This window comes from Paenibacillus monticola, from assembly GCF_009664975.1.
Lineage (GTDB): Bacteria > Bacillota > Bacilli > Paenibacillales > Paenibacillaceae > Paenibacillus_AQ > Paenibacillus_AQ monticola.
This window is the reverse complement of sequence record NZ_WJXB01000010.1, coordinates 1-115,343: the sequence shown is the minus strand read 5'-3', so window position 1 is coordinate 115,343 and position 115,343 is coordinate 1. Positions and strand designations below refer to the sequence as shown.

The 115,343-nt window shown below is 45.2% G+C and carries 119 protein-coding genes, 3 tRNA genes and 1 pseudogene (1 of these 123 running past the window's edge); 97 read left to right on the top strand and 26 right to left on the bottom strand.

All coding sequences use genetic code 11. The annotated features are described in order from the left end of the window. On the bottom strand, nucleotides 1–668 hold the 5' end (the start) of the coding sequence (locus GJB61_RS22120) for a S8 family peptidase (protein ID WP_154121205.1). 1,222 nt of this gene lie to the left of the window's left edge; the window shows 668 of its 1,890 coding nt (coding positions 1–668); its start codon is at nucleotides 666–668; the stop codon falls past the left edge of the window. Nucleotides 669–897: 229 nt separating this feature from the next. On the opposite strand from GJB61_RS22120, the gene GJB61_RS22115 reads away from it, so the two are divergent. The 6 genes from GJB61_RS22115 to thiI all read left to right on the top strand — a co-directional run bounded on the left by GJB61_RS22115 (nucleotide 898) and on the right by thiI (nucleotide 5,705). Then, nucleotides 898–1,395 (top strand): YpuI family protein, encoded by a 498-nt coding sequence (locus GJB61_RS22115; RefSeq protein WP_154121204.1) that lies wholly within the window; start codon nucleotides 898–900, stop codon nucleotides 1,393–1,395. A 158-nt stretch (nucleotides 1,396–1,553) separates the two neighbouring features. Further along, nucleotides 1,554–1,772, top strand: coding sequence for a DUF1540 domain-containing protein (locus GJB61_RS22110; RefSeq protein ID WP_154121203.1), 219 nt, complete (start codon nucleotides 1,554–1,556; stop codon nucleotides 1,770–1,772). Between the two features lie 10 nt (nucleotides 1,773–1,782). Further along, the gene (locus tag GJB61_RS22105) at nucleotides 1,783–2,193 is read left to right on the top strand and encodes a hypothetical protein (RefSeq protein ID WP_154121202.1); all 411 of its coding nucleotides are present in this window, start codon (nucleotides 1,783–1,785) and stop codon (nucleotides 2,191–2,193) included. Between the two features lie 155 nt (nucleotides 2,194–2,348). After that, entirely contained in the window at nucleotides 2,349–3,059 is a 711-nt protein-coding gene (locus GJB61_RS22100) for a lytic transglycosylase domain-containing protein (RefSeq protein WP_154121201.1), read from the top strand. Between the two features lie 204 nt (nucleotides 3,060–3,263). After that, nucleotides 3,264–4,415, top strand: a complete 1,152-nt coding sequence (locus GJB61_RS22095; protein WP_154121200.1) for a cysteine desulfurase family protein — start codon at nucleotides 3,264–3,266, stop codon at nucleotides 4,413–4,415. A 3-nt stretch (nucleotides 4,416–4,418) separates the two neighbouring features. Beyond that, entirely contained in the window at nucleotides 4,419–5,705 is a 1,287-nt protein-coding gene (gene thiI, locus GJB61_RS22090) for a tRNA uracil 4-sulfurtransferase ThiI (RefSeq protein WP_154121199.1), read from the top strand. A gap of 6 nt (nucleotides 5,706–5,711) precedes the next feature. On the opposite strand, the gene GJB61_RS22085 is transcribed toward thiI, so the two are convergent. Then, the gene (locus tag GJB61_RS22085; protein WP_154121198.1) at nucleotides 5,712–6,407 is read right to left on the bottom strand and encodes a TerC family protein; all 696 of its coding nucleotides are present in this window, start codon (nucleotides 6,405–6,407) and stop codon (nucleotides 5,712–5,714) included. A 169-nt stretch (nucleotides 6,408–6,576) separates the two neighbouring features. Here GJB61_RS22085 and GJB61_RS22080 point away from each other — a divergent pair, with 169 nt between their 5' ends. The 6 genes from GJB61_RS22080 to GJB61_RS22055 all read left to right on the top strand — a co-directional run bounded on the left by GJB61_RS22080 (nucleotide 6,577) and on the right by GJB61_RS22055 (nucleotide 12,143). Continuing rightward, nucleotides 6,577–7,236 carry a TerC family protein gene (locus tag GJB61_RS22080; RefSeq protein WP_154121197.1) on the top strand — a complete coding sequence of 220 codons (660 nt, stop codon included), beginning with the start codon at nucleotides 6,577–6,579 and terminating at the stop codon, nucleotides 7,234–7,236. Between the two features lie 176 nt (nucleotides 7,237–7,412). Further along, complete coding sequence (locus GJB61_RS22075) at nucleotides 7,413–7,925, top strand: hypothetical protein (protein ID WP_154121196.1); 513 nt, start codon at nucleotides 7,413–7,415, stop codon at nucleotides 7,923–7,925. A 186-nt stretch (nucleotides 7,926–8,111) separates the two neighbouring features. Further along, the gene (typA, locus tag GJB61_RS22070; protein WP_154121195.1) at nucleotides 8,112–9,953 is read left to right on the top strand and encodes a translational GTPase TypA; all 1,842 of its coding nucleotides are present in this window, start codon (nucleotides 8,112–8,114) and stop codon (nucleotides 9,951–9,953) included. Between the two features lie 155 nt (nucleotides 9,954–10,108). Continuing rightward, complete coding sequence (locus GJB61_RS22065) at nucleotides 10,109–10,405, top strand: YlaH-like family protein (RefSeq protein ID WP_154121194.1); 297 nt, start codon at nucleotides 10,109–10,111, stop codon at nucleotides 10,403–10,405. A 92-nt stretch (nucleotides 10,406–10,497) separates the two neighbouring features. Further along, nucleotides 10,498–11,592 carry an LCP family protein gene (locus GJB61_RS22060; protein ID WP_154121193.1) on the top strand — a complete coding sequence of 365 codons (1,095 nt, stop codon included), beginning with the start codon at nucleotides 10,498–10,500 and terminating at the stop codon, nucleotides 11,590–11,592. Between the two features lie 98 nt (nucleotides 11,593–11,690). Further along, on the top strand, nucleotides 11,691–12,143 hold the full coding sequence (locus GJB61_RS22055) for a pyridoxamine 5'-phosphate oxidase family protein (protein ID WP_154121192.1): 453 nt from the start codon (nucleotides 11,691–11,693) through the stop codon (nucleotides 12,141–12,143). A gap of 38 nt (nucleotides 12,144–12,181) precedes the next feature. Here the strand turns inward: GJB61_RS22055 and GJB61_RS22050 are convergent, their stop codons facing one another. Further along, entirely contained in the window at nucleotides 12,182–12,757 is a 576-nt protein-coding gene (locus tag GJB61_RS22050; protein WP_154121191.1) for a YhcN/YlaJ family sporulation lipoprotein, read from the bottom strand. A gap of 106 nt (nucleotides 12,758–12,863) precedes the next feature. Between GJB61_RS22050 and GJB61_RS22045 the strand changes: the two genes are divergently transcribed. Together GJB61_RS22045 and GJB61_RS22040 are read left to right on the top strand one after the other, a co-directional pair. Continuing rightward, nucleotides 12,864–14,195 carry a PhoH family protein gene (locus GJB61_RS22045; protein WP_154121190.1) on the top strand — a complete coding sequence of 444 codons (1,332 nt, stop codon included), beginning with the start codon at nucleotides 12,864–12,866 and terminating at the stop codon, nucleotides 14,193–14,195. 614 nt (nucleotides 14,196–14,809) lie between these two features. Beyond that, entirely contained in the window at nucleotides 14,810–16,036 is a 1,227-nt protein-coding gene (locus GJB61_RS22040; RefSeq protein WP_195724429.1) for an extracellular solute-binding protein, read from the top strand. Here the strand turns inward: GJB61_RS22040 and GJB61_RS22035 are convergent. Together GJB61_RS22035 and GJB61_RS22030 are read right to left on the bottom strand one after the other, a co-directional pair. Then, on the bottom strand, nucleotides 16,028–17,158 hold the full coding sequence (locus tag GJB61_RS22035; protein ID WP_338116022.1) for a coiled-coil domain-containing protein: 1,131 nt from the start codon (nucleotides 17,156–17,158) through the stop codon (nucleotides 16,028–16,030). The genes GJB61_RS22040 and GJB61_RS22035 overlap by 9 nt on opposite strands. Nucleotides 17,159–17,328: 170 nt before the next feature. Next, nucleotides 17,329–17,565, bottom strand: a complete 237-nt coding sequence (locus GJB61_RS22030; protein ID WP_154121188.1) for a DUF2626 family protein — start codon at nucleotides 17,563–17,565, stop codon at nucleotides 17,329–17,331. Between the two features lie 344 nt (nucleotides 17,566–17,909). Here GJB61_RS22030 and GJB61_RS22025 point away from each other — a divergent pair, with 344 nt between their 5' ends. The 45 genes from GJB61_RS22025 (at nucleotide 17,910) to GJB61_RS32240 (ending at nucleotide 67,809) form a co-directional block, all read left to right on the top strand. Then, nucleotides 17,910–18,560: an RsfA family transcriptional regulator gene (locus tag GJB61_RS22025; protein WP_154121187.1), complete on the top strand. Its 651-nt coding sequence runs from the start codon at nucleotides 17,910–17,912 to the stop codon at nucleotides 18,558–18,560. 132 nt (nucleotides 18,561–18,692) lie between these two features. Continuing rightward, the gene (locus GJB61_RS22020; protein ID WP_154121186.1) at nucleotides 18,693–19,673 is read left to right on the top strand and encodes a ketopantoate reductase family protein; all 981 of its coding nucleotides are present in this window, start codon (nucleotides 18,693–18,695) and stop codon (nucleotides 19,671–19,673) included. Between the two features lie 5 nt (nucleotides 19,674–19,678). Next, nucleotides 19,679–20,065: a DUF3397 domain-containing protein gene (locus tag GJB61_RS22015; RefSeq protein WP_154121185.1), complete on the top strand. Its 387-nt coding sequence runs from the start codon at nucleotides 19,679–19,681 to the stop codon at nucleotides 20,063–20,065. A 150-nt stretch (nucleotides 20,066–20,215) separates the two neighbouring features. Then, complete coding sequence (locus GJB61_RS22010; RefSeq protein WP_154121184.1) at nucleotides 20,216–21,937, top strand: peptide ABC transporter substrate-binding protein; 1,722 nt, start codon at nucleotides 20,216–20,218, stop codon at nucleotides 21,935–21,937. 221 nt (nucleotides 21,938–22,158) lie between these two features. Further along, on the top strand, nucleotides 22,159–23,091 hold the full coding sequence (locus tag GJB61_RS22005) for an ABC transporter permease (RefSeq protein ID WP_154121346.1): 933 nt from the start codon (nucleotides 22,159–22,161) through the stop codon (nucleotides 23,089–23,091). A 21-nt stretch (nucleotides 23,092–23,112) separates the two neighbouring features. Beyond that, nucleotides 23,113–24,027, top strand: coding sequence for an ABC transporter permease (locus GJB61_RS22000; protein ID WP_154121345.1), 915 nt, complete (start codon nucleotides 23,113–23,115; stop codon nucleotides 24,025–24,027). A 13-nt stretch (nucleotides 24,028–24,040) separates the two neighbouring features. Beyond that, complete coding sequence (locus tag GJB61_RS21995) at nucleotides 24,041–25,036, top strand: ABC transporter ATP-binding protein (protein WP_154121183.1); 996 nt, start codon at nucleotides 24,041–24,043, stop codon at nucleotides 25,034–25,036. Next, entirely contained in the window at nucleotides 25,033–25,953 is a 921-nt protein-coding gene (locus tag GJB61_RS21990; RefSeq protein ID WP_195724428.1) for an ABC transporter ATP-binding protein, read from the top strand. The genes GJB61_RS21995 and GJB61_RS21990 overlap by 4 nt, the downstream gene beginning before the upstream one ends. A gap of 175 nt (nucleotides 25,954–26,128) precedes the next feature. Then, nucleotides 26,129–27,760: a bacillithiol biosynthesis cysteine-adding enzyme BshC gene (gene bshC, locus GJB61_RS21985; protein ID WP_154121344.1), complete on the top strand. Its 1,632-nt coding sequence runs from the start codon at nucleotides 26,129–26,131 to the stop codon at nucleotides 27,758–27,760. A gap of 90 nt (nucleotides 27,761–27,850) precedes the next feature. Further along, nucleotides 27,851–29,122: an adenosylhomocysteinase gene (locus GJB61_RS21980; protein WP_154121181.1), complete on the top strand. Its 1,272-nt coding sequence runs from the start codon at nucleotides 27,851–27,853 to the stop codon at nucleotides 29,120–29,122. 236 nt (nucleotides 29,123–29,358) lie between these two features. Further along, a complete protein-coding gene (mraZ, locus tag GJB61_RS21975; protein WP_154121180.1) occupies nucleotides 29,359–29,796 on the top strand; it encodes a division/cell wall cluster transcriptional repressor MraZ in 438 nt (145 codons plus the stop codon). Nucleotides 29,797–29,835: 39 nt separating this feature from the next. Next, the gene (gene rsmH / locus GJB61_RS21970) at nucleotides 29,836–30,789 is read left to right on the top strand and encodes a 16S rRNA (cytosine(1402)-N(4))-methyltransferase RsmH (protein WP_154121179.1); all 954 of its coding nucleotides are present in this window, start codon (nucleotides 29,836–29,838) and stop codon (nucleotides 30,787–30,789) included. 23 nt (nucleotides 30,790–30,812) lie between these two features. After that, a complete protein-coding gene (locus tag GJB61_RS21965; RefSeq protein WP_154121178.1) occupies nucleotides 30,813–31,193 on the top strand; it encodes a septum formation initiator family protein in 381 nt (126 codons plus the stop codon). A 58-nt stretch (nucleotides 31,194–31,251) separates the two neighbouring features. Further along, the gene (locus GJB61_RS21960) at nucleotides 31,252–33,468 is read left to right on the top strand and encodes a penicillin-binding transpeptidase domain-containing protein (RefSeq protein WP_154121177.1); all 2,217 of its coding nucleotides are present in this window, start codon (nucleotides 31,252–31,254) and stop codon (nucleotides 33,466–33,468) included. A 97-nt stretch (nucleotides 33,469–33,565) separates the two neighbouring features. After that, nucleotides 33,566–35,491, top strand: coding sequence for a stage V sporulation protein D (locus tag GJB61_RS21955; RefSeq protein WP_154121176.1), 1,926 nt, complete (start codon nucleotides 33,566–33,568; stop codon nucleotides 35,489–35,491). Between the two features lie 20 nt (nucleotides 35,492–35,511). After that, a complete protein-coding gene (locus tag GJB61_RS21950; RefSeq protein WP_154121175.1) occupies nucleotides 35,512–36,999 on the top strand; it encodes a UDP-N-acetylmuramoyl-L-alanyl-D-glutamate--2,6-diaminopimelate ligase in 1,488 nt (495 codons plus the stop codon). Beyond that, nucleotides 36,999–38,402 (top strand): UDP-N-acetylmuramoyl-tripeptide--D-alanyl-D-alanine ligase, encoded by a 1,404-nt coding sequence (locus GJB61_RS21945; protein ID WP_338116051.1) that lies wholly within the window; start codon nucleotides 36,999–37,001, stop codon nucleotides 38,400–38,402. Before GJB61_RS21950 ends, GJB61_RS21945 begins: the two co-directional genes overlap by 1 nt. A 22-nt stretch (nucleotides 38,403–38,424) precedes the next feature. Next, on the top strand, nucleotides 38,425–39,390 hold the full coding sequence (mraY, locus tag GJB61_RS21940) for a phospho-N-acetylmuramoyl-pentapeptide-transferase (protein WP_154121173.1): 966 nt from the start codon (nucleotides 38,425–38,427) through the stop codon (nucleotides 39,388–39,390). Between the two features lie 3 nt (nucleotides 39,391–39,393). Beyond that, a complete protein-coding gene (murD, locus tag GJB61_RS21935; protein WP_154121172.1) occupies nucleotides 39,394–40,815 on the top strand; it encodes a UDP-N-acetylmuramoyl-L-alanine--D-glutamate ligase in 1,422 nt (473 codons plus the stop codon). 49 nt (nucleotides 40,816–40,864) lie between these two features. Next, on the top strand, nucleotides 40,865–41,962 hold the full coding sequence (gene spoVE / locus GJB61_RS21930) for a stage V sporulation protein E (RefSeq protein ID WP_154121171.1): 1,098 nt from the start codon (nucleotides 40,865–40,867) through the stop codon (nucleotides 41,960–41,962). Between the two features lie 5 nt (nucleotides 41,963–41,967). Continuing rightward, on the top strand, nucleotides 41,968–43,089 hold the full coding sequence (gene murG / locus GJB61_RS21925; RefSeq protein ID WP_154121170.1) for an undecaprenyldiphospho-muramoylpentapeptide beta-N-acetylglucosaminyltransferase: 1,122 nt from the start codon (nucleotides 41,968–41,970) through the stop codon (nucleotides 43,087–43,089). A gap of 155 nt (nucleotides 43,090–43,244) precedes the next feature. Then, nucleotides 43,245–44,528, top strand: coding sequence for a UDP-N-acetylglucosamine 1-carboxyvinyltransferase (gene murA / locus GJB61_RS21920; RefSeq protein ID WP_154121169.1), 1,284 nt, complete (start codon nucleotides 43,245–43,247; stop codon nucleotides 44,526–44,528). Nucleotides 44,529–44,592: 64 nt separating this feature from the next. Further along, nucleotides 44,593–45,348 (top strand): cell division protein FtsQ/DivIB, encoded by a 756-nt coding sequence (locus GJB61_RS21915; RefSeq protein ID WP_154121168.1) that lies wholly within the window; start codon nucleotides 44,593–44,595, stop codon nucleotides 45,346–45,348. Between the two features lie 334 nt (nucleotides 45,349–45,682). Further along, on the top strand, nucleotides 45,683–46,945 hold the full coding sequence (gene ftsA / locus GJB61_RS21910; RefSeq protein WP_154121167.1) for a cell division protein FtsA: 1,263 nt from the start codon (nucleotides 45,683–45,685) through the stop codon (nucleotides 46,943–46,945). A 57-nt stretch (nucleotides 46,946–47,002) separates the two neighbouring features. Next, a complete protein-coding gene (gene ftsZ / locus GJB61_RS21905) occupies nucleotides 47,003–48,115 on the top strand; it encodes a cell division protein FtsZ (RefSeq protein ID WP_154121166.1) in 1,113 nt (370 codons plus the stop codon). 284 nt (nucleotides 48,116–48,399) lie between these two features. Then, nucleotides 48,400–49,350, top strand: a complete 951-nt coding sequence (spoIIGA, locus tag GJB61_RS21900) for a sigma-E processing peptidase SpoIIGA (RefSeq protein WP_338116019.1) — start codon at nucleotides 48,400–48,402, stop codon at nucleotides 49,348–49,350. A gap of 72 nt (nucleotides 49,351–49,422) precedes the next feature. Beyond that, nucleotides 49,423–50,145 (top strand): RNA polymerase sporulation sigma factor SigE, encoded by a 723-nt coding sequence (sigE, locus tag GJB61_RS21895; RefSeq protein ID WP_338116050.1) that lies wholly within the window; start codon nucleotides 49,423–49,425, stop codon nucleotides 50,143–50,145. 78 nt (nucleotides 50,146–50,223) lie between these two features. Next, nucleotides 50,224–51,006 carry an RNA polymerase sporulation sigma factor SigG gene (sigG, locus tag GJB61_RS21890; RefSeq protein WP_154121164.1) on the top strand — a complete coding sequence of 261 codons (783 nt, stop codon included), beginning with the start codon at nucleotides 50,224–50,226 and terminating at the stop codon, nucleotides 51,004–51,006. 230 nt (nucleotides 51,007–51,236) lie between these two features. Further along, nucleotides 51,237–52,460 (top strand): FTR1 family iron permease, encoded by a 1,224-nt coding sequence (locus tag GJB61_RS21885; RefSeq protein WP_154121163.1) that lies wholly within the window; start codon nucleotides 51,237–51,239, stop codon nucleotides 52,458–52,460. A gap of 56 nt (nucleotides 52,461–52,516) precedes the next feature. Further along, on the top strand, nucleotides 52,517–53,140 hold the full coding sequence (locus tag GJB61_RS21880) for an iron transporter (RefSeq protein WP_154121162.1): 624 nt from the start codon (nucleotides 52,517–52,519) through the stop codon (nucleotides 53,138–53,140). Nucleotides 53,141–53,208: 68 nt separating this feature from the next. Continuing rightward, nucleotides 53,209–54,510, top strand: a complete 1,302-nt coding sequence (locus tag GJB61_RS21875; protein ID WP_154121161.1) for a Fe-S-containing protein — start codon at nucleotides 53,209–53,211, stop codon at nucleotides 54,508–54,510. Nucleotides 54,511–54,542: 32 nt separating this feature from the next. Continuing rightward, on the top strand, nucleotides 54,543–55,844 hold the full coding sequence (locus tag GJB61_RS21870) for an ABC transporter permease (protein WP_229522214.1): 1,302 nt from the start codon (nucleotides 54,543–54,545) through the stop codon (nucleotides 55,842–55,844). A 24-nt stretch (nucleotides 55,845–55,868) separates the two neighbouring features. Then, nucleotides 55,869–56,990 carry an ABC transporter permease gene (locus GJB61_RS21865; protein ID WP_229522204.1) on the top strand — a complete coding sequence of 374 codons (1,122 nt, stop codon included), beginning with the start codon at nucleotides 55,869–55,871 and terminating at the stop codon, nucleotides 56,988–56,990. A gap of 21 nt (nucleotides 56,991–57,011) precedes the next feature. Then, a complete protein-coding gene (locus tag GJB61_RS21860) occupies nucleotides 57,012–57,686 on the top strand; it encodes an ABC transporter ATP-binding protein (protein WP_154121159.1) in 675 nt (224 codons plus the stop codon). 100 nt (nucleotides 57,687–57,786) lie between these two features. After that, nucleotides 57,787–58,098 (top strand): YlmC/YmxH family sporulation protein, encoded by a 312-nt coding sequence (locus GJB61_RS21855; protein WP_154121341.1) that lies wholly within the window; start codon nucleotides 57,787–57,789, stop codon nucleotides 58,096–58,098. Nucleotides 58,099–58,165: 67 nt separating this feature from the next. Next, entirely contained in the window at nucleotides 58,166–59,023 is an 858-nt protein-coding gene (gene pgeF, locus GJB61_RS21850; RefSeq protein ID WP_154121158.1) for a peptidoglycan editing factor PgeF, read from the top strand. Nucleotides 59,024–59,050: 27 nt separating this feature from the next. Continuing rightward, entirely contained in the window at nucleotides 59,051–59,722 is a 672-nt protein-coding gene (locus GJB61_RS21845) for a YggS family pyridoxal phosphate-dependent enzyme (protein WP_154121340.1), read from the top strand. A 2-nt stretch (nucleotides 59,723–59,724) separates the two neighbouring features. Further along, a complete protein-coding gene (locus GJB61_RS21840) occupies nucleotides 59,725–60,168 on the top strand; it encodes a cell division protein SepF (RefSeq protein ID WP_154121157.1) in 444 nt (147 codons plus the stop codon). 7 nt (nucleotides 60,169–60,175) lie between these two features. Then, the gene (locus GJB61_RS21835; RefSeq protein WP_154121156.1) at nucleotides 60,176–60,442 is read left to right on the top strand and encodes a YggT family protein; all 267 of its coding nucleotides are present in this window, start codon (nucleotides 60,176–60,178) and stop codon (nucleotides 60,440–60,442) included. A gap of 9 nt (nucleotides 60,443–60,451) precedes the next feature. After that, entirely contained in the window at nucleotides 60,452–61,234 is a 783-nt protein-coding gene (locus tag GJB61_RS21830; RefSeq protein WP_154121155.1) for a YlmH family RNA-binding protein, read from the top strand. A gap of 174 nt (nucleotides 61,235–61,408) precedes the next feature. Then, complete coding sequence (locus tag GJB61_RS21825; RefSeq protein ID WP_154121154.1) at nucleotides 61,409–61,894, top strand: DivIVA domain-containing protein; 486 nt, start codon at nucleotides 61,409–61,411, stop codon at nucleotides 61,892–61,894. A 1,461-nt stretch (nucleotides 61,895–63,355) separates the two neighbouring features. Then, nucleotides 63,356–66,448 (top strand): isoleucine--tRNA ligase, encoded by a 3,093-nt coding sequence (ileS, locus tag GJB61_RS21820; protein WP_154121153.1) that lies wholly within the window; start codon nucleotides 63,356–63,358, stop codon nucleotides 66,446–66,448. A gap of 373 nt (nucleotides 66,449–66,821) precedes the next feature. Beyond that, nucleotides 66,822–67,124 (top strand): DUF5665 domain-containing protein, encoded by a 303-nt coding sequence (locus GJB61_RS21815; RefSeq protein ID WP_154121339.1) that lies wholly within the window; start codon nucleotides 66,822–66,824, stop codon nucleotides 67,122–67,124. A 14-nt stretch (nucleotides 67,125–67,138) separates the two neighbouring features. After that, nucleotides 67,139–67,684 carry a GNAT family N-acetyltransferase gene (locus tag GJB61_RS21810; RefSeq protein ID WP_154121152.1) on the top strand — a complete coding sequence of 182 codons (546 nt, stop codon included), beginning with the start codon at nucleotides 67,139–67,141 and terminating at the stop codon, nucleotides 67,682–67,684. Continuing rightward, the gene (locus GJB61_RS32240; RefSeq protein ID WP_267490835.1) at nucleotides 67,681–67,809 is read left to right on the top strand and encodes a hypothetical protein; all 129 of its coding nucleotides are present in this window, start codon (nucleotides 67,681–67,683) and stop codon (nucleotides 67,807–67,809) included. Before GJB61_RS21810 ends, GJB61_RS32240 begins: the two co-directional genes overlap by 4 nt. Nucleotides 67,810–67,932: 123 nt before the next feature. Here the strand turns inward: GJB61_RS32240 and GJB61_RS21805 are convergent, their stop codons facing one another. Next, nucleotides 67,933–68,664 (bottom strand): TraR/DksA C4-type zinc finger protein, encoded by a 732-nt coding sequence (locus tag GJB61_RS21805; RefSeq protein ID WP_154121151.1) that lies wholly within the window; start codon nucleotides 68,662–68,664, stop codon nucleotides 67,933–67,935. A gap of 211 nt (nucleotides 68,665–68,875) precedes the next feature. On the opposite strand from GJB61_RS21805, the gene lspA reads away from it, so the two are divergent. The 3 genes from lspA (at nucleotide 68,876) to GJB61_RS21790 (ending at nucleotide 71,709) form a co-directional block, all read left to right on the top strand. Beyond that, nucleotides 68,876–69,379: a signal peptidase II gene (gene lspA / locus GJB61_RS21800; RefSeq protein ID WP_338116048.1), complete on the top strand. Its 504-nt coding sequence runs from the start codon at nucleotides 68,876–68,878 to the stop codon at nucleotides 69,377–69,379. Beyond that, entirely contained in the window at nucleotides 69,372–70,343 is a 972-nt protein-coding gene (locus GJB61_RS21795) for an RluA family pseudouridine synthase (protein WP_154121149.1), read from the top strand. Before lspA ends, GJB61_RS21795 begins: the two co-directional genes overlap by 8 nt. A 112-nt stretch (nucleotides 70,344–70,455) precedes the next feature. Next, complete coding sequence (locus GJB61_RS21790) at nucleotides 70,456–71,709, top strand: LL-diaminopimelate aminotransferase (protein ID WP_154121148.1); 1,254 nt, start codon at nucleotides 70,456–70,458, stop codon at nucleotides 71,707–71,709. A gap of 20 nt (nucleotides 71,710–71,729) precedes the next feature. Here GJB61_RS21790 and GJB61_RS21785 read toward each other — a convergent pair whose 3' ends face one another. Next, the gene (locus tag GJB61_RS21785) at nucleotides 71,730–72,290 is read right to left on the bottom strand and encodes a GNAT family N-acetyltransferase (protein WP_154121147.1); all 561 of its coding nucleotides are present in this window, start codon (nucleotides 72,288–72,290) and stop codon (nucleotides 71,730–71,732) included. A gap of 308 nt (nucleotides 72,291–72,598) precedes the next feature. On the opposite strand from GJB61_RS21785, the gene pyrR reads away from it, so the two are divergent. From pyrR to GJB61_RS21740, 10 genes are all read left to right on the top strand, one after another. Then, nucleotides 72,599–73,189 carry a bifunctional pyr operon transcriptional regulator/uracil phosphoribosyltransferase PyrR gene (pyrR, locus tag GJB61_RS21780; protein ID WP_154121146.1) on the top strand — a complete coding sequence of 197 codons (591 nt, stop codon included), beginning with the start codon at nucleotides 72,599–72,601 and terminating at the stop codon, nucleotides 73,187–73,189. 2 nt (nucleotides 73,190–73,191) lie between these two features. Continuing rightward, the gene (locus GJB61_RS21775; RefSeq protein WP_154121145.1) at nucleotides 73,192–74,100 is read left to right on the top strand and encodes an aspartate carbamoyltransferase catalytic subunit; all 909 of its coding nucleotides are present in this window, start codon (nucleotides 73,192–73,194) and stop codon (nucleotides 74,098–74,100) included. A gap of 75 nt (nucleotides 74,101–74,175) precedes the next feature. Next, nucleotides 74,176–75,459, top strand: a complete 1,284-nt coding sequence (locus GJB61_RS21770) for a dihydroorotase (protein ID WP_154121144.1) — start codon at nucleotides 74,176–74,178, stop codon at nucleotides 75,457–75,459. A gap of 78 nt (nucleotides 75,460–75,537) precedes the next feature. Beyond that, nucleotides 75,538–76,716, top strand: coding sequence for a glutamine-hydrolyzing carbamoyl-phosphate synthase small subunit (gene carA, locus GJB61_RS21765; RefSeq protein WP_154121143.1), 1,179 nt, complete (start codon nucleotides 75,538–75,540; stop codon nucleotides 76,714–76,716). A gap of 1 nt (nucleotide 76,717) precedes the next feature. After that, nucleotides 76,718–79,939 carry a carbamoyl-phosphate synthase large subunit gene (gene carB / locus GJB61_RS21760; protein ID WP_154121142.1) on the top strand — a complete coding sequence of 1,074 codons (3,222 nt, stop codon included), beginning with the start codon at nucleotides 76,718–76,720 and terminating at the stop codon, nucleotides 79,937–79,939. Between the two features lie 129 nt (nucleotides 79,940–80,068). Continuing rightward, nucleotides 80,069–80,848: an orotidine-5'-phosphate decarboxylase gene (gene pyrF / locus GJB61_RS21755; RefSeq protein WP_154121141.1), complete on the top strand. Its 780-nt coding sequence runs from the start codon at nucleotides 80,069–80,071 to the stop codon at nucleotides 80,846–80,848. Next, entirely contained in the window at nucleotides 80,845–81,486 is a 642-nt protein-coding gene (pyrE, locus tag GJB61_RS21750; protein WP_338116016.1) for an orotate phosphoribosyltransferase, read from the top strand. Before pyrF ends, pyrE begins: the two co-directional genes overlap by 4 nt. A gap of 168 nt (nucleotides 81,487–81,654) precedes the next feature. Then, a complete protein-coding gene (locus GJB61_RS31325) occupies nucleotides 81,655–81,819 on the top strand; it encodes a hypothetical protein (protein ID WP_019909365.1) in 165 nt (54 codons plus the stop codon). 82 nt (nucleotides 81,820–81,901) lie between these two features. Continuing rightward, a tRNA-Met gene (locus tag GJB61_RS21745) sits at nucleotides 81,902–81,975 on the top strand. A 46-nt stretch (nucleotides 81,976–82,021) separates the two neighbouring features. Beyond that, nucleotides 82,022–82,095, top strand: a tRNA-Ile gene (locus tag GJB61_RS21740). Between the two features lie 112 nt (nucleotides 82,096–82,207). On the opposite strand, the gene GJB61_RS21735 is transcribed toward GJB61_RS21740, so the two are convergent. Then, a complete protein-coding gene (locus GJB61_RS21735; protein ID WP_154121140.1) occupies nucleotides 82,208–82,567 on the bottom strand; it encodes a tyrosine-type recombinase/integrase in 360 nt (119 codons plus the stop codon). Nucleotides 82,568–82,671: 104 nt separating this feature from the next. Here GJB61_RS21735 and GJB61_RS21730 point away from each other — a divergent pair, with 104 nt between their 5' ends. Continuing rightward, complete coding sequence (locus GJB61_RS21730; protein WP_154121139.1) at nucleotides 82,672–82,989, top strand: DUF7678 domain-containing protein; 318 nt, start codon at nucleotides 82,672–82,674, stop codon at nucleotides 82,987–82,989. A gap of 259 nt (nucleotides 82,990–83,248) precedes the next feature. On the opposite strand, the gene GJB61_RS21725 is transcribed toward GJB61_RS21730, so the two are convergent. Beyond that, nucleotides 83,249–83,533, bottom strand: coding sequence for a helix-turn-helix domain-containing protein (locus tag GJB61_RS21725; RefSeq protein WP_195724427.1), 285 nt, complete (start codon nucleotides 83,531–83,533; stop codon nucleotides 83,249–83,251). Nucleotides 83,534–83,983: 450 nt separating this feature from the next. Here GJB61_RS21725 and GJB61_RS21720 point away from each other — a divergent pair, with 450 nt between their 5' ends. From GJB61_RS21720 to GJB61_RS21705, 4 genes are all read left to right on the top strand, one after another. Further along, nucleotides 83,984–84,742 carry a hypothetical protein gene (locus GJB61_RS21720; protein ID WP_154121137.1) on the top strand — a complete coding sequence of 253 codons (759 nt, stop codon included), beginning with the start codon at nucleotides 83,984–83,986 and terminating at the stop codon, nucleotides 84,740–84,742. Between the two features lie 83 nt (nucleotides 84,743–84,825). Next, complete coding sequence (locus tag GJB61_RS21715) at nucleotides 84,826–85,197, top strand: hypothetical protein (protein WP_154121136.1); 372 nt, start codon at nucleotides 84,826–84,828, stop codon at nucleotides 85,195–85,197. Nucleotides 85,198–85,786: 589 nt separating this feature from the next. After that, a complete protein-coding gene (locus GJB61_RS21710) occupies nucleotides 85,787–86,179 on the top strand; it encodes a CdiA C-terminal domain-containing protein (protein WP_338116014.1) in 393 nt (130 codons plus the stop codon). Nucleotides 86,180–86,185: 6 nt separating this feature from the next. After that, nucleotides 86,186–86,659, top strand: coding sequence for a hypothetical protein (locus GJB61_RS21705; protein ID WP_154121135.1), 474 nt, complete (start codon nucleotides 86,186–86,188; stop codon nucleotides 86,657–86,659). Nucleotides 86,660–87,069: 410 nt separating this feature from the next. Here the strand turns inward: GJB61_RS21705 and GJB61_RS21700 are convergent, their stop codons facing one another. Together GJB61_RS21700 and GJB61_RS21695 are read right to left on the bottom strand one after the other, a co-directional pair. Continuing rightward, nucleotides 87,070–87,459 (bottom strand): hypothetical protein, encoded by a 390-nt coding sequence (locus tag GJB61_RS21700; RefSeq protein WP_154121134.1) that lies wholly within the window; start codon nucleotides 87,457–87,459, stop codon nucleotides 87,070–87,072. Between the two features lie 718 nt (nucleotides 87,460–88,177). Next, the gene (locus tag GJB61_RS21695; RefSeq protein WP_229522195.1) at nucleotides 88,178–88,516 is read right to left on the bottom strand and encodes a hypothetical protein; all 339 of its coding nucleotides are present in this window, start codon (nucleotides 88,514–88,516) and stop codon (nucleotides 88,178–88,180) included. 285 nt (nucleotides 88,517–88,801) lie between these two features. Here GJB61_RS21695 and GJB61_RS21690 point away from each other — a divergent pair, with 285 nt between their 5' ends. Beyond that, nucleotides 88,802–89,014 (top strand): hypothetical protein, encoded by a 213-nt coding sequence (locus GJB61_RS21690; protein ID WP_154121132.1) that lies wholly within the window; start codon nucleotides 88,802–88,804, stop codon nucleotides 89,012–89,014. A 247-nt stretch (nucleotides 89,015–89,261) separates the two neighbouring features. Here GJB61_RS21690 and GJB61_RS21685 read toward each other — a convergent pair whose 3' ends face one another. After that, nucleotides 89,262–89,744, bottom strand: coding sequence for a GNAT family N-acetyltransferase (locus GJB61_RS21685; protein WP_154121131.1), 483 nt, complete (start codon nucleotides 89,742–89,744; stop codon nucleotides 89,262–89,264). A 123-nt stretch (nucleotides 89,745–89,867) separates the two neighbouring features. Between GJB61_RS21685 and GJB61_RS21680 the strand changes: the two genes are divergently transcribed. Continuing rightward, nucleotides 89,868–90,275, top strand: a complete 408-nt coding sequence (locus GJB61_RS21680) for a DUF6855 family protein (protein WP_154121130.1) — start codon at nucleotides 89,868–89,870, stop codon at nucleotides 90,273–90,275. Between the two features lie 69 nt (nucleotides 90,276–90,344). On the opposite strand, the gene GJB61_RS21675 is transcribed toward GJB61_RS21680, so the two are convergent. Then, nucleotides 90,345–91,580, bottom strand: coding sequence for a bacillibactin exporter BcbE (locus GJB61_RS21675; RefSeq protein ID WP_154121129.1), 1,236 nt, complete (start codon nucleotides 91,578–91,580; stop codon nucleotides 90,345–90,347). 108 nt (nucleotides 91,581–91,688) lie between these two features. On the opposite strand from GJB61_RS21675, the gene GJB61_RS21670 reads away from it, so the two are divergent. Then, on the top strand, nucleotides 91,689–92,321 hold the full coding sequence (locus GJB61_RS21670; RefSeq protein ID WP_338116047.1) for a LysE family transporter: 633 nt from the start codon (nucleotides 91,689–91,691) through the stop codon (nucleotides 92,319–92,321). Here GJB61_RS21670 and GJB61_RS21665 read toward each other — a convergent pair. Next, nucleotides 92,307–93,647, bottom strand: a complete 1,341-nt coding sequence (locus tag GJB61_RS21665; protein ID WP_154121127.1) for an amino acid permease — start codon at nucleotides 93,645–93,647, stop codon at nucleotides 92,307–92,309. The two genes, GJB61_RS21670 and GJB61_RS21665, sit on opposite strands and share 15 nt — an antisense overlap. A gap of 186 nt (nucleotides 93,648–93,833) precedes the next feature. On the opposite strand from GJB61_RS21665, the gene GJB61_RS21660 reads away from it, so the two are divergent. Further along, on the top strand, nucleotides 93,834–94,151 hold the full coding sequence (locus tag GJB61_RS21660; RefSeq protein WP_154121126.1) for a hypothetical protein: 318 nt from the start codon (nucleotides 93,834–93,836) through the stop codon (nucleotides 94,149–94,151). 92 nt (nucleotides 94,152–94,243) lie between these two features. On the opposite strand, the gene GJB61_RS21655 is transcribed toward GJB61_RS21660, so the two are convergent. The 3 genes from GJB61_RS21655 to GJB61_RS21645 all read right to left on the bottom strand — a co-directional run bounded on the left by GJB61_RS21655 (nucleotide 94,244) and on the right by GJB61_RS21645 (nucleotide 95,374). Further along, nucleotides 94,244–94,417 (bottom strand): hypothetical protein, encoded by a 174-nt coding sequence (locus GJB61_RS21655; protein ID WP_154121125.1) that lies wholly within the window; start codon nucleotides 94,415–94,417, stop codon nucleotides 94,244–94,246. Between the two features lie 49 nt (nucleotides 94,418–94,466). Continuing rightward, on the bottom strand, nucleotides 94,467–95,024 hold the full coding sequence (locus GJB61_RS21650; protein WP_154121124.1) for an ImmA/IrrE family metallo-endopeptidase: 558 nt from the start codon (nucleotides 95,022–95,024) through the stop codon (nucleotides 94,467–94,469). Nucleotides 95,025–95,197: 173 nt separating this feature from the next. Beyond that, a complete protein-coding gene (locus GJB61_RS21645) occupies nucleotides 95,198–95,374 on the bottom strand; it encodes a YjfB family protein (RefSeq protein ID WP_154121123.1) in 177 nt (58 codons plus the stop codon). A gap of 122 nt (nucleotides 95,375–95,496) precedes the next feature. On the opposite strand from GJB61_RS21645, the gene GJB61_RS31320 reads away from it, so the two are divergent. Further along, entirely contained in the window at nucleotides 95,497–95,655 is a 159-nt protein-coding gene (locus tag GJB61_RS31320; RefSeq protein WP_195724426.1) for a hypothetical protein, read from the top strand. Nucleotides 95,656–95,705: 50 nt separating this feature from the next. On the opposite strand, the gene GJB61_RS21640 is transcribed toward GJB61_RS31320, so the two are convergent. Continuing rightward, a complete protein-coding gene (locus GJB61_RS21640; RefSeq protein ID WP_154121122.1) occupies nucleotides 95,706–95,843 on the bottom strand; it encodes a hypothetical protein in 138 nt (45 codons plus the stop codon). 97 nt (nucleotides 95,844–95,940) lie between these two features. After that, a complete protein-coding gene (locus GJB61_RS21635; protein WP_154121337.1) occupies nucleotides 95,941–96,357 on the bottom strand; it encodes a NucA/NucB deoxyribonuclease domain-containing protein in 417 nt (138 codons plus the stop codon). A 137-nt stretch (nucleotides 96,358–96,494) separates the two neighbouring features. On the opposite strand from GJB61_RS21635, the gene GJB61_RS21630 reads away from it, so the two are divergent. Together GJB61_RS21630 and GJB61_RS21625 are read left to right on the top strand one after the other, a co-directional pair. Beyond that, nucleotides 96,495–96,911 carry a cytidine deaminase gene (locus tag GJB61_RS21630; protein WP_154121121.1) on the top strand — a complete coding sequence of 139 codons (417 nt, stop codon included), beginning with the start codon at nucleotides 96,495–96,497 and terminating at the stop codon, nucleotides 96,909–96,911. A 147-nt stretch (nucleotides 96,912–97,058) separates the two neighbouring features. After that, complete coding sequence (locus tag GJB61_RS21625) at nucleotides 97,059–98,525, top strand: glycosyl hydrolase (RefSeq protein WP_154121120.1); 1,467 nt, start codon at nucleotides 97,059–97,061, stop codon at nucleotides 98,523–98,525. Nucleotides 98,526–98,601: 76 nt separating this feature from the next. On the opposite strand, the gene GJB61_RS21620 is transcribed toward GJB61_RS21625, so the two are convergent. Beyond that, entirely contained in the window at nucleotides 98,602–99,090 is a 489-nt protein-coding gene (locus GJB61_RS21620) for a PH domain-containing protein (RefSeq protein WP_154121336.1), read from the bottom strand. A gap of 224 nt (nucleotides 99,091–99,314) precedes the next feature. Here GJB61_RS21620 and GJB61_RS21615 point away from each other — a divergent pair, with 224 nt between their 5' ends. Together GJB61_RS21615 and GJB61_RS21610 are read left to right on the top strand one after the other, a co-directional pair. Beyond that, nucleotides 99,315–99,863 (top strand): hypothetical protein, encoded by a 549-nt coding sequence (locus GJB61_RS21615; RefSeq protein ID WP_154121119.1) that lies wholly within the window; start codon nucleotides 99,315–99,317, stop codon nucleotides 99,861–99,863. A 281-nt stretch (nucleotides 99,864–100,144) separates the two neighbouring features. Continuing rightward, nucleotides 100,145–100,480 carry a YolD-like family protein gene (locus tag GJB61_RS21610; RefSeq protein ID WP_154121118.1) on the top strand — a complete coding sequence of 112 codons (336 nt, stop codon included), beginning with the start codon at nucleotides 100,145–100,147 and terminating at the stop codon, nucleotides 100,478–100,480. Between the two features lie 12 nt (nucleotides 100,481–100,492). Here the strand turns inward: GJB61_RS21610 and GJB61_RS21605 are convergent, their stop codons facing one another. Together GJB61_RS21605 and GJB61_RS21600 are read right to left on the bottom strand one after the other, a co-directional pair. Beyond that, entirely contained in the window at nucleotides 100,493–100,657 is a 165-nt protein-coding gene (locus GJB61_RS21605) for a hypothetical protein (RefSeq protein WP_154121117.1), read from the bottom strand. 51 nt (nucleotides 100,658–100,708) lie between these two features. After that, complete coding sequence (locus GJB61_RS21600) at nucleotides 100,709–101,773, bottom strand: LLM class flavin-dependent oxidoreductase (RefSeq protein WP_195724425.1); 1,065 nt, start codon at nucleotides 101,771–101,773, stop codon at nucleotides 100,709–100,711. Between the two features lie 102 nt (nucleotides 101,774–101,875). On the opposite strand from GJB61_RS21600, the gene GJB61_RS21595 reads away from it, so the two are divergent. The 4 genes from GJB61_RS21595 to GJB61_RS21580 all read left to right on the top strand — a co-directional run bounded on the left by GJB61_RS21595 (nucleotide 101,876) and on the right by GJB61_RS21580 (nucleotide 104,316). Then, nucleotides 101,876–102,724, top strand: a complete 849-nt coding sequence (locus GJB61_RS21595; protein ID WP_154121116.1) for a pirin family protein — start codon at nucleotides 101,876–101,878, stop codon at nucleotides 102,722–102,724. Nucleotides 102,725–102,858: 134 nt separating this feature from the next. Beyond that, nucleotides 102,859–103,545: a M15 family metallopeptidase gene (locus GJB61_RS21590; protein ID WP_154121115.1), complete on the top strand. Its 687-nt coding sequence runs from the start codon at nucleotides 102,859–102,861 to the stop codon at nucleotides 103,543–103,545. A gap of 65 nt (nucleotides 103,546–103,610) precedes the next feature. Beyond that, nucleotides 103,611–104,045: a WGxxGxxG family protein gene (locus GJB61_RS31835; protein ID WP_154121114.1), complete on the top strand. Its 435-nt coding sequence runs from the start codon at nucleotides 103,611–103,613 to the stop codon at nucleotides 104,043–104,045. A 185-nt stretch (nucleotides 104,046–104,230) separates the two neighbouring features. Continuing rightward, a tRNA-Leu gene (locus tag GJB61_RS21580) sits at nucleotides 104,231–104,316 on the top strand. Between the two features lie 91 nt (nucleotides 104,317–104,407). Here the strand turns inward: GJB61_RS21580 and GJB61_RS21575 are convergent. Further along, on the bottom strand, nucleotides 104,408–104,698 hold the full coding sequence (locus GJB61_RS21575) for a hypothetical protein (RefSeq protein ID WP_154121113.1): 291 nt from the start codon (nucleotides 104,696–104,698) through the stop codon (nucleotides 104,408–104,410). A 137-nt stretch (nucleotides 104,699–104,835) separates the two neighbouring features. Here GJB61_RS21575 and GJB61_RS21570 point away from each other — a divergent pair, with 137 nt between their 5' ends. The 3 genes and pseudogenes from GJB61_RS21570 to mauJ form a co-directional block, all read left to right on the top strand. Further along, nucleotides 104,836–105,048 carry a helix-turn-helix domain-containing protein gene (locus GJB61_RS21570; protein WP_154121112.1) on the top strand — a complete coding sequence of 71 codons (213 nt, stop codon included), beginning with the start codon at nucleotides 104,836–104,838 and terminating at the stop codon, nucleotides 105,046–105,048. A gap of 478 nt (nucleotides 105,049–105,526) precedes the next feature. Beyond that, entirely contained in the window at nucleotides 105,527–106,318 is a 792-nt protein-coding gene (locus tag GJB61_RS21565; protein ID WP_154121111.1) for a hypothetical protein, read from the top strand. Nucleotides 106,319–106,671: 353 nt separating this feature from the next. After that, a pseudogene (mauJ, locus tag GJB61_RS32415) lies at nucleotides 106,672–107,289 on the top strand (methylamine utilization protein MauJ); the annotation flags it as partial. Nucleotides 107,290–107,314: 25 nt separating this feature from the next. Here the strand turns inward: mauJ and GJB61_RS31830 are convergent. Continuing rightward, entirely contained in the window at nucleotides 107,315–107,395 is an 81-nt protein-coding gene (locus GJB61_RS31830) for a helix-turn-helix domain-containing protein (RefSeq protein WP_229522250.1), read from the bottom strand. A gap of 199 nt (nucleotides 107,396–107,594) precedes the next feature. Further along, complete coding sequence (radC, locus tag GJB61_RS21555; RefSeq protein WP_154121109.1) at nucleotides 107,595–108,203, bottom strand: RadC family protein; 609 nt, start codon at nucleotides 108,201–108,203, stop codon at nucleotides 107,595–107,597. A gap of 279 nt (nucleotides 108,204–108,482) precedes the next feature. Here radC and GJB61_RS21550 point away from each other — a divergent pair, with 279 nt between their 5' ends. From GJB61_RS21550 to GJB61_RS21535, 4 genes are all read left to right on the top strand, one after another. After that, the gene (locus GJB61_RS21550) at nucleotides 108,483–109,616 is read left to right on the top strand and encodes a dsDNA nuclease domain-containing protein (RefSeq protein ID WP_154121108.1); all 1,134 of its coding nucleotides are present in this window, start codon (nucleotides 108,483–108,485) and stop codon (nucleotides 109,614–109,616) included. Between the two features lie 50 nt (nucleotides 109,617–109,666). After that, nucleotides 109,667–111,400 (top strand): hypothetical protein, encoded by a 1,734-nt coding sequence (locus tag GJB61_RS21545; protein WP_154121107.1) that lies wholly within the window; start codon nucleotides 109,667–109,669, stop codon nucleotides 111,398–111,400. A gap of 150 nt (nucleotides 111,401–111,550) precedes the next feature. Then, nucleotides 111,551–112,882 carry an AAA family ATPase gene (locus GJB61_RS21540; protein WP_154121106.1) on the top strand — a complete coding sequence of 444 codons (1,332 nt, stop codon included), beginning with the start codon at nucleotides 111,551–111,553 and terminating at the stop codon, nucleotides 112,880–112,882. Between the two features lies 1 nt (nucleotide 112,883). Beyond that, a complete protein-coding gene (locus GJB61_RS21535; RefSeq protein ID WP_154121105.1) occupies nucleotides 112,884–113,816 on the top strand; it encodes a DUF4435 domain-containing protein in 933 nt (310 codons plus the stop codon). 541 nt (nucleotides 113,817–114,357) lie between these two features. Here the strand turns inward: GJB61_RS21535 and GJB61_RS21530 are convergent. Next, nucleotides 114,358–115,343, bottom strand: a 986-nt coding sequence (locus tag GJB61_RS21530) for a transposase (RefSeq protein ID WP_154121104.1), incomplete at its 5' end; no start/stop codon positions are given.

The window sequence follows — 115,343 nt, the reverse complement described above, 5'->3', positions numbered from 1 at the left end:
GTCTTAACGGTGATATCGCTAAGAGTATCGGTATGAACCGATTCCACGCGGTACTTACCTTCCTTGGGATAAGGGATCAGACGCAGATTCTTGAGTTGATGCTCAGCAACACGGTCCAGAACCTTCTGGTTAATAAGGGCGATCACACCAATATTTCCTGTTTTGTCGCGTTGAGCCATAAAGTAATATTTGTTCTTGCCGATACTAAAAGTAGGAGATTCATACGATTGATGCCCCTTTAGAGCAGCTTTTGCCGTTTTTAGATACTTTAGCAGCAGCTTATTCTCCTGATCGGTTCCTTCTGGAAGAGAAGATTGAAAGGTCTTAGTGGTATGAGCGCGAAAATCGATCCACATCAGCATGGTGATATGCCCGTGCCCCTGCTGCAAGCGTTTTGCATACACTGCAATATCCTGAGGGGAGGCTCCATGGGTTTCGGTAAGCATCGTTCTTAAATGCTTGCTAACATCAACTTTATTCAAATGGTCGGTAGCGCTGACATCCTGAACCAACGCAGTTTTCTTCAATGTTTTTTCCTGGGGGGGATTAGGCACGGCAGCAGCTTCTCTCTGCGAGACATTTTCAGCAGGCCGAAGTGCAAAGGTTAGCAGCACTACCGTGAATGCTGCGGTAATCAGACCGGCGACAGTTAAATTTTTACGTGACATATTTTCCGCTCCTCCATGGCATTTTAATATTGGTAGGTTGAGAAGAGAGAGCCTATTTTATGCATTGCAGAAAAGGGTACCGTCGTCCAGTGTTTTATGATAATATCAGATTAGTATAACTTTCCTGAATTCGCTTTCTATTATTGCAAGAATGCGGTATATAAGGAATGAATTCCATTGATCGTGAATTGACTACAAGAGCAGGGAATAATAAGGGGGAGCAATCGCCATGTCAGCAACTAATGTGCAGAAATTGTGCGAAACTACAAGAGAAAAGCTAAAATTTGCAATTGGAAAAATGGAACTTTTTCTGAATCAGCATGCGCTGCCGCAGCTTGTAACGGAGCCAAATGAAGAGGAACTGCAGTTTTATCAGGGCTACCTGTCCGATCTTCGCCATTTGCTGGTTTTCTCGGAGATGTCTTACGAGAAGCTCGGCGTAGCGTTGCGTCGTGCTACATTCGATGAATCCTTTGCGCAGAGAGCGCTTTATAATGTATATCATTATGGTGTTAATAATTTCTTTTATCCCAAGAATGAAAGCTATTCCGAAGATGGACGTTATGCCTATACAGGGCAGGATGCGATCCGTTTCCGCAAGAAACCAGTGCGTCCTGCGCGCGATATTATTCTTGAAATCACCAAATCGTATGAAGAGCTGCGTGACGACCTCAATTATTACGAAAATGATTATTTAACTGAGAAACGTATGCAAAATCAGGTATAGGATTAAATGCATTAGAGAAATGAAGAGTGAAGGATTAGGACTTGTCATTTAAATATGACGGGGACTAATCCTTTTTTTTGTTTCCTAACATCAACTGGAAATACTACTGTGGCATAGAGAAGAAATCGGTCGGACATAATGAAGCCGAGGTGATAATAATGACTCCAAAAACATTAGTGAAGTGCAGCGTAAGCAACTGCAATTATTGGGGAGAACAGAATTTATGCAAAGCAGATGAGATTATTATTGAGATCGATAAGCATGCAGGCAGCGGCTTTAAGGAAGAATTTGCTGAAGAAATGACTGGCCGTAACCATCACGATCATGCGGTGACATCATCTGCAACCTGTTGTTTGACGTTCAAGCCGAACTCTTAGGAGGCCGCCCATGGACACACGAAAAGGAAAATCCAAGAGAACACAGAGCTCTTCTGACCCGAAAAAAATTATTCTTCGCCCCCGGAGAGTAGATTATCCCCGTCAGGACAGAGAGCATAATGAAGAATATGCAGCTGAAGTTAGTCCACTTCCTATGCATGTTCGCAGTCCGGCAGCCAGTGAAGCGACAGAAAGTAGCGAACGTAAAGAGGTGGGAACTGCAAGCCGGATGACAGGTTATGTCGGTCTTGCCCTTGGGATTGCATCATTATTTATCTGGTCTATAGTTATGGGCCCCATAGCTGCTGTTGTCGGTTATTACGCCTATGCCAAAGGACAAAAAACCGCTGGCGCATGGGCAATGGGTCTGGGAATAGTGGCTACACTTAGCTATTTCGTTATGATACCTTTCGCTCGATAGACAACTAGCCAATTGGTTGTACTATAAAAAACAGGCTTTAAGACCTGAATATACGGGTCTGAAGTCTGTTTTTTAATTCATTGATCTAGCAATACTCTTGAATAAATTGTAATATTAAAGGATATAGATTCAACAGGAAGAGGGGATTTGCCAGCATGGAGATCAATCCGGCTTTGGCTAATGGACGTGGAGAGCTGAAATGGGTGAATTTGAAGACTGCATCTGTAAAGAACAGCTCGGATAAGGATGCTCAAATATCGGGATCATCGTCTTCCCAATTTGCTGCACTACTGAATGACATGTCTTCGCAATCAGTCAGCAGTGATATTACAAACTCATTAACCTCTCTCACAGATGTATCCTCAACTAGCCCTCTATTGTGGCAGCGGTTGAGTGGCACGGGTGAAAGCTCATTAGATAACATTTCCGGGGAAATACTGGACACGAAGCCAAGTCATTATGAAGATCTAATTCAGACAGCCAGCGCCAAATATGGGGTGCCGGTCGATCTCATCAAGGCGGTAATAGATACGGAATCCTCCTTTAATCCGAATGTTGTCTCATCGGCAGGAGCCAAAGGATTGATGCAGCTGATGGATGGAACTGCGAATGGACTGGGTGTTTCTGATCCGTTTGATCCTGCTCAAAGCATAGATGGCGGTGTTCGTTATTTATCCTATCAGCTCAAGCGATTTGACGGTCAGGAGAAGATGGCTCTAGCAGCGTATAATGCTGGTCCTGGACGTGTATTGAAGCTTGGTGTGAGCAATGATCAGGAGTTGATGGCGAATTTATCACAGCTTCCAAAAGAAACACAAGCCTATATTGCCAAAATTGAACGCGCCCGCGCCGAATACGCGGTATAATACAAAGGATCAAATGGGAACAATCCATGGCCGCGTTAGTGGCCGCAGGAGCCTGTTTGGTCCTTTTTCCAAAGATAAGAGTATAAATGTTTCACACGATATATTATGCTTATATTTCTCGAAGAAACGGATACCGTCCCTAATAGGACGGCGAAGCCGTTTCTTCTTGCCGTAATAGATCAAGACAAAGGAGATCGTCTATATATGCTTTATTGGGATTATGCTGCGGCTACGCCACCATATGAAGAGGTGGTGCAGACGATGGAGCAAATAATGAAATTACATTATGCCAACCCTTCTTCACTACATCGTGCAGGAGTAGAGGCTGGGAAATTGATCCGACGTTCTCGTGAAGTTTGCGCTGCTGCACTAGCTGTTAAGCCCGAAGAACTTCTCTTCACCTCTGGAGCCACGGAGAGCAACAACCTGGCTATAAAAGGTGCTGCTCTGCAGTACGAGGGAAGAGGGCGGCACATTGTCACTACAGAAATGGAGCATCCTTCTGTGTACGAGAGCTGTTTGCAGCTGCAAAAAAGAGGCTGGGAAATTTCGTTTATCAAACCGGAACGGACTGGGATTGTTGATCCTGACCGTGTGGCTGCAGCGGTCCGCCGTGATACTGTGCTCGTCAGCGTCATGCATGTTAATAATGAGGTTGGAACTATACAGCCGCTGCGAGAGATTGGCAATTTGATTAAGTCTTTGAATTCACGTGTTTTATTTCATGTAGATGGAGTTCAGGGGTATGGCAAACTGTCGGTTTCACTAAAGGAATGGAAGGCTGATCTCTACAGCTTGTCCCCCCACAAAATTCGCGGTCCTCGAGGTGTCGGTCTTCTGTATGTAAAAGAAGGGGTTATGTTATCACCATTGCTGACGGGAGGCTCCCATGAGGATGGACTGCGTGCCGGGACAGAGAATGTGCCAGCGATCGTTGCAGCTGCCAAAGCCGTGCGAATGAGTGGTGAGCAGCGAGAAGCATTCGCTGATAGGCTTACTCCTTTAAGAGATCGGTTGCTTCATTTTTTACGCGGTATCCCTGAATTTCTGCTAAACAGCAATGAGGATGGAGCCCCTCATATCGTGCATTTCTCTTATCCCGGAATGAAGGGCGAGGTTATGGCTCGTAAGCTAGAGGAGCTGGGAATGGCGGTATCTACCCAGTCGGCCTGTTCCTCACTGCTGGCGGAGCCGAGTCGGGTCTTATTATCCATGAGTAGGGATGTCTCTGCCGCATCGGGAGGGATACGGATTAGCTTAGGGGATATTCATACCGAGGCAGATGTCACGGCATTGGAGCAAGCCATAATGACGGCTGTGCAAGCTTTAAAGATTGTAGAAGGAGGCATGAAGTAACTTATGAGAGACATAGAGTCTGAAGCCGTTACTGGTGAAGGCAAGAGTATCAATTACGCCGATATGCTGTTATTGCGTTTCGGAGAGTTTATGTTGAAAGGTAAAAACCGCTCCCGTTTCGAGAAAACAGTGCTGCGCCATGTGAAGGAAATAGTTAAACCTTACCCTAATGTTGAACTGACCAAAGAGTTCGGCAGAATTTATGTCCAGTTGAACGGCGAGCCTGCTGTTGAATTGGTTGAGGGACTGAAAAATGTATTCGGCATCGCCTCCATTAGCCCAGTTAAGGTATCCCCATCGGAGCTAGAGGGAATTTTGTCTGTTAGCCGCCACTTTCTGAATATTATTGCTCCTGTACCTGGAACTACCTTCAAGGTTAAAGCCCGCCGGGTATGGAAGGGCTTCCCACATGGATCACTTGAAATGAATAATCTCGTAGCCACTCCGCTGTTGCAGGGCTACCCTGGACTTATCGTTGATGTGAAATCCCCTCAGTTGGAGATGAAAGTCGAAATCCGTAAGGAGCATACGTATATTTTCTGTGAGAATATTGCTGGCATCGGCGGATTCCCTCTTGGAACCAATGGTAAGGCGATGCTACTTCTATCCGGGGGCATTGACAGTCCGGTAGCCGGTTGGTCTTCGATGCGCCGGGGACTGGAAGTGGAATGCGTGCATTTCTACAGCTTTCCATATACGAGTGAGCTTGCTCGGCAGAAAGTCGTGGATCTTACACGGGTGCTGTCTCGTTATGCAGGGGGAATTAAGTTGCATTTGGTTCCATTTACAGAGGTGCAGACAGCATTTACCGGTATCGGACAGGATAATCTTATTATTACGCTGATGCGGCGGGCTATGCTGAGAATTGCCACACAGCTTGCTGAACGCGAAGGTGCGTTGGCGATCGTAACAGGCGATAGCCTGGGACAAGTGGCTAGCCAGACACTTCCTAGCCTGAATGTGATTGGTCGTGCTACGGTGCTTCCTCTGCTGCGTCCACTGGTCATGATGGATAAGAACGATATCATCGAGCTGTCCAAAAAAATTGGCACCTACGACTTGTCCATTCTGCCCTACGAGGATTGCTGCACCTTATTCGTGCCAAAATCGCCAACAACGAATCCCAACTTGCGGATTGTGGACAAGATTGAAGCTACGCTGCCAGGTTACTCCGAATTGCTTGCTGCGGCTGTTCAAGCTACCGAGACCGTACGGATTACTCCATACGGAAACGAGTTGCCTAAGGATGTAGTTAATGTCCAAGCAGGATTACAGGAAGAATGGTTCTAAATTACTTCAGCTTACTATTCCGCCAGTTGGGGTCTTGTTATGTCCCGAATGGCGTTTGTGAAGTCCTGCAGCCAAGATCCCAGCGATTACCGCAGCTATGAACAAATAACGTAGAATGGGATATTGTTCAAAAAAAGGCTCTATCCGCTCCTCCTCCGCAATCATACTGGAGGCTGTAAAGCCCAATACGGCAGAACCTATATAAATAATCCAGGGGAATTTGTTGATCAGCTTAATGAAAAGTGTGCTGCCCCAGACCACAATCGGAACGCTGATCAACAACCCCAGCACGACTAGAGTGATATTATGTTTAGCAGCACCAGCAACCGCAATGACATTGTCAAGACCCATTGCGGCATCCGCAATGATTATCGTTCGAACGGCTGACCATAGGTTCCCTTCAGCCTTGATATCCGCTTCATTATTTTGGTCTGTCAACAGCTTGTAAGCGATGATCATGAGCAAAAAACCACCCGCCAGCAGAAGCCAAGGCACTTTGAGCAGCCAAACAACTAGAATAGTGGCGATGATCCTTAGAGTGACAGCCCCGGCAGTACCTAATAGGACAGCATTTTTCTGTGTATCAGCCGCTAGATTCCGTGCGGCAAGACCGATGACGATCGCATTGTCACCTGCCAGAATGAGATCGAGAAAGACAATATTCAGCAGTGATAATATAAACTCCCATACGGATGTGCTCAAGCTTAGTCACTCCTATTGTTTTGGTAGCAATGCTCTAAGATCTGCTTAGTTTGATATACGCGAAAATTGTGCCTGACATTCTTCTATAACTAAAATAAGTTGTACAGGAAGCATAGCTTGTCAACTTCGAACATACATGTAGTACATGTAGTTCGGGGAGGTAAGGGACATGGATTCAATATTGCTGCTTGGTGAAATATTGATGATTAATCTAGTGCTGAGCGGTGATAACGCTATGGTCATTGCTCTGGCCAGCAAGAACCTTCCGGAGAAGTACCGGAAGAGAGCGGTGTGGTGGGGAGCTGCAGGAGCTGTAGTTTTACGATGTTTGCTTACTTTTGCTGCGGTATTGCTGCTCAAAATTCCTTACATAGAGGCTTGTGGTGGGCTGCTACTGCTGTGGATTTCGTTCAGATTGCTGCTTGAAGACGAAGAAGAGCTCAGGGTTGAAGAGGGCTCTACCCTTTGGAAGTCGATCCGTACGATTCTTGTGGCCGATTTTATTATGAGTCTGGACAATGTGCTGGCTATTGCAGGATTAGCTAAGGGAGATCTGGCCTTGATTGTGGTCGGGATCGCACTTAGCATCCCAATTGTGGTATGGGGAAGTGGCATCATTGTAGGTTGGCTGCATCGTTTTCCGCTTCTAGTCTATATCGGAGCCTACATTCTGGCTTACACAGCCGGTGATATGCTGCTTCAGGATGGCAAATTTGGGGGCATGCTGTCCGTTCTATTTCCTTCGTCCCATTCCATGCTGCCTGTTGCACTAGGAGTAATTGTAGTTATAACTGGTGCCACGAAACGCTTCGGTAGAACTGCAGGTTAATGATACGGAATAAATAAACGGACACTCCTCAGGGAGTGTCCGTTTATTGTTATGTGTGGCAGCATATCTTTCTGGAACTACCTATGAGGAGAATGATGGTGTTTTCTTTACTTTTCATATAAAATATAAACTGAATCCTGTTGAAAAGACATGAATCTTGAAGGGATGGGTGAGAGATGTCTTCCAAAAATGACATTAAACTGGGTGTGCTCATTGCCGCCGCCGGCATCGTGATTTTATTTGGCAAGCTTGGAGTGTTCGGATTCTTAGGGCGTGCTCTCTGGCCACTCGTGATTCTACTCCCTGGCTTGCTCCTGCATGTGTTATTTTTTAGCCGTCGTGCTTCGGCAACAGTGCTGATCCCGGCTGGAATTTTAACTGTATACGGCGTTTTGTTCGGTCTTTGCAATATGTGGGGCTGGGGATTGATGAAGCATTTGTGGCCATTGCTGCTGTTAGGCATAGCTGTTGGCTTGTATGAATATTCACTTTACGCATCAAGACGGATAAGCGGTTTATCTGTATCTGCATTTATATTGGGCTTGTTAAGCTTGGTGTTGTTCGTATTCAGTCTGCTAGGCACTGGAGCGTTATATGTGTTAGGTGCCGTTTTGATTGCTGCGGGCATTTGGCTGATTACCGGACGGGGAAAATCAAGGGGCCGGAACAAGTGGAACAAAGGCTGGTAAAATTAATCGGAGTTGGAAAGAGCTTTTTTCATAAAAAGACTTGCTTTTCATAGTGCTTTCACTATAATATTAAGGATATGTTGAAGCGTCGGCTTTCTGCCTGGCGCTTCTTTTGTGAGACTGCCGAGACATGCTATAAATTTAAACATTTTTAATTTGATAAATGAGAGGATTTGGATACAAATCATGCATTCAAGAAAAGATATTCGCAACATTGCGATCATTGCTCACGTTGACCACGGCAAAACGACACTAGTCGATCAGCTTCTGCAGCAGTCGGGAATTTTTAGTGCGCACGAGCACTTGCAGGAACGCGCCATGGATTCTAACGATCTGGAGCGGGAACGCGGAATTACCATCCTAGCTAAAAATACAGCCATTACCTATAAAGAGTTCCTAATTAACATTGTGGATACTCCAGGCCATGCCGATTTTGGTGGCGAAGTTGAACGGATTATGAAGATGGTTGACGGCGTGTTGTTGGTCGTTGATGCTTATGAAGGTTGCATGCCGCAAACGAAGTTCGTTCTGCGCAAAGCACTGGAGCAGCACCTGATACCTATCGTTGTCGTGAACAAGATTGACCGTGATGCTGCCCGTCCGAAGGAAGTCATCGATGAGGTTCTGGATCTGTTCATCGAACTGGAAGCGAGTGACGACCAGTTAGAATTCCCGATTGTATATGCATCTGCAATCAATGGCACATCAAGCCTGGATCCTGAGAAACAGGATGAAACGATGCTTGCCCTTTATGAAACGATTGTTGAGCATATTCCAGCTCCAACCGAAAGTGTAGAAGACCCACTTCAGTTCCTTGTAACGTTAATGGATTACAACGATTACTTGGGTCGTATTGCGATAGGACGTGTTAACCGCGGTGTTATCAAACAAGGCCAATCCGTAACCGTAATTATGCGTGATGGTACGAGCAAGACCGCACGTATTGAGAAATTGTTCGGATTCCAAGGTTTGAAACGTATAGAAACAGAACAAGCTGGCGCAGGCGATATCGTTGCTATCGCAGGTATCAAGGACATCAACATTGGTGAGACCATTGCTGACCCTGGGCATCCTGAAGCACTTCCTGTTCTGAAGATTGACGAGCCAACGATGCAAATGACGTTCCTTGTGAATAACAGTCCTTTTGCTGGTAGGGAAGGTAAATGGGTAACTTCCCGTAAACTTCGTGAGCGTCTCTTTAAAGAACTTGAGACGGATGTGAGTTTGCGTGTGGACGAAACTGATAGTCCTGATTCATTTATCGTTTCTGGACGCGGTGAGCTTCACCTTGGTATTCTGATCGAGAATATGCGTCGTGAAGGTTATGAAATGCAAGTTTCTAAACCACAAGTAATCATCAAAAATATCGACGGCGTCAAAATGGAGCCGCTTGAGCGTCTAATGATTGATATTCCAGAAGAAAGCATGGGCGCTGTTATGGAAAGTCTGGGTAGCCGTAAAGCCGATATGGTCAACATGATTAACAACGGTACGGGTCAAGCACGTCTGGAGTTCCTGATTCCTGCACGTGGTTTGATTGGTTACAACACTTACTTCTTGACTTTGACACGCGGTTACGGCGTTATGAACCATGCTTTTGACAGCTACGCTCCAATGGTTGCTGGTCAAATTGGCGGACGTCGTCAAGGTGTACTTGTAGCAAGTGAGACTGGATCAACAACTCAATATGGAATAGTGGGTGTTGAGGATCGTGGTATTCTCTTCATGGATGCAGGTGCAGAAATTTATGAAGGTATGATCGTAGGCGAGCATACCCGTGATAACGATATTATCGTTAACATCTGTAGAGAAAAACAACTTACCAACATGCGTACCTCAGGTAAGGATGATACTGTAAAAATGAAGACACCACGTACCTTCTCTTTGGAAGGTGCACTTGAATATTTGAATGATGATGAATATTGTGAAATCACACCTAAATCCATTCGTTTGCGCAAAAAGATTTTGAACAAGAGCGAACGCGAACGTGTACAGAAGCAGTCTAAAGGGGCGAAAGCCGGTTTGTAAGCTAAATTAGCTACTCTAAAGAGCCGCCGGATATTAAAATCCGACGGCTCTTTTATATTTTGAATTTTAACTTTTTTACGCTCGTTTTGCGGATTTAAGCTACGGCTGATGTTATAATGTAAGCGTATCTTAAACTTGGGAGGAGTGACTGAGCTATGCAGATTTGGTTCGCAGCGCATTCTGTTATCGCCTATATAGTTATTTTTATATTGCTTACTTATGTTTATAATCAGGTATTCCGTGTTAACCAAAAGCTGCCCATCGGCAAAGAAATTGTCCTCTATATTATGATGGCGCTGGGATCTGGCATGCTCCTCATTTTCCAGCACGACAAGCTGCCCATTATCCAGTGTTTGCTGGTTGCAGTTGGTTTAATGCTGCTTGTACGGGTGCGCTATTTCATGGAAGCCCGTCAGAGAAGAAAAGCTGCAGCTGCAGCAAAAAGGCCTTAATTCGCAACTTTTGTACTCTTAAGCTCGTCTATTTAAGGTATAGATGATTTAGAATCTAATTCCAATTGAAATGAAAAGGACTTTATTCCATTATGAATACACGCAACAGCAGTTTACCGCCAAGATCGAATGGACAACAAGCAAACCCTAGAAAGCAGCCTATTAATCGAGGGAGCAAGTCAAAGGCTAAGAGAAAGAAGCGGGGATTCTTCGCCAGATTGGGAAGGACATTATTGTTGCTGATAATTGTAGTGATCCTTGCAGCGCTGTGTTATGGAGGTTATCTCTATTGGAAACTCAATCATGGGTTATTTGATACCGGCATCTCTGAACCTGTCGCAGCTGGACAGTCGGCCTCCGTGAAGCCATTGACGATACTGCTGCTCGGAACTGACAATCGGCCCAAGCATGCATCCCAATTAACGGATGTAATTATGGTAGCTACGCTCAATCCAGAGACTAAATCAGCAACCATTGTATCACTTCCTCGGGACACCTACGTTGAGCTGAGTGGTTATAAGAAGACCAAGATCAACGAGTTCTATTCGCGCTTCAAGAGCAAGGAGAAAACCTCGGGTATTTTGGCTGTGGATGAAATGAAGACCATGATGGGTAAGTATTTGGACATTAAGGTTGATTATGTAACCATACTTGATTTTCAAGGTTTTCGTGACGTTGTTGATGAACTGGGCGATGTCAGTGTTAACATAAGTGAAGATATGTGTTATACGGATAGTGTAGATGGTACCAATATCAATCTGAAAAAGGGTCCTGCTGAGCTGGATGGTGATAACGCGCTTGATTACGTTCGTTACCGTAAATCTAATTGTAATCCCAAGACGAAGGCCTCTGATGATTTTGATCGAAACAAACGCCAGAATGAAGTGTTGAACTCGTTAATCGATGGGATGCAGTCTGTTCGTGGTGTGATGAAAATTGGTAGCGTTCTTGACGCAGTGGATGATAATATGAAGACGGATATCGAAAATGCACAGCTTAAGGACATGATCGCCACCTACTGGAAGATTTCCAAGGACAATGTGGAGTTTAAACCAGTGACAGGAACATGGCGCAGTCCTTATGTATACATTAACGAAGAAGAGCTTGAGGCGGCGAAGAAAAGCCTTCAAGACAGAATAGCAGGCCTTACTTCTCCTGCCGTATCGAACTCGTCAGAGAGCCCCTGAAACAAAGTGCGCTTGCCTATAAAATTGAATGCAAGTTTCAACCTGTGCTATAATATAATAAATTGAATGCACTCATGCCGCATAGGGGGCCTGTACTTATGTCCGAAGCCGTTGCTCAGCTCAATGAAACCTTGCTATCGATGTTGCAGTCGGAAACCTTTGTTCTTTTAAACACCGTTGATGCGGAAACAGGCGGTCCTACATCCACAGCAATTTCTTGGATTTATGCAGTGAGTCCTTCTATCGTACGTCTGACGGTCGACCATCGTTCCAGACTTGTGAACAACATGAAGGTTAATCCTCAGGTTACCATCACTGTGTTTGGTGAAGGTACTGTCCATGCAATTAACGGTCGTGCTGCCGTAAGACAGGATCCATTGTTAGATGTTCCCTTTAAAATGTGCTGTTTTGATATTGAAATTGAAGCGGTGCGCAACGCGCTTTTTTACGGCGCGCAGCTGGAGTCCGCCCCACGATATGCGAAAGTGTACGACCAACGTGCAGCTGAGAAGCTGGACGGACAAGTATTTGCTGCAATGAAAAAAGCCTAGTGAGGATATCACTGGGCTTTTTTTTACCTAATCCTATGCTACTGTGCGTTTCCTTGCGGTTTGGTATCCTCCGGTAGTTGAGGAATGATCCGGCCAATGATATCAGCCATTTCTGCGGCAAAGCCTGATACAGGCTGTCCCTTGGAAATATGGCGGCTCATCTCCGCTAGTCTGCTGGAGAGGTCCATATCGGCGGTTACGAGTGCTCTTACGCTTCTCGGGTCCTTGCGGATTGCCTCTGCTACTGTATATTTGATGCTTCCGACACGCGATCGGCTAAGTGCACCATCTACATCAATGCCGACAACGGCAACCTTATTCATCACGACACAGTGTGCTCCGTTAACACCGGGGACTCTTTTAGCTAGCCGCTCCAAATGATCTTTAAGTGCAACTTCGCTTTTGTTCTTAACGTCTGAAGATTGTCCGGCAGTTGAGGTGGCTTGTGGGATTGTTGCTCCGTCGTTGGATAACTTTCGCACTTCGTGATTTCCCTTATTGCTTGCAGCTTTTGCAGATTGTTTATCCTGAGGAGAGGGTGATGTCTCTTTTTTAGCGATACCGCAGCTTGTTAGCAGCAGCAGTACCAGCAACAGACACATTGATTTTCTCATATGTGCGTACTCCTTTCTGCCAAAGATCAGTTCTGTAGTATATCTTTACCCGTGGCGGATAGAGTTATGTATGATCAATCAAACCAGGCGCTGTGGAGGGGATAACTTGACAAAGATATTTGTACTAGACACCAACGTGCTGTTACACGATCCCAATTCGATTTTTTCCTTCAAGGAGCATGAAGTTGTCATTCCGGCCGTAGTGCTGGAAGAAATCGACTCCAAGAAACGCAATGCCGATGAAATCGGCCGCAACGCCCGTACTGTGTCCCGCTTGTTAGACGGACTTCGGGAGAAAGGCCACCTGCATAGCGGTGTGGAACTGGAGCATGGAGGCAAGCTAAAGGTTGAGCTCAACCATCGCAGCTTCCAAAAAGTACAGGAGATGTTCGGCGAGGTGTCCAATGACAACCGGATTTTAGCCGTAGCGCTCAATTATTTGAATGAAGAGAATGAGAAGGATGATCCACGTCCAGTGGTGCTGGTTAGCAAAGATGTGCTTGTCCGTGTCAAGGCAGATGTGCTGGGTATTACACCAGAGGACTATTTGTCTGATCGGACGGGCGATCTGAACGAGCTGTATAGCGGCTATCAGTCCCTGCTGGTTCATCCTTCGTTAATAGATGAATATTACAGTCATCGCTCCTTATCCGTTAAGCAGTTGTCTTTATCGTATCCGTTGTATCCGCATGAGTTTGTGATACTCAAGGATGAGATCGGTACGGGCAAGTCGGCTCTGCTCAAAGTGAACAGTGATGCATCCCGTCTGGAGCCGCTCTATTTCGGAAATGATGCAGTGTGGGGGATCAGTGCTCGCAATGCTCAGCAGCGAATGGCGTTGGAGTTGCTTCTGAATGACGATATTCCATTAGTGACCATTACAGGTAAGGCAGGTACAGGCAAAACCTTGCTGGCACTTGCTGCAGGACTCTTAAAGGTTGAAGATGAACATAAATACAAAAAGCTTCTCATCGCCCGCCCAGTTGTGCCAATGGGCAAGGATATTGGTTATTTACCTGGTGAGAAAGACGAGAAACTGCGTCCATGGATGCAGCCTATCTATGATAATCTGGAGTTTCTGTTCGATACCAAGAAATCCGGTGATATTGATAAAATATTAATGGGCATGGGCAGTATTCAGGTAGAAGCGTTGACCTATATTCGTGGACGTTCGATACCGGCGCAGTTCATTATCATTGATGAGGCACAGAATCTCTCTCGTCATGAGGTGAAGACGATCGTCTCCAGAGCGGGGGAAGGAAGCAAGGTTATCCTCGTAGGTGATCCTGAGCAGATCGACCATCCTTACCTGGATGCTGCGAGCAATGGGCTTAGCTACATCGTAGAGAAGTTCAAACAACAGGGGGTTAGCGGACATATCACCCTTGAAAAAGGCGAACGTTCCCATCTGGCCCAGCTGGCAGCAGATCTGTTGTAAACTTTCTAATTATTTAGCTATATAAGTTGAACTTAGGATTTTCTTGATTCGGCTTTAATCGTAACTGCGGTGAATGTTTGGACTTCCGGCCGCTGTTGTCTCCCGATTTCTTGATTTATTCCGCTTTAGCGGATGAAATCCGGAGACAAAGGCGGTCGCTATCGCTCCTACAGTTCCAAAATTCCCCTCCGTTACTTTTGCCTTTTGCTAAGTTTTCTAGTTCAACTTATATAATCAATTATTTGATTTATCAGTAAAGCCGGGAGCTTCGCTCTCCCGGCTTTTGCTTGTGCCGCCCCAAGTGAAAGCTGCGTGGTTTAAAAAATTTGGGATGATCATGTCATGAAAAGAAAGTTTGGAACTGGAGAAGCGTTAGCGCTCGCCTTTATCCTCAGATTTCAACCGTAGAAGGCGGTTATTTAAATCAGGAAATCAGAGGATAACAGCGATCGGAAGTCCAAAGCTTTCTTGTAATGACAATATAGATCATCCTGATTATTTATCCTGCAACGGTCACGCTATATAATAGAAAGAGAACGTTTTCAAAGATGCAGACAATGTGTACGGGGTCTGGTAAAATAGGAGGAACGATCCTATGCGGAAGGAGAAAAAACGTGCTGAGACGCAAAAACTATTGGCTTTTGTTTGCAATTTTACTGCTGTCGCTGACAAGTCTGTCGCCCAGCATGGAACTGAATACCAGTGACGGACCGCATCTGGTGAGTAAACCGCAAAGTCAGTCAACGAACCCCTCTACCGGAGAAGAAGGGGTTGTAGACAGTTTAAGAATTACAGTATCCCTTAGTTCAGAAGAATTCCGCGAGCTGGAGTTGATTAGCAGTCGTTACACCTTATCCACTGGCGTAAAGGTGGAGCTAAACAATGTGGACAGAGAGAGTGCAGACAAGACGCTCATACAGGATTTGACGATCGGAGATAGTCCTGATGTGGTCATGACGGATGGTCGGAATATCCTAGACTTGGCAACACAGGGATATCTATTGCCGGTTGATGTATATCAGAGCGTTCCGGGCAGTGCACCTTTAACTATGCTAATCCCGCTGATGCAATGGAATGGTTATAACTGGGGAGTTCCGCTGGATATCGATCCGTACGTCCTAGTCTATTCTCCGAAGCATCTTGCAGCTCTGGGCCTATCCGCCTTGCCGAGAAGCTTGGATGAATGGAAGATGCTGCTTCAGAATCTGCTTAAGGGTTCTGGAAAACATCTGTTGGCTATGGATACCCGCAATGCTTATGGTTTTTCTGCTGTGTTGGAAAGTATGGGCAGTAGTCTGTTATCCGGTAATCTGGAAACATTGGAATGGCTTCAACATGCACGCGGTTATTTTTACCTGACAAGCCGCTATAATCGGGATATCTGGGATATGCTCAAGGATGGGTCTATTGCGATTGCGACCCTGCCGCTCTCAGAGTGGAGAAAGTATGGCGATTCATCTCTAATTGCCGAAGCACCTTTGATGGCTAGCAAAGCTACAGGACTTGAGGCTTTATACAGCCGCTCCTTTGCACTTCCGGCTCAGTCGCGAAATCCGGAAGAAGCGGTGAATTGGCTTGCTTTTGTCACTTCCAAATCGGCACAATTGGAATGGTTGGAGAACACGGGTGGGCTGCCGGCTCTTGATGAGCTGTATCGTTCAGGGTTGCCTGTCGGCTATAAGCTTCCGTTTGCGACAGATATATTGCTGACAGACGAAACAGCCCCAGAGCAGGAGCTACAGGGCGGCTGGAGTAAGATTTCTGAGGCTGTATCGTTATTGCTTACAGGGAAACTTGACGCTGCTGGTTATAAAGCGCTTCTGGGACAAAGCTCAAAATGAGATGGAGAGCTGCACATGGAGAATGCCGTCTTTAGTGTCTACCTTATCAGCATGCAGAAACGATATAATTTTCTCTGGATAAAAACCTAGGTCAAAATCCTCATCCAGTGATTTACGTGTACTTTCAGGTAGCTTAAGACCATTAAATTCGATATTATCCACATTGAATATCAGACCGTTGACGGGTTTTTTCTGAATTGTATAATGTCCAGTCAGTTTAAGGGATAATCCTCCACGCTTACCAAAGGCCGTGACTAAACCCTCATTGAATTGAAAAGAAAAATCAGTAAACAGCTTGTTCTGTGATTGTAAAAACTCATTTAAATCCTCGTCCTTCAGGTTCAGATTATAAGTCATACCCTTACGCGTAAGAACACCTTCACGGCTTTGGATGAATTGTGGCAGATTGTTCATAGCTGCGGATAGGGCCTTGAAATAGGTGTTTACTTCATGAATACCGATATTCTCCCAATATAATGTGAATTCTTGCAACAGTGCGTTCATCTTTTCTGGATCACTGCTGTCTCTTACCCCGCTATCTATTTTTTTGTTGAGCTCCGCTACACGTACCTTCTGTTCCTCCAGAGATCTTTTTAGCTCGGCTAATTTATTGGAGCTGCGCTGATTGGCTGTAAGGGTTGCTTTGAGGTCCTTATACTGATCTTCATACTCTTTGAGAATGTCATGTTCTCGTCCAATAATAGTCTCATAATAATCGTACAGAACCAGTACTTTGCTGATACTCTTGGCAGACAGGAAAGCGACCAATAAGCCGTCTCTATCCCCCATATAATAAGAACGTACGATAGCTCCAGCGCGTTCCTGTTTGTCCACAATCGCAAGTTTCTTCTCCTCAGCTTGTTTACTTAGTTGGCTTACCTTTGCACCCAGTACTTCTTGTTCTGCCGTAATCCTAATGATTTCCTGTTCGATTTCGGCTGCGGACAGGCTTTGCTCCAGTAGTGCACGAGTTTCTTCATTATCCGGTATAGAAGGAGGTGAGACTACAGCCCCGCTAGGATCGGCAGACAGAGTGGCTTGTGAAGCAGTCGGAAGCATCGTACAACAGACTAAAATAAGTATGGTTGCAATCAGACGACTTGAGAAACTACGGGAAAGCACCACACCACCACCTTTTATGAAATGAATTATGCATATATAAATAATATGTTTAGTCCTGCTAAAATAGCATACCCTGTTTCAAGATAAAAGGACTACAAAAAAAAGCATACAAAAAAACGGAGATGCCCCTTACAAGGAAGGAACAACTCCGTTTTACAAGATAACGGCCATTACAGCGGTAAACCCATCTGAAAGATCGTCCAGTAGCTGAAGCCAGTGAAGGTCAGAATCATGTATGCCCAAAAGAGTAGAATGTAGATTTTTTCTGTGAATTTAAGATAACCGAGAATTACAAAAAACGCAGTCTGTAAAAAGAAGATCAGGGCCATTTCGGTCAGACCACCAGCAAAAGCCATTAAGCCGATAACCAGTGTAAAAAAACCTAAAACCCGAAACATGCGGTCCAAGAGTGATTCCCCCTTCCAGTATGTAACTCACACATAAGTCTTTAAATAATTATACTCGCTGTATAAATCGTTGTAAACGAATTCATTGAAAAAAAGTGCAGAATCCCAATTAATTGTGATTTATATGGTTGACATCGTTAAACATCCTTCGAAAAAGATAAATTATAGCATCAGGAGTATGATGTGTACGTAAAATGGCAATACAATTTAGTATCAAATAGATTCTATGAACTCTATTAGAGGCATAGAAATGGAGTAAGCAGCTTTTATCCCTATTCACTACCCGGCGGAGCTGCCGGTTATGAAGATGGTTATTTCAAGATGTTGTTAGGAGGTTTGGTTGGATGACAGCCGTTAGACAGGATGCTTGGAGTGCAGAAGATGATCTAATATTGGCAGAAGTGACTCTACGTCATATTCGGGAAGGCAGTACACAACTTGCTGCTTTTGAAGAAGTTGGGGAAAAAATCGGCAGGACCTCTGCTGCCTGTGGATTTCGCTGGAACAGCTGTGTTCGAAAAAGCTATGATGATGCAATCGGATTAGCAAAGGGTCAACGCCAGAAAAGAAGTTATTTGAAAAAGCAGCCGAACGTAAGAGGAGCACAGGTAGCCGGTTTAATTCTAGGGAATACCGATGAGGAATTCGGAAGAGGCGAAGGCTTAAGCGAGAATACATTATCCATTGATGCCGTGATTCGCTTTCTGAGACAATGGAAAGGAACTTTTCATGAGGCAGGACGTCAGTTGAAAATGCTGGAAAGAGATTTGCGTGAGAAAGAAGTTGAATTAATCGAGCTCAGGACAGAAAATGAGCGTTTGTCCAAAGAAATCAATCTGGCTCAGACCGACTACAGAGTTGTTAATGATGATTACAAAGCGTTAATTCAGATTATGGACCGCGCTCGAAGGTTGGCATTTCTTAATGAAGAAGAGGATGAAATGAAGACTCGTTTCAAAATGGACGCCAATGGAAATCTGGAACGGATAGAATGAAGTTTTTATTCTCCTGTGAGCCCCGCAAGCTGCACGCTATTTGTGCCGCATCGGCGGGGCTTTTACTTTTGCTTTTGTCTAGATTAAAAGGATATACTTAGAAAAAATTGTTAGTGACAGCAGGAGGAAGGCATGAAAATCGATATAATCGGTGCCGGTTCACTGGGCCTGCTTCTGGCAGGCAAGCTTATTCACGCTGGTAATGAAGTAAGATTGTGGTGCCGGAGTGTAGAGCAGTGCAGGGAATTGTCAAACAGTGGATTATCCGTAAGCTTTGAAGACGACCAGGCAGAAATAGAGATATCGGGAGACCAATTTGTATCGGCACCAGTACGTGAATTCCCAGCTACTTATCTTCGAGAACCTAGTGAATGGATCGTTATCACGGTGAAACAGGATATCCTTCATCATGTTTTGCCGGAATTTCTGTCACCTCTTAGACAACAGCAAACCTATATCGTTTGTTTTCAAAACGGGTTGGGTCACATGGAAATGCTCCAGGAGCTTTTACCGTATGCTGATTTGTACGCGGTCGTAACCACCGAGGCCGCCAAGAGGAAAACATTAACAAAGGTTATTCATGCTGGAAAAGGGGAATCATGGTTAGGAAAGTGGCCTGTAGAAAAGCAAATGGTGGGGGAACATCATAAGGAGCAAGATGAGATACAGGCAATAAGTTTACTTGGAGCACTTTCATTAGCAGGATTCACCGCCCTTTTGTCGAAAGAAGTGGATACCATGATTTACCGGAAGCTCTTAATCAATGCTGTCATTAATCCGCTTACCGCCATTTGGCGCATTCCAAATGGTGGATTACTGGTTTCTGAGCAACGTATGCAGTTAATGAGAGAACTGTATGCTGAAGCTATTTCCGTCTATGAAGCCTGTGGCATAGTACATGAGGATAATGCATGGGATAACATTCTTGCAGTATGCCAGAGTACAGCAGGCAACACTTCATCCATGCTTGCTGATGTTCTTGCATCGAGGGCAACGGAAATCCGCTGGATTAATGGCAGTCTTGTAGAGATGGCAGAACGGTCCGGCATGGCAGTTCCATTACATCGCTGGATTTGTCAGCTAATTGAGGGCATGAGCGCGGAAGAGAGGTGAAGCTATTGGATTTATTACGGAATTCGTTCATTACTTTAAGCGTTATTCCGGTTGTTCCTTTTTTAATTGTTTATTATATAGGCATTGGTTTAAAGCGAGAGAAGAAAAAGACATTTTTATTAGCCATGGATGTGACTACCCTATTTTTATTGTTGTCGGTATCGGCCTTATTTAATAATCTATTTCAATCAGGTTTTGGGTTCTATCTTATACTACTTATTGTATTAATATCCGCTGGACTCATCGGAGGAGCGCAGAATCGCTTGAAAGGAAAAGTGGACGGAAAGCGCCTGCTTCGGGCGGTTTGGAGACTTAGCTTCTTATTTATGAGCATCGGGTACCTGTTATTTATGGTCGTCGGCCTTGTTAAGTACATATCACAAGCAATGTAATGTTTCAATGCTCCGGTGAAGCGTCAATGTCACAAAATATTAAATTTTTTTAAAAAATGTGTTTTCAGAAAACATTACTCTAGATTTTTTTGACCACTGGTTGTATAATCATAAACCATATACCACATTCTATTTAGGGGGAACTGCTAGATGAAGAAAAGTAAGAGTTTATTGCTCATGTTTGCACTGGTTCTTGTTATCAGCACAGTGCTTGCAGGCTGCGGCGGAAACAACACAAACAATGGCAGCAATGCTAACACGGGTAACACAGCTAACACCGGAAACACTGCAGACACAGGCAACACAGCTACCGATGAAAAATTGGCTGCTGACCAAACGCTTAAAATTAACCTGAGTGCAGAACCACCAACATTTGACCCTGCTCAGGCTCAAGACAGCCAAGCTAACACTGTCCTGAAAACAATGTATGAAGGTTTGACCCGCATGAATGATGAAACTGGCAAAGCTGAGCCGGGTATTGCCGAAAGCTGGGAAATTTCCGCTGACGGTCTGGTATATACATTTAAACTTCGCGATGCATTGTGGAGTAATGGTGATCCAGTAGAAGCAGCAGATTTTGTTCGTGCATGGAAACGCGTGCTCGATCCTTCAACTGACCCTACCGCACCATATGCATACCAATTGTACTATTTGAAGAATGGTGAAGAATATTACACTAAGAAAGTTACGGATTTCGCTCAAGTAGGCGTAAAAGCAGTTGATGCAAAAACGCTTGAAGTTACACTTAAAGCACCAACGCCTTACTTCCTTGGGTTGCTTTCCTTCTATACCTACTACCCTGTGCATAAATCCGTTGAGGGTAATGCTAAATGGGCAACCAGCAAAGATACTATGATTGTTAACGGTCCGTTCACGTTGACTGATTGGGTAACTGGTCAATCCTTGCAAGTAACTAAGAATGATAAATATTGGGATAAAGATTCAATTAAGCTTGGCAAAATCGACTTCTCCCTTGTAAACAGTGGCGCAACTGAGCTGTTGAGTTACAAGAACGGTGAATTGGATCGCGCTGGCGGACCTACCGGTGAAATTCCTACCGAACAGATTCCAATCGTTCAAAAAGAGCTTCCAAACGAATTCAACAGAAAAGGTATTGCAAGTGTATACTACTATGAATTCAACATTACTGAAAAACCTTTCACAAATGCTAAAATACGTAAAGCTCTTGCAATGTCCATCGATCGTCAAGTGTTGATCGATAACGTTACACTGGGTGGACAACTTCCAGCATTCGGCTTTGTACCTCCGGGTATCGCAGGCGCTGAAGGCGAATACCGTACTGCAGTTAAAGACAGCTACTTCACTGAAGATCTTGAACAAGCAAAAACTTTGCTCGCTGAAGGTCTGAAAGAAGAAGGTTTAACTAAACTGCCTACAGTCGAATTGACTTACAACACAAGTGAAGGCCACAAGAAGATTGCTCTGGCAATTGCTGATATGTGGAAACAGGCTCTTGGAGTTGATGTCAAAACCGTTAACCAAGAATGGGCTGTATTTATCGAGAACCGTCAACACCTGAACTACCAAGTAGCACGTGCAGGTTGGGTTGCTGATTATAACGATCCAATGACGTTCCTTGATATGTGGGTAACAGGCGGCGGTAACAATGATACTGGTTACGCTAATCCTGAATATGATAAACTGATCAACGACGCAAAGGCAAGCTCCGATCTGGCAAAACGCCAAGAGGATTTTGCAGCTGCTGAAAAAATGCTGATTGAGGATGATATGGTTCTGATTCCTCTTTACTACTACACTAACAACTCCCTGACTAAAGAGTACCTTAAAGGTGTAACTCTTGACTTCAGCGGTGGTATTGACTTGACTCGTGGATACCTGCTGGAGCACTAAGATAAACTTCAGGAGCAAACCTTAATAGTTAGTTGACTGAAGTTAGCACTATACTTCGGGATATATATGTGGAATTCCATATATATCCCTTTTTTTTTGTGTTTCCGGATAAATTCTATCTTTTGTGATAAATGACAAATCAAGGGAATAGACAAAGCTCCGTTTTTCTCATAAAATCAAAGGTATGCCATAAAAAAATGTCGAAGGAGGTGTTGATGAGGATGGTTCGTTATGTTGCCAATAAGTTTTTCTATATGCTGGTATCGCTATTTGTGCTGATTTCGGCTACTTTTTTTCTGATGAAGGCCATTCCGGGAGATCCGTTTACTTCTGAAAAGAAAGTTCCTCCAGAAATTAAAGCTCGCCTATATGAGCAATATGGATTGGACAAGCCGCTCTATCATCAATATTTTAAGTATTTGGGTGATATTGCTCAAGGGGATTTGGGAGTATCAATGAAACGACTGAATCAGGATGTAACGCATTTGATAGGACAAACCTTTTCAGCGTCTTTGAAGCTTGGAGTTGTCGCAATTATTGTGTCGGTTATTGTCGGAGTTATTCTCGGTATGCTGGCAGCACTTTACCACCGGAAATTTATTGATAGCGCTGCAATGGTGATAGCAGTACTAGGGATTGCGGTTCCGAGTTTTGTCGTCGCGTCCATACTGCAGTATGTATTTGCTTACAAGCTGCATTTGGTACCTGTATCAGGCTTTAAGGGTCCGTTATATTATTTTCTGCCTGTAGCAGCTTTATCAGCCCAGCCTATTGCTTTTATAGCCCGGTTGACCCGTTCCAGCATGTTGGAAGTACTGCATGCGGATTACATCAAGACGGCTAAAGCAAAGGGACTAAGCTGGTTCGCTATTTTGAGTCGTCATGTTCTTCGCAACGGAATTTTACCCGTTGTTACTTATATGGGACCAATGACAGCTAACATCGTAACCGGCTCTGTTGTCATAGAACAGATTTTTGGTATCGGCGGTATCGGCAAGCAGTTCGTCGAAGCGATAGGTGTTCGCGATTACACTGTTATTATGGGCATCACTATTTTTTATGGGGTACTGCTTATGTTAGCCCGTTTTATTACGGATATTGCTTATGTATTTATAGATCCACGCATCAAATTATCTGGAGGAAAGGAGGGCTAAACATTGGCATCAGATCATAATATGAACTTAAAACCTGAGGATTTCCTCAAAATTGGTGTAGATGAGAAGGAAGCAGAGGTCATTCAGCGGGAAAGTCTTTCCGCCTGGCAGGATTCTTGGCAGCGTCTGCGTCAGAATAAAATGGCGATGACCGCGCTCGTTATTCTTGGACTGATTGTTCTTGCTGCACTTATCGGTCCGCTATTCTCGAAATTCAACTATTATTCCAATGACTTGCTCCATACCAACAAGCCCCCTTCCTCCGATCACTGGTTTGGTACGGATGACTTGGGCCGGGATATTTTCGTGCGTACCTGGTACGGAGCGCGGATCTCATTACTGGTCGGTTTGGCTGCAGCAGCAATCGATTTGCTGATTGGTGTTATTTATGGCGGCATTATGGGCTATTTTGGTGGTCGTGTGGATAACATCATGAACAAAGTCTCGGAAATTCTTTACTCCATTCCCTATCTGCTTGTGGTAATTTTGTTGCTGGTAGTTCTTGAACCAAGTTTAGGAACAATTATACTGGCTCTGACCATTACGGGATGGATCACAATGGCTTGGATTGTACGCGGTGAAATTATGCAGCTTAAGAATCGTGAGTTTGTTCTGGCTTCCCGATCGATGGGTGCAGGTTCAGCCCGACTTTTGTTCCGTCATTTGCTCCCGAATGCCGTTGGTCCAATTATTGTGACGATAACATTGTCCGTTCCTAATGCAATTTTTGCTGAAGCATTCTTAAGCTTCTTGGGACTTGGTGTGCAGGCTCCTATCGCCTCTCTCGGTTCCATGATTAATGATTCACTCACTGGTTGGCTTTACTACCCGTGGCGGTTTCTATTTCCTGCGGTTCTGATAAGTTTAACTATGCTTTCCTTTAATATTTTCGGTGATGGTCTTCGTGACGCACTCGATCCTAAACTGAAGAAATAGGAGGTGAACATTGATGGAACCCATTTTACAAGTTAAGGATTTGCATGTTTCTTTTTTCGTAAAAGGCGGAGAGGTGCAAGCTGTCCGTGGTATGAATTTTGAAATAGGCAAAGGTGAAACGGTTGCCATCGTCGGCGAGTCCGGCAGCGGCAAAAGTGTAACCGCACAATCTATTATGCGGCTGATCCCTTCACCTCCTTCTAAAGTGAAACAAGGAGAAATTATTTTTCAAGGACAGAATCTGCTCGACATCAGTATGAAACAAATGGAATCTATTCGCGGCAAGGATATTGGCATGATCTTTCAAGACCCGATGACTTCTTTGAACCCAACCATCAGAGTGGGCAAACAGATAACCGAAGTTTTGATCAAACATCAGAAAATGTCAGCGGCCGAAGCGAAAAAGCAAGGTATCGAGATGCTGAATCTAGTAGGCATCAAAAATGCGGAGGCTCGCTTTAACCAATATCCTCACGAATTCTCCGGTGGTATGCGCCAGCGTGTAATGATTGCCATTGCACTTGCTTGCCGCCCGGCTCTGCTCATTGCGGACGAGCCGACAACGGCGCTTGACGTAACCATTCAAGCGCAAATTATGGACGTGATGAAAGAGATGCAGCAAAGATTGGGTACCTCCATCATTTTGATTACACATGATCTCGGTGTAGTAGCTGGCATGTGTGACCGGGTGATCGTGATGTATGCAGGAGAAGTGGTCGAAACAGGTACAAGCTGGGAAGTCTTCAAAAACCCGCAGCATCCGTATACCAAAGGCCTGCTGCGTTCGATGCCCCGTCTGGACCAAAAAAAGGGAGAGCCGCTTGTTCCTATCATCGGCACTCCCCCGGATCTAATCAAACCGCCGCTTGGCTGTCCGTTCACTGCACGCTGCAGCGAAGCCATGCAAGTCTGTGAACATATTGAACCCGGCGCTACAGAGTTCAGCGATACGCATATGGCCCGCTGCTGGAATCTGCATTCGATGGCCAAGGAGGTGCAGTACTCTTGAGTAAGAACTTGATCGAAGTTGAAGGTCTTAAGAAATATTTTAATGTAGGTAAAGGTAGAGTACTTAAAGCTGTAGATAATATTAACTTCACCATTCGTGAAGGCGAAACATTAGGTATGGTAGGCGAGTCAGGCTGTGGTAAGACTACTGCAGGACGTACAGTCCTTCGCTTGTATGAGCCAACTGCTGGAAGCGTGAAATATAATGGTGTCGATATATTCAAATTACCTACGGGTAAAATGAAAGCTATGCGCCGTGACATGCAAATGATCTTCCAGGATCCTTATGCTTCACTAAACCCACGCTTTACAGTGCAAGATATCATCGGTGAAGCGCTGGACATTCACGGTATGGCTGGAAGCCGTGCGGAACGTAAGAAACGGATTGAGGAACTGCTTGATATGGTTGGACTTAACCACGATCACGCTACTCGCTATCCGCATGAGTTCTCCGGTGGACAACGCCAGCGTATCGGGATTGCCCGCTCACTTGCAGTAAATCCTAAGTTTATCGTTTGTGATGAGCCGATTTCGGCGCTAGATGTGTCCATTCAGGCGCAGGTAGTTAACTTGCTGAAGGAACTGCAGGATCGTCTAGGGTTGACTTATCTTTTTATCGCACATGATTTATCAATGGTTAAGCATATCAGTGATCGCGTAGCGGTTATGTATTTGGGTAAAATGGTTGAACTGGCTGAGAGTGAAGAGCTTTATGCCAATCCTCTCCACCCGTACACCAAGTCGCTGCTATCTGCCATTCCGATTCCTGATCCGGAAGTAGAAGTTAACAAAAAGCGAATTATTTTGCATGATGAGCTTGGCACACCGATTTATTCACAGAACGAAGAGACGGATCAAGCAGAAACACAGCTGATCGAGGTTTCCAAAGGACACTTTGTAGCGAAGGCTTTTGCTTAATTTAAGGATGATGAATAACCGCCGGAGTTTCTCCGGCGGTTTTCGTTTTTTCTTGCAATTATAAGCTGTGGAGTTCTTATTCTTTGACGCCGCCCTCTACTTTGGATACAATCATAAGGAGTTTAAGGAGTTGGAGTTACATACAGTTGGAATAGTAGAACAGGAGGCAAAGGCGATGAATGTTGTACCGGAACCGCTCCCGGGCGGATCTGCGCTCGCACGCGACTATATAAACAATTACGAAAAGGTAGGACATTTGTACGGTGGGGACTTCCGTAATGTGGAGAGCAGAGAGAAACGGGCAGAGTGGCTTGATAATAATGAGGGCTTCCGAGCTGATCGGGCACAGGTTACGGATTACTTACGGACCTATAACCAAAAACACAATTCTCATGACGCGGTTGTGGCTTCGCTTAGACTGCTTGCGCAGCCAGGCACACTTGTGATTACCGGTGGCCAGCAAAGTGGCCTGTTCACAGGCCCACTGCTGGTTGTATATAAGGCAATGACAACGATCCTGGCAGCAAAGGAAGCAGGAGAACGTCTTGGACGTCCTGTGGTGCCGCTCTTTTGGATCGCTGGAGAAGACCATGACTGGGATGAGGTTAATCATACGTATGTATTGAACCGGACTCAGGAGATATCGAGAATTAAGATTGAGAAATCAGCGGAGGTTCGAGCTTCAGTTAGCGATCTGAAGATCGAGGCTGAAAGTTGGTTGCAGTCTGTGGAACAGCTGGACGGCTTGCTGCAGGAGAGTGAATTCAAGCCGCAGATTATGGAATTTGTGCGGGAATCCTCGCTTAATGCCAGCAATATGACGGACGCTTTTGCCAAGTTAATGGGTTCATTATTTGGTAAATTCGGTCTGATTTTGCTTGATTCTGCTGATCCTTCTCTGCGCAGACTGGAACAGCCCATGTTCTCCTCGCTGATTCTGCAGAATGATGAACTGGAGGCAGCTTACCTGAGTGCAGCTTCAGACATCACAGCAAGTGGCTATGAGCTACAGGCGGATGTGACCCCAGGCAACGCTAACCTCTTTTATATTCATGAGGGTGCGCGGATTTTGCTCCATAAAAAGGACGATCTCTTTACGGACCGTAAAGGTGTAGTTTCTTTTTCCCGCGAGGAATTACTGGACATCCTGAACAACCACCCGGAACGCTTTAGCAATAATGTACTAACGCGTCCATTGATGCAGGATTATGTGCTGCCAGTTCTGGCAACCGTACTCGGTCAAGGCGAGCTGTCGTATTGGGCGATCCCTCGGCAAGCGTTCGAGACCATCGGCGGACAGATGCCGCTTATTATACCGCGTATGTCTTTTACGCTGGTGGAGGGCACACTGCACAAGCATATGGACAAGTACCAGCTAACCTTTGAGGATGTTCATCAGGGCTTGCACGATAAAAGACAGCAGTGGCTTGCCGCTCAGGACGAGCTGGAGCTGGGTCGCCGGTTTGAGGAAACCAAGGCAACCTTCTTGGCGATGTATGAGCCACTGATTGAGCAGCTTGGGTCCATTCAGTCCGGATTGCTTAAATTAGGGAATAACAACAAAGATAAGATTATCGATCAGATCTCTTTTCTGGAAGGAAAAGCTCAAGATGCCATGGAGAAGCAGAACGAAGCTGCGCTTCGCCAATGGGAACGGATTGAGCAATCGCTAATGCCACTGGGTAAATTGCAGGAAAGAGTTTACAATATTATGTATTATATGAATCGTTACGGTACGGCTTGGCTGGACGAGCTTATGACAATTCCCGCAGATTATAGCGGAACGCACCGTATGATCTATATGTAACTTCTAACTAAGCGTATGCTTACGAAGTAAGTTTTGCACGAAGTAATTCAATGGAGTAGACGCTCACAAAACTTTTTAGGAGGATTAATTATGAGTTCTTTGTCTAAGCAAAACAGCATTGTTGCTGATATGTCACTCGCTTCCGAGGGGCATTTAAAGATCGACTGGGTTCGCCAGCATATGCCAGTCCTGAATCGTATTCGGGAGCAGTTCGAAGTAGAACAGCCATTCAAAGGCCTTAAGGTATCCATTACACTTCACCTGGAAGCGAAAACGGCTTATTTGGCGAAGGTGGTCAAAGCTGGTGGTGCCGAAGTAACAATTACGGGCTCCAACCCGTTATCTACACAGGATGATGTGTGTGCGGCGCTGGTAGAGGATGGGATTACGGTTTTTGCCAAATACAATCCTTCTCCCGAAGAGTTCAAAGCTCTTAACATCAGAGCGCTTGAATCCAAACCGGATCTGATTATTGATGATGGTGGAGATTTTGCAACCTTATTGCATTCGGAGCGTCCTGATCTGATGGTGAATATTCGCGGTGGTGCAGAGGAAACGACAACGGGTATTATCCGGCTTAAAGCACTTCAGAAGCAGGGAATGCTGAAGTTCCCGATGGTAGCCGTTAATGATGCATACTGCAAATATTTGTTCGATAACCGTTATGGTACAGGCCAATCCGCATGGGATGGAATCGTGCGTACAACGAATCTTATCGTAGCAGGCAAAACAGTAGTTGTCGTAGGTTACGGTTGGTGCGGCAAAGGGGTAGCCATGCGGGCCAAGGGTCTTGGTGCAAAGGTTATTGTTACTGAAGTAGACGCAATCAAAGCGGTCGAAGCTCATATGGATGGTTTTCATGTGATGCCGATCCTAGAGGCGGCGAAGCTTGGTGACTTCTTCGTTACAGTAACGGGCAATCGTTATGTAATCCGCGGTGAGCACTACGATGTGATGAAGGACGGAGCGATCCTCTGCAACGCCGGACATTTTGATGTAGAGGTGAACAAGCCGGAGCTATCTGAAAGATCGGTATCTCAGCGTACGGTTCGTAAAAATATCGAGGAGTACCAGCTACGGGATGGACGTAAGCTTTACCTCCTAGCCGAAGGCCGACTCGTGAATTTGGGTGCAGCCGACGGACATCCGGCGGAAATTATGGATACTACCTTTGCGTTGCAGGCGTTGTCGCTTAAATATGTGAATGATAACTATAAGAGCATTGGCGTTAAAGTTGAGAATGTTCCTTATGATCTGGATGAGCAGATAGCGCGCTACAAGCTGGAAAGTCTGGGCGTTGGCATCGACAGCCTGACTCCTGCACAGGTTGAATATCTGGACAGCTGGAATTTGAACGACTGATTAATATATGGTGTGACAAATGGGCCATGCAGCCGGACACAAGTCCGCTGACATGGCTTTTTCTTGTGGACTAGAAGAAATTGTGTGGAGAGATCAGGGAACAATTACAAATCCTGTTTAGAATAAATTACCATGCCCTAGAAAAAAGGTTTTTGATTTTTAATGGCGAATCTATTATGCTTAAGTGGTGAAAAGTGGGGCAAAGTGGGTAATAGGGGATTGGGAGTGGGGAAAACATGTTCATGGGTGAGTACCAACATAGCATTGACGACAAAGGCCGAATCATTATTCCGGCCAAATTTCGTGAATTGCTCGGAACCTCCTTTGTTGCGACCCGCGGCCTGGACTCCTGCCTATTTGTTTATCCCATGGATGAATGGGAAATCATGGAGCAGAAGCTCAAGAAACTTTCGTTAATGAAATCGGATGCTAGGGCATTCAGCCGCTTTTTTTTCTCAGGAGCGACGGAATGTATGTGGGACAAGCAGGGAAGGGTAAATCTGCCGGGTAATTTACGGCAGTATGCTAAGCTGGATAAGGACTGTATTATTCTAGGCGTTTCGAACCGGGTGGAGATCTGGAACAAGGAGCTATGGGAGCAGTACTTCGAACAGTCAGAGGAATCGTTCAACGAAATCGCCGAGAAATTGGTCGATTTTAATTTTGATTTATAACAAATACACATATCGAATTACTGCCCTGGAGGGATGAAGTTGTTTCACCACATCACGGTACTTAAGGAAGAAGCGACAGAAGGGCTGAACATCAAGAAAGACGGAATATATGTGGACTGCACGCTCGGAGGAGCAGGGCACAGTTCGCTTATTGCCTCAAAGCTCAGCGGCGAAGGTCGACTGATCTGTCTCGATCAAGATGAATGGGCTTTGGATAATGCAAGAGTTAGGCTGGCCGAGTATGGCGATAAGGTGGTCTTGATTAAGACCAACTTCCGAGATCTTGAAAGTGTGCTTAAGGAGTTGCCTTTTGTTCCTCAAGTGGAAGGCATTCCCCAAGTAGACGGAATCCTCTACGATCTTGGCGTATCGTCACCTCAGTTCGACGAAGGAGAAAGAGGCTTTAGCTACAATCATGATGCTCCGCTGGATATGCGGATGGACCAGTCAGCGTCATTGACTGCAGCGGATATCATTAATACCTGGTCTGAGAGGGAAATTGCCCGTGTGCTTTTCCAATATGGAGAAGAGAAGTTCTCACGGCGGATCGCCAAGAAAATTGTGGATCGAAGAGCCGAACAGCCTGTCAAGGGGACAGGTGAATTGGCTGAGCTTATCAAGGAAGGCATCCCGGCAGCTGCACGAAGAACGGGAGGACATCCCGCCAAACGCAGCTTTCAGGCTTTGCGAATTGCTGTTAATGATGAGCTGGGAGCTTTTGAAGAAGGATTGCATGAAGCTGTACGCTGTCTGGGGCCCGGTGGAAGAGTATCAGTGATTACATTTCATTCGCTGGAAGATCGGATTTGCAAGCAGATTCTAAGTAGCTATTTAAGCCGCTGTACTTGTCCGACTGACTTTCCATTTTGCGTATGTGGTGCTATAGGAACGCTTAAGTTGATTAACCGCAAACCGTTTATGCCTTCTGAGGAAGAGTTGGAACTTAACCCACGTGCCCGTTCAGCTAAGCTGCGCATTGCAGAGAAATTGTAAATGAGGATAAAGGAGAGTCAGAGATGGCCTATACCCGCGGAAATTTAGCAGTTCAACCCAAAAGAAAAGAAGAAGCAGATCGGCTTTACCGCCAGAAGACTAAAGTGGTTACCAGACGGATGGTTCTTCCGCTGCAGGAGAAGCTGTTGTACATGCTGACATTGGGGGTATGCGTCCTAGTAGCTGCTGCTCTAATTTGGCGTTACGTCCACATTTATGATTTGAACAAGCAGGCTCAGGAGCTGGATCAGCATATTTCGACAGCCAAGAAGCAGATCGCTAACTATCAGATGGAGAAGCAGAATCTGGAGCAGACGGTCGCACAGAGAGCTAAAGAAAACTTGGGATTTGTGGCGCCGGATGAGAATAAGACGATCTACATTGCTGAGAAAAAGGATAACTAGCTAAGACCTTAATGAACGATTGCCAAGATAAATAATAATGGAGTATGTGAGGTTCCCTATGGTAAAAAGAATAAAACTTCGCACGCTGTTTATAGGAGGGTGTATCACCCTCTTTTTTCTTGTTTTGATCGGTCGGGTATTCTGGATTCAGGTGCTGAATGGTGAGGATTGGCAGAAAAAGGCGGCCGCGCAATGGGCGCATACTTCTGATATCAAGGCACAGCGCGGTGTTATTACGGACCGCAATGGGAATATTCTAGCCAGTGATGTCCCTGCCTTTACTGTTGTTGTAGATCCGGAAGTCATTCATGAACAAGGGATCGGTGAAGAGGTCATCAAGGGATTGCATGACCTGCTGAACAAACCTGAAGATGAGCTGCGCACATTAATCGAGGCCAAGGATGATAAAGGCAAGTTCCTTAAGAATCGCGAAATTCGCAATGAAGGTTGGAAGATTGATCAGGAGCTTGCCGATAAGGTAACTGCATTTTACAAAGCTTTGGGTAAAGAACATGATATTCAGGAAACTGGGATTGGGCTCGTCAGAGAACAGAAAAGGTATTATCCGAAGAATACTTTGGCGGCGCAAATCCTTGGTTACACAGACAGAGATGGTAAAGCTATCATGGGACTTGAGAAATATTTTGATACCCAGCTTAAAGGGGCTGACGGCAAGCTTTTTTATCAAAGCGATGGGCAAGGGATAAAGCTGCCTGATTCGCAAGACTCTTATCAGCCGGTAGTCAATGGGAACAATTTCAAGCTGACGATAGATAGTACTATTCAGTATTATATCGAAGAGGCTATGAAAAAAGCCTATGACCAATATCAACCAACGAGTATAAGCGTTATTGCTGCTGATCCTAACACGATGGAAATTTTGGGGATGGCGAATATGCCTACCTTTAATCCCAATGAATATTGGAATACTACGGATCAGGGCGGGTTCTACAATCATGCCATCAAATCTACCTACGAGCCGGGCTCTACCTTCAAAATTGTTACGCTTGCCGCAACCGTACAGGAGAAACTCTTTAATCCGGATGCCAAATTTCTATCGGGACAGATCAAGATTAAGGGCTACAAGACGCCACTTCATGATATTAAACGTGCAGGTTGGGGTACTATTTCCTTCCTTGAGGGTGTGAAGCGTTCCAGTAACGTTGCTTTTGTTAAGCTGGGTTATGAAATGCTAGGTCAGGAGAAACTTTTAAAGTATATTAATGATTTTGGATTTAACGAGAAGACAGGTATTGATCTTCCTGGGGAAACGAGCGGAATAGTTAATCCTGACGAGAATCGCCCCATTGAAAATGCGACCTTGGCTTATGGGCACGGGAAGGTGCTAGTCACCCCGCTCCAGCAGTTGGTTGCCGTATCCGCTATTGCGAATGGTGGTAAGCTGATGACGCCGCATGTCGTCAAAGAGATTTCAGATCCAAATACCGGAAAAACAACAGTTACCAAACCTGTAGTAGTACGCCAGGTTATATCCGAGGCAAGCGCCAAGGAAACGGGCGGCTATTTAGAACAGGTTGTAGCTGACCAAGTTATCGGAACAGGACGCCATGCTTACATTGAGGGGTATCGTGTAGCTGGTAAGACAGGGACAGCGGTTAAAGTGGAAGGTAAGAATTATGTGAATTCCAAAGTGTTGATCTCCTTTATTGGTTATGCTCCGGTAGATAATCCGAAGATTGCAGTCATCGTAATCATTGATGAACCAAATGAGGAGGTTGGCGGGGGGACCGCAGCTGCTCCAGTTTTCAAAGAGATCGTATCCCAGTCCCTTCAGTATATGGGAGTTCCAAAGCTGGCTACTGAGGCAAGTGGTAAAGATGCGCCTAAGACGACGGCATCTGCACTTCGTACCACTCCTGATCTAACTGGAAAAACAATGAAACAAGCTAAGGAGTTGCTTCTGGCTGGAGGTTTTGATTTTGAAAGTGTGGGTGAAGGGGCTTCGGTGGTTAGCCAGTATCCTGCAGCCAAGTCGACGCTTGCCTCAGGCCAGCGTATCTATTTATTAAGCCAGCAGGGAAATAAGCCCACCATTCCGAATTTAAGCGGACAATCGCTGCGTGATGCCTTGGAGATTTTGAGCCTGCTGAAAGTTGGCATCACGGTAGAGGGCGAAGGTTATGTGACTGAACAGGTTGTGGGGACGAAGGACGGCAAGACGCTTGTCACTCTGAAGCTGAAGCCTTTGAATGAATACGGAGAAGATATTCCTGTAGCACCACCTGCTGATACTGACGTTACTGCAGAACAGTAAGTGAGCAACCTTTAGGCTTGTTCTAAGCCCTGTTTGTCCCGAATAGTCATGAGGTAAGTGATCATGTCTATGACAGGCGAAAGCGGGGGAGAACGGAATGAAAGTTTCGAAGGTTGTAACACGGCGGAGAATGCTGTGGACATTGGTGGGACTAGCAGTGTTGTTCGGTTCACTGGTCGTGCGCCTTGCTTATGTTCAATTATCGCAAGGGCAGGAATTAAGTGCTAAGGCAGAGGATTTGTGGCGCCGCAATATTCCCTTTACCGCCAAGCGCGGTGAAATATTGGATCGGACAGGAATTGCGCTGGCCTACAATGTCAGCTCACCGACGATTTATGCAGTTCCTGTGCAGGTGAAGGACAAGCAAAAGACAGCACAGCTATTAGCACCGCTGCTCGGTATGACTGAGGAGAAGTTGGTAACATTGCTGTCCAAAAGGGAGTCATCGGTGAAGCTACAGCCCGGCGGCCGCAAAATTACGATGGAGCTTGCCGCGAGCGTCCGTGATTTGCAGCTGCCGGGCATCGTTGTGGCTGAGGATAACAAACGGTATTATCCTTTCGGGGATCTTGCTGCACACATCTTAGGCTTTACAGGTATCGATAATCAAGGGATTACGGGTGTCGAGAATATTTATGATAAGCTGCTCCAAGGGATAGGCGGCAATATTTCCTATTTATCTGATGCGGGTGGCAGAATTATGCCCGGGTCCGCCGAGAAGTATTCCGCACCACAGGATGGTTTGAGTCTGGAATTGACGATTGATAAACAGATTCAGTCGATTATGGAACGCGAGCTGGATCAAGCTATGGTAAAATATCAAGCTCAGGGCAGCTGGGCAATAGCCATGAATCCAAAGAATGGCGAGATTCTGGCCATGGCCAGCCGACCGGGGTATGAACCAGGTCAGTATAAGGAATATGATGCTGCTACGTATAACCGAAATTTGCCGATCTGGATGACTTACGAACCAGGTTCTACATTCAAAATCATCACACTGGCTGCTGCGCTGCAGGAGGGCAAAGTGGATTTACAGAATGATCATTTTTTTGATCCTGGATATATAGAGGTTGGCGGGGCGAAGCTGCGCTGCTGGAAAAGTGGCGGCCATGGCAGCCAGACTTTTCTACAGGTAGTTGAGAATTCTTGTAACCCGGGGTTTGTAGCTTTGGGCCAGCGCCTGGGTAAAGATTCACTATTCAAATATATTCGTAATTTCGGCTTCGGTACCAAGACAGGTATTGATCTAAATGGTGAATCGAACGGTATATTGTTTAAGCCAGCCCAGGTGGGTTCGGTAGAATTGGCGACTACGGCATTTGGTCAAGGGGTCTCGGTTACGCCAATTCAGCAGATTGCAGCGGTGTCTGCGGCCATTAATGGCGGCAAGCTTTACAAGCCTCATGTGGCTAAAGCCTGGATTAATCCCGATACTGGTGAGACGGTATCGGAGGTGCAGCCCGAACTTGTCCGTGAGGTGATTTCGGAGGAAACCTCCAAGAAGGTGCGTGCAGCACTTGAGAGCGTAGTTGCCAAAGGCACAGGCCGGCCAGCTTTTATCGATGGCTATCGTGTGGGTGGCAAGACAGGTACTGCACAGAAAGTAATTAACGGCCGGTATTCTCCAACGGAGCATATTGTTTCCTTTGTGGGCTTTGCGCCTGCAGATGATCCGCAAATTATTGTATATACGGCAGTTGATAACCCGAAAGGCATTCAGTTTGGGGGTGTAGTAGCTGCTCCAATCGTGCAGAACATTCTGGAGGACTCCTTGCATGTCTTGAAGGTGCCTGAGCGCAGCGATCAACTCCCCAAAACGTACAAGTACGGCGAAACACCGATTGTCACTGTTCCGGATCTTACCGGAGCTACAGTACAAGATATTTATGAGGATATGAATATGAATTTTAACCTCGCCCGCTCAGGCTCGGGGACTACAGTCATCAATCAGGCACCAAAAGCAGGGGCTAGAGTGGAACAAGGCTCAACGATCAGGATTTATATGGGAGCAACGAGCGAATAATAGCAGAGTGAGGGATTACTATGAAAGTTAACGAATTGTCTGCTTGTCTTGCAGCTGCGCAGCTGTATGGAGATGGAGACGTAGAGATTACTGATCTTCAGGCGGATTCCCGCCGAGTAAAACCGGGCGATCTATTTATCTGTTTGCCAGGCCACACCGTAGACGGACACCAGTATGTAACGCAGGCTGCCGCTAGCGGAGCTGTTGCCATTGTATGTGAGCGTAAGCTGGAGACCACTTTGCCTCAGATAGTGGTGGATGACAGCCGGTTTGCCATGTCCGTTATGTCAAACGCCTTTTTTGGATCCCCAAGCAGCAAGATGAGAATGATTGGGGTTACAGGTACGAACGGCAAAACAACAACAACTTATCTGATTGAACAGATTATGCAAGACCAGAATATAAAGACAGGGTTGATCGGCACCATTGAAATGCGCTATGACGGGCAGAACTATCCTACATCCGGTACAACACCGGAATCGCTAGAGCTGCAGCGTTCACTCCATGATATGGCTGCTAAAGGGGTACAGTGCTGTGTGATGGAGGTTTCCTCGCACGCCATTCAACAAGGACGGGTGAAAGGGACTGATTTCCGCACGGCAATATTTACGAATCTATCCCAGGATCATTTGGATTATCATCATACAATGGAGGAGTATCGTGCTGTTAAAGGGCTATTCTTCTCTCAACTGGGCAATGTGATCTCTCCTTGGAAAGAAGAACGCAAGTATGCAGTGCTTAATGCGGATGATGAGGCCAGTGCCTATTTTGCGACCCAGACGGCAGCTGAAGTCATTACATACGGCATTGATAGTGATGCCAATGTCCGGGCCTCGCAAATATCGATTTCGGCAAAAGGAACATTCTTCCATGTCCGTACGTTTAAAGGAGAAGCAGACATTTCATTGCGTATGGTTGGTAAGTTCAACGTGTATAACGCGCTAGCCGCAATAACTGCTGCGCTATTGGAGGATGTGTCGCTCGCCGATATCAAAACCAGTTTAGAATCGGTTGCTGGTGTATCAGGACGGGTGGAGTCAGTGGATGCCGGTCAGGAATTTGCAGTCATCGTAGACTACGCCCATACGCCGGACGGATTGGAGAACGTGCTGAGAACGGTTTGCGAGTTTGCTGTCGGCAGAGTGCTTACCGTATTTGGCTGTGGCGGAGACCGTGACCGCACAAAACGGCCATTGATGGGTAAAATTGCTGCAAAATACAGCAGTTTGGTATTTGTAACCTCCGATAATCCTCGCACCGAAGATCCTCTGCTCATTTTGCGGGATATCGAAGCCGGATTAGAAGAAGATGGCGTATCCCATGATCAGTATGAATTGATTGCTGACCGGCGGGAAGCGATCAGGAAAGCTATTGAAATGGCAAGCCCCGGCGATGTAGTATTGATTGCGGGGAAGGGTCATGAGACCTATCAACTGATTGGCGGAGTGGTTCATGATTTCGATGACCGCGTCGTCGCTAAAGAAGTTATAAGGGGCCGAAGCTATTGATTACAAGAACACTGGGGAATATTGCTGCCATGTGCGGGGGCGAACTTCTTGCTTCCGAAGCCGGAGCTGTAGATACAAAGATTGCTGGAGTCGTTACCGACTCTCGTAAGATTACGCCCGCCTGTTTGTTTGTTCCACTAGCCGGGGACAATTTTGACGGCCATCATTACAGTGCTGCAGCTCTTGCTGCAGGAGCTGCCAGTACATTGTGGCAACGGAATAAGGGACCCGCACCAGAGGGCACTGTCATTGTGGTGGAAGATACGCTGACAGCACTTCAGCAGCTGTCCGCTGCTTATTTGAATGAAATCGCGCCACATGTTGTCGCAATTACGGGCAGCAACGGCAAAACGACAACCAAGGATATCGTTACAGCTCTACTCCAAGGACAATATGTGGTCCACAAAACACAAGGGAATTTCAACAATCATATTGGTCTGCCGCTTACGATACTAGCTATGGCTGAGGATACGGAAATTATCGTACTGGAAATGGGCATGAGCTCGCGGGGAGAAATTGCTCTCTTGGCTTCCTTGGCCCCGCCTGATGTTGCTGTAATTACCAATGTAGGCGAGTCACATCTATTGCAGCTTGGGTCCCGCGAGGAAATTGCCCGCGCCAAACTGGAAATCGCCGAAGGATTGAAGCCGGGAGGGCTGCTGATCTACAATGGCGATGAACCGCTGTTGGCGGAGATCATGCTGGAGCCTTCCTTCCGTGCGCCAGAGGGAATGCAGACCTTTCGCTTTGGACTAAATGCGGATAACGACGATTATCCAACAGGAATGATGTCTCATAGCGGAGGAATGACCTTTACGTCACATCTGTATGAGGAGCATGCTTTTACATTGCCATTGCCAGGCCGACATAACGTAATTAATGGTTTGGCTGCACTGGCTGTTGCCCGTCAATTCGGGGTTGCGGAGGAGAGCATTGAAGTGGGTCTAAGTACACTCAAGTTGACCGGTATGCGGATTGAGGTTATGCAGACAGCTTCCGGGCTAACGCTTCTGAATGATGCTTATAATGCCAGTCCCACCTCGATGAAAGCTGCAATAGATGTATTGCAGTCCATGAAATGCAGCGGCAGCAAAATTGCTGTACTGGGGGACATGCTGGAACTCGGGCCGGAGGAAGTTCAGTTTCATCAAGGAATCGGTCACTATCTCGATCCTGCCGAGATTGATCTTGTTTTTACTTACGGGACACTGGCCAGCAATATTGCTGCCACCGCAAAGCAACGATTCGGCAAAGAGCGAGTGTTTTCTTTTACCGACAAAGCTGCCCTGACTACTCTCCTGCTGAACATATGCAAACCCAAGGATATCGTCCTGTTCAAAGCATCCAGAGGGATGAAGCTGGAGGAAGTCCTGAACAATCTCAATACTCATTATCAGACTTGAAAATAATGGAGGGGGTGAACCCATGGATTATCAACTACTTCTACTGACTATTGCTGTATCCTTTATCCTTGCGGTCATTGCCGCTCCGCTCTTCATTCCGCTTCTGCGCAGGATGAAATTCGGACAGCAGGTCCGTGAAGACGGACCTCAAACCCATTTGAAGAAGGCGGGAACGCCTACAATGGGCGGGATCGTGATCATTGTGGCTTTCACATTGTCTTATCTGAAATTTTCTGTAGTGAATACCGATTTTTATGTCCTTTTAGTTGCTACACTGGGCTATGGATTGATCGGATTTCTGGATGATTACATCAAAATCGTGTTCAAACGTTCTTTGGGGCTTACAGCGAGGCAGAAGCTGTTCGGCCAATTGCTGGTTGGAGCCGTAATGTGCGGCCTTCTAATCTCTGCCGGGCATAGTACAAATATTAGTATCCCGGGCACAGCAATGAGTTTTGATTGGGGTGGTTGGTTCTATTATCCATTTATTATCGTGATGATGATGGCTATCACAAATGCGGTTAATTTTACCGATGGAGTAGATGGATTGTTGTCCGGTACAAGTGCGATTGCCTTAGCCGCTTATGCGGTGGTAGCGATGCAAGCAACCTCTATTGCTGCTGGTGTATGCGCTGCGGCAATGATCGGGGCTGTACTTGGCTTCTTGGTATTCAATGCCTATCCAGCCAAGGTATTCATGGGCGATACAGGTTCATTCGGTATTGGCGGTGCAATCGGAGCCATAGCCATTGTGACTAAGAGTGAATTGCTTTTTGTGATCATCGGAGGCGTGTTTGTGATTGAGATGCTGTCTGTCGTGTTGCAGGTAGCCTCCTTTAAGACTCGCGGTAAGCGTATATTTAGAATGAGCCCGATTCACCACCATTTTGAACTCGGCGGTTGGTCGGAGTGGCGGGTTGTCGTGTCATTCTGGGCGGTTAGCTTGGTGCTGGCGGCCGTTGGACTTTATATCAGCAAGGGGTTGTAGAGAATGAAACATCCAGATATGTATCGTGGTGAAGAGGTTGTTGTTCTGGGGCTTGCCAAGAGTGGAGTCCAGGTCGCTAAGGTGCTGCACGAACGCGGCGCCATAGTTACGGTTAATGATAAAAAGGAAAGAGAACAAAGTCCCGAAGCTTCCGAACTGGAATCTTTGGGAATTTCTGTTATATGTGGAGGGCATCCCGCTGGATTAATCCATGAAGGTGTAAAACTTGTGGTTAAGAATCCGGGTATTCCTTATTCCGTACCTCCTGTCCAAGATGCCCTTAAGCTTGGAATTGAGGTGGTAACAGAGGTTGAGGTGGCTTACCGTCTTTGCGCTGCGCCGATGATCGGCATTACCGGCTCCAATGGCAAAACGACTACAACGACCTGGGTAGGCCGTATGCTGGACGCTGTGGGTATGAAGCCAATAGTAGCCGGGAACATCGGTACGCCGCTCTGTCAGGCCGCACAGGAGGCCTCGGAGGACAATTGGATGGTCGTCGAGCTTAGCAGCTTCCAGCTCAAAGGGACGGAGACGTTCCGTCCCAAGGTAGCCTGTCTGCTAAATGTCGCTGAGACGCATCTTGATTATCATGGGGATATGCAGGATTATGTTGCTTCCAAAGCAAAACTGTTCGCCAATCAAACAGCAACTGATACGGCTGTACTAAACTGGGATGATCCTTTTTGCCGGGAGCTTGTACCCTATGTAAAAGCAAACATTCTGCCCTTCTCGATGACCGAGGAGCTGGTTCAGGGTGTCTTTGTCCGTCCTTCCTTTGTACCGGATACAGATGACGACCTGAAACGTGAGATTATCTACCGTGATTATGCAGAAGGAGAAACTGTAATTGCAGCTGTAGATTCCATTGGCCTTCCCGGCCGCTTTAATATTGAGAATGCACTGGCGGCCTGTGGAGTTGCTATTGCCGCCGGAGCAGATCCTGCGCTGCTGGCAGAATCATTGTCTTCTTTCCGCGGTGTGGAGCATCGTCTGGAGTATGTAGCCGATAAGGGTGGAGCCGCTTATTTCAACAATTCCAAAGCCACCAACTCCAAAGCGACTACGATGGCGCTGACTTCATTTCGTCAGCCGGTTGTGCTGATTGCCGGTGGATTGGACCGTGGCTCCGATTATATGGAGCTGCTGCCTGTCCTGAGCGGGCACGTCAAAGCCCTGGTGGCGATGGGACAGACAAAGGACAAGCTTATCAAGGTAGCAACGCTTGCAGGATTAAAGCATATTATCTCCGTCGATACTGGGGAAAGCGCCGCCGCCGTGCTGCAGCAGGCTGTGCGGGAGGCTTCCGCTTTGGCGGAAGCGGGAGACGTTGTTCTCCTGTCTCCTGCCTGTGCCAGTTGGGATATGTTTACATCCTATGAGGAGCGCGGGCGTATTTTTAAAGAGGCGGTGCATAACCTTTAAGTAGGGGGGTGGATAAGCCCCTACTACGGATGCAAGAGGTGTGCTCCTGATGAACAAATCTCGTCATGCGCCCGATATTTGGCTGCTGATTCCTATTCTATCTTTGCTGACTATTGGGATGGTGATGGTATACAGCGCCGGGTCCGTTCTGGGCTTCCGCAATTATGGAGATTCGTTTTATTTTGTGAAAAGACAGCTTTTATTTGCCGGTCTGGGATTGATCGCGATGTTCATCACCGCGAACACCGAATACCGACGCCTGAAGGTTCTGGCGAAGCCAGCGCTGATGGTCTGCTTCATTCTGCTTGTTATGGTGCTCATTCCGGGCATTGGTGTCGTGCGCGGAGGTGCGCGCAGCTGGCTTGGGATCAGCTCCTTCGGAATTCAGCCTTCCGAGTTCATGAAGATGGGGATGATCCTCTTCCTGGCTAATTGGCTGGGGCGTGAGGATTATGATATTTCCTCCTTCACTCGCGGGTTGCTTCCTCCCCTAGCGTTAATAGGTTCTGCTTTTGCGCTGATCATGCTCCAACCGGATCTAGGCACGGGCACCGTTATGTTTGGCGCTGCTTTGATGATGATCTTTACGGCAGGGGCCAGCATGAAGCATCTGCTCTCGCTTGCTGTAGCGGGCATCGCTGGCTTCGCTGCGCTGATTGCGGCAGCACCTTATCGTTTGCAGCGGATTACAGCTTTTCTTGATCCCTGGTCGGACCCGCTTGGCGCAGGCTATCAGATTATTCAATCCTTATATGCAATCGGCCCGGGTGGTCTCGGCGGCCTGGGACTGGGTATGAGCCGGCAAAAGTACAGTTATGTACCCGAGCCGCAGACTGATTTTATTTTTTCCATATTGGCCGAGGAGCTGGGGTTTATCGGTGGATTAGCGGTGCTGATCCTATTTCTGATCCTGATCTGGCGTGGGATGAAGGTAGCGATGAGCCTGCCTGACCGGTTTGGAAGCTATCTGGCCGTAGGCATCGTCTGTATGGTGGCTGTTCAAGTCATTATCAATATAGGCGTTGTTATCGGTCTGATGCCGGTTACTGGCATTACGCTGCCTCTGATCAGCTATGGGGGCTCATCGCTGACCCTGATGCTCACGGCGCTCGGCATTCTATTGAACTTATCCCGTTATGCGAGGTGAAAGAGATGCGTATAGTATTAAGCGGTGGAGGCACGGGTGGACATATTTATCCTGCGGTAGCCGTAGCTAGACAGTTGGAAGCCGAAGAGGGTGACACAGCCTTTCTGTACATTGGAGGATCACGTGGGCTTGAGAGCAAGCTTGTTCCCCAGGAGAATCTCCCGTTCAAGTCTATCGACATTACCGGCTTTCGGCGGAAGCTGTCCATGGACAATGTGAAGACGGTGATGCGTTTCCTAAAAGGAGTTAAGGCTTCAAAAATAATGTTAAAAGAGTTCAAACCCGATGTTGTTATCGGTACGGGTGGATATGTATGCGGTCCAGTTGTCTACGCAGCCTCACGTCTGGGCATTCCAACCTTGATCCATGAGCAGAATGCAGTTCCAGGCTTGACGAATCGCTTTCTCAGCCGGTACGCAGATACAGTGGCTGTGAGCTTTGAAGGAATGGAGTCCGCTTTTCCGGCTTGTAAACATGTCATTTATACCGGTAACCCTCGCGCTACTACCGTAGCTACAGCAAGTCCACAAAAGGGATTTGCTTCATTAGGGATACCAGAAGGCAGCACTATTGTGCTGATCGTCGGCGGCAGCGGTGGAGCGAAGGCTATCAATAACGCGATGATTGAGATGGTTCCTTTTTTGGGTAAGGGTAAAGGAGTTCATTATGTTTATGTAACGGGCGATGCTTATTTCGAAGCCACTCGCAAGGAAGTGAGTCAAACGCTGGGTGAACTTCCGAATTGGATTCATGTTCTACCCTATATTCATAATATGCCGGAGGTCCTGGCTTGTACTTCTCTGATCGTGAACCGGGCGGGTGCTTCCTTTCTCGCTGAGATTACAGCTTTAGGTATCCCTTCCGTGCTCATTCCTTCCCCTAATGTGACGAACAATCACCAGGAAGTGAACGCAAGACAGCTGGAACGCAGTGGTGCTGCTGTAGTGCTGCTGGAGAAGGATTTGACAGGGCAAGCCATGTTTGAAGCCATTCAACAGATCATTGGAGTAGAAGCCGTGCACCGTAAAATGTCAGTGGCTTCCCTAAGTCTTGGCAAAAGGGATTCGGCTGCAGTGGTTGTACATGAGCTGCGGAGGCTTGCAGGGAAGAAGACAAAGAATTCATAAGTCAGCTGTGTTGCACCTCGTCTACTCGTCCTATTGGTAGCTGCTGTCACACACCCGAGGGAACGAACATAGGATAATCCTATAATCGTGACAATCACCCAGATCGCACTAAGAAGTGTTCGTGGTGGGTGAGCGGTAATCTCGGAGGTGATACATTGGACAAATTGGTGATTGAGGGTGGAAGTCCCTTGTCAGGCACCATACGTATCCATGGAGCAAAAAATGCGGCGTTGCCAATTCTAGCGGCAAGTCTGCTGGCCGAAGGAGTTCACTCACTGCACAATGTGCCGAAGCTGCTGGACATCGAGACCATGCTGGATATTTTGGGTCGTTTGGGTTGTACAAGCGCGCATGAAGAGGAAACGGTGACGATAGATACGTCATCTGTGGGTACTTCTCATGTTCCTGAGGATCTGATGCGACAGATGAGATCCTCTATTTTTCTGATGGGACCGTTGTTATCCAGATTTGGCGAGGTAACGATTTATCAGCCAGGAGGCTGTGCAATCGGTGAACGCAAAATTGATCTTCATTTGCAGGGCCTGCAGGCGCTCGGAGCAGAGATCCAGGAGAGTAACGGTCGGATTTCCTGTCGCGCTGCTAAACTGTTGGGTTGTGATATTCATTTAGACTACCCGAGTGTAGGCGCGACGGAAAATATCATGATGGCTGCGGCCATGGCTGAAGGTTGTACAACGATATCGGGTGCGGCCAGAGAACCGGAGATCCAGGATTTGCAGAATTTTTTGAATAAAATGGGTGCTCAGATTATCGGGGCAGGTACCGATACGATTACGATTCAAGGTGTGAAGAAACTTTATCCTTGCACATACGAGGTGATACCTGACCGGATTGTGGCCGGAACAGTGATGATCGCTGCCGCGGCAACGCGAGGTAATGTGACTTTGACACACACCAATGCCGGACATTTGACTTCCCTCATTCATGTGCTGAGGCGCGCAGGTGTTCAAATTACAGTATGCAATGATATAATTAATATCAGCTGTATGGGACGTCCTCGTGCAGTCGAGAGAATTGTTACCTCTCCGTACCCCTCGTTTCCCACAGATTTGCAATCTCAGGTTATGGTATTACTGTCGCTGGCCGATGGATTTAGTGTAATCAAGGAGACGGTATTCGAGGGACGCTTCAAGCATGTGGAGGAGATGGCCCGGATGGGTGCGGATATCTCCATTGATCTGAACCGTGCGTTCATTCGCGGCGTACAAAGACTTTATGGTGCTACGGTCGAAGCTACTGATTTACGGGCTGGAGCGGCGTTAGTGATTGCTGGACTCGCTGCCCAGGGAACGACGGTCGTGGAGCAGGCGCATCATATTGATCGTGGATATGAAGGTATCGAGAAGCTGTTTCAGAAGCTCGGCGCACACATCAGTCGGAAGGTACCCGTAATGGGTCCGTTAGATTTGGCCAATTAAAGCTCCCTGTCTCCTTTTAGTTCAATAGCAGAAGGAGACAGGGTCTTACCACGGAGATAAGAGAATGCCTACAACCCGTTTACCTCTTCTTAAAGAGGACAAGCCTAAGAAAAAAATGAGTCGTAAAATTACGGCAATCCTGCTGCTGCTGTTCACTGCGCTTCTTGCTGTGATTTTTTTCAGATCGTCTGTGAGCCGGATTACGGAAATCAATTTTCAGGGAAGCCAGTATTCCTCACGTGAGGAATTATTGTCCCAGAGCAAGCTTAAGATTGGTGGACAATTCTTTGCTGTCTCCACGAATTCAGTCGAGGATTCTCTGAAAGAGCTTAAGACCATTCAAAAGGCAACGGTAGAGAAGAATTTCCCCGGTGTGATATCGGTTCGTATCGAGGAGTATCCTGCAGTTGCTTACGAGTTGGACGAGGTAGGAAGCTTGAAGGCGATTTTGTCCAGCGGAGCAGCGGTTCCGATTAACGAGACGGGTATAGCAGTAGAGAAGCCTATACTTACGAACTGGGATGCCTCAGACCCGTATAAGGCGAAACTGTGTCAGGCGCTGGCCAGTATTCCTAACCAACTGACAAGTGATATATCCGAAATTGTTCCATCACCTACGCTGTCTTTTCCGGACCGTATCAAACTGTATACAAGATCGCGTTTCGAGGTCATTACAGCTATTTCACTACTCAAGGATAAGGTTGAATATTTGAATCAGGTGATTGAGACGGAGCAACCGGGATTGATCAAGATGCTTGAAGCGGATTCCTACGTGCCTTTTCAGCCGATAATTGAGGATAAAGAGGACATACAAGAGTAAATAGTCCCTACTAATACTTCGGAAAAAATGCTACAATCTGGTTTATGGGCAATAAGCTGCATCCCTCTTTTTTCTCCGGATTTTTTGAAATTCGAGCCTAATTATGGATGGAATTCCTCTATTTTGCTTATATTTATGCAGTGAATGGTTTTCTTTCAGAAATTGAGCAGAATTCATTTACAATTGGAGTGTTGTTATATTATTCCATTCAAAAAATTTGTAGAAAAAAGAGGGAAAGGATTAGGTATGTTGAATATGTACAGAGATATGTTTTCCTGGACTGGGAAAATGGCTTTACAAATTATTATGATAATAACAGGAGGTGCCATAGGACTTGAGCAACAATGACATCATTGTTAGTTTGGACATCGGTACATCCAAAGTTCGGGCAATTATTGGGGAAGTTACCAATGGAACCTTTAATATTATTGGCGTTGGATCTGCTGATTCGGAAGGAATACGCAAAGGTGCGATTGTAGATATCGATCAGACTGTGCAATCGATCAGAAGCGCTGTAGAACATGCAGAGCAAATGGTCGGTATTCAAATATCCGAGGTCTATGTTGGTATTTCTGGCAATCATATCGGCCTGCAATCCAGCCACGGTGTAGTGGCCGTTCAGAATGAGGATCGTGAAATCGGCGAAGATGATATCGAACGCGTAATGAAGGCTGCGGAGGTTATTGCATTGCCTCCTGAGCGCGAAGTGATCGATGTTGTTGCTAAACAATATATCGTCGATGGCCTTGAAGGTATCCAGGACCCGCGCGGGATGATCGGCGTTCGTCTGGAAGTCGAAGCAACCATTATTACCGGAGCCAAGACACCAATACATAATTTGCTGCGCTGTGTAGAGAAATCAGGACTGAAAGTTAAGGATCTTGTGCTGATGTCTCTTGGAGCGGGTGGATTAGCGCTTTCCAAAGACGAGAAGTCAATGGGCGCTGTACTGGTAGATATCGGTGCTGGTTTAACGACAATAGCTGTATATTCAGAGGGTTCTCTTTGTGCAACCTCCACGATTCCGATCGGCGGAGAATTTGTTACTAATGATATTGCTTATGGACTCAGAACACTTACCGACCAGGCAGAGAAGGTAAAGCTGAAATATGGCTGTGCTTGGATTGACGATGCAGCCTCGGATGTGGTGTTCAAAGTACTGCGTATCGGCAGCAATGTGGAGAAAGAGTTTAATCAAGAGGATCTTGCGGCTATTATTGAGCCGAGGGTTCAGGAAATATTCCATCTGATTCATCAGGAAGTGAAACGTCTTGGTTATAGTGAGCTTCCTGGAGGTTATATATTAACGGGTGGTACTGTATCCATGCCTGGCGTATTAAAGGCAGCCCAGACAGAGCTATCTGCATCTGTACGTATTGCTGTGCCTGATTATATAGGTGTACGAGACCCCGGATTTACCGGTGGTGTAGGTATCCTGCATAATGTTGTTCGCAGATTACGTGGACGAAGCAATGGCGGAAGCAGTAATAAGAAGACGGTTAGTAGAAGCAAACAGAACGCCGCACCCAAACAGGACGCGGTTCGCAAATCCGGTTTGGTAGAACGTCTAAAGAATATGTTCAGCGAGTTCATATAATTGTAAGTTCAGAATACTTGGACCGGGCATCCAAGCACATAGGGGGAGAGGGATCATATGTTAGAATTTGATTTTGAAATGGAAAGCTTGGCGCAAATTAAAGTCATCGGTGTGGGCGGCGGCGGCAGCAATGCAGTCAACCGGATGATTGAAAATGGCGTTCAAGGTGTGGAATTTATCACAGTTAATACAGATGCCCAAGCGTTGCATATGGCCAGATCTGAGCATAAGCTACAAATCGGGGACAAGTTGACCCGAGGATTGGGTGCAGGCGCTAATCCTGAAGTCGGCAAGAAAGCGGCTGAGGAATCCCGTGACTTGATTTCGAATACCCTCAAGGGTGCTGATATGGTTTTTGTTACCGCAGGAATGGGCGGGGGCACGGGTACAGGTGCTGCACCTGTCATCGCTGAAATAGCCAGAGAATGTGGAGCCTTGACTGTGGGCGTTGTCACTCGTCCATTTACCTTCGAAGGTAGAAAGCGTTCCAATCAAGCAGAGATTGGAATCGAAGCTTTGAAAGAAAAGGTAGATACCTTAATCGTTATTCCGAACGATCGTTTGCTCGAAATCGTCGACAAGAAAACACCGATGCTCGAAGCATTCCGTGAAGCGGATAATGTGCTTCGTCAGGCGGTACAAGGGATATCAGATCTGATCGCCGTTCCGGGATTGATCAACCTTGACTTTGCAGATGTGAAGACGATTATGACCGAACGCGGATCAGCGCTAATGGGTATCGGAGTTGCTGCCGGGGAGAACCGAGCTTCGGAAGCAGCGCGTAAAGCTATTATGAGTCCACTCTTAGAAACCTCAATTGAGGGTGCTCGCGGCGTGATCATGAATATTACAGGGGGTTCGAATCTCTCGTTGTATGAGGTCAATGAAGCTGCTGAGATCGTTACCTCAGCTTCTGATCCGGATGTAAATATGATTTTTGGTGCTATCATTGATGATAGCATGAAGGATGAAATTAAAGTCACGGTTATTGCGACCGGCTTTGAACATAAACCTTCTCCGACAGCCCCACCTCGTCGCCCGGCTGCTAATGCAAATGAACCAGCCGCCGATAAGAATGCCAACTTGCGCCCGTTCGGCAATCAGACAACCTCTGATCAGTTGGACATACCGACGTTCCTACGTAACCGTACACGCGGTAATAACGATTAATAAAACTTAACTCTTATTTAACGGAAGGGTATCTCAGCAGCCATTTAGATGGCTGCTGAGATACCCTTTTTTTGCGTTGATAAGAATTTATAGATTTCATACCATAACTTATCCTTATATTTATGTTTAACTCTTCCCCGCTATAACTCGACAAAAAAAACGCAGGAATGCCTCCCAAGTTTAGACAGACTTTGAATGTGAGACTTTCTATACTAATCTTATCGTCCAAAAAAGAGAGCCTGATCCGTTCTTGACTTCGGGATAGATTTCACGGTTATAGGCAGGTGAATGTCCTGGTTGTTTATATTGACTTGATTTTCGCCGCCAATTTGCTGATCGACGGAATATTGTTATGGCTGACAGGCTGGCTGGTCAAGCTCAAGATGTCCTGGTGGCGGCTGGCCCTCTCGGCCTTGGTCGGTGCTCTTTATGTAGTAATGATGTTCGTACCGGAGCTGTCTTTCCTGTACACCTTCCTCATCAAGTTCGGTTTGTCGCTCTTTATGCTGTGGATTGCCTTTGGTTTTACAAGTCTGCAAAGCTATCTTCGTTCGCTTGGAGCTTTCTATATTATCAATTTTGCGGCGGCAGGCGGTATATTGGGCATTCACTATTTGCTGCAGAGCTCGGGGGATATTTGGAATGGCATAATGTTCACAGCTTCCGGGGGGCATGCCTACCGATTGCAAATCGGCTTTGGGTTTGTCCTTGTAATGATTCCCCTTGTGTTGGTCTGCTTCAGAGCAGTGCATTCCTCACGGATCAGAAGGGAACAGCTTGAATCCTACATCGGTGAGGTGATCGTAGAAATCGACGGAGTAACCGTTTCCTGCCCAGGACTGCTGGATACAGGCAACCGACTTTGTGATCCTTTGACCCGTATTCCGGTAATGGTCATGGAGGCATCTATTTGGGAGGGGTATCTTCCTGCTTCCTGGAAAGGGAGACTCACTCAGGATGGAGCGGACAGACTTTTGCTGGAAACGGACGGGCAGTCTTTTGCTTGGCAGGACAGGATTCGGCTTGTGCCCTATAGGGGGATTAACCGTGGAGCATCCTTTATGCTCGCACTGAAGCCTGACCTTGTGGTGATAAAGCTTGGTGAAGATACCTTTTATAATAAAAGGGTGCTTATCGGGCTGGATGGCGGGACACTGTCGGGAGACGGTGCGTACCGGGCGGTCATACATCCTGATCTGGCCCTAAAGAATAGCGTCGAAGCGCTGCCTTCCTAAATGGGCCTGTCGCTGAAAGCGGGAATGGAAACTTCACACACGACGAACCGTGCACTTCTTGGAGGAGGAACAATAATGGTCAAATGGAAAATAGTACTGCAGCTGCAATATTACCGTATGCTATTTTTGCTGGGGCTGAAGAGCCAGGAAATCTACTATATAGGCGGGAGTGAGGCTCTGCCACCGCCGTTGACACGAGAAGAGGAGGAATACCTGCTCCAGCGGTTGTCTAGCGGTGATGCGGCTGTCAGGGCTATGCTGATTGAACGTAATCTGCGGCTGGTAGTATACATTGCCCGCAAATTTGAGAATACCGGCATCAATATTGAAGATCTTGTCTCCATTGGTGCGATCGGTTTGATTAAGGCGGTCAACACGTTTGATCCTGAGAAAAAAATCAAGCTGGCCACTTATGCTTCACGCTGCATCGAGAATGAAATCTTGATGTATCTGCGGCGCAATAGCAAGACGCGGAGCGAGGTTTCTTTTGATGAACCGCTTAATATCGATTGGGATGGCAATGAATTATTGCTCTCAGATGTTCTGGGAACAGAGAATGACACGATTTACCGCAACATTGAGGAACAGGTGGACCGCAAGCTGCTGCAGAAAGCGCTTGAGAAGCTGAGTGAGCGGGAAAGACTCATTATGGAGCTGCGGTTCGGGCTGCGTGGGGGCGAGGAAAAGACACAAAAGGATGTTGCGGATCTGCTCGGTATATCCCAATCCTATATTTCGCGTCTGGAGAAAAGAATTATCAAGCGGCTGCGCAAGGAGTTCAACAAGATGGTGTAAGTCGAAATGTTCGAGGAATAAAATGGCCACCCGGGGAGATAATGTACAGTAATGTTTCTCCTTGGGAGGTAAATCATCATGACCCGAAATAAAGTCGAGATTTGCGGTGTGGACACCGCTAAGTTACCCGTTCTGACGAATGTGGAAATGAGGGCACTGTTCACTTCGCTGCAGCAGCAGGGCGAGCGATCCGCCAGAGAGAAATTGGTAAATGGTAACTTGAGACTTGTTCTGAGCGTTATCCAAAGATTCAATAATCGGGGAGAGTTCGTTGACGATTTGTTTCAAGTAGGCTGTATTGGGCTGATGAAAGCCATCGATAACTTTGATTTATCGCAAAATGTTAAATTCTCCACCTATGCTGTACCGATGATTATCGGTGAGATTCGCCGGTATCTGCGGGATAACAACCCGATACGGGTATCGCGGTCACTGCGGGATATTGCTTATAAAGCACTGCAGGTACGCGACAGTCTAACCAATCAGAATTCACGGGAGCCCACGATATTTGAAATATCAGAAGCGCTGGGCGTGCCCAAAGAAGATGTCGTATTTGCTCTTGATGCCATTCAGGACCCGGTCTCTTTATTCGAACCGATTTACCATGATGGTGGCGATCCGATTTATGTAATGGATCAGATTAGTGATGACAGGAATAAAGATGTCTCTTGGATCGAAGAAATTGCGTTGCGTGAAGCGATGCGAAAGCTGGGTCAACGTGAGAAACGGATTCTGTCCATGCGCTTTTTTGAGGGGAAAACCCAGATGGAGGTAGCGGATGAGATAGGCATTTCACAGGCGCAGGTTTCACGTCTAGAGAAATCGGCTATCCAGCAAATGCAGAAATATGTAAAGTCCTAACCTGAATAGAAGTTATTAAAAGAGGATATCTAGAAGCTGAAAGTATGGCTTTTAAGATATCCTCTTTTTTCAGTTTCCTAGCACTTTCATCTTCTATCAACAAATCATTGTGACATATATCACATATTTGTAGACGTTAATTCATTACAATAAAGCAAACATTGATTATGATAATCATTATCAATCAATGGAAGCTTTGAGGTAGATGTTAATAGTGGGGAGGAATTCAGTTGCATGGTCGATTGTGGAGAACAGGGTTGGTTGTAGTTCTATTGTTGGTATGGATCATTCCCGGTCATGCTCATGCAGCGGATAGCAATTGGCGCAAGGTAGTAGACAAAATAGATAACACCTTGCAGCAGGCATTAGAAACCTATGATAAGGGGGACGTTGCTGAAGCCAAGACTCAGGTCAATAATGCTTATTATGGACCCTACGAGAGTGGACAGATGGAAAAGGCGGTGAAATATAATATTTCATCGAAGCGAAATGCCATTATTGAGGAAGAATTTCGCCTAATCCGCAAGTCCATGACTGCTGGGGCACCAAAGGCAGAGGTAAAGCGGCAGATGTCGAAGCTGGTGGATATGCTTCAAGAGGATGCGGCTACACTCAGCAAGTCGGACAGCAGTCCATTTGGGATTTTCTTCTCCTCTCTGGTAATTATTCTCAGGGAAGGCATCGAAGCTATTCTTGTCATCGCTGCAATTATTGCTTATCTGATCAAGTCGGGAAATGAGGATAAGGTCAAAATTATTTATCAGAGTACATTAGTGGCTCTTGGAGCGAGTGTGCTGACGGCGATAGGGCTGAAATATTTGTTCAATATCAGCGGGGCCAGCCAAGAGAACTTAGAGGGTATTACGATGCTACTAGCCGTAGCCGTGCTCTTCTCAATGAGTTTCTGGTTAATTGGCAAAGCAGATGCCAAACGGTGGAAAAATTATATTGAAGGGAAGATACAAACCTCAATAACTACGGGTAACACCTTAACTTTGTGGTTAGCAGCCTTCCTCGCTGTATATAGAGAGGGCGCCGAGACCGTGCTATTTTATCAGGCTTTAGTGTCCGGACAAGAGAAAGTCGGGGTCAGTATGATCGGCTTGGGAATTCTTGTCGGTGCTTTAGCCCTAATTGTGATCTTTATGATTATCCGCTACGGAAGTCTTCGGATACCCCTCAAGCCATTCTTTATAGGTACCAGTATCTTGATGTATTACTTGGCTTTTGTATTTGCCGGAGAAGCTATAACGGAGCTGCAGGCTGGATATATGGTTAGTGCAACTACAATTTCCGGGTTCCCGATCATAAGCTTCTTTGGAATTTATCCAACGGTAGAAAGCTTGATCGCACAAGGGCTCCTACTACTAGCTACAGTCATTGGACTTGTCTGGTATGCGGCAACCTCTCGCAAGGGAGTAGGTAAACCGGAAGGCAAACACATGCTGGGCTAACTGGAGTCCATGCTAGAATTCAATGTTTCATACAAAATAAAAGGGGTGTAAAGAGAATGATTAAATTTAAAAACTATTTGCTGCTTTCCGGAATTGTACTGGCTTTATCTGCGGTAATGGTAGGTTGCAGTACGGACAGCAATACTAACAATACAGCTTCCTCGGAAAACAATGCGGCAGTGAATGCCCCAGCGGATGAAGCGGCAGCCTTTGAAGAGTTTCCCATTGGTGAAGAGCAAGAAGTCGAGGGTATGAAGATTGGAGCATTGTACTTGCAGCCGGTTGATATGGAGCCAATGGACAAAGCAGGCTTACCTTCCGCCCAGTCCGATTTTCATTTGGAAGCCGATATTGCTGCACTGGAAGGCAATGAAACAGGCTTTGGGATTGGTGAATTCATACCTTACCTGACCGTACATTATCAGATCAAAGCCAAAGATAGCGACAAGGTAGTTTCTGAAGGTACATTTATGCCTATGAATGCTTCAGACGGTGCTCATTATGGTGCTAATGTTAAGCTGGCGGGCGCAGGGGAATATACCCTGAATTATGTTGTAGAGTCTCCAGAAAAAATGGACTATCTGCTGCACACGGATGATGCGACAGGCGTGAAGGGTCGTTTCTGGCAGGAGCCAATCGAGTTAACCTGGGAATTCTCATGGGTACCAAGAACCTGGTAAGACATAAACGGATAAAGTGGTGGCAAGTTAATCGGGTATTGTAACCAGAACAGTGTGGTGAGGGAGAATTGTTAAAAGCTATTTCTATTATCCTCGGAAACGGGTTTGAGGCTGCTCTAGTTATTTCCGTTTTCATCGTATGGCTTCGTCATACAGGAATGAGTCATTTATCCAGATGGGTTTTTGGCGGCGCGGGATTTGCTGTAGTTGTAGGCTGGGTTGTTTTGTATGCACTGAAATGGTCCGGCCCGAAGAAGGAAACCTTTACAGGCTGGGCAATGGCGATAAGTTTCACTATGGAAATTGCCTTTCTAATCTGGATGAGTAAGGCAAGGAAGTCTCATTCCGAACCAAATAATGTTGAGTATGATCCATGGCGTAAAGGCAGAGTGGTGACAATATTTATTGTCCTCACTGCCGCCTCATTGACAGTATTACCACTGATGAGGATTCTCCAGTTTCCAAGCAGTATCTTTATCCAGACCTACAGCGTGGTCAACACGGAGCTTATTCTTAAGTTCGCCGGAGGTCTGATTGGGTTGCTTCTCTGTTATATTTTTGGGATGTCCTTCCTAAGAAATACACGTGCACTTACGCTCCGCAGCTCACTGGCTGGAAGTTTAGTGTTGCTGATTGCGTTAATGCTTAATCAACTCTTTACGGTTGTCCAGATTTTATTCGCTAGGGGTATATTTCCGTTGACCCCACTGGCAATGAAGATATTGATTCCCATCATTAATAACATGGATAAATATCTTTACGTTCTGCTGGGTGCTTCCTTAATATGGACTGCAATGGTCTTGTGGTCATTTAGCAGAAGTAAGGAAAAGCTCTCTACGGAGTGGAATCCTGCGGTTCAAAGAAAGTTTAAGGCACGTGTACGCAACAACAGACGTTGGTTGGCTTCTGTCGCAGGCTTGATGGTTATTATTCCAACCTTGCTCGGGGTAGAGGCGGTTTTTGCCAATAAGACTATTGAATTATCTCCGGCTGAGCCCGTCCTTCCTGACACCAATCACCAAATTGTGATTCCGCGCGCTTCCGTGGATGACCACAATCTCCACCGGTTTGAGTACACGGCTGCGGACGGGACGCTTGTCAGGTTCATTATTATTCGCAAGTCCGAAACAATGTATGGGATTGGCTTTGATGCTTGTAAAATTTGCGGATCTTCGGGTTACTACCAGAAGAATAATAAGGTTATCTGCCGGAAATGCGATGTTGTCATGAATATTCCTACCATCGGTTTCGAAGGTGGCTGTAATCCGATTCCACTTGCTTATCATATGGATAAAGGGAATCTTGTCATTGCCAGCAGTGATTTGGAGAAGGAAACTGCTACTTTTCAACAGGAAGATCTCTTCAACTAAGGGGAAGCCGGGTTCAAAAGATTGGGGATGGAATGATGTTTTTTAGAATGCTCGCCAAAGCGTTTACTGTGGGCTTTAAAGGTAAGATTCTGCTAATCGTCACGATTGCCTTTGGGGCCTCCCTCGCTACGGCCATGCTGAATGTTTCTCTGGATGTTGGCGATAAAATGAATCGGGAATTAAAAACCTATGGCGCTAATCTGCTGGTAGTCCCCAAAATGGATGCATTGCCAGCTGAAATAGACGGGGTTGATTTTAACCCACTGGCCGACAGACAGTTCATTGAAGAGGAAGAACTACCTAAACTCAAGACGATCTTTTGGGCTTACAACATTGTTGCGTTCACTCCTTATCTAGAAGCATCAGCCAGTGATGCTAAAGTGAATCATCCTATAGCAGTGGTTGGGACTTGGTTTAATAAAGATTTGGATCTGCCTACGGGAGAGCGGATCAATACGGGAATCCAGCAGCTCAAAACCTGGTGGCAAGTTGAAGGAGCATGGGTAAAGGACGAAGATAACAATACTGCGCTGGTGGGTACAACCTTGGCTCGACAGCTGGGGTTATCACCAGGAGAGTCACTGAATGTCAATGTTGAGGTTAAAGGTGGGACCAAGCTGTTACCCTTAAAGGTAACAGGAATCCTAAGCGGCGGCGGAGCGGATGATGACAAAATATTCGTCTCCTTAAGCACCTTGCAGCAAACCATGGGTCTGTCCGGCAAGGTAGGCAAGGTTGAGGTGAGTGCTTTGACGACCCCGGAGAATGAGCTGGCAAGAAGAGCGGCTCTCAATCCAGAGAGACTGACCGCCAAGGATTACGAGACTTGGTATTGTACTGCCTATGTCAGCGCCATTGCCTATCAGATTGAGAAAGCTCTGCCCGGCTCCGAGGCCAAGGTGATTCGGCAGGTTGCCGAATCCGAAGGTATTATTTTGACCAAAATCCAGCTATTGATGTTTATTCTTACTGCTGCAGCTTTGATTAGCTCAGGGCTCGGCATTTCGGGTCTTATGACCACTAAAGTTCTGGAACGAAGTAAAGAGATTGGTCTGATGAAGGCGTTGGGTGCCCAAAGCCCTGCTGTACTGCTGTTATTTTTGGTGGAGGCAGTGGTTTCGGGGATTATGGGCGGACTTCTAGGCTATGGAGCAGGACTGGGTTTTGCCCATATTATTGACAGGACCGTGTTCGACACCGCACTTACTTTTAAAGGATTGGTTCTACCACTGGTCCTGCTTCTCTCTGTACTGCTTACCTTGGCCGGCAGTTTCTCAGCGATGCGGATGGTCATCCGTCTGCAGCCCGCCAATGTAATGAGGGGTGGCAGATAGGAGGATACCATGCGAAAATCAAGGATGTTTTATAGAATGTTGGTCAGCTCCTTTCAGCTAAGAAAATCGAGAATGTTGATTGCACTGCTTGCCATCATCGTTGGAACGGCCGTTATCTCTGGTCTATTAAGTGTGTACTACGATATAAACGTTAAGATGGGGATGGAATTTCGCTCCTATGGTGCTAATTTAATCTTGACACCTAGCTCAGACTCCCAGCAAAACGTGTTCCCAGAAAGCACAGCTCAGGAAATCGCTGGTGTTTTTCCGCAGCAGAATGTAGTGGGATATACCTCCAATCTCTACGGACTGGTTAAGATTAATTCCCGCCGACTTGTTGTTGTAGGCACCTGGTTCGATCAGATCTCCAAAATCACTCCCTACTGGGAACTTACAGGGACTCTGGATACGGACCGGAAGGCTTCAGGCACTGCTTTTGTTGGGAAAACGGTATCAGATAAGCTTGGCTATAAAATCGGAACGGTGCTGCCGCTGAAAGATGAAGTGACAGGTAATGAACAAAAGGTGACTGTAACCGGAATTATCAGCAGTGGTGGTACGGAAGATAATCAAATTTTCATCAACCTTAGCGATGCCCAGAAGCTTTTTCATCAAGAAGGTCTTGCTAATGCGGCGTACTTTAGTGTTACAGGGGAAGGAATAGACGCTGCTGCCTCTACTATCAATGTCAAATATCCGCAAATGGAGCTTAGTCCAATCAAACAAATCTCCGGCTCGGAAGCGGTTATGCTGAAAAAGATCAGCTCACTCGTCTATATTGTTGTCGTGATTATTTTATTGTCCACATTATTATGCGTAGCTACAACCATGATGACCATGGTCATGGAACGCAAGCAGGAAATCGCCTTGAAAAAAGTGCTGGGCGCGCAGAACAAAGCCCTTTCTCTGGAATTTCTGAGCGAAGCGGGGGTGCTGGCTCTGGCCGGTACGCTTGCTGGACTATTTTTCGGCTATTTTCTGGCTCAGGTCATCGGGCAAAGTGTATTCCAGTCCGCTATTTCCTTTCGCTGGGCAGTGATCCCACTGGTCACTGTAACTGCATTGCTTGTAGCCGGACTGGCTTCATTGATTCCGCTCAGATCCGTCATCGGTATCGAGCCTGCTGTTGTTCTCAAAGGGGAATAACATAGAAAGGACTGAAGGATTATGAGTATTTTGGAGATCACCGGGATGAGTAAGAAATATGGCAGCCTGCATGCATTGCAGGATATCACCTTCTCGGTGGAGCCGGGGGAATGGGTATCCATTATGGGATCGTCTGGCTCGGGGAAAAGTACGATGCTAAATATGATCGGACTCATGGATAAACCAAGCACTGGCGAGGTGAGCATTGACGGGATTGTTACAAGCTCGCTAAGTTCCAAGAAGCTGACGGAAATTCGCCGAGACAAAATTGGGCTGGTGTTTCAGCAGTTTCATCTCATTCCTCATTTGACTGCTTTGGAAAATGTGATGGTTGCCCAATATTATCATAGTATGCCTGATGAGAAAGAGGCGGCCGCTGCGCTGGGGAGAGTCGGTTTGGAAGGCAGGTCTCGGCATTTGCCGCGCCAACTGTCCGGTGGTGAACAGCAACGCGTATGTATCGCTAGAGCGCTTATTAACTATCCGGCGTTGATACTGGCAGATGAGCCTACCGGAAACTTGGATGAGACTAATGAGAAAATTGTACTTGATCTATTTCAGGAGCTGCATAGTGAAGGCCATACCATAATTATGGTGACTCATGCGCCTGAGGTGGGCGAGTTGGCTGAACGGCAGATTCGTCTGGAGTACGGCAAAATACGAGAAATACGCGTCCCTGGAAAAATACTAATATAAGCTGACATGTTGCCAAGCTTCCGTAACATATATTGGACTATAGGTCTGATTGTACAGGGGTGGTAAGGTGAACGAGGATTCCTTAGGGGCAGTCAAAAAAATGAAGATCTCTGATTTTCAGACTAAGGACGTCATCAATATTGTAGATGGCAAGCGGCTAGGTCAGATCAGCGATCTGGAGCTTGATCTGCGGCGTGGTGTCATTGATGCGATCGTCATTCCCGGCTATACCCGCTTTATGGGGTTGTTCGGAGGAGGAACGGATCTAATCATCCCGTGGCGGAATATCGTCAAGATTGGTTCTGATGTAGTGCTGGTAAAGATTGAAGAGTCCAGAATGCCTCAGGCAGAAGGAGAACGGGAAACGATGTATCTGGAACGGGGAGACCGCAATGAACGACGCACTTATTAATTAGGTGCGTCTTTCTTTTGTTTATACAAGATTTGTTCTTATGGTACACTTAAGCGGAGGTGAGGATATGGAACCGTTTGTGCAGAGTGACGGGATGCCTATGCTGCTTCGGCTAGAGCCGTGGTGTGCAGAGCACAAAGGAATTACTGCGGGTTTAACTAGCAGACAGGGGGGAGCCGGCAAGGCCCCTTATGACAGCCTGAATTGTGCTTTTCATGTTGGGGATGCACTCGAAGATGTTCTGAGCAACCGGAGAACGCTCGCAGAGAGCCTTGGGTTCACTCTCGATGCTTGGACGTGTGGGGAACAAACCCATGGAATAGAGATAGCGATCGTGAGGGAAGCGGACCGCGGACGTGGAAACAAGGACCGAACCTCAGCTTTTCAAGCTACTGATGGCTTGCTAACCAATGTTCCCGGTGTGCTGCTTACTTCCTTTTATGCGGATTGTGTGCCGCTTTATTTTTATGATCCGCTGCAGGGTGTCGTGGGTCTGGCACATGCAGGTTGGAAAGGTACGGTGGCAGAGATCGCTGCTGCTATTGTTAGGGCAATGGAGATAAACTTTGGTACCCATCCAAGTAATATCCTAGCTGCTATTGGTCCATCTATTGGCGAATGCTGCTACGAAGTTGATGATTATGTGATGAAGCACGTTCACCGTCTGGAGGACGATTTGGCTAAGCATATAGAAGTAGGAAATAGCACGGACTTATACAAGAAGTCAGACGTAGATGAAACTAAAACCATGCTAAACTTGAAAGAAATGAATCAACGCATTATGATAAAAGCAGGAATATTGCCGACTCATATCGAATGTACAACATGGTGTACAAGCTGTAATCCTCATTTGTTTTTTTCCTATCGCAAGGAAAATGGGATTACAGGCAGAATGACAAGCTGGATCGGAATAAAGGAGAGTTGAAAGTTGGCTTTAACACTGCAGGAAAGAATGCTTGAGGTAGAGGAACGTGTAGCACGAGCTTGTGCGGCAAGCGGCCGGAATCGAAGTGACGTCCATGTAATTGCAGTGACGAAATATGTTTCTCTGGAAACAGTATCCGCTGTGTTGGAAGCAGGCCTTATGCAGATTGCCGAAAGTCGCTGGCAGGATGCGGAACGTAAATGGAAAGCCTTGGGAGACAAGGGAACCTGGCATTTCATCGGGCATTTGCAGACGAATAAGGTGAAGGACGTTATTGGCAAATTTCAATATATACATTCTTTGGACCGCTTGTCTCTGGCGCAGGAACTGCATAAGAAGGCGGAGGCCATCGAGCAAGATGTTCATGTGTTTCTGCAGGTGAATATATCAGGAGAAGATACAAAATTTGGTTTGTCGCCTGAAGCCGTTCCGGGTTTCCTTCGTGATATCGCTAGTCTGAACCGTGTGAAAGTAATCGGACTCATGACAATGGCGCCTTTTGAAGGTGATCCCGAGCTTACCCGTCCGGTATTTCGTGGACTCCGTGCACTGCGGGATGAGCTCAATCATCTTGTGCTGACCCCTGAGCCAATTACAGAGCTGTCGATGGGCATGTCGAATGATTTTGAAGTGGCGATACAGGAAGGGGCCACCTGGGTACGCTTGGGAACGGTGTTAGTAGGCCACGAGGAGGGATAGTGATGGGCGTGATGAACCGATTTATGAGTTTTTTGGGCTTGCAGGAGGAAGAGGAAATTATTGAGCGGGAGCAAATTGCCCGTGACGAGGATGAGTACGAGCCGGCCTCTGTAGAAACACGCAAGAATCAAAGGGCCAACGTCGTCAGCATCCATTCGCAAAAAAATGTGAAGGTTGTTCTTTACGAGCCCCGTTCCTACGATGAGGCTCAGGAAATAGCTGATCATCTCCGGTCACACCGGACGGTAGTCATTAATCTGCAGCGCGTGCGCAATGATCAAGCTATGAGAATTATTGATTTTCTCAGCGGAACGGTTTATGCCCTTGGTGGAGGAATCTCCAAAATTGGGGGCAATATATTTATGTGCACACCGGATACGGTTGAAATCCAAGGGTCTATTACCGAGATCTTGGGTGACGACCCAGACTATAACAGAATGAGGTGAATGGGCTTTGTCCCAAATTAATTCAATAATCGAGATACTGTTCAACATTTACTTTTACATGATCATCTTCTACGTCCTTATGTCCTGGTTGCCCAATGTTCGCGATAACTTTATCGGAGAACTGCTCAGTAAGCTGGTAGAACCTTACTTGACTCCATTTCGGAAGATTATTCCCCCACTCTTTGGGACACTTGATATCTCTCCTATCGTTGCGCTGATCGTGCTGGAGTTCGCAGCCAATGGTCTTCAATCTATAGTGACCTATATTTTTTAGGCTGGCAGGATGAAGAATGAAATTTACGGGCACTTTCATCCCGATGAACGGCAATTTGTGGACAAGGCTTGGGAATGGGTTACTCATGCAGGAGAGTATCACGAGACCAAGCTGACCGAATTTCTTGACCCCCGTCAAGGTTATATTTTGCAGAGCCTGGTGAACCGACATCCAGATGTTACGGTTAGATGGGAAGGCGGATCTGATGGAGCCGAGCGTAAACGTGCGCTGGTAGCACCGGATTACCGCGAGCTGGACGATGAGGATATGGAGCTGCAGGTGTTAGCGATAACCTCAGGTGAACAGAAATTCCTTGCACTTGAGCATAGCGATTATATGGGTTCGATTCTTGGACTAGGCATAAAAAGAGGCAAAATCGGTGATATCCACGTTCTGGAAGACGGTTGCCATGTTGTAGTGGCCGCGGACATCGCTGATTATTTGGCTATGAATTTGACAGGTGTACACCGCATACAGGTAAGTACGGAGATATTCCCTCTTTCCTCCCTGCGCAGCAGTGAGGTGAAGCTGGAAACCATGGAATTGACTGCAGCCTCTTTGCGTTTGGATGGAATAGCCTCTGATGTGACTCGCTTAAGCCGAAGTAAAATTCTAGTACCCATTAAAGCGGGACGTGTCCGCGTGAATTGGAAGGTGGAGGAAGATCCATCTTTCGGACTTAAAGAAGGCGATATGGTCTCTATACAAGGGTTTGGCCGTTTCAAAGTGCTGGAGATCGGCAGTTTGACGAAAAAGGGTCGCTACCGGCTTATGGTTGGCAAATTTGTCTGAGTTCCTTGCAGGAATCAGGCTTAACTTGTCGAATTTGATTATCTCTGGGGAAGCAAACATTTGTGGAGCCGGACGCCGATACTTGTAGAAGAGGTCAACCAATGTACAGCAGCAGAAAAGTATATCGGCTTCAGGGACTTAAGAGAGGTCCGAAATTTCTAGGAGGTGCACAGCATGCCATTAACACCGCTCGATATACATAACAAGGAGTTCTCCCGGAGACTTCGCGGTTATGATGAGGACGAAGTCAACGAATTTCTGGATCAGGTGATCAAGGATTATGAAATCGTTATCCGTGAGAACAAGGAAATGCACAATCAGCTTTTGACCATTCAGGAGCGACTCGATCATTTTGTGAATATTGAAGAGAGCTTATCGAAGACTATCATTGTTGCTCAGGAAGCGGCAGATGATGTGAAGAGCAACTCCAAGAAGGAATCACAACTGATCATCAAAGAAGCAGAGAAGAACGCTGATCGGATTATTAACGAAGCGTTATCCAAATCCCGTAGGGTAGCTATAGATACTGAAGAATTACGAAAACAAGCATCCATCTACCGCACCCGCTTCCGCACTTTACTGGAAGCACAGTTGGAGCTTTTGTCGCAGGACGATTGGAACGCTCTGGAGAGTCGTGAGGTATCGGAGAACTCACTCTAGATGTAATTGCGGAATCCAGAGTAAGAGAACTGGAAACCAGCATTGTCTTGAAATCTGAGCAACTGCTGGGCAAGAATGTTTATGCTAAGACTCGGCAAGCTTGTTTAATTTAACAGCAATTCATGCTGTTAAATTGTTGATTTCGTGCTTGATTTTCTAATTAACAGCAATTCATGCCTTTATTTTCCTCTGGATGTAGGATAGTGGCTTCAAAGAGCATAATTAGAGGCAGAAATTCATGTTAATGAGTCTCAAAGTTATGATTGCCTCCTAATTAACAGCATAATTTAATGTTATTTTATTTATTGGGAAGACTCGTTCTGATATGAAACTGTAGTCTCCAGGTTCACCTTGAACAATGGCTTCGGGAGTTGACATTTAAGCTTAAAGAGTCTATAAATAGAACATATCTATACCATGTTCATATGTATTCGATGACGGGACAAGTACGACAAGGTAACGTTCTCCAGAGAGTCGGCGATTGCTGAGAGCCGATTGTTCGCACCCTGCCGGAAGATCTTCCCCTAGAAGCTTGAGCTGAAGCGTTAATACGTGAGTAAGCTTAAGCCGTCCGCCGGACGTTACACCGGACCCGTGCAGAACTTTTGTGCGGAACTGAGATCGTGCTGAATACAATCCCCTTAAGGATGTGCTCATGCACAGAATTAGGGTGGTATCGCGAGCGTCGTCTCGCCCCTTTAGGGGCGGGGGGACGCTCGTTTTGGTTCGTCGGGGACATCCCCCTAAATCCCCCTTACAAGGGGGACCCCAAGGGCAGCTGCCCTCTGGATACCCGCAAGCTTGGCGGAAAGAGGGACTATGGCGGAAGGGGACTGATACGTTTGTCGAGGGAGCGGCCCTTCTTAGGCTCCCCTGGCGGGTACGCCTGCGGGGCCTCCACTTGAGGGGCAGGCGGGCGCTGCGCAAGCCCGCCCCCGGCCCCCGAGCCAAGCGGCTGCCCTAACGGGTTCGCGCGGCTCGAGTGCCTGTAGTTCAAGGGCAGGCGGGCGCTGCGCAAGCCCGCCCCTGGTTCCCGAGCCAAGCGGCTGCCCTAACGGGTTCGCGCGGCTCGGGTGCCTGTAGTTCAGGGGCAGGCGGGCGCTGCGCAAGCCCGCCTATCCTGGCGCCCCGAGCCAAGCGGCTGCCCTAACGGGTTCGCGAGCTCCGGTGCCTGTAGTTCAAGGGCAAGCGGGCGCTGCGCGAGCCCGCCCCTGGCGCCCCGAGCCAAGCGGCTGCCCTAGCGGGTTCGCGGCTCGGGTGCCTTAAGTAGAGCTTGCCGCTTGCGGCAGGGCGGGCATCACACCAAAAACAACATTAACCCGTCTCTCCCGAGCCCATCGACAACTTTCCGGGTGTCCAGAGGGCGGAGCCCTTGGGGCCCTCCCTTGGCTAAGGGAGGGTTTGGGAGGGATCGAAAAAGGTTTAAAGAGACTAAACCACCACGAAAGGATTTGACCCACTATGCATAAAGTAGATATCAAAGAAAAAGCACGGGCGAGAGATGTCCGTATCTTGAAGAAATGGAACGACGAGAATACATTCAAGCGATCCATGGAGAACCGCGAGGGCAAGAAGAACTATGTGTTCTATGAAGGTCCTCCAACTGCAAATGGCGCGCCGCATATCGGGCACGTGTTAGGACGGGTAATCAAAGATTTCATCGGCCGTTATCAGACGATGAAGGGCTATCGCGTGGTACGCAAAGCGGGCTGGGATACACATGGTCTGCCTGTTGAGCTTGGTGTGGAGAAGAAGCTTGGCATTTCCGGCAAGCAGGAGATCGAAGCCTACGGCGTAGAGAAATTCGTGGAACAGTGTAAAGCCAGCGTATTTGGCTATGAGAAACAATGGCGTGAATTTACGGAAGCGATCGGCTATTGGACAGATCTCGATAATCCCTACGTTACATTGAACAACACCTATATTGAGAGTGTGTGGAACATTCTGGCGACCGTTCATGAGAAGGGGCTGTTGCAACGTGGACACCGTGTTAGCCCGTACTGTCCGAGCTGCCAGACCACACTAAGCTCGCATGAAGTAGCACAGGGCTACAAGACCGTTAAGGACCTCAGTGCGACAGCGAAGTTCAAACTGGATGACAGCGGGGATTATGTACTGGCCTGGACGACAACGCCTTGGACCTTGCCTGCACATATGGCGTTGGCAATGAACCCGGACATGGATTATGTCCGCGTGCAGCAAGAGGATGGCGTTTATGTGCTGGCCAAGAATTTGGTGGAAGAGGTGCTGAAGGGTGAGCACACGATCCTTTCGACACATAAAGGCTCCGAATATATCGGCAAAACCTATGCACCCCCATTTGGATATATCCAGGCAGAGAAAAGCAATGTCATCGTCGGCGCTTCCTTTGTTACGGACTCTAGTGGTACAGGGATTGTGCATATGGCTCCTGCGCATGGTGAAGATGACTATAAGACCTGTCGTGAGCATGGCATCAGCTTCGTCAATGTGGTTGATTTATCCGGTAAATATACAGCGGTAGTGACTGATTTTGCCGGACGTTTTGTGAAAGATTGTGATCTGGATATTGTTAAAGCTTTGTCTGAAAAGGGCTTGCTCTACAGCAAAGAAAAATACGAGCACAGCTATCCGTTTTGCTGGCGCTGCGATACGCCGCTGTTGTATTACGCAACAGACAGCTGGTTTATCAATACAACGGCTATTAAGGATCAGCTGATCGCCAATAATAACACGGTGAACTGGTACCCTGAGCATGTGCGCGAAGGTCGGTTTGGCAAGTTCCTGGATGAGCTTGTGGACTGGAACATCAGCCGTAACCGCTATTGGGGCACGCCGCTGAATGTCTGGGTATGTCAGGATACGGGTAAAGAATTTGCTCCGCACAGCATCGCTGAGATGAGATCGATGGCGATTGGTGAAGTCGCTGAGGATATCGAGCTGCATAAGCCTTATGTAGACAATATCAAGCTGCGCAGTCCTTTTAGCGAAGGTGGAGTGATGATACGGACCTCAGAGGTGATCGACGTCTGGTTCGACAGCGGTTCGATGCCTTTTGCCCAAAGCCACTATCCATTTGAGGATGCGGATAAGCTGAACGATCAATATCCAGCGGATATGATCTGTGAAGGGATTGACCAGACACGCGGCTGGTTCTACAGCTTGCTGGCAGTTTCCACTTTGTTCAAGGGCGTTGCTCCATACAAAGCGGTTATTGCTACCGGCCACATCCTTGATGAGAACGGGCAAAAAATGTCCAAATCCAAGGGCAATGTCATTGATCCGTGGGAAATCATCAACGAGTATGGTACCGATGCATTCCGTTGGGCGATTTTGTCTGATAGTGCACCTTGGAATAACAAACGGTTCTCCCGCGGACTGGTGGGTGAGACTAAATCCAAGGTTGTCGATACGCTGGTAAATACACATGCCTTCATGACGTTATATGCAGGCATTGATGGCTACGACCCGGCCGACCATCCTTTTAAACTGTCGGAGAATAAGTTGGATCGCTGGATTCTATCCCGTCTGAACAGCCTGATCCTCGTAGTGGAGAAGGGCTTAGTCATTAACGACTTCGTCAATTCGTCCAAAGCGATTGAGAACTTTATTGATGAGCTGAGCAATTGGTACATCCGTCGTTCCCGTGACCGTTTCTGGGGCAGTGGCCTGGGTGAAGAGAAGCTGGATGCTTACCGTACGCTGACCCATGTGCTATTGACTACGGCAACGCTGATGGCTCCATTTACACCTATGTTGTCTGAGGATATCTTTACGAACCTGAGCGGCGGTGAAAGCGTCCATTTGGTAGATTATCCGGTAGCTGACGAAAGTCTGATTGACAAAGAGCTAGAGCAGAATATGGAGACAGCACGACAAATCGTTGAGCTGGCGCGTAATGTACGTAACGAGACAGGCATCAAGACACGCCAACCTCTGTCCGAGCTGATCGTGTCGATGGACCATACCTTCGATGTGGCGGACTATGAAGAGATCGTTAAAGATGAGATTAATATCAAAACAATCGTGCTTGAGACCAGCGACAGTGGATTTGTTGATTTCACGCTGAAGCTGAATCTGAAGGTTGCGGGTAAAAAATACGGCAAAAGCGTCGGCTTCCTGCAAGGCTTCCTGAAAGCACTAGATAGTGAATCCACCCGCAAAACGGTGCAGGATGGCCTCATTGCCATCGTGTCTCCAGAGGGCGAGGAGCTGCAAATCACCGCAGAAGAACTGCTGGTAGAGAAGCAGGCGAAACCGGGTTTTGCCTCGGCATCAGGCTACGGTATTACCGTAGCGTTGAACACCGAGATCACTCCTGAGCTAGAGCAGGAGGGCTGGGTACGCGAGATCGTACGTGCGGTGCAGGATTACCGTAAGCGGCTGGATCTGGCGATCGAGAAACGGATTGCCCTTACATTGAACGTAGACGCCGAGCTTAAAGCAGCGGTTACCGCTTTTGAACATGTATTGCGCGAAAATGTGCTCGTGACGACTCTTGATTTTGATGGCGAGCACACGTTTGAAACGGTAGATGTCGGCGGTAAATCGATTGGCATTCATATTGGCGCTTAAAGCTCCTGCATTACCTGTCCCTAAACAGCATATACTAGCTCCACAAGAAGAAATGGCCTTGTCGTTAGTTTAAGGGCGGCACCTGTTTCTCGGAGAAATATATGAAGATACTGCATGTATTTCGGCGCAAAAAGACGAGCCCCGTGCTTAAAGAGATTATCTCTTTGGCCGGGCTCGTTTAGTTTGTGGTGGATAAGGGATCAGGAGAGGAGCCAAAGCTGTGGAAGGTCGGAAGGCAAGAGAAGGGGAGTTAGTATCAAAGGGGCGAATGACCATCAAGACCTCGGGAGGAAGCAGTAACTCAAATAGCGAATCCGTTCGCAAGTCTGTCTATCCAGAGTCCTCTGCCAGCACTCAACGTGATGTGGAGGATATGTCTCCAGAGGAGAAACTGAACACCATGTACCGAATGACTAACGGGTTAGCTCAGCAGATGGAAAAAGCACGTATTGCCGAATATACAGAGCTTTTGCTGTCCCCTTGGCGTCTGATTGGCTTGAATCTGCTGTCAGGAACCGTGCGTGGGCTGGGGATTGCGCTGGGTTTCACTTTTTTTGCGGCAACGATCGTTTATGTACTTCAAGTGCTTGGTGCGCTTAATCTGCCGATTATCGGAGATTACATTGCCGACATCGTGCGTATTGTACAGCATCAGCTGGAGCTGAAGACCTTCTAATAAAGGAGTAGGCCATGCAAATCAATAAACAGGAATTCCGTGCCAATGGATTAAGCTATACTATTAGATCTGCCATTGATAAAGATGCTAAAGAGTTGTCTGATATAAGGCTGCAGATAGATGGAGAGACTGAGAATTTAGACCGGGAACAAGGTGAGGCCTACATAGATACACCGGGTTTTGAAGAAATTATTAGAACGGATACGCAAAATAGCAGAAACCTATTTTTAGTGGCGGTACTGAATGATAGGATTGTTGGATTCTCTAGGTGCGCCGGAAATGCCTTGAAGCGATCCTCCCATAGAGTAGAATTTGGGGTCTGCGTATTAAAAGAGTATTGGGGACACGGTATCGGCAAAAATCTGCTAAAAGAATCCATTGCCTGGGCTGACGATAACGGAGTTCAAAAAATAACTTTGAACGTACTAGAAACAAATGATAAAGCCATCGAGCTATATAAGAAGTTGGGCTTTGAAGTGGAAGGAATACTTAGGAAAGACAAACGGCTCGCGGACGGCAAATACTATAACACCATTGTTATGGGAAGATTTAAGGAATGAAGATTAAATTGGTGGACTGTAGCGCCGCTATTTCATTTTTGAAGGGGATTTGGGAACAGGAAGCGGACTCGGAAGACGCTATTGACGCAAAAACAGGTTCTTTTGTGATGAAATGGGGTCAATAACGTCCCTGGTGTCCGTCAAATTCCCCAATCGACTAATTTCAAGCAAATAAGGACTTCTCAGTCCGGTTCACTGGGTCAATCCCTGATTTGGTGATAGAGACAAAAAAAGAGCAGCCTTTTTGGCTACTCTCGGTCTTTTTTGCCAAGAGGATCAAGCAGAAAGTCTCCTTCGCCGCTCTCCATATAATGTCGGTAGCTTCGTCCCTTCACTACAGTCACATGGTTCCCGTCAATATCGGTCGCGATAAAGTTCTCCCAGGGCTCGACGAAACCTTCGGTTTCATCTGCTTCAATTTCCATATCGTTATAAGAATCAATATTGCTGCCCTCGGTCATGGCCGGGGAGTCTGAATTGCCCCAGCTTTCAACAATCTGCCAGGCGTCTTCACCGTCAAAGCCATTCTGGTCATCGCGTTCGTCAAGACTGGTCCGTCCAAAGGGAGGAGACAGAAACTCCTCTTCCACAGGTCGCGTAAACGGTGCATTTTGCCCGGGGTTGTGCTCCCTGCAGTAGCGGGTTGAGGGAATGGCGGATAAGCGTTCAATTGGGATTGGGTTGCCGCAAGTAAGACATAACCCGTAGGTGCCTTCATCCATGGCGCTCAGAGCAGCGTCGATATTATCCAGTTCATGCTCATCCCGTTCCAGCAAGGAGATATCCATAGAGCGGTTATAGAGCTCGGTGGCAGCATCGGCGGGGTGGTTATCGATTTCAGACAGTTCACCGGTACTATCGCGCATGGATTCTTGCAGACCGTAATGCTCATTATTCTTAAGCCTGTGCTGAATATCTGCCTGCTGCTGTGTAAGAAGAGAACGTAGCTGCGAGAGTTGCTGTACGGTTAGGTGCGTCATTATATTTTGCTCCTTTCTAATTGCCGGAAGGTTCTTTATTAGGTTGACCGGACAGAGCGGTTTTTAGCGCTGGAAAATAGTGCCCTCTAATTGCTCGTTATAGAAGCGTCCCCAATAGACGGGTTCTTGAGGCCTGTGCTACAATATACAAGTCTTTATTGAGTATTCGTACCGCCAAGGCGGGAAAAATAAGAACGGAGTGACAACTTCTGTGGTGTACTATCTGATTGCTCTTATTGTATTTTTGCTGGACCAGGGAACAAAGTATTTAATTGCTACTCGCCTGGAACTGGCTGAACAGATCCCTGTGATCGGGAACTTCTTCCTGATTACCTCCCACCGCAACAGCGGAGCGGCATTTGGTATTCTTGAAGGTCAGCAGTGGTTCTTTTTTCTGGTTACGATTGTAGTCGTTGCGGGTATCGTCTGGTACTTGAATAAGGCTAGAGCTACACGTAAACTACTGCCTTTGGCGCTTGGACTTGTGCTTGGCGGAGCTGTAGGCAACTTTTTGGACCGGATGCTGAATGGCGAGGTCGTTGATTTCCTGATGTTTAATTTTGGCAGCTACACTTTCCCTATTTTTAATGTGGCGGATTCCTGTATCGTTATCGGGGTAGCGCTTATCATTCTGGATTCGCTGCGTGACCTTAAGGGCGGAGACGAAATAACTGAAGTTAAGGAAGTAAAGGAAGTAAAAGAAGGGAATGAATGAATTGAATAAAGACGTCAATCAGCAGATCGAATCTGCATTCGAAGAAGAGAGGGACGTCACCGAGTGGACCGTTACCGGAGCAAATGACCGGGAGCGAATTGATAAATATATTACCGAGTCCTGGGAAGAGAATATTTCACGCTCCCAAGTGCAGCTATGGATCAGTGCTGGACATGTTACAGTCAACGGAGCACCGGTGAAAGCCAACTATAAGCTGTTTGAGGGCGATGTAGTAGCGATTATTATTCCTGAGCCGGAAGTAACGGATCTGATACCGGAAAATATTCCGCTGGACGTTGTATATGAAGATAGCGATGTCATTGTTGTGAATAAGCCGCGCGGCATGGTTGTGCATCCGGCAGTAGGTCATCCGTCCGGCACCTTGGTTAATGCGCTGATGTACCATTGCAAGGATCTGTCCGGCATTAACGGCGAGATTCGTCCGGGAATTGTGCACCGTATTGATAAGGATACGTCTGGACTTATCATGGCAGCCAAGAATGATGCCAGTCACGTATCACTGTCTGGGCAGCTTAAGGAGCATACCGTAACGCGGCGTTATATAGCACTGGTTCAGGGCAATCTTTCCCACGATCAAGGCACAGTGGATGCTCCAATCGGCAGAGATGCTCATGACCGCAAACTGTACACGGTAACACAAAAGAACAGCAAGAAGTCCGTTACGCACTTTACAGTACTGGAGCGTTTCGGCGATTGTACCCTTGTGGAGCTGCAGTTGGAGACTGGACGAACGCATCAGATCCGTGTTCACATGAAATTTATTGGACATTCGCTGTTGGGTGATCCTATATATGGACGCAGCAAAAACCCCTCAATAGTGGGACAGGCTCTGCACGCGGCAGTGCTTGGTTTTGTACATCCTGCTACCGGTGAATATTTGGAGTTTAGTACACCTATTCCAGCAGATATGGAAGAAGTATTATTCAATCTACGCAGCAGATAAGTACAAATGAAGTGATGATAAATCCATGGTTTTGAAGACAGGTTTACGTCATATTTAGAACTATAGATATGAATAATTTCACGAAAACAAGCCAGGAGATGAGACGAACTTTATGAGTATTGAACAATATCAGGAAAGCTATATTCAGACTAATTTTGCGGACCGCATCGGCGGGGCTAATTACGGCAAGGACACGGCGATTTATAAATTCGAGAAAATCAAACGCGCTAAAGCATCCGCTAAAAAGGATTTTCCCGATATCGAGCTGATCGACATGGGCGTAGGTGAGCCTGATGAGATGGCTGACGCAGGCATTATTGCTAAGCTCGCCGAAGAAGCAGCCAAAGAAGAGAATCGTGGTTATTCCGATAATGGTATTCCTGAATTCAAGACAGCAGCAGCTGAATATCTGCGCCAAGTATTCCTAGTTGAGGGTATCGATCCTGTCACTGAAATTGTACACTCCATCGGTTCGAAGCCGGCACTGGCGATGCTGCCTTCCTGCTTCATTAATCCGGGTGATATCACGATCATGACTGTTCCGGGTTACCCGGTGATGGGCACACACACCAAATATTTGGGTGGACAAGTATTTACGGTGGAGCTGAAGAAGGAGAATGATTTTCTACCTGACCTGAACTCCATTCCGGAAGATATTGCCGGTAAAGCGAAGCTGCTGTATCTGAACTATCCAAATAACCCGACGGGTGCAAGTGCGACTCCTGAATTTTTCGCCGAGGTTGTTGCTTGGGCCAAAAAATATGATGTTGTCGTTGTCCATGATGCTCCATATGCGGCCCTGACGTATGATGGCAAGAAGCCGCTTAGCTTCCTGTCCGTCCCTGGTGCAAAAGATGTTGGCGTAGAGCTGCACTCCCTTTCCAAATCCTACAATATGACAGGCTGGAGAATCGGCTTCGTGGCTGGTAATCCGCTCGTCGTTAAAGCATTCAGCGATGTGAAGGATAACAACGATTCCGGCCAGTTTATCGCTATTCAGAAAGCAGCGGCCTACGGCCTCGCACATCCTGAAATTACGGAAGCCATTGCCGCTAAGTATTCCCGTCGCCACAACCTGCTTGTTGATGCGCTGAACAGCCTGGGCTTCAAAGCTGAGAAACCAAAGGGCTCCTTCTTCCTATATGTAGCTGCACCTAAGGGCATCAAGGGTGGACGCCGCTTTGAATCCGGTGAGGACTTCTCACAGTTCCTGATCCGGGAGAAGCTGATCTCTACCGTGCCTTGGGATGATGCTGGTGCATTCGTACGCTTCTCCGTTACCTTTATCGCAAAAGGTGAAGAGGAAGAGAAACGTGTAATCTCCGAGATTCAGAGACGGCTTAGTGATGTTGAATTTGAATTTTAAAATTATATGTTGAGAAAAGCCTACCGTTGCCGGTAGGCTTTTTTGTGGAATGAATTAATGTAACGAAACAGGGATTGACCATTATCCTGGACACTAATACTTTGATCCAGCGGTAGCAGCATCGCTTGGTAAGGCTCCGGCACCCAAATATATTGATGGACATAAGGGGTCAGGACAAACCCACGGTGCTCCCAGAAATGAATACGTTCCGCATGCACGTCTGTTTCCCCGGATTCCACCTCGATGATGATCCCCCGCACTTGGTGTTCCTTCTGTGCCCAATCGCAAACCATACCGAGGAATTGTGTCCCGTAGCCCTGTCCCCGCGTTTCCTTACGTACTGCCAAATAGTCAATAATAAGCCGCTTATCGGCAAGAGCCCCTTCGACTCCACTTACTGCCATGGCTACGACCTCGTTATGGTACAATCCGGCATGAATACAAGCAATCCCACTATCCAACATGCTGCGCAGAATGCCTTTCGGTTTGGCACCGCTGGGGAAAGCTTCCCGATACACCGGCTCAATTCTGTTCCACAGTGACTCGTCCCAATGGTCAGTAGTCATGAATTCCAGCTTCATCTTGATTCGCCTCCAGCTTTATCATAACAGAATGGAGCTCGCAAGTTGACATGAGCTATTCGTTCTGTCATAATTTCATTAAATGAATATGCACCTTTAATTCAGTCCCGTGAGGCTGGCAAGGTAACGTGAATCGAGGTTCGCGCTCTAATTGGAAGATATCCGTATGTATACGGATGCTCTCTTTTTATGCGCGCGGCCAATCATCCTTCTTCATCTACGGATTTCACTCCTTGCCTACCTTGGGCAAGGAGTTTTTTTGTTTCTAGGGAACCTGGAGGGGCATACAAGCTGGAGGATGACGAATTATGGTTACTGAGAAAAATGTCATTATGGATGAAACGGCGATCCGCCGGGCGCTGTCGCGCATTGCCCATGAGATTTTGGAGAAGAACAAAGGGATTGAGAACTGTCTGCTGATCGGTATTCGGACACGTGGGGTGTACCTGGCCCAGCGGATTGCTGAACGGATCAAGGAGATTGAAGGCATCGATATTCCTTACGGCGAGCTGGATATCACGCACTATCGGGATGATCGCGAAGAAGATGGCAGTAGTCGGGAAGCAAAGGATCAGGCTATGAATAAGAGTACCTTGACCATTACCTCTGACAGTACAGGCAGTACTAGCATCCACGACAAAAAAGTAATATTGTTCGACGATGTGCTGTATACCGGGCGTACGATTCGCGCAGCTATGGATGCACTGATGGATTGCGGGCGTCCGCGAATGATTCAGCTGGCAGTGCTGGCGGATCGCGGACACCGGGAGCTGCCCATTCGTCCAGACTATATCGGCAAGAATGTACCTACCTCAAGACATGAGCAAATAGAAGTGGCGTTGACAGAATATGACGGCAAGGATGAAGTCTACATTATCTCAAACCGGGAGGAACGATAACAATGATGACAGCAACCAAGGTGAAGGAACGCAGTCTGTTAGGGCTTAAGGAGCTGGATGCTTCGGAAATCAGTCAGCTGCTGAACAGAACCGCCTACTGGGACAGTCAAAGTGAGAAGTTAACGCCTGTACTGGGAGCACATTTCATCTCTAATATGTTTTTTGAGAACAGCACACGGACTCGGTTTTCCTTCGAAATGGCGGAGAAACGGCTTGGTGCTCAAGTGCTGAATTTTACAGCAGCGGCTTCCAGTGTAGAAAAAGGCGAGTCGATCTACGACACAGTGCGCACGCTGGAGTCCATGGGGATCGATGCTGGAGTTGTGCGTTTGAAGCCTGCAGGAGTGCTGCAGCAGCTAGCTGAGAAAGTCTCTATACCGCTCATCAACGCGGGGGACGGCAATAATGAACATCCTACCCAAGCACTGCTGGATCTCTACACAATGTCCAAAACCTTTGGGGAACTGAAGGGCTTGAAAGTCTCAATTATCGGAGATATTATGCATAGCCGTGTAGCGCGCTCCAACCTTTGGGGGCTGACGAAGATGGGTGCTGAGGTGCAGTTCTGTGCACCGGAGAATATGAAAGCACCTGAGCTTATGGCTTACGCTCCTTATGTATCTATGGAAGAAGCACTGAAAGCTGATGTGGTGATGATGCTGCGTGTGCAGCTTGAACGTCATGCTACAGGTATGCTGCAGTCAGCGGAGGAATACCGGAGACAGTACGGGTTAACAGAAGAACGCGCGGCTACACTCGGTAAAAGTACAATCATTATGCATCCTGCTCCGGTGAACCGGAATGTTGAAATAGACGATGCAGTGGTAGAGAGCAGCCAATCCCGGATCTTTCCGCAGATGGCGAACGGAGTGCCTGTACGGATGGCTGTTCTTGAAAGAGCCCTATTATAAAATAGCTAACATAAACTTATTGATAATTATACACAAAGATGAATTTTTATTATATAATAAGGGAGAGTTATGAATATGACAGTGATCATTAAGAATGCCAGCGTATTGAACAAGGAAGGCGTACTAGAGCGCAAACAAATCGTACTTCAGAATGGGATTATCTCTGCTGTAACCGATGAGTATGAAGCTGAGGGTGAAGCTGCAGAAATCATAGATGCTGAAGGTAAGTTGCTGATTCCAGGCTTGATTGATATGCATGTGCATCTGCGCGAGCCGGGCTTCGAGCACAAGGAAACCGTGGAAACGGGTGGTCGCTCGGCAGCTAAGGGTGGATTCACAACCATCGCTTGCATGCCTAACACCCGACCAGTGACCGACAGTCCGGAAGTTGTGTTATTGGTGAAAGAAAAGGCGCGTGAAGCAGGATTAGTTAAAGTATTGCCTTATGCAGCCATTACGAAGAATGAGCTGGGCCGAGAGTTGACTGATTTTGCCGCACTGAAGGAAGCCGGAGCCATTGGCTTTACGGATGACGGCGTGGGTGTGCAGAGCGCGCAGATGATGAAGGATGCAATGAAGATCGCAGCCTCGCTGGATATGCCAGTCATTGCTCATTGCGAAGACAATTCGCTAGTTGTAGGCGGCTGTGTGGCAGAGGGGACATTTGCTACTGCAAATGGGCTGATTGGAATTCCGAATGAGTCGGAAGCCATCCATGTAGGCCGGGATATTTTACTCGCTGAAGCAACCGGGGTTCACTACCATGTATGCCATGTCAGCACAGAGCAATCGGTGCGGCTGATTCGCCAAGCTAAGGAGATCGGCATTAAAGTGACTGCTGAGGTATGTCCCCACCATCTGCTGCTGGCCGAAGAGGATATCCCGGGTATGGACGCCAATTGGAAAATGAACCCACCGCTGCGTTCCCGCCGCGATGTAGAAGCTTGTATCGAAGGGCTGCTGGACGGCACACTTGATATTATTGTTACGGACCATGCACCGCATAGTGAAGAAGAGAAGGCCAAGGGTATGGAGCTTGCTCCTTTTGGAATCGTCGGCTTCGAGACAGCTTTCCCGCTGCTGTACACAGCGTTCGTAGCTACCGGCAAATGGGACCTTTCCTTGCTCGTAAACCGCATGACCGCAGCTCCGGCCCGGGTATTCCGGCTGAATAGCGGGGTGCTGGATATAGGATCTCCTGCAGATCTAACACTGATTGATCTGGAGCAGGAACGGGAAGTAGATCCAAGTACTTTTGCCAGCAAAGGACGCAATACGCCTTTTGCCGGATGGAAGCTTAAGGGCTGGCCAGTAATGACTTGGGTAGATGGCAAGGCAATATGGACTGAGAGAATCTAATGAAATCCAAGTGGAACATCTTGGAGGACATGTTAGGCATAAGCTTTAGACTACAGAAACAAGAAGGAGTGGAAGGGAATGCAGGCGAGATTGCTGCTACAGGACGGTACGCTTTTTACAGGGACCGCATTTGGCGCTGAGGGTGAGAAGACGGGTGAGGTTGTATTTAATACAGGGATTACGGGATATCAGGAGGTGCTGTCGGACCCATCCTATTGCGGGCAAATCGTAACTATGACGTATCCGCTGATCGGGAATTACGGCATTACCCGGGACGATTTCGAGTCCGTACGCCCTTTCGTGCACGGCTTTGTCGTGCGCCGTCATGAGACGGTACCGAGCAACTGGCGCTCCGAATACAGCGTTGACGACCTGCTGAAGGAATATGATATTCCCGGAATTAGTGAGATTGATACGCGGATGCTGACCCGCATCATTCGTCATTACGGTACTATGAAGGCCATCCTTACAACCTCTAACAAGCGTGTCGAGGAATTGATGGAAATGATGGGTGACACCACGATTGAGGAGCTGCGCAATCAGGTAGCCCGTACCTCTACTGCTACTAGTTACAGCAGTCCGGGAAGTAAAGAACGGATCGTGCTTGTCGATTATGGTGCAAAGACCGGCATCCTGCGTGAGCTGAATAGCCGCGGCTGTGATGTTGTTGTTGTGCCACATGACGTATCAGCGGATGAAGTTCGCCGGTTGAACCCCGATGGGATTCTGCTGTCGAATGGCCCTGGGGACCCTAAAGATGTAACTTATGCTGTCAAGACTATATCCGAGCTGCTCGGTGAGTACCCAATCTTCGGAATTTGCCTGGGTCACCAGCTGTTTGCACTGGCTTGCGGCGCAGATACTGAGAAGCTCAAATTCGGACACCGCGGTGGAAACCATCCGGTTAAGGAATTGGCAAGCGGCCGCTGCTTCATCACCTCCCAGAACCACGGCTATACAGTGAATGAGGAATCGGTGGAAAGTACAGACCTGGAAATCACTCACATCAATAATAATGATAAGACTGTCGAAGGACTTAAACATACCCGCTACCCCGCATTTTCGGTGCAATATCATCCGGAAGCGGCACCGGGACCGCATGACAGCGGCTATCTGTTCGATCGCTTTCTGCAGATGATTGCCGACCATAAGGCCAATACACCTGTAATCTCGCGCCAGGCGCAGCTTGCAGCGAATGCCAGAATCACGGCCCCGAAACCTACTGCACAACTTGAAGCCGTGAAAGGAGCTCTATAACATGCCAAAGAATAATAAGCTTAAGAAGATACTCGTCATCGGCTCCGGCCCGATTGTTATCGGCCAGGCCGCTGAGTTTGACTATGCAGGCACTCAGGCCTGTCAGGCTCTTAAAGAAGAAGGCGTGGAGGTTGTGCTGATTAACAGCAATCCTGCGACCATCATGACCGATACGAATATGGCTGATAAAGTTTATATCGAGCCGATTACACTTGAATTCGTAACCGCGATTATCCGTCAGGAGCGTCCGGATGGCCTACTGCCTACTTTGGGTGGACAGACTGGGCTGAACATGGCCGTAGAACTGGCACGTGCCGGAGTTCTTGAGCAGGAGAACGTGTTGCTGCTTGGCACACAGCTGGAATCGATTGAGAAGGCCGAGGATCGCGACTTGTTCCGTGATCTCATGCGCGAGCTGGATCAGCCTGTACCGGACAGCGTAATTATTACTGCACTGGATGAAGCCTTGGTCTTCGCCGAAGAAATCGGATATCCGTTGATTGTCCGTCCTGCTTATACACTAGGTGGTACTGGTGGCGGTATCTGTGACAATGAAGAAGAACTGCGTGAGACTGTCAAAGCAGGCATTCGTTATAGTCCGATTGGACAATGCCTGGTGGAGAAGAGTATTGCCGGCATGAAGGAAGTTGAATATGAGGTTATGCGTGACGCGAACGACAACTGTATCGTGGTCTGCAACATGGAGAACTTTGACCCTGTAGGCATACATACAGGTGACAGTATTGTTGTGGCTCCGAGCCAGACGCTGTCTGATCGTGAATACCAGATGCTGCGCAGTGCTTCCCTCAAAATTATCCGTGCACTGAATATCGAAGGCGGCTGCAACGTGCAGTTCGCACTTGATCCACAAAGCTATCAATATTATGTCATTGAAGTAAATCCGCGTGTTAGCCGCTCATCGGCTCTGGCTTCAAAGGCGACTGGCTACCCAATCGCTAAGATGGCAGCCAAAATCGCCCTCGGCTATACGCTTGATGAAATTATCAATCCAGTTACCGGACAGACTTATGCCTGCTTCGAGCCTACACTGGACTATATCGTAAGCAAAATTCCGCGCTGGCCGTTCGACAAGTTCATCTATGCGAACCGTAAGCTAGGTACGCAGATGAAGGCTACTGGAGAAGTTATGGCCATCGGCCGTACTTTTGAGGAGTCTATCCATAAGGCTGTCCGTTCTCTGGAGATCGGTGTACATCGTATCAATCTGCCAGGAGCTGAATTGCTGGAAGAGAGTGTGCTGCGCACACGCCTGATTAAAGCCGACGATGAGCGCCTGTTCCTGATTGCTGAAGCTTTCCGCCGTGGGCTGGAATTACAGGATATTCAGGATCTCACTAACGTAGACTGGTGGTTCCTCTCCAAGATTGAAGCCATCGTAAACTTCGAAGATGTTATTCGCAAGGCACCAAGCTTGACCTCGGAAACCCTGTATCAGGCTAAACGTATGGGCTTTACAGACCGCTCTATTGCTGAGATTCGTGGCGAAGGACAACCCGGTGGTGAGCATACCAAAGAAGCCGATGTTCGTGCGCTGCGTCTGGCGCAAGGTCTGACACCTGTCTTCAAAATGGTTGATACCTGTGCGGCTGAGTTTGAGGCTACGACACCGTACTATTACTCCACTTACGAAACAGAGAATGAGGTTATTCATTCTGATAAGCAAAAGGTAATCGTGCTGGGCTCCGGTCCGATCCGGATTGGCCAGGGGATTGAGTTCGATTACTCTACGGTGCATGCGGTTTGGGCGATTCAGAAGGCCGGTTATGAAGCCGTAATTATCAACAACAACCCAGAGACGGTATCGACGGACTTTAACACCTCGGACCGCTTGTATTTTGAACCCTTGTTCTTTGAAGATGTAATGAACGTTATCGCCCAAGAGAATCCAATTGGAGTTATCGTCCAGTTCGGAGGTCAGACGGCCATTAACCTGGCAGCACCGCTGAGTGCGGCCGGAGTCAATATTCTCGGGACTAGCTTGGAAAGTATAGATGAAGCAGAGAACCGTAAGAAATTTGAAGCGCTGCTGTCTCGTCTAAATATTGCCCAACCAAAGGGCAAGACGGTAGTGGATGTTAGTGAAGCTGTAGAGACCGCTCAATCACTCGGATATCCGGTGCTAGTACGTCCTTCGTATGTCCTGGGTGGACGCGCGATGGAAATTGTCTATAATGATACAGAATTACTCAGCTACATGGTTGAAGCGGTTAAGGTTAACCCGGAGCATCCGGTATTAATCGACCGTTATATGCTCGGTAAAGAGGTTGAGGTAGATGCGATTTGCGACGGAGAGACCGTTGTGATTCCGGGAATCATGGAGCATGTGGAGCGCGCGGGTATTCACTCCGGTGACTCTATCGCCGTCTATCCACCGCAATATCTGGACGAAGGTCTGAAGCAGAAGATCGCGGAGATTACAATCAAGATCGCCAAAGAACTGAAGACGATCGGACTGGTCAACATCCAGTTTGTTATCTATCAGAATGAAGTGTACGTCATTGAAGTGAATCCACGTTCCTCGCGTACGGTGCCTTTCCTGAGTAAGGTAACTGGTATTCCAATGGCTAATCTGGCTACTAAGATCATTCTGGGCGGCAAGCTGAAGGATGATGGATATACAGAAGGTCTATGGCCGGAAAGTGATTATGTCTCGGTAAAAGTACCGGTATTCTCTTTTGCCAAGCTGCGCAGAGTAGAGCCTACGCTCGGACCGGAGATGAAATCTACGGGTGAAGTTATGGGCCGCGACAAGCTGTTCGCCAAGGCGTTATACAAAGGTCTGATCGGAGCAGGAATGAAAATTCCGGCAACCGGATCTATCATCATTACGGTAGCGGACAAAGACAAGGCTGAAGCAGTAGAGCTTATGAAAGGCTTCCATGCCATGGGCTACAAAATCATTGCTACCGGCGGTACAGCCCAAGCGCTTGAAGACGCAGGCCTCAACGTAATGAACGTCAATAAGCTGGATGAAGGCGAGCCGACCATTCTGGATCTGATCCGTGGAGGCCAAGCCAACTTCGTCTTTAATACACTGACCAAAGGCAAAACACCAGAGCGTGACGGATTCCGTATCCGCCGTGAAGCGGTCGAGAATGGTGTGGTCTGTATGACATCGCTCGATACGGTGACGGCGCTGCTGATCATGCTGCAGACGATCAACTTCTCGTCGCAGGCGATGCCTGCTTTTGTTGGACAATAAATTAATAATGCCATATTTGAACGGTGCTATAAAGGACGGTTTGCGGGATATTCGCAGACCGTTCCGCTATGCCCGGGGGCTAGAAAAGTCTAGTGCGGCTATCCGTCACACTGTAAAAGGAGCGTTAACATGACAGATGGAACAGGACAGGTTGCCGAGGATAATATCGGTGATATCACCAAACGGGATGAAATGTCAAAGCGTCTAATGATCGCCCTTGACTACCCTAACGTTGCTCAGGCCCGGCTGCTGATCGAGAAGCTGGAGGGAATTCCTTGTTATATGAAGGTTGGCATGCAACTCTTCTATGCGGCGGGCCCGGAATTCATCAAAGAGCTGAAAGAACGTGGGTATTCCGTATTCGTGGATGTCAAAATGCATGATATCCCCAACACGGTAAAAGGCGGCGCGGAAAGTCTTACACAGCTGGGTGTAGATATGTTCAACGTGCATGCAGCAGGCGGCTCCGCGATGATGGCCGCTGCCCGTAATGGTGCTACCGCTGCGGTGAGTGTGAATCCGTCACTGCAGATGCCATTGATTATCGCAGTTACACAGCTGACCAGCACGAGCCAGGAGGTCATGAACGGCGAGATTGGGATTGCCGGAAACGTTGCAGATACTGTGGTGCGTTATGCCAAGCTGGCAGCGGCAGCAGGTCTGGACGGCGTTGTAGCTTCGCCACAGGAGGCGGCTATCATTGCAGACGCCTGTGGGCCAGCATTTCGCACCATTACACCCGGCATTCGTCCGGCAGGTGCTTCCTTGGATGACCAGTCACGGGTGATGACACCCGCACAAGCCATCCGGCAGGGCAGTCATTACCTTGTAGTGGGTCGCCCCGTTACAGCAGCCCCAGACCCGCGACAAGCAGCACTTACTATTATTGAGGAGATGATCCAAGCGTGAGTCCATTATTGAATAAAAGTGAACAAGTAGCTTCCTATCTGCTGGAGATTGGAGCGGTGGCGCTGCGTCCGCAGGAGCCTTTTACATGGACCTCTGGAATCAAGTCTCCGATTTATTGTGATAACAGGTTGACTATGGCCTACCCGGAAGTGCGCAGCTTTATCGCTGAGGCCTTTGTAGAGCTGATTAACAGCCAGTATCCTGACGCTCAGGTAATTGCGGGGACAGCAACTGCCGGTATCCCACATGCAGCCTGGGTGGCTGATAAATTGAATCTGCCGATGGCTTATATTCGCGACAAGGCCAAGGGACATGGCAAGCAGAACCAGATCGAGGGCCTTATCACCCCTGGTCAAAAGGTTGTCGTGATCGAAGATCTGATCTCTACCGGAGGCAGTTCGATCAAAGCGGCTCAGGCTGTGCAAGAGGCTGGCGGAGAAGTGCTGGCTGTACTGGCCATCTTCAGCTATGAGCTGGATCGTGCAACAGAAGCATTCGCCGCAGCGGAGGTGCCGCTGCAAAGCCTGTCTAACTACACAGTGCTAATTGATGTAGCGCTAGCTAAAGGGAAAATAGCAGCAGCAGATGTAGAACTGCTGAAATCCTGGAGAAGTAATCCGGCAGCATTCGGCGTATAACCGACCTGATGAATAAGAGTACACATATGATTAGCCTCTCACCTAACCGTGCGGAGGCTATTTGTATGTTCAGCACTTGGAAATTACAGTGGCTGATTTTGCGGAAAATGGGCATGATAAATTCGAGCAGGACAGGATCAATTTGCGAAAAAAGGAGAAGAGGGCAACATGAATTGGATATACTTCGCGAAGCTGTTCAGGACAAGATTTCAAGCAGGCTGTCTGGCAAAAAGGCTGGAGCAGGACGGTTGGATTTATGGATATCATGATCCCCGTTTCGTGGAAATTTATCGTTCGCGTAAAGGCCGGTACGGGGTACGTTTCCTGCCCTAACAACAAATACGAATTCCAACTTGACTTAAACCCATGATCTAATGTATATTATTTATTGTCGCTGTTTGAATATGATTACTGACGCGGGGTGGAGCAGCCCGGTAGCTCGTCGGGCTCATAACCCGAAGGCCGCAGGTTCAAATCCTGCCCCCGCAATCCATTTATTTACAAGCAGCCATTGTATATTCGGATGTTTTAGTCCGGGCCCTTAGCTCAGTTGGTTAGAGCGGTCGGCTCATAACCGATTGGTCGGGGGTTCGAGTCCCTCAGGGCCCACTTATAAGAAACCCTTGCCTAGCAAGGGTTTTTTGCTGTCTTGGGGGTCGGTGGAAGATGAGGTTGAGGATGTCTCGAAAAATTGAGGAAATAGGAAATGGTCACATTAAGGTCACAGTGTCGGTTCATTCACAGGATTATGGGTCATTTGCATTTTCGAATCAATTAAGTCTGCAGCATCTCGCAGCATATCGGGTAACAAGTGAGAATATCTGTCCAGATAGATTTGTACACTGCTATGACCAAGATGTTCCGCGCCGATTTTTGCATTTACTCCATTATTTAATAACATTGAAGCATGCGAATGTCTTAGATCATGGAACCTTATTTTGGATAGCTCTGACTTTCCTGTCAAGAAGGCGAACGTCTCTGTAACCCGTCTTGGCTTAATAGGTTCTCCATTTTCATAACTGCATACTAGGTCATGATCTTTCTCAACATGGTATATACGGATTTTTTGAAAAGAGGACATGCCTCAGAAAAAGCTCTAGAAATCCTGTTCAACGGAAATGTGTTGGAAGATTCGGTCATGACTCGTGAGTATGAATTATATGCTAAAGAAGGAGATAGACAGTAATGCCACTGGTATTTAAACGTCTCCTGTACGCAGGGGACATCTTTGAAGGAGAGATTCAAGGGTTCTTTGTGCAGGCGCATGTATTTTCAGAGCCATCCTCTTATGGGATCACAGAAGGTCAGATCAGTCGGTTGATGGTGTATCAAAATCAGCAAAAAGAGTTCGGAAATAATCTGGCCAACTTTAACCGGGGATGGGATGGCAGTCCTCCCGAAGATACCAAGATTCGTGCGGTCATCGAAGCTGCAGTCAGGCAGTTTGATGATAAAGCCGTAGATTGGCGGTTTGAGGCTTCACGTAAGAATGAATCATATTGAAATCCTTTGTGATGAATAGTATACGCAAACTATGAATATACTGTAATATAAGATCATTCAGGATTAAGAGCTGCTGCTGAAAACAGACTGTACTCAGTTATTGAGTTACAGTCTTTTTTTTTATGCTCCAATTCGTTTCTCCTATCCTATAAGTAGAGAAATAATCTTTGATTGGTTTGGAAGGATTGATCTTATAAAGTCTTGGAATTGATAGGAGCGAATCATGGACTCGTCTTCAAACAGCAGATGATCGATCTTTTCAGCCTCCACATCGGTATTGGCCTTTGGTAAAGCTGAAGTTCATCCGTTTCAGCATCGCACTGATGCCGAGTACGCTCATGGTGACGCCGTATTCCCGTTTCTTCCACTCCGCCACCAGTGGAAGAGTACCAGGTGACAGAGCTTCAAACCCCACATCGGCTGGCTGTTGCTGTTCGAGTACTGAGGCTAACTGATGACGCTGCTCGTCTGTGAGTTTCGTCGGTTGTCCAGGAGAATGATCATGTTCAGAGCGGGCAGACTTTGTGTTTGATAGGTTTGCCAATAAATACTGATGGTTTGACGCGCACGGCTTAGTACATACCGATCTCCAAACGTCCTTCAAGACGAACCGCTAGATACCTTTCGTAGAGCAGTTTATCAGATTTCTCTTTCATGGCTGTATTATTTCTTCACTACTCATTTTCATTGCTGCCTTGAATTCATTTACAATGTATTACCCGATTTGGCGACTTGAGAGACTTCGTTAGTTTCTTAATTACGTTCTAAATAGTTATACATAGGGATTGATTAAGGTTTTGAGCTGCGGAAGTTGAATATATTAGAAGATGAATCTAAAGACTTATTTCAATGTAATAGAAATATATGTAAAATGAATTTGTTGGGATTAATTACATATATATACAAGGGGTGGTGCGTATACATAGAGATTTTAAATCGACACCGGCAAGTTAAAGTTAAGGGAAATAATAAATATCAATTGGAGGTTATTAAAATGAAAAAATTCTTCAAGAAACCATTTACGGTCCTAGCAACCTTATTTCTTGCCTTAAGTATACTTCCTGGAACTGGCTTCGCTGCGTCTAATGATGTGGTTGCTGAACCACGTATTGATCCAACTGCTGCACAAGCCCTTACCATTCAATCTCAAAGTCCTATTGTAACAGATGAGAGCGGTAATGCGGTACAAGCACTAGCGACAGACGTTGCAATTTTAACTTTATGGTCAGTCCCGAGTGGTAGTAGTACTGGAAGCTCTGGTGGTGATGGATCTTCAAGTTTTGGGACTCATTCATTTATTACTGTAAATAATATTAGTTCTTCAAGTATTACAATTGGTAAATTATCTGGTATTGCAGCAAATAAACTGGTTTCTGTTGGAACTTGGGGGAATAAAACAGAACATACTGGTATATGGTATAATTTAGAGGCAATGTTCATTAATAACTACAGTGCGTACAGTGGTAGGGTTTCTCATTCCATGTATATTAGTTCTACCCAGTTAAGTAGCGTAAATAGTTATATTATTAATCATGATTCATGGAGTTTAACAAACAATTGTTCCTCCTTTGCTGTTGGTCTATGGAACTCGATATCCTCTGACGACTATTCTGCTGGAACAATTAATACTCCTCAAAATTTATATTACTCAATTAAAGATGGTGCTTATGACACCAATGCTTCCGTTCCATATAATTATGCAGTTTATTATGCTCAAGGTACTGGTACTCCTATAAGAAGTACACAATTCTAAAAATTATTTATATACTTTATACTTTAATCAATGCACTCATTTAATTGGGTGCATTGATTTGAAATAATTAATGAGGTGATGAATTGACCACAAAAAAACGTAACTTTGTAATTGCATTGATTGCTATACCTATAATTTCTATACTGGGGTTTCTTTTTATGTTTACCAATATAATAAATCCTAGCACAATTTTTGTGTCACAATGCAACATAACAAATAATTCAATATCAATAAAGGGTGCTTTTACTGATAGTGCAAATAAGTATAGAGGATATAAACTTACTTATAACGATAATACGCTCTATATAAAAATAAAAGGAAGTCTATTATCATTTAATGGATCAACTGGGGATTTTAATATTTCAATTAAGAATGATTTTGGTGACATTCAAAAAATATATCTACAGGGCTCTAATTCCTCGCAAAGAACTCTGATTTGGTCTAAACAAAAATAGAATCCCTATGATGTCTCAGAAGTTAATTCAATCAAATTTGGCAATTAAGCTTGGCCCAAGATTCGGTGTATGTCAGATTTATTTTATTCATTATCGCTCCACATACTAGACACAACTGAGTGTTGGTAACTGACATTTCGCACCTTGGAGCAACCGACATAATGAAATTTAAGATACAGGCTGAAACTCGAATGAAATTAAGAAGCCCGGACGTAGCAATGCGGAGGGAGAGCGGGTGACCAGGGGAGGGAACGGTTCCAGCGCTTGCGGATCGTCTAATTTCTCCAGCGAGGTTCGAGTCCCTCAGGGCCCACTTATAAGAAACCCTTGCCTAGCAAGGTTTTTTTGCTGTCTTGGGGGTGAATTGTTAACAGATTTTTTAACGTGAATTATTTAAATACAAGAACAAGCTGTTTCTGGGTGAACTTATTGAGTTCATTTTCAATGCGATCTACGGCTTCTTCTTGCATGATCGGTAGCAAATGAGAATATCGCTCTTGCCTGAGCAATGCTAAGTCACTAAGTAGCTACTTTAACTTACGATATTGAGTTAGGAAGCACAGTGGAGCACCCTACCTTTTAAGGTGGGGTGCTTCGTGTTTATTTAGAAACGGAGGCGCAAGGTGCTACACTGCCGTATCGTACGAGCCACGAGGTTGCGATAAGCGATGAAGTAAATGGTGGGAATAAATATGGTATAAAAGAAACGTCAAATCCAGATTTTCTAATTGAAGGTAAAGTATTTGACTGTTATTCACCTACAATAGATACAAATGTTGATAACATTATTAGAAACATAAGAACAAAGACAAAAACACAGGCAGAAAAAATTGTTCTTAATTTAGATGATTTCACTCCTGAAAAAGTTACGGAGATCGTTAAAGGTATTTTAAGAAAAGCAAATGCTAACGGGGATCTGAAGAATTTAACAGAACTATTTATTGTGAAGGATGGAAAAATTATAAGGGTGTTTGGGGGATAGAAATGCATGGACTGCGAATTGTTTTTACTATCTAATTTAAGTTATAAATCACTTGGAGAAATGATAGAAAGAATAACTAATGAGTTAGTTAACAAAGAAGTGTCGGTTAATTGTAACGAAGAGGAAATAATTATAGGATCAGAGTATTTTTCTATGGCTCTTGAAATTGAGGATACTTCTGATATCTCTTTTGTTAGAAATCATTATAACTTAGATGTTGATGTATGCCTCAGAGTTCAATTGTTCGGTAACACCTTTTATCAAGGGTTGGAGCTTTTGTTCAAAATTATGGGGAAGCTTATGAAACAAATAAATGGGAATCTTTTATTTTTAGAAGATGGCTCAGATCAGTTACTCAGAAAAGAAAATGGTGAGTTAATTATCAATAAAGATTTGGATCAGTACCAGACAAAATACTTAAGCAAAAGTCTGCTTAGCTTACTTGACCATTCGTATATTGAAAAAAAATTGTCAAACTAAAAGCGATCCTACATTACAACCATTAAGAAGTATATTGCCACAATACGAGTTATCAAAAAAAGAGCCGCAGGATTCCTGAATGGCTCTTTTTGTTTTCCTACTATAGGTAGATATTATATGTGTACCATTTTGTACTATATAGGTCTCTATATAATACAAAGTGGAAGTCAAAAGTAATAACCTAGGAGTGAAATCCCAAAAACTGATATAGAATATTGAATTGATCAAAGTATTAATAATTGATAAAAATGATTACCAAATAATAAGTTATCACTCTGTCCAATTAATGAATTATAAATCCTGGCGTAATGTGTAGTTCGAGGGGGTATACGGTTTAGGATTGAAGGCACTACTTGAGAATGAAAAAAAAACGTCAACCAGTTAAGATTGACGGGCTTCTATATACTTTACTACCGTGTCCATTCCATGAAAAATTGCTGTAAGTCCAATTCTGATTTTATATTTTCAATTACATTTTTCAAACCTGGAACCCAAAGCAGAGTATCTTGTCGAATATAGTTTAAAACTAATGCACAACTCCGTTCAAATTTTTCAATATGGGGGCTGTGTTCATTTTTCAAAACAATTCTGACCTCTTCTGCTAATTCCATATAATCAGAGTCAATGTGATCTTGTTTACTAATTTCTGCGGGTTTTAATTTGGACCAGGCGTAAGCTCCTCCATCCACTACTTCTTCTGATCCTTCTACATATTCCAGAGACGAATCTTCATTAATAAATTCATTGATCCGCTCCTCTAAACCTTTGAAAGTTTGAACGAATTTAACTACTTCATTCAAAAAATCACCTCCCAAATAGATAAGAAGATGTGATTTTCGCTTGCTGTACAATTTCTTCAGTTAGCAATCACAATCTTTTGTGATTCCAGTATATCGCGTTTTGAAACATAAAAACAATTGTGAAAATTTTAACTAATAACGGAGTTGACATTACCTGAAAAATAACTCTCCAGGCAACAAGCTCCTAGATCCATAATCTCGAGAATGAACCGACACTGTGACCTTATGTGACCATATCCTAATTCCTCAATTTTTCGAGACATCCTCTTCTAACCGTCACCGACCGCTCTAACCAACTGAGCTTGGAGAAAGGGTGATTTAGGTTAAATTTAGTTCCCAAACAATGATTAATGCTGTGTTTATAAGATATTTATTTATATCTGTTTCGTTCAGTTCGTTTACAAATCCGTTAGCAAAGTAATATTTTGATACACTTACTAAATCACTAATTGGTACCCACACTAGACCTTCATCTATGTTAATTTTTTACCAAGAGCTTTACGAGTGATACTTCAGCTCACCAATGAGGGCATAGTTCCTAATAGTTTATTTTCGTTTCTTACTGCTAAACAACCCACCAATCAAAGCAATGCCTAAAACCAGAGCAATCCAATAAGTAATACCCAATTCAATCAACTCCTTTTGGTACGCTTTACGATTTTAAACCATAGAGGTTTAGGGCAAACATACCCGATGATGGGCTGCCCTTTAATATAAGCTATTTGTTATCTTCTTCTTTAATATAAGTATCGTCATATGCAATAATCACTTTTGTTTCATCGGTGGTCATTGCACTATCGTACACTATTTCATCTTGACTGAAGTCTAATACTGGCTGCGGCGTTTTCACAAAAAATCCGTCGTCTTTCGTGATTATCACATCAGGATGACCAAGTCGTTCGTATACATCAGCGGGAACAATTGGTTCTTGTGCAACATTTTCCACTTGTGATGGATTGACCTCAGTAGCATGAACGTTCGACATTATTACTCCAGTAAGTGCGGTGGAACTCAATGTAAGTATCGCCAATCCCAAAGTTATTGGTTTAACTCGCAAAATCTTCATCTCCTTTCCGCTTTCTCAACCTCCTAATTAAATCATATAATACAAAATAAATACATTAAAATCCGGCGGTTTTCATAGTTAATAATGGTAGGCAGGGATAAGTTTATGGTTGTATTTAGAAAGCATGTTTGGTTATATCTATAGAAGGTAGAGTTAATGAAATATTTACATAATGTCCCATATATAATATGCTATAGTAAATGAATTCGGAAGCACCGCTACCCTACCTTAATAGGTGGGGTATTTTATTAAAAGTAGATCATAGGAGATGGAATTATGGTATCGCAACCAGGGTTGTTTATTGGTGGGGGATTTAGTGTGCTTTTCTTCTTAATTTGGCTGGTATCCATTAGCTTTGGTATTTATGCTTTTGTATTATTTGTAAAGCTTGCACGCAGAGGAATAGAAGCATTAGATTTGTACAATTACGCTAAAAATCGTGAAATACGTGATCGTTACGAGTCGGCTAAAAGGGATGATTTAGTTTGAGGGGGATTCATAATGTTGAATCAAGATGAAAAGATCCAAGAACTTGAGTATTAAGTCATAGGAGTAATTCAGTTTGTATCAGCAAAATAAAGAATACCCCGCCAACATTTGTGAAGGGGTCGGCGGGGTGGTTTGTCATATAGTAAAGAAATTCTATTTCATTTCTTTATTTAAGGACAAATCAAATGATGTTATAAATACAAAGAACATCATCTTCATTCTCATTCTCGAAAATACCTCTTCCTATTTAACGCTCCACTTCTAACTCCGTAAATCCGATTTTCTTATACAGATTAATGGCTCCTATATTTCTAGGATGAACATATAAAATTAAGTTCTCGTACCCCAATTCCCATAACACATTTATGCTTTTGTTCAAAAGACTACTGGCCATACCTAAATTCAAATATTTTTTGGTAGTGAATAGTTCCGACACAAAGGGATTCCCCTTGTACATACTGATAAGTATGACAGATGCAATATCGGAGTTCTGCTTGATTTGGAAGGAAGCTTCAGGGATAAATACGCCAAAACCATCTACAACCACACTAAGAATTTCTTCATGTAAATCCTCTAAGGTTTCGCCCTCAAAGTCCTCGGTATCTGTAAATGCATCTAACATGGAAACAGCTAGTGCGTTAATGTCCTCGGCATGAATTCTGTCAAAAATATAAGTGCTTTCTGTTTCTTTGGGTATAAGTTTGATAATCATTCCAATTTTATTACTCATCAGCATTAATCTCCTAAATTTTTATTTATCTTTCTCCTAAATGGATAAGGTTAGTCTATCAGGAAAAGCTGGAATTCACTATAAAATGCTATAATACAAGAATAAAAGCTAAGGAGGGATAGTATGCCGATTACGGAAGGAACCAAAGAGTATCCTTGGAAATTAACAACTCCTCCTCAAACCTCAGAATATGAAATGTATAAGGATGAAAAAGATGGAAAAACAATTTTGGTATGTACCGTAGGCAAAACTGTTCTGCATTATGATTATCGTTGTGTGAATGACTTAGCGGCTATGCTCAAAAAGCATGAGGACTGGATAGAACTTGGTAGTGCGGATGAGCAGAAACCTGTAAAAGAGGGAACGGTTGAAGCCTGGGGACGTTCACCTGATAATCCAATCGGGGGTTGGTACGGCTTGAAAAAAGGTTTGCGTGGCAGATTTGGCATGTATATACCTCCTTTGTTGGAGATCTTAGGGCTTGCGGAAGTAGAACATAACCCAAGGAACAATCGGATGAGGAGTAAATAACAGCACTACAAAATAATAAAAGGGAGAAGCGACTCACCTAGGGCTTCTCCCTTTTCCAAAAGAGCGATATCAACGAGTAATCCTAACAGGAGTTTCACCTTTCTCTTGTTTGTTGGGAGTCACAGCGAATAACGTTAGTAAGCCACCCACTAAACCAACAGCAGCCATAGTACCGAATAACACCCAGTGTCCTCTAATCATCAGTAGCGAGACAACTGGAGGGCCAAGTGCCACCCCGATAAAGCGCATGCTGCTGTAAAGAGAGGTAATTGTGCCGCGGTTCTCTTTTTCAATCCCCTCAGTAATCAGTGCGTCCATGCAAGGTAATGCGACCCCAATTCCAATCCCGCTTAAACTTAAGAATCCGACCATGAAATAAATTCCTTTATGAAAGCCAGTAATGATCATTGCGCTAGTTAGCAAGACCATCCCGCCAAAGCCCAACCATTTCATGAGGGTTTTGTTTTGTCCTATAATCTTTCCCCCTCCATAAGAGGCTAGACAGAGCAGGGCCAGCGGAATGGCTAGGACAAAGCCTTTTGAAGCACCGTGGAGGTTGTATTTGGATTCGAGTGTCTCGGATAAGTAGAATAATACTCCAAAAGTAACAAACATACAGATACCGCCGATTGCGAAAATAGCATACAGCCAACGCCCTTTTTCGCGCAAAATGTCTTTTATCCCTGATAAGAATTGACGTAGGTTTTTAAGTTGGGCTTGTTCTTCCTTTTTTGGTTTTTTCACCAAAAGTAGAACTAATAGGAATGAGATCAGACAAAGAATAGGAATAGCTATAAAAGGAGCATACCACAGCAAAGTGCCTAGAAAAGCGCCTAAGATCGGACTTAACACTTTACCAAAGGTATTGGAGGTTTCAATGATTCCCAAGCCTTTACTGACCTCTTCTTCATCTTTAAACAAGTCGCCTACAAAGGGTAATACGATTGGAAACGCTCCTGCTGCTCCGATCCCCTGAAGGAAGCGTCCCCCTAAGATCACCCAATATGCGCTTACCCCGTCCATAAGCCAGGCAGCAGCAATGCAAACTGACCCACCAACAGCAGCAAGGATAAGGCTGGGTAAGATGACGATCTTACGTCCAAACCGGTCAGATAAATATCCTGCGATAGGAATCATCACAATCGCTATGAGACCGTAAACCGTAATAATCATACTGACTTGAAAGGCGCTAATCCCTAGTTCTTGTGATATTTGCGGCAGAATTGGCAGCAGCATAGAGTTCCCTAACGTCATTATTAACGGAATGGAAGCCAGTGCAAACAGAGCCCCTTTGTTATTCTTCATGGAAGACCACCTTTTTTCACAATACTCTTTATTGTGGTTTGTTCCTCATAATTTATACCCTTGTCCGAATAGGATAATAACACAGCAACCTAAAGGGGGAGGAACTACATCAATATTTTTATTGGCTATATTTTTCTGGGTTTATCCCTTTCCGCTCCGATCGGCCCAATCAACGCCGCCCAGTTGGATAAAGGGATTCGTGGAGGCTTTTGGCATGCCTGGTTTATCGGTCTTGGGGCCATAAGCGCAGATATTATCTACATGCTGCTTGTTTATTTTGGTGTAATTCATCTCCTGGATGCTCCGTTTGTGAAAGCTTTTTTATGGCTATTCGGTTTTTTTGTGCTGCTGTACACAGGTATTGAGAGCATTAAGAATGCAGGTGCGATAACAGTAGCCGACATGAGGGGAAATGAGGCCTCATTGGCTTCGTCGTTTCTGTCGGGCTTCCTGATGTCCTTATTTAATCCGCTTTCCATCCTGTTCTGGTTAGGCATTTACGGTTCCATACTAGCTAAGGCAGCCAATACGTATCCGATGCAGCAGTTACTTATTTATAGCGGTGCTATCGTGCTGGGCATTTTACTCTGGGATGTTACCATGGCTGCTGCTTCCAGTGTCTTCCGCAAATTACTGACGATTGGAGTGTTAAGAACCATCTCTATGCTGTCAGGGCTTTCTCTTGTAGGTTTTGGTTTTTATTTTGGTGTACAGGCTGTCCAGTTACTATTCTTTCATTAAAAGCTTGCTCTTTCGGACTCGATGTACGATGAAGTCACACACCGCAATCAGTGAGATCAGCAGCAAACTGATGTAGAAGCCTGGGCGACTGAGCTTGTGAAAAAGAGTGCCTGCCACTGCAGCAGCAATCAGCAGCAGTCCGACCCAACGTTTAACCCCACTTAGCTTGCCGGCTTTCAGCAGCTTTCCTGAAGAGAGCAAAATAAAGGACCAGTTATACAGCAGCATTAACCCAGCAGCGGTAGTGATATATTCATATACTTTTCCTGGCAACAGCAGCGACATTATAATGGCTCCCATTAATCCAACGGAGATCAGGCAAAGTGCATACAGGGGATATTTATCCTTCCACTTGTGTGAGAACAGTTTAGGTGCATCACCTTCCTGTGCCAAGGTAATCATCATAGAGGTTACAGCATATAACGACGCGGTCATGGTAGAGAATCCGGCGATAATTAGCACTCCGTTAAAAAGATGAGGCACAAAGCTCAGGTGATCGCTGCTAAGCGCCAGCACAAAGGGACTTTCCTTTGGATTGAAGGCACCTAATGGTACCATCGTCACAGCAAGCCCAATGGACAGTATATACACAACCGCTAGAACCAGAAGCATCACCTTTCCAGCTTTGGGTGCATCCTCCGGCTTTTGGAGCCGATAAGACATAATTCCCAGCACTTCAATCCCTCCATAGGCATAAAAGGCAAAAAGAAAAGCAGACCATAACCCAATACCACCATTTGGAAACAAACCCTTATAACTATGCGGGAACTTAGGCGTATATTTGCTCCCACCAATCCAGCCGGCCAAAAGAGCGACTGCTATAACCAGGAACATGAGAATAGCCGCCATCTTGATGACAGCAAGCACATTTTCGACCCGGTCAAATCCCTTATTGCCGAAAAAAACGATAATAAGGCTTACTACTCCAAAGCCTGCTGCAAATATCCACATGGGTATGGTCGGGAACCAGAAGCGCGAGAATATGGAGAGTGCCGTTAATTGGCTTCCCATAATAAGCAGCTCAGAGCACCAATAGACCCAGCCACTACCAAACCCTGCCCAGCTCCCGAAGGCCTTCTTGGCATAGGAACGGAAGGAGCCTTGCTCTGGGTGAGCTGCTGTCATGCGCGATAAAGCATCAAAGACTACATAGGTTCCAATGGCTGCTAGAAGATAAGCCAGTAACACTGCTGGCCCACCAATTGAAATAGCCAGTCCAGAACCAAGGAAATATCCAGTGCCAATCGTACCTGCAACTCCCAATAAGGATAATTGCCACCATTTCAAGCTTTGGTCATCTTGCGTATTTCCCGAAGATGTATTCATCCATTCAGTCCTCACTTGTAATTGGAATTCGAAATTTTCTATTACACTCATTACAAGGTATAATATAAGCCTAACGTGTAATTTTATGAGTTGAAGGAGTGTGCCGGCTTATACTGGCCCTGTGGATAAATAATGGGTTTGATTCTACGAGTTGCTGAAATGAAGTCAAAGGAAGGAGGTGCTATTTTGACAGATTGGAAAAAGGATATTTCAAGCGTATTTATTAACAATGAAGCAAGAAGAGTGGAGATCAATAATCCTCTAAACGATCTATTAAATGAGTTGAAGAGTGAAGAGGGGATCCATCAGGCTTCGTTTGAGCTTGTGAATGAGTTCCCACTAATTTGGAATGTTCAGATTAATGGAAAAGAAGCTCAAATTGTTGAAGCTGATGTCGCTCTTGCTCAACGCCTCTATGATGAGCCTTACGATAAGACCTTCTCAGATCCCAAAAGAGATGTTACTGAAGTGCTGAAAGAGATTTTGGTAATGAAATTTAAATAACTAAAAGATAAGCACCTTAAACGGTGCTTTTTTTGTACTCACATGCAATTGAAATGACTGCTTTATTTCTTATATGTATCTCAGGAAGCAGATCACGGCTCTAACTCATCGTCCTTGGGTTCTTGCAGCAGAATAGAGAAGGTTTGGGTCTCGTGATCTACTTCAATCGCTTCAATGCCAACAAAATCCGGTGTTTCGGGGTGTACTGCATCTACAGTGTAATCTGGATGGGTCAACAATAACTGAATGACTTTAATGGCTTCCATGTCGCTCCCCCTCATGAGTAAATTCCAGCAACAGTATTATCTCCGCACTTCATAACGAATATGTTTGTGAATTAATATCTTCATTGGCTGGATGTTCCTCATTCCTTCCCATGACGGCCAGAAGCTGTCCTTGAAACACACGTCTTTGAATTTGATCAATGCGCTGGATAGCTAGCTCTGTGGGAACCTGGAACTCTGCTGCAAGGAAACTAACTGCTTCTTCACGGAGCTCAGGCAAAGCCATGTGGGAAATCATGGAGTATGGCATGGCTGCATAGAGAATAAAGCGCTCCGACTCATCTTGCTGTGACTGTGTAAAGTGCTCTGTCATTAACGTATGGCTGCCCGCATGGCGTAGCAGGTGGCATAGCTCATGGAGAAATTCCAGTCGCTGCAGATTGGATGGGAGGCGATTATCGATAAACATACTGTACATCCCGGCAGAAGCTTCAATCCCCTTACTTCGTACATCCAAGAAATGGACCCAGACATTCAGTCGTTCTGAAATATACTCAATCGATATTTGTGAAGGTTTATGAATGCTTAACCGCTTATACAAATCCTCCGTCCATTTCTCCAGTACTGTCATTTGATAGTATGATTTCATGTTATTCACCTCGTAATAAGATCATATGTTCGGTATTATGGCCAAAAGAAAAGCCCAAAGGGCTATGTGAGGATTCCAGAAGACAGAGGAGCAGCCTCTCGGCTGCCTCTCTCCAATCTACTCGCTGTGATACGGGTGGGAACTAGTGTTCTTGTATTACAAGCATAAAGGATTTAAACACTAATATCAAGCACTTTTCCCAGACTTGGGTCAATACTTTTTCCGATCAATTCGACCATATTCTGACCTTGTGTTTCAGCTTGGCCCTTGGCTAGATCGAATACCCGTACACTGACTGATTGAGCCAAGGATGCTTGGCTCATGGCAATAGATAATGCAGCAATGTCCATATCAACACCTCCCCTGATCTATATCGACACTGTGCGTTTATTTCTTTGCCAGTTTGCCCAAACGGTATATCCGCCTTTGACATATTCTGTGCTGTATTCAATATTAATGAGGAGGAATTAACATGGGTGCAGAGTATGGTTGCGGTTGTGGAAATAACGTTGGTGGAGTAGGCGTAGGTCCAGGTCCATGTGGACCGGTAGTAAGCCCTTGGACTTCCACGGGAGCTATTCTGGTTCTGTTCATCCTGTTGGTTATTATCACAAAAGCCTGTTTATTCTAAACAAGCCGCATCACACTGTCAGCCTCGTCCGGGCGTTATGCCGGATGGGGCTATTTCTTTTTTTTTCGATAGGTAGGTCCTATCTGACGTTTGATTTTGCCTGTCGTTTCATCCGTTTCAATGAGGTACAATTCCTTTACCGTTCCTGACAATTCGAACCATTCTTTCAAGGCCTCAGCTTCAGACATGGGTCCATAGAGTCTCTTTCCCCGATAACAGATATAGAACACCTTAGCTCTCCAGATGTGAAATAGACTGCTATCCTATTTTACGCTCTAAATTCTGTTATCTGAACATTAATTCAACACGAGTGCCATCAGCATAATTCTCCAACTGATTGCCTACCCAACTGCCTGCTCCGCGGTTATCGCTTGGCTTTATGTATGCAATGTCGGCGCCTTCGCCGCCTTCTTGACACATGGCCATCGGCCATTCGTCGCGATCATAGCCTTTTTTGGTGGGTACATCCTTCAAGGATTGGCTCCGATTCTCTTCCGCCTGCTCGCGGTCTATGGTACATATGGCGGATTCCCCACTCGAAATAGCGTCTTGTATATGCTTCGCTGTCTCCGGATACCGCTCCGATGGAAAGACCAACTGGACGATGTCCTTATCGGATGATGTTGCAGGTGAAGTGGATTGTCCGTCCTCTCCAAACCAGTAAGTGCCCAAGGCGAGCAGTGCGACGATGATAAGACTCATGATGAATTTCCGTGCTTTTCTTTTCTGTGCTTTCACTTTCTGCTCCTCCTTTTTTTTGCTTAAATTAGTATAGCGTATATCTATATTCTGTGCGATTTATTATACTTTTTAGAGGATGAAGGAGGATGGAATTTGATATGGATACTTTAATTACCATTGAGGATCAGACGTTAATTGCGTCTGCGCAGGAGATTATTACCAAACGTTATGAATGGGAAAGACACCACGTAGGCGCGGCGCTTCGCACGAAGACGGGGGAGATATTTACGTCGGTTCATGTGGAAGCCAGTTTAGGGCGGGTAACCATCTGCGCAGAAGCTATGGTGATTGGCAAAGCTATATCCGAGGGCTACAAGGAGTTCGATACTATTGTTGCCGTGAGACATCCGGACCCGGATAGCGATGAAAGGGAAATTAAAGTCGTTTCTCCATGCGGCATGTGCAGAGAGATGATTGCTGATTATGGTCAGGACTGTAAGGTTATCATATCCGAGGCTGGTGATTTGCTAAAAGTGGGAATCGCTGATTTACTGCCATGGCGCTATACAAGATGAAATAAGTGGTTGGCTACCTAGGTGTGGACTATACATAAGGGATTCTGCGTTTCATGTGAAGATTAGATTTCTTGTCCATTCGCCGCGTCCATGTCCAACGTTCCTCCATAAAATGTACAAAAAAGTACAAAAGGGAGGTGAGAACGTATGGAGCAGCGAATCCTGCGGGATATGATCGATTCAGCATCACGGTTTGTGAGCGATGTTGAGTGGCAGACGGCTTTTCGCAAATTAAGCATGACTCCGGCTAATCCGGAATTGGTGGCTTCGGCCCGGACATTGCTGAAGAAACTATATGCTCTGCAAGGAAAAGGAGTGATTAGTGGACAACATGATTATCTGGAGAGTCCGGATGAATTCAGCGATAAGTTGAAGAATACAAGTGGGCAATATGCGGCTCTTCACGGCTATGAGCTAGGTGCGATCAATAATCAGTCGGAACAGCAAATGGATATACAGCGGCAAGGAGTAGTCAGCAGCGCGATACGTTGGTATGGAACAGGCGGTATTGTAGCGCTGAGCTATCATGCTCCGTTGCCAGGCACAGTATCTGCTTGGTCAAATGTATCTATGAGCCTCAGCAACGCTGAATTCGACAAATATATAACGCCTGATACAACGCAGTATGCTGCGCTGATTGGGGAACTTGATAAGATAGCCGTGTACTTGAAAAGACTTAGCGACGCAGCAATTCCTGTACTATGGAGACCTTATCATGAAATGAATGGTGGATGGTTCTGGTGGGGTCAGAAGAGCAACTTCCTGGAGCTGTGGAACATCATGTATGACCGCTTCACGAGTGTTCATAAGCTGCACAATTTATTATGGGTGTGGAGTCCCAATGCCAAGAATGAATGGTGTGATGCTCCGGCAGGGTATTACCCTGGTGCTGGCAGAGTGGATATATTGGCGCTCGATATCTATGACGGAGATTTCAAGGATAGTCATCATGATGAGCTATGGGATCTGGGACGAGGAAAGCTGATCGCCATTGGAGAGAATGGAGAACTTCCTTCTACGGCACTGCTGGCCAAGACGCAGAATAAATGGTCGTATCAGATGACCTGGGGCAAGCTGCTGTATGACAACAATAAAGAGGCTGTAATCAAAGCTTTCATGAACGATGCCTTCACTCTAACGAGGGATGAGTATGCTGCAACGCGAGTTTCCGAGGGAAACGATGTTCACATTAACGGCTTGCTGGGACAATATTTCAATAATGCTACGCTTAGCGGGACAACTGAACTAGTTCGTACAGATGCCAATATTAATTTCATTTGGAGGCAGGCTGCGCCCGCGCCGGGAATTCAAGCCGATCTATTCTCGGTGCGGTGGAGCGGAAGACTGAGTGCGGTTTACAGCGAGAGCTACAATATCTATTCTTCCTCGGACGATGGGATGAGGGTGTGGATTGACGGGGTGCTCATCATTGACAGCTGGGTAAAGCAGAGTGGGCAGGAACGGAAGGGCAGCGTGAATCTGATTGCGGGCAAGCTGCATGAAGTGAAAGTGGAGTATTTTGAGAATCAGGGTGATGCACGGGCTGTACTGATGTGGGGAAGCTCCAGTCAAGCCAAGGGGGTTATTCCAGCCGGGGCGTTCTACCTTCCATGAGGGGTTACGGGGAAATCAAACAAACAGCAAGTCTCCGGATTAGGGGAACTTGCTGTTTGGTGTTTACTGTTTGTGGTTAAATCTGTTCACGGTAGCTGATGTTATTGGCGATCTTCTCGTCGCGAACCGCTTTGCGCAGAACGTCCTTAACCGTCTGGGCATCACGAATCTTTTTGAAAAGAAGCTGAGGCGCTGAGGTATCATCAGAGAATACCGTTAACGTTCCGATACCGAGCATGCGCTGCATAATGGATTGCGCAACGGATAAATCGCGTACCCGCAACAGCTCAATTTCTTCGACATTTTTGCCGATAAGTCCGGTCTTCACCATGATTCTCTGGCTGGTAATCTTGTAGCTAGTTGTATTAAGACCTATGAGTCCTTTAAGTCGGTCGGAGATGCCGGCCGGTTTACCCTCCCAGAGTACAATCTCATGACTGGATCCTTCTGCAGCTCTCGAACGGGGGGCTGCTGCTGGAGCATTCGCTACGATGCTTGCTCCGCATTGTCCACAAAATTTAATGCCCTGCTTGTTTTCTGCTCCACAGGCTGTGCAATAAGGCATGGGTATCTTCCTTTCCTGATTACATATGAGATTATTATAATATAACAGCGATTTCCAGTCACCAATGAATCCGCCATTTAATCCTATGATTCACTAAATAACCTCAGTGTCTGTCAATGAATACGCTTTATGCCAGAAATTTGTTTCAAATCTCCTCACTTTACATAAATTTCATTTGCACTTTACAAAAACCCACATTATCCTATTAGGTGGGGGGATATAAAATGAAAAGAGCCTTATGGATAGGATTGATAATAGTATTTGCTGTGCTTAGCGCCTGCAGCAGTAATGAACCGGCTACAACGGCGACTGCTTCGGAGGAAGAAGTGCAGGCATCCGTACTGGATTACTACAATGAAATGTCTAAGATTGAACAATTAGGGAAGTCATCCTTAGAGGCGTTTAATACGACTCTCACTTCATATTCGACTGGGGATGTGACGGACAAGCAGTTGGAGAAGGCAATCGACAAATTCCAGAGTACCGCAGCTGATATATCGGATCAGGCGGAGGAAGTAAAGATTCCAACCAGCTTGCCTGCGAAGATTCGGGATTTGCTTCAGGAGTCTCTAATCGCTTTTAATAGTGCGTATTCTCTAAAAAAAGAAGCTTCTGAGGGTGCTGATTCCGACGACGTATCCGCTGAGGAGTTCAATGACCTAAATCAGAAAGCTGATTTAGCGATGCTGTATGGAATATCCAAGCTCAACGAAGCGCGGGAAGCTGCAGGACTCATGAAGCCTGAGGACGAAACACAGAAGGTTGAGAAATAGAAGAATAGCTATGGGGAATCTCAGTAGATAAAAAGAAGGCGCTGCACAGTGAATCTGTCAGCGCTTTTTTTGTAAATATAAGAATTTATATGTTTCACACAATAACTTATCCTTCTATTTCTCGAATAAACGGCTTCGCCATCCCTAAAAGGACGGCGAAGCCGTTTATTCTTGGTTGTCATTTATTCACTATTGATTAATTAGCTGCATAGTGGATATAATACAAACATACGTTCGCATACTATAGATTGAAAGTATCTCAATGGAAAGAAGGAACGAGAATGGGCAAGAAGCAGGAGGGAAACGGACTGTGGGAGGGCAGCCGCATGATGCTGCCGGAGCACAAAATCCGGATTATAAGTGATGAACGGGAAACGCTGCGCCGTGTCCAACCGATTCTGGATGAGCAGAAGCAGGAGGAAATTGAGTGTACGCTCGCCTTGTCACTGCGTAGCCATGTTCGGGTGACGGTTGTTCTGTTCGATCCTTTTGAGAATAAGCTGATGAGCGGGTTTGTAACTTCCATCCACACCCACTCGCGCGAGTTTAAGCTGCAGTGGGCGGAGGAATGGAAATGGATTGAAGTAGATAATATTATTGAGGCTTATATCGTCTAATGAAGGTCTGCTCTATTCCTTAGAGTGGGTGGCTCCGCTTTTTTCATAAGCAATTAACGTAACCGTAGGGTTGCCGGTCAGCTGTGCCAGTGCAGCCTCGGCATTCCGAATAACTTCAACCGCGGCCTCTTGTTCGCCAAGGGCAGCGAATTTGTAATCATTATTGAGAGTTTCCATAGTCTTTGTCCCACCTTTCAGGCTCATTTTGCCCTTGTGTGCGGAATTCATTCAGTCGTTCCGAGCAAGCTCCTTGCGCACGATAGGTGCGACCTTGGTGCCAAGTAGTTCAATGGCGCGCATAACTTCACGGTGCGGCATGGTGCCGACATTCACATGCAGGAAGAAGCGGGTAACCCCTAGATTTTTGCGCAATAAAATAATCTTCTCCGCGACATATTCGGCATCGCCGACGTAAAGGGCACCCCGTAGGCTGCGTGCGGCATCATAAGCTGCGCGGTCATAACGTTGCCCCCAACCCCGTTCGCGTCCGATGACGTTCATTTGAGCCGCTGTTGAAGGGTAGAATAGGCCGGCAGCCTGCTCGGTTGTTTCTCCGACAAAACCGTGCGAATGCGTAGCTATCTGTAGCTTGGCAGGATCATGACCAGCCCGCACTGCGGCTTCCTTGTAGAGAGCGACTAATGGTGCAAAGCTCTCAGGCATTCCGCCAATGATCGCCAAGGCAATCGGAAGGCCCAGTGTTCCAGCCCGCACCGCCGACTCTGGATTTCCACCGCTTGCGATCCACACTGGCAGTGGGCTCTGAACAGAACGGGGATAGACACCGAGGTTATGAATTGCCGGACGATGACCGCCGCGCCAAGTCACCTTCTCCGAAGCTCTGATGGCCAACAGCAGCTCCAGATTCTCTTCGAACAATTCATCATAATCATCCAGACTATATCCAAACAGCGGAAAGGATTCCGTGAATGAACCTCGACCTGCCATAATTTCGGCCCGACCATTCGAAATGCCGTCAAGGGTGGAGAACTGTTGATAGACACGAACCGGATCATCTGAGGACAGCACGGTAACAGCACTAGTGAGTCTTATATGCGTGGTCATGGCAGCGGCTGCTGCCAATACTATAGCGGGTGCGCTCCCTGCATAATCAGCCCGATGGTGCTCCCCAATGCCATAGACATCCAGACCGACTTGGTCGGCCAAGACGATCTCCTCAACGGCCTCACGCAAGCGCTCGGCATGGCTCATGACCACTCCTGTCACCGGGTCCGGTGTAGCTTCCAAAAAAGTACTGATTCCTATTTCCATATTATTTGTCCAATCGGTCATTGTATTTCCCTCCATTTATGTTACTATATAAAATATAGTATATAATAATAATATAGTTACATTATAAGCGGTGAAATCCAATTTTGTCAAAGGAGAATCTATATGGGACATTTGAAGGCAGCAACTAAACGTAGTATTAGCGAAGTAAGAGATGTCATTCTGAAGTCAATGAGTCCGATCCATGCAGCGGGGCCAGTCGTTGAACCTGGGAATTGGGCGAAGAACGATCCTTTCCTACTGATGATGGAAGATGAATTTCAGAAGGGTTCCTTTGACCTCCATCCCCACCGGGGAATGGAGACGGTAACGTATGTGATCGCTGGGCAGATTGAGCATTATGACACGCATAGCGGTGAAGGCGGAGTGCTCGGACCCGGGGATGTGCAGTGGATGACAGCAGGAAGCGGAGTTGAGCATAATGAAGTACCTTCAGAGGGACTTATCGCGCGATCCCTTCAACTATGGGTGAACCTGCCCAGAGAGCACAAAATGACCAAGCCGCGTTATCAAAATCTAAAAAGTGAAGCCATGCCCATCCGGCAAGAAAAGGGAGCGACGATTAAGGTTTTTTCCGGCTCGTCCAAGGATACTGTCTCCTCCACCTTAAATTATGTTCCTGTAACGATGGTAGAGATGCTGATTGAACCGGGCTTTACGGTTACGCAGGATTTGCCGGGCAGTTACAATGGTTTCATCTATGTGCTCGAAGGCAGTGGGACATTTGGGCAAAATAACGAGATAGCTTCGCAAAGCCAGGTTCTGTGGTTAGGAGAAGGCGGCAGTGGAACAAGCGAGATTGACATCACTGCCATTAATCCGCTACGGCTATTGCTGTATGCAGGTGAACCCCTTAAAGAACCGGTAGTCGCCAGAGGACCGTTCGTGATGAATACGGAAAGAGAGATTACGGAGGCTTTTAGCGAATATCGTCAGGGAACTTTTTTGAAATAAATATAGATGTATTATGGAGCTGTGTTCTTAAAAAAGAGCATGGCTCTTTAATCTGTGATTTAGCTGGAAATACGGGGGTATGCGTACAAGCAGAGCGAATCACCGAGGCATCTACTGTACCAAGGGGTGATAATATGCTGACGTTGGAGCAGGTCTGGGGCAAGTCGACGGCGAATCTTCGCTCCATCCATCCGGTCTTGTTGGCCGGGACGAATGTTTTGATCGAGCGGTGTTATACCAAGGGTATACCCATTGTCATTACCCAAGGGATGCGGACGTTCGCCGAGCAGAATATGTTGTACGCACAGGGAAGAAGTAAACCGGGAAATATTATCACCAATGCCCGGGGAGGCAGCAGCTATCATAATTACGGTCTGGCGGTCGATTTCGCTTTACTGCTGCCGGACGGAAAAGCTGTCTCCTGGGACATGAAACGAGATGGAGACCAAGATAAGACGGCGGACTGGCAGGAAGTTGTGGCCGAGGCCAAACAGCTGGGGTTTGAATGGGGCGGTGACTGGACCTCTTTTCAAGACTATTCTCATCTGCAGATGACATTTGGGCTGACGACCGACCAGCTCCGAGCAGGCAAGCGGCCTACAGCACAGCAGGAGAAAGAGGCCTTAAGCCGGATTCATGGAGGTGACGACGAGGTGAATAAAGACATTAAAATAACCATAACTCTCAATGGCCTCAAGCTTACGGAAGGTGTTCTCGATAACGACACTACCTATGCACCGTTGCGTGTTCTAGCTGAAGCGCTTGGCGCTAAGGTCACTTATGATGCGGTCAGTAAGACCGTGAATATCGCGACGAAATAGGGTGTATAGATATTACTGTGTATGGGGAAATTATCAGCGATAACTCACAAAGGGGGCATTACATCTTGAATAAGCTGATAACAAGCCTTGTCTGCTGCACAGTATTATCAATGAGCCTAATGGGAGCCGGTTACGCATCCAATGCAGCCGGAACGGCAGGTATGGGCGGTACTACACAAGGAAGAACAGGGACGACCGATGGCAGAATGAACAATATGGGGAACGATACCCGTATGATGAATCAAGAAGGCAATATGATGAACGGTACGACAGGTACGAACAGAAATGACACCATCATGAACGACAAGGTGCGTACTGGCAATAATAATAGTACCGTGTCACCGCTGTCCAATGATAGGACAACTGGCAGATATCGGGCCACAAGCACAACCACCAATGCTAACGATAATAATAATAACTCCAACTGGGGCTGGCTCGGTTTGGTTGGGTTGCTAGGTCTGGCTGGAATGAGAAGCAGAACTAGAGAAGACAATAAATAATTCAGCTCTGCAAAGACCCGTATCGGCCCTGGCTGGAACGGGTCTTTGTGTGTTCATTACAGCATCATTCCAGTTACATTTCAGGAAAAAATAAATTTTCTGGATAAAAGAGGATTGCACCTTTTCAAGATACGTGATATTATATTTCTTGTCGCGTTAACAACGCTTCATCGCCTTCATTATATGCCGGGGTGGCGGAACAGGCAGACGCACAGGACTTAAAATCCTGCGGTACGTGAGTACCGTACGGGTTCGACCCCCGTCCTCGGCATCCATATTAACATTGAAAGGGCACATTCAGTTGAATGAGCCCTTTTTTTGTACCTCGGTTAGAAAAAGGATATTGCAAATAAAAGATCGAATTAACCATGTGAAGAAATTTGTAGTTCATTGAATAGATAAAGTGCATCTTTAAATCCCTGCAGATAGATGGAGCGTTCAAGAATTGCTTGAAGCGATAACTGGGCATCCTCATACAGGAATGAAGCCTTTTGCTGATCCTCCGGGAGAACACTCCTAAGTTGCTGGAAGAACTCATCGCTTTCCAGTACAAGAAGTTTATAGTTAGAGTCGGTGTTGGACAGTTCGCGGTACATTCCTTCAAGCCGAATGCGGATCAGTGGATCGGTTAAAGTTTCTAAAGATTCATACAAACTTGACACCTCCAAGCTGTTGACTTTACAAGGTTATTATATAACCTCGTGAGGTTAATTGTAAAGTTAAATTTTAACTCTATAAGGGCAATCAGTCGTCTGCAATTATCATACATAAAAGCTGGAGGGGGAACTTCTTGTTGAAAAGCAATTTAAGAATTCTAATGGCTGAACATCGGATAGACGACATTACCGAATTAATGGAGAAATCTGGACTAAGCCGAAATTCCATCAATAAGCTGTACAGAGGAACCCAATTAGAGACTATTAAGCTAGAGACGTTATTTAAGCTTTGTGATACTTTTCAATGCAAGTTGTCGGAATTGATTGAATATAGCCCGGACAAATAAATTGCTACGCAGGAGCAGTTGTGAGAGTGCCTTAAAGGGTGCTCTCTTTTTTTATAATGGAATCTGATTTCCTCCATATATTGATAAGCTATTTTCAATAAGAAAAAGAGTAACTGAACTTTATGATGTTTAGGAAAGTGGAGAAGAGAGTCTTCATCTTCAATTTCGAACCGCTGCTGGAATGCTCGAAATGCTTTTGGGTTCGCGGGAGAGGAGTGAAGCGTGGAGTTTCACTCTCCAGTAGAAAAGCTACAGCTTCTTTGAAATTCAGATTCCAGAATTGCATTACAAAGTCGATTAGACCTCAGGATTTTTACTCTTACAATAACCTCAGTAGAGATTGAACACTAGAATACTGGATATAATCTAGTTTCTATCAGGAAAAGTTCCTTATCAGTAATGATAGTGCTCATATACATAATGTTCCAAATGGATTATATTAAACATGGTTAAATACTATTGTTGTTTGAGGTGCAAATTGAAGGATAAACTTTTTAAATACTTTAAATCTTCAGTTTCTGGCAAAGCATTAATTTACACATACATGCCAATTTTTCATAAATTTTATTTATTAATAGTTTATACATCATTGGCTGGAGCAATATCTACTGGGTTATCTATATTGTTTATATTTTCAATCCCTAATTGGTTGATAGTTTCTTTGTCTCTTACAGTGGTCCTTATTTTCAGCCTATTTGGTTTAAATCAAGTAATGGCATACAAAGCAATGAAAGTCTTGAAACGGCATTATTCTATAAATACAAAACCCAAGCAATGGCAATCAATTGTATCAGAAATGCAAATCCACTTAATTACCGAATATCTTATTGAAAATGGAATCTATTCAAAGTGGAAGATAGAAAAACTATTAGATAGTTACTGTGAAGATGAAAAGAAGAAAAAACTTCCTCCTTTGGTGGCTCCAGGGATATTGCTGGCAATTTCAATCCCCAATATTACACAACTGGTAACTCGAGCCTATACTCACTTTAACTTAGAGGAAAACATTCCTGAATTTATGAAGCAAACAAATAATTACTCTATTAATCTTAACTTGTCTTTATTTGTTGTGATATTCATATTATCCACGATGATGGTTGCCACTGTTGCTATGTGTAATAAAATAAAAGATGGGGTTATGGAGATCGTAGGAAATAATGATGGCCCGAAAAGAGAGGCATTAATTGAAACACTTGATAATATTCTTTACCAGTTTAAGGAGAAGTTAAATGAGGATGAATTCATACAAAGTCCTCCTCACAGACAGTGATTTATTTGTGGCTGCATTGGCGCAATCCGAGAGATTTCATTCTGGTATCGGAGAGATTTGGAGTCCTGTTGGGTACATGATGGACCATTGCGACATTGTGGAGGGATATAGGGCAGAGTTGATCAAAATTAATGGTGCGCGTTTTGTTCGGCAGCCAGAGATTCAGGGCGTAGAGGCTACTAGATACCTGACAGTCGCTGGGCGTCAAAAATACAGAAACATTCTGTGTAATACTTCGTCCCCTACATATATACACTATGAAAAGTCTCAAAGTAGCTTTACGCTACTGACCTATCCCATTGAAATACGTAAATCACATACTTACCGAGGAAACTTGAAAAGCGAGGTTTACTATGAGGGTTTGGATTTGTACTTGTTTTGATACGAGTTTAGATTTATGTGAACAAAAATATATTATCAGATATGACTCATATAAAATAGAAGTAATACAAGGTAGCTCAGAAGAAGGTCACAACTTATTTATTGAAACAATTAAAGAAAATGCTAAATTAGCGAACGAAGTTTCTAGAAGATTCTTAAGTGAGATTTGCTGGTTGTATCAATCGAGAGTAGAGATTATTGCTGGAGGTGGGTGGGCAAGTAATAAGACGCCTACTAACGTAATGTTTCGTAAATTTGCACGGGTAGGTGGAGGTATTAATTTAACTAATTATAGACAAATTGCTTCAACACATGAACAAAAAATCGCTTTGGGAATTTATAGAGAGGCGTTCAGTTCAAATAGTATTTTTTATAAATTTTTGAGTTATTTTAAAATTATTAATATGATCTATAAAACGGGAAGAGAACAAAAAGAGTGGATAGATAACAATATTGAGAAACTCGTCAAAAGCAAAAGTAAGGTTGAGCAATTGAAGCAAGAGGGCATCCTAAATTTGGGAGAACATTTTTATCACTCTGGAAGATGCGCCATAGCACATTCTAATATTATTAGCGGTGAGCCCATTGCAGCTGCTGATAACTACGAAGATAACTTCAGAATTTCTCTCCTCGTTCGATTTGCCCAATGTAGGATGTATTTATTCCTGCAATTAGGGCAAGTTGCTCTTGGCTCATTCCTCTTCTATGTCTAAGCAATCTAATATTTTCACCAATTTCTTCTGTGTTTTTCATTCTGTCTCCCTTCTTCCCAATAAAACGATAGACTTTCTTCAGAATGATCTCAATAGAATATAGTAGGGATATTAACGGATATAGTGCAGAATTAGTGCGGTGTGTACTGATTTGCTGAATAAAGATATTATTTTGTAGGCTACTAGATGTGCCCGTGTTCTTTTAAACTATAAAATTGTCGACCTCCGATTATGACATGATCTAACACTTCTATGCCTATGATCTCCCCTGCTTCTACAAGCCGTTTCGTTAGAATTACATCCTCTGAACTTGGTGTCGAGACACCACTGGGATGATTATGGGCGCATATAAGAGATGCACTACAACGTTTGATCGCTGCGCGGAATACTTCTCTTGGATGAACGATTGCAGCGTTCAGGGAGCCTATTGAAATTACCTCCCGAAATATCAAGTGATTCTTGGTGTTCAAGAAAAGACAGGTGAAGTGCTCCTTTGTTTGATATCTGAATTCCGGTTCTAGTAGATTAAATACATCTTTGGGACTCTGAATGATGCAAGGATCGTTTGCAGGAATGGTAAGAGCTTTTGCCAATTTCAGCATTGCGGTAATTTGTTTTGCTTTTACAAGACCGATGCCTTTTATAGTGACCAATTGCTGCTCTGAGGCATCCATTAGTTCGATTGTTGTTGGGAATTGTTGAAATAGTTCTTGGATGATATAGCTATCTTGGCGCTCACGTAGTGATTCGGAAATTAGCTTTTTAAGGTCTTCGTTGCGGTAATTGTTCATACAAAATGCCTCCTGATAATTTGGGATTGAAATAAAATGCCGAACACATGTGATTGTGTTCGGCATTTACGTATTACATGATAGCCTCTCGCGACGACTACCTATCTGCATAGGTATCAGGAGTATAATATGTAAATTAAAAAAGAGGAATTACGGAAGGATTAATCAAAGGTCGGAACGAATTTATCAATTTAATAAAAAAAAGGAAAATGCCGGAAGACGTCGAATCTAGTACTTTAGCCGCATGTAAGGTCAATCCTGTAACGGCAGGGGGAAGTTATGCAGAATATACTAAACTTAAATTTGAGAGAAAAAGCAGGTTCGGATTCGTACAATCGTTTTGAGTATCAGGCGCATTGGATTCTTTACCACATGCTGGACAACATTCAAAATAAAAAACCGTTCTTAATATTCTGCGAGTTTCATGATGATATGGCAGAAAGTGAATATAGCCCTTCACCTACTAACATGAACTTTTATCAAGTAAAAACAACAGATACTAAGGAAGAGTGGAAACTAAGTTCGTTGTTTCAGAAAACCAAAAGAAAAGATGGTAGTTACAAAAATTCCTTTTTAGGATTCATCTTCTATAATTTTGATAAGTTTTCTTCAGAATGTAGTAGTTGTCATTTTATCTCCAATGCAGAATTCGATAATGAAATTCTTCAATGGCAATCAATAGTTAAAGATAAAAAAGAACTAAAAAAAGAAAATTTAGCACTATATATGAAAATCAAAAATTACGTTAAAGTCGAGTACCCGACAATGGATCAACAGAAATTTGATATTGTAATTGATAGATTTATCCAAAACACTTTTTTCACAAAAAGTCCATTGTCGTTAGAAGGGCACGTTGAACAAGTTAAAGGGGTCTTTTTTGAAGTAGCCAGTAGATTTAATTTAGATATGAAAAGCGGATATCTATTACTCACTAATATCATGGATTCCGTAAGAAAGAAAACGAGAACAATCATTAGGACTCCTATAAGTTACGAGGAACTAAAAATGAAAAAGGGAATCTCCTCAGACATTTTCAATGAATTGGAAGAAACATTCAATTCGATTCCAAAACACGATGAAGTGTATGATTCAATTGAAAATTACTTAAAGAAAAATAGTTTATCTATTATTCAAATAAATGCAATGTTGAAAGGTCTAAAGAAGCATCATAAAAAAAATCTAGATATTTCGGATGCACTATATCAAGATATTATCCGTGCCTTCATACAAGAAGTTGATGATTTAGTTGAGAAAAACTTTATTTTAATCGACGATTTTGCTATACAAAATGAATTGTTAGAAAATCTGGTTGAAGTTTTTCTAAAACAACACATTCACCAAGAAGCTACTTCTATGGTGTTAAGAGGAGTGTTTTATGAAACGATCTTATCAGGCCAAAGTAGTGACGTATAAAAGGCTTATTCGAAATTTACGGCTCAAGTCTTTAAAAGAAGGTGAGTTTAATGAGCAACGAACTAATGATAAGAAAGATAATAATAATAAGTAAAACAGAAGAATCTTCAATTGAAGTTCCCTTAACTAAAGGGTTGAATATCATTATTGGTAAAAATAAAACTGGAAAATCGTCCTTAATAAAGACGATTTTTTATTCATTGGGTTGTGAATTAAAGTTTGATGAAGATTGGGAAAGGTTGAACAAGAGATCAATTATATCTTTTAGTATTGGGGATTCTTTCTTTTTGGTCGAAAGAATGGATGGTTTATACACTCTGTTTTCTAGTTCGGCAGATTTAAAGACGGTATCGCACATAGGAACATACACTTATTCCGAGTTCTCGGCTAAATTCTTAGAATTGTTTGATATAAATGTTACCTGGATTACAAAAAATGGAGATGATAAGCCTGTTGCTCCTCCCTACATTTTTTCATTTCAATACATTGATCAAGACAAGGGATGGAATTCTATAGCAAAGAGTTTCGACAAACTATCATATGTGCCAAATTGGGAAAGACAAATAATTAAATACATAGTTGGCTATCAAAATGAAGAGTATTTCATGCTAAGAAAAAAATTGGAGAAATATCGAATATTAATTAGAGAGATCGAGTTGAAAATCAAAACTGTTGAAGAATTTGTATCAAATATTTTGCTAAGGGAAAGACAAAATAACTCAATTCTAAATGATAAAAACACAATAGATGATGATTTCGAGAAAAGTCATCGGATATTAGATCAGTTAACCTCTCTAGAAAAAGAGAGGATATCAATAAGTAATCAAATAAGTCAGCTTCAGAATGAAGAATATGAAAAAAAGTTGGTTATTGGTGCTTTGAATAAGTACTCAGAGGAACTTGTAGCAGATCATTTATTTGCTTCAAATTTAGAAGATTCTATTACTTGCCCATTTTGTGGAGTAGTTCATCCAAACGAAATTTCTGAAAAGTCAGAACTTATTAAAGATGTTCAAACTGCAACCAATATCCTCACAAGTGCAATCGTCGATTTAGAAATGCTGCAACGAGAAATAGAGTCATTTCAAAATAGATCAACTGATATTGATTTTAATTATAAAAAAATAAAACAAGAATTACGCTTACTTGAAAAGAACACGAATGCAATAAACACCCTAAAAAATGAAGGTAAAAATGATTTGATTAATACAAGTCGGTTGGAAATCGAGGAGATTAAGAATGAAAGAAATGAGTATCTTGGAATAAAGGAAACAACACAAAATAGTATTAAAGGTATTGAATCTGGGACTAGGAGAAATAATATTTCGAAAAATATTATAATGCTTATGAGTACATTATTAGAGAGTTTGGAATTAAAGGGGAATAATGTGAAGTTAAGTAATTTTTTGCCCGTTTTAAAACATACTGGAAGCGAGCTGCCTCGTGTTATTTATGCCTATTATATATCGCTTTATTTGTATAACTTAGACCGTTCAGACAATCCTTTTAAATGGCTTGTTATTGATACCCCTAATCAACAAGGTCAGGATGATGAGAATTTAGATAATATCAATAAAGCTTTGGAGTTGCTTATGGATTTAAGAGGTCAGGTAGTTGTAGGGACTGAAAGATTGACCGGAGCTGAGGAAACTGCGGCAAATGTGGTTCGATTAATGGAATATAAAAGATGTTTGACTAAAGATAACTATACTGAGCATATTAAGTTTTTAAATCTACTTGATCAGAAAAAGGAAGAACAAGAGTTAGAGCCAAAAAGGGAATAAGCTCAAAAATCCAGAATGATGGATATAACATAAAAACCTCTTCATAATATCAAATATCAGAAATTGTCTTTATATTTTTGATTGCATAGAATCTTTCATAGGTACATATTATATATAATTTTATTTTAAATTAGTGAAGGTGGGTATGATATGAAATTAAGTAGAGTTGAAGTAAAGAATTTATTTGGAGTTTTTAATCACAATATTAATATTAATAATGAACGTGGTATCACTATAATTATTGGTGAAAATGGTTTGGGGAAAACTGTAATACTTGAAATGATTATGAATTTTTTCAATAAAAATTTCTATTATTTTAACTCAGTTACCTTTGATGAACTTATTTTTGAATTTGAAGATGAAGTAATTTGGACTGTGAAAAAAGAAATTGATGATGAACAATCAGAGAATTTATTAGTGTTACTTGGTGACAATCATTCTGAGAGTAAATTTTTAATTCAATCAACTAATTTAGATCCACAATATTTCATGAAACATGCGACTCAAATTGGAAGAATACTAGGTTATATCAGAAGACCTACTCCAAATAGATGGGAAGATACCAGATCTGGAATAATATATACAGCTAAAGGCTTAGTTGAAAAATACGGAAATGAAGTACCTTTAAACTATAAAATCGGATCGGAAATTATTGATGCGCCGGATTGGTTTGCTTCTAGATTTGACAAAATAAATGTTACAATAATTGAAACTCAGAGGATTTTTGTCTTAGACGAGCATGAAATAAATCCTGTTGATACTGTCAGAAAATACTCAAATGAAATTAGTGAACGAATTAAATCGAAATTGGCCGAATCAACTGATCTTTCTTCAAAATTGGATAGGACATATCCTAATAGGCTTGTTAGTCAATTAAAGCAAAGAGAGAATAGTATTACTGATGAAGAATTAAATAAAAGACTAAATCAGCTTGAGGAAAAAAGGGAGTTAATGGACAAGGTGGGTCTAATAGAGACAGAAAAAGACTCGAATTTACTGAAAATTAATAATCCCGATGCAGTAGTAAAAGATGTATTAATGTTATATATAGAAGACAGTTTTGATAAGTTGAGTATATTTAATGATATGTCAGAGAAAATTGCTCTTCTCTTAAGAATTATAAATTCTAGATTTAAACACAAAAAATTATTCACAAATAAAGAAAAAGGGTTCCTACTTAAATCTACAGTAATTCAAAATGAATTGGGGACATATCAAGATATTCCAATAGAAAAACTCTCTTCGGGGGAAAAAAATGAGCTTATTCTCTTTTATCGATTAATATTTAATACAAAAGAAAATTCTCTGATTCTTATAGATGAGCCTGAAATTTCTCTGCATATTTCTTGGCAAAATCAATTCATGTCAGATCTCAATGAAATTCACAAATTAAATAAATTAGATATACTAATTGCTACTCATTCTCCCGATATTATCTCTAATAATTGGGATCTGAGAGTTGAGTTGAAAGGAGTCGAGTAGTTTGAATGAATATATTACAGCTGATCGAATAGCAAATTCAATTATGCAGGATAGCTCATTTTCAGGTCATCACTTGATTGTCGAAGGTATTAAGGATTATAAGCTCTATAGAAAATTTATGAGTGAGAATATTCGAATAAAGGAAGCTTGGGGCTGCGAAAAAGTAAAAGAAACACTAAGTATCTTAGAAGCAAGAGGATTTGATAAGAAAGTCGGTATTATTGATTCAGACTTCTCCAAGTTATTAGATATTAAATTTGATATCAAAGATTTGTTTACTACAGATTTTCATGATATTGAAGTGATGATGATCAAATCTACAGCTTTAAATACAATAGTAGATCTATATTGTAGAAGAGAAAAGGTTGAGAAATTTAATCAAGGAATCGAAGTTTCTCAAATTCTATTTGATTTAGGAAGACATATTGGATTATTGAAATTAGCTAATAAAATGTATGGTCTAGGACTGGTCTTTAAGCCAAAAGAATTAGACGGAAATCAATTAAAATATAGGCAATTTATCTCGGAAAGTGATTTGTCTTTTCTAGGTTACGAAGCAATGATTCAAACAGTGATTAATTACTCTAGAGGTAGATCTCCACAATTAGCTAGTAGTGATGACATTAAACTATATTATCACGAGTTGTCTAAAAATAATTTCGCTGAAGAACAACTTGTAAATGGTCATGATCTAACAAATATAATATTTATCCTGTTTAAAAAAACTTTGAAAAGTAGCAATAGAATGCTTGCTGACTTTAATAGTATTGAAGATTCCTTGATCCTGTCTTATGAAGCTTATGACTTTGTCAACACAAAGCTTTTCAAAGACCTACTTCAATGGTCTATTGAAAATCATATAACACTGTTTAAAGAAACTGTTCTCAGTGTGTATTACGGCACAAGTAAAGAATTAGATAAAATAGCTAACTAATTATTATTACTTTAGTTCGATGTTCAGGTATTATAGATGGTCACACTTTTTCCTTTCTGAGTGCCGCAGAGCACTCGGACATTGAAACATAAAACTCAAAGACAGCCTTGTCCTAAAGGGCTGTCCCCCGTTATTTCCTTAACCTACAAAACCCCGTCGTTCCACTGGCAGCGATGGGGTCAATCGTCATACAAAAGGCAGATAAATATAGTTTCTGCCCTTCACTTTGCTAACATTTTTGCTAACATAAATCTGTCCGACACGTCTCGGACTTAGAAGATGAGGAACACAAAAAAGTGCCTTTAACCCGCATGGTTAAAGGATTTTTATTCGAGAGTTCTATGGTTTTAAGAAATGGTTTAAAAGCCTGTTTCAGGACTTAAAATCCTGCGGTACGTGAGTACCGTACGGGTTCGACCCCCGTCCTCGGCCTCCATAGCAACAGTAAAGAGGCTGTCCCAAAAGAAGATATTTTTCACGTATGAGACAGTCTTTTGACACTTCAAAGCCTTCAAAGCAAAAAAACAAGCCAGTCTCCGGGTTATTGGAGAATGGCTTGTTTTCGTTTTTGATCCGTAGTAGCCTGCTTTAGCAGGTTATGGGCAAGCGAAAGCCACCCGACTTCGAGCGTCACTTTTGACAACCCTCGAAGCAGGAAACGCCGGAATCCCCGGTTGTTCTTCAGTTGGCCAAACACACTTTCCGGTTCAATCATCCTTCGAACCGCAAGCGCATATCCTTCTTCGCTCCGCAGTAGCTCCCTTGCCCGATTTCGGTAACGCAGGGCCTCCATACTGACGGTGACTTCCCGGTTTCCCGCCGCCTTCGTACAGCTGGATTTCAGAGGACAGTCTTCACAACCGACACTTCGGTAATGGCGTTTACGAATTTCGTATCCACTTTCCGTTCTTTCTTTGCTCTCGTAGCGAAAATGAAGCGTTCGTCCAGCCTTACAGGTCCACGCATCTTGCTCCTCGTCGTAACTCCAGTTTTCGATCTTTCCGATCTGGCTTCTCCAGGCTTTACTTTTCTCTTTGTGGTAGCTGTACTTAACAACGGCTTGGATTTGTTCCTTTTCCAAATAAGCATAATTTTCTTCGCTTCCATACCCTGCATCGGCGATAAGCGTTTTAGGCAATTTCCCCAGCATCTGTTTTACCTTCTTGAAATGGGGTTCCAGACACCGAGTATCCGTAGGCCTTTGGTGGAGACTGTAGGCTAAAATAAACTGGTTTTCGGTTCCAATCTGCACATTGTATCCGGGTTTGAGCTGGCCATTTCGCATGTGATCTTCCTTCATTCGCATGAAGGTGGCGTCCGAATCGGTCTTGCTGAAGCTGTTTCGACTCCCCAGCGTTTTCTGATACTGTTCGTACTTTCTCAGGCGCGGAAGCAGATCCTTGCGGAGCTGACGTACCGCTTTCTTCAGTGGTTTATCTTTCGGTTTCTCCTGGAGCCGAGCTTCCAGATTTTGAATGGCGGTTTCTAACTTCTCGCCGGTCCATTCGGTTCCTTCGCCGAGTTCAG

Coding starts and splice junctions, on each gene's coding strand:
- GJB61_RS21665 (WP_154121127.1), bottom strand. CDS start 93,647: ATGAATACATCTTCGGGAAATACGCAAGATGACCAAAGCTTGAAATGG.
- GJB61_RS22010 (WP_154121184.1), top strand. CDS start 20,216: ATGAAGAAAAGTAAGAGTTTATTGCTCATGTTTGCACTGGTTCTTGTT.
- GJB61_RS22105 (WP_154121202.1), top strand. CDS start 1,783: ATGGACACACGAAAAGGAAAATCCAAGAGAACACAGAGCTCTTCTGAC.
- GJB61_RS21980 (WP_154121181.1), top strand. CDS start 27,851: ATGAGTTCTTTGTCTAAGCAAAACAGCATTGTTGCTGATATGTCACTC.
- GJB61_RS21865 (WP_229522204.1), top strand. CDS start 55,869: ATGTTTTATAGAATGTTGGTCAGCTCCTTTCAGCTAAGAAAATCGAGA.
- GJB61_RS21830 (WP_154121155.1), top strand. CDS start 60,452: ATGAAGAATGAAATTTACGGGCACTTTCATCCCGATGAACGGCAATTT.
- GJB61_RS21965 (WP_154121178.1), top strand. CDS start 30,813: ATGGCCTATACCCGCGGAAATTTAGCAGTTCAACCCAAAAGAAAAGAA.
- GJB61_RS21840 (WP_154121157.1), top strand. CDS start 59,725: ATGGGCGTGATGAACCGATTTATGAGTTTTTTGGGCTTGCAGGAGGAA.
- GJB61_RS21680 (WP_154121130.1), top strand. CDS start 89,868: ATGCCGATTACGGAAGGAACCAAAGAGTATCCTTGGAAATTAACAACT.
- GJB61_RS22020 (WP_154121186.1), top strand. CDS start 18,693: ATGAAAATCGATATAATCGGTGCCGGTTCACTGGGCCTGCTTCTGGCA.
- GJB61_RS21775 (WP_154121145.1), top strand. CDS start 73,192: ATGATGACAGCAACCAAGGTGAAGGAACGCAGTCTGTTAGGGCTTAAG.
- GJB61_RS21675 (WP_154121129.1), bottom strand. CDS start 91,580: ATGAAGAATAACAAAGGGGCTCTGTTTGCACTGGCTTCCATTCCGTTA.
- GJB61_RS21845 (WP_154121340.1), top strand. CDS start 59,051: ATGCTTGAGGTAGAGGAACGTGTAGCACGAGCTTGTGCGGCAAGCGGC.
- GJB61_RS22000 (WP_154121345.1), top strand. CDS start 23,113: ATGAACTTAAAACCTGAGGATTTCCTCAAAATTGGTGTAGATGAGAAG.
- GJB61_RS21620 (WP_154121336.1), bottom strand. CDS start 99,090: ATGCCTTATTGCACAGCCTGTGGAGCAGAAAACAAGCAGGGCATTAAA.
- GJB61_RS21790 (WP_154121148.1), top strand. CDS start 70,456: ATGAGTATTGAACAATATCAGGAAAGCTATATTCAGACTAATTTTGCG.
- murD (WP_154121172.1), top strand. CDS start 39,394: ATGAAACATCCAGATATGTATCGTGGTGAAGAGGTTGTTGTTCTGGGG.
- ileS (WP_154121153.1), top strand. CDS start 63,356: ATGCATAAAGTAGATATCAAAGAAAAAGCACGGGCGAGAGATGTCCGT.
- GJB61_RS22065 (WP_154121194.1), top strand. CDS start 10,109: ATGCAGATTTGGTTCGCAGCGCATTCTGTTATCGCCTATATAGTTATT.
- GJB61_RS21770 (WP_154121144.1), top strand. CDS start 74,176: ATGACAGTGATCATTAAGAATGCCAGCGTATTGAACAAGGAAGGCGTA.
- GJB61_RS21595 (WP_154121116.1), top strand. CDS start 101,876: ATGGGACATTTGAAGGCAGCAACTAAACGTAGTATTAGCGAAGTAAGA.
- bshC (WP_154121344.1), top strand. CDS start 26,129: ATGAATGTTGTACCGGAACCGCTCCCGGGCGGATCTGCGCTCGCACGC.
- GJB61_RS21685 (WP_154121131.1), bottom strand. CDS start 89,744: ATGAGTAATAAAATTGGAATGATTATCAAACTTATACCCAAAGAAACA.
- mraY (WP_154121173.1), top strand. CDS start 38,425: ATGGATTATCAACTACTTCTACTGACTATTGCTGTATCCTTTATCCTT.
- GJB61_RS21610 (WP_154121118.1), top strand. CDS start 100,145: ATGGGCAAGAAGCAGGAGGGAAACGGACTGTGGGAGGGCAGCCGCATG.
- GJB61_RS21690 (WP_154121132.1), top strand. CDS start 88,802: ATGGTATCGCAACCAGGGTTGTTTATTGGTGGGGGATTTAGTGTGCTT.
- GJB61_RS31830 (WP_229522250.1), bottom strand. CDS start 107,395: ATGAGCCAAGAGCAACTTGCCCTAATTGCAGGAATAAATACATCCTAC.
- GJB61_RS22115 (WP_154121204.1), top strand. CDS start 898: ATGTCAGCAACTAATGTGCAGAAATTGTGCGAAACTACAAGAGAAAAG.
- GJB61_RS21995 (WP_154121183.1), top strand. CDS start 24,041: ATGGAACCCATTTTACAAGTTAAGGATTTGCATGTTTCTTTTTTCGTA.
- pgeF (WP_154121158.1), top strand. CDS start 58,166: ATGGAACCGTTTGTGCAGAGTGACGGGATGCCTATGCTGCTTCGGCTA.
- typA (WP_154121195.1), top strand. CDS start 8,112: ATGCATTCAAGAAAAGATATTCGCAACATTGCGATCATTGCTCACGTT.
- GJB61_RS21655 (WP_154121125.1), bottom strand. CDS start 94,417: ATGGAAGCCATTAAAGTCATTCAGTTATTGTTGACCCATCCAGATTAC.
- GJB61_RS21950 (WP_154121175.1), top strand. CDS start 35,512: ATGAAAGTTAACGAATTGTCTGCTTGTCTTGCAGCTGCGCAGCTGTAT.
- GJB61_RS22100 (WP_154121201.1), top strand. CDS start 2,349: ATGGAGATCAATCCGGCTTTGGCTAATGGACGTGGAGAGCTGAAATGG.
- GJB61_RS21625 (WP_154121120.1), top strand. CDS start 97,059: ATGGAGCAGCGAATCCTGCGGGATATGATCGATTCAGCATCACGGTTT.
- GJB61_RS22080 (WP_154121197.1), top strand. CDS start 6,577: ATGGATTCAATATTGCTGCTTGGTGAAATATTGATGATTAATCTAGTG.
- GJB61_RS22095 (WP_154121200.1), top strand. CDS start 3,264: ATGCTTTATTGGGATTATGCTGCGGCTACGCCACCATATGAAGAGGTG.
- GJB61_RS32240 (WP_267490835.1), top strand. CDS start 67,681: ATGAAGATTAAATTGGTGGACTGTAGCGCCGCTATTTCATTTTTGAAG.
- radC (WP_154121109.1), bottom strand. CDS start 108,203: ATGAACAATTACCGCAACGAAGACCTTAAAAAGCTAATTTCCGAATCA.
- GJB61_RS21630 (WP_154121121.1), top strand. CDS start 96,495: ATGGATACTTTAATTACCATTGAGGATCAGACGTTAATTGCGTCTGCG.
- GJB61_RS22110 (WP_154121203.1), top strand. CDS start 1,554: ATGACTCCAAAAACATTAGTGAAGTGCAGCGTAAGCAACTGCAATTAT.
- sigG (WP_154121164.1), top strand. CDS start 50,224: ATGACCCGAAATAAAGTCGAGATTTGCGGTGTGGACACCGCTAAGTTA.
- GJB61_RS21645 (WP_154121123.1), bottom strand. CDS start 95,374: ATGGACATTGCTGCATTATCTATTGCCATGAGCCAAGCATCCTTGGCT.
- GJB61_RS21960 (WP_154121177.1), top strand. CDS start 31,252: ATGGTAAAAAGAATAAAACTTCGCACGCTGTTTATAGGAGGGTGTATC.
- GJB61_RS21860 (WP_154121159.1), top strand. CDS start 57,012: ATGAGTATTTTGGAGATCACCGGGATGAGTAAGAAATATGGCAGCCTG.
- mraZ (WP_154121180.1), top strand. CDS start 29,359: ATGTTCATGGGTGAGTACCAACATAGCATTGACGACAAAGGCCGAATC.
- GJB61_RS31320 (WP_195724426.1), top strand. CDS start 95,497: ATGGGTGCAGAGTATGGTTGCGGTTGTGGAAATAACGTTGGTGGAGTA.
- GJB61_RS22075 (WP_154121196.1), top strand. CDS start 7,413: ATGTCTTCCAAAAATGACATTAAACTGGGTGTGCTCATTGCCGCCGCC.
- GJB61_RS21955 (WP_154121176.1), top strand. CDS start 33,566: ATGAAAGTTTCGAAGGTTGTAACACGGCGGAGAATGCTGTGGACATTG.
- GJB61_RS21600 (WP_195724425.1), bottom strand. CDS start 101,773: ATGACCGATTGGACAAATAATATGGAAATAGGAATCAGTACTTTTTTG.
- GJB61_RS21815 (WP_154121339.1), top strand. CDS start 66,822: ATGTCTCCAGAGGAGAAACTGAACACCATGTACCGAATGACTAACGGG.
- GJB61_RS21785 (WP_154121147.1), bottom strand. CDS start 72,290: ATGAAGCTGGAATTCATGACTACTGACCATTGGGACGAGTCACTGTGG.
- carB (WP_154121142.1), top strand. CDS start 76,718: ATGCCAAAGAATAATAAGCTTAAGAAGATACTCGTCATCGGCTCCGGC.
- GJB61_RS31325 (WP_019909365.1), top strand. CDS start 81,655: ATGAATTGGATATACTTCGCGAAGCTGTTCAGGACAAGATTTCAAGCA.
- GJB61_RS21825 (WP_154121154.1), top strand. CDS start 61,409: ATGCCATTAACACCGCTCGATATACATAACAAGGAGTTCTCCCGGAGA.
- GJB61_RS21720 (WP_154121137.1), top strand. CDS start 83,984: ATGAAAAAATTCTTCAAGAAACCATTTACGGTCCTAGCAACCTTATTT.
- GJB61_RS21540 (WP_154121106.1), top strand. CDS start 111,551: ATGAAATTAAGTAGAGTTGAAGTAAAGAATTTATTTGGAGTTTTTAAT.
- GJB61_RS21605 (WP_154121117.1), bottom strand. CDS start 100,657: ATGGAAACTCTCAATAATGATTACAAATTCGCTGCCCTTGGCGAACAA.
- GJB61_RS21805 (WP_154121151.1), bottom strand. CDS start 68,664: ATGACGCACCTAACCGTACAGCAACTCTCGCAGCTACGTTCTCTTCTT.
- murG (WP_154121170.1), top strand. CDS start 41,968: ATGCGTATAGTATTAAGCGGTGGAGGCACGGGTGGACATATTTATCCT.
- GJB61_RS22060 (WP_154121193.1), top strand. CDS start 10,498: ATGAATACACGCAACAGCAGTTTACCGCCAAGATCGAATGGACAACAA.
- GJB61_RS21870 (WP_229522214.1), top strand. CDS start 54,543: ATGATGTTTTTTAGAATGCTCGCCAAAGCGTTTACTGTGGGCTTTAAA.
- GJB61_RS21705 (WP_154121135.1), top strand. CDS start 86,186: ATGGACTGCGAATTGTTTTTACTATCTAATTTAAGTTATAAATCACTT.
- GJB61_RS21640 (WP_154121122.1), bottom strand. CDS start 95,843: ATGTCTGAAGCTGAGGCCTTGAAAGAATGGTTCGAATTGTCAGGAACG.
- thiI (WP_154121199.1), top strand. CDS start 4,419: ATGAGAGACATAGAGTCTGAAGCCGTTACTGGTGAAGGCAAGAGTATC.
- GJB61_RS21735 (WP_154121140.1), bottom strand. CDS start 82,567: ATGTCCTCTTTTCAAAAAATCCGTATATACCATGTTGAGAAAGATCAT.
- GJB61_RS21915 (WP_154121168.1), top strand. CDS start 44,593: ATGCCTACAACCCGTTTACCTCTTCTTAAAGAGGACAAGCCTAAGAAA.
- GJB61_RS21650 (WP_154121124.1), bottom strand. CDS start 95,024: ATGAAATCATACTATCAAATGACAGTACTGGAGAAATGGACGGAGGAT.
- GJB61_RS21730 (WP_154121139.1), top strand. CDS start 82,672: ATGCCACTGGTATTTAAACGTCTCCTGTACGCAGGGGACATCTTTGAA.
- GJB61_RS22055 (WP_154121192.1), top strand. CDS start 11,691: ATGTCCGAAGCCGTTGCTCAGCTCAATGAAACCTTGCTATCGATGTTG.
- spoVE (WP_154121171.1), top strand. CDS start 40,865: ATGAACAAATCTCGTCATGCGCCCGATATTTGGCTGCTGATTCCTATT.
- GJB61_RS21880 (WP_154121162.1), top strand. CDS start 52,517: ATGATTAAATTTAAAAACTATTTGCTGCTTTCCGGAATTGTACTGGCT.
- pyrR (WP_154121146.1), top strand. CDS start 72,599: ATGGTTACTGAGAAAAATGTCATTATGGATGAAACGGCGATCCGCCGG.
- GJB61_RS22050 (WP_154121191.1), bottom strand. CDS start 12,757: ATGAGAAAATCAATGTGTCTGTTGCTGGTACTGCTGCTGCTAACAAGC.
- GJB61_RS21545 (WP_154121107.1), top strand. CDS start 109,667: ATGAGCAACGAACTAATGATAAGAAAGATAATAATAATAAGTAAAACA.
- GJB61_RS22005 (WP_154121346.1), top strand. CDS start 22,159: ATGGTTCGTTATGTTGCCAATAAGTTTTTCTATATGCTGGTATCGCTA.
- GJB61_RS21590 (WP_154121115.1), top strand. CDS start 102,859: ATGCTGACGTTGGAGCAGGTCTGGGGCAAGTCGACGGCGAATCTTCGC.
- GJB61_RS21615 (WP_154121119.1), top strand. CDS start 99,315: ATGAAAAGAGCCTTATGGATAGGATTGATAATAGTATTTGCTGTGCTT.
- GJB61_RS22025 (WP_154121187.1), top strand. CDS start 17,910: ATGACAGCCGTTAGACAGGATGCTTGGAGTGCAGAAGATGATCTAATA.
- ftsZ (WP_154121166.1), top strand. CDS start 47,003: ATGTTAGAATTTGATTTTGAAATGGAAAGCTTGGCGCAAATTAAAGTC.
- GJB61_RS21855 (WP_154121341.1), top strand. CDS start 57,787: ATGAAGATCTCTGATTTTCAGACTAAGGACGTCATCAATATTGTAGAT.
- pyrF (WP_154121141.1), top strand. CDS start 80,069: ATGACAGATGGAACAGGACAGGTTGCCGAGGATAATATCGGTGATATC.
- GJB61_RS21550 (WP_154121108.1), top strand. CDS start 108,483: ATGCAGAATATACTAAACTTAAATTTGAGAGAAAAAGCAGGTTCGGAT.
- GJB61_RS21810 (WP_154121152.1), top strand. CDS start 67,139: ATGCAAATCAATAAACAGGAATTCCGTGCCAATGGATTAAGCTATACT.
- carA (WP_154121143.1), top strand. CDS start 75,538: ATGCAGGCGAGATTGCTGCTACAGGACGGTACGCTTTTTACAGGGACC.
- GJB61_RS21795 (WP_154121149.1), top strand. CDS start 69,372: ATGAATGAATTGAATAAAGACGTCAATCAGCAGATCGAATCTGCATTC.
- GJB61_RS21635 (WP_154121337.1), bottom strand. CDS start 96,357: ATGAGTCTTATCATCGTCGCACTGCTCGCCTTGGGCACTTACTGGTTT.